The following is a 115343-nucleotide window of genomic DNA, read 5'->3' on the forward strand; positions in this document are numbered from 1 at the left end:
TCCATGATCCAGCCCTTGCGCCGCCGGGCCTCCTCGCGGAGCCGCGTGATGCGGGGAGCCGTCTCCGTCAGTGGGCCGGAGGCGAGGATCTCGTCCGGGGTGCCCAGATAGGCGCCCCAGTAGATGTCGATGTCCTCGCCGGTGCCGGCGTACCGCTGGAACGTCTGATGGGCGTCCAGCATGACGACCACGTCGTCGACCCCCGCCGGGAAACCCTCGGCGAGCCGGCGGCCCGTGGTGATCTGCACGGGGCGCGCCACCCGGTTCAGGCCCGTGCGGTGGCGGGCGACCAGGGACGAGACGCTGCTGATGCCTGGCACGACGTCGTGTTCGAACGACACGGCACCCCGCTCCAGGACCTCCTCGAGGACGCCCAGAGTGCTGTCGTACAGCGACGGGTCGCCCCAGACGAGGAACGCCCCGCTCTCGTCCTCGTCCAGTTCCTCCGCGATCAGCCGCTCGTAGATCCCGGCGCGGGCGCTGCGCCAGTCCCCGACGGCGGGGGAGTAGCCCGCACCCCCCGCGGCCCGGTCGCGCTCCGGGTCGCGCGCCTCCACCGTCCGGTACGAGCCGGCCGGCAGGTGCGCGGCCAGGATGTCCCGGCGCAGTCGCACGAGATCCGCCTTCACCTCGCCCTTGTCCAGGATGAAGAACACGTCCGTGCTCCGCAGCGCCTTGACCGCCTGCAGGGTCAGTTGGTCGGGATCGCCCGCACCGATGCCGATGACATGAATCTTTCGCACGCCCCGAGTCTGCCGCACGACCCGGCCGACGCGGTCACCGCACCCGCTCCGGGAGCGGCCCGGTCCGGCCTGATCCGGGAGAAACGGTTCAGGCGTCGCCCCCACGCAACCGGGGCGCCCACACCACCGCGTCCACGGCCGCCCGGTCCCGCTCCACGACGTCCGCCAACTCACGCGCCCAGCCGCCGAGTTCGGCCAGCGCCAGGCCGTAGGGACGCGCGACCCCGGACTCCGCGCTCCACTCCTCGACCGCGCCGGCACCCCGCCGCAGCAGCCGCGCGCCGCCCGTCACGTTCCCCCGGGCCGCGTGCGTGAGCCCCACCGCGAGCTGGGCGAGACCGCGCCACAGCCCCCGCTCCTCGTCCGGACCCGACTTCCAGGCGTCCTCGAAGACCTCGTGCGCGTGGAACGGCTTCCCCGCCGCCAGCAGCGCCTGCGCCTCGGTCACCGTGTCCTCGGGGGCGCGCACCACCCCTTCGGGCTGCCGCTCGACCCCGTCCGTCCCGTACGGCAGGGGCCGCCCGAGCCCGTCCCGGGGCCGCGCGTTGCGCGCCCGCCCCTCCGTGTCCCGGTCCCGCCCGTCGTCAGAAGTGCTGCTCATGCACCGATTGTCCCCCCTGCCACGCCGTCTACGGAGCAGCCCCCGGTGTGCGGTAAGGTCTTGTCCGCGCGATCACGCGGTTCACCGCGACGAGGCGCATCGGGACGTGGCGCAGCTTGGTAGCGCACTTGACTGGGGGTCAAGGGGTCGCAGGTTCAAATCCTGTCGTCCCGACAGGGTTCATCAGCGGGTCCGCCGGAGACGGCGGGCCCGCTGATCGCTTTTGTGCGGCACGTGACGGCGGTTGTTCAACTGTCCGCCATCGCCCGGCTGTGGCGGGTGAGGAGCGTACGGGCTGCCGACCGGTTCCGCCCGGTCGCTTCCCCTCCCGTCACGTCCCGTCCTACGGAGTGTCCATGACTGCGGCAGAACGACAGAACCCCCTGCAAAGACGCTCGCTGCTGCGGGCCGCGGCCGCCCTGCCGGTGGCCGGCGCGGCGGTCGCCGCCTTCGAGGCGCCGGCGCAGGCCGCCTCCTCCGCCGCGGCCGACCGCGGCCGGTTCGACCCGCGGAGCCCGCGCTTCGTGCTGGCCGTCCTCCCCGACACCCAGTACCTCTTCGACGCGGACAGCACCGACCCCGCCCCCCTGCGGGAAGCCTTCCGGCATCTGGTCGCCGAGCGGGGCGAGGCGAACATCGCCTTCATGACGCACCTCGGTGACGTCACCGAGCACGGCACCGAGGACGAGATCGAACGCGCCGCGGACACCTTCCGCACCCTGCACGGCAAGCTGCCCTACAGCGTCCTGGCGGGCAACCACGACATCAGCTCCGGGGACGACCAGCGGGGCGACTCCGCGTACCTCGCCGCCTTCGGGCCCGCCCGCTACAAGTCCATGCCGACCTACCGCGGCGCCTCGCCCGACGGCTACAACACGTACCACGTGCTCACCGCCGCGGACCGCTCGTGGCTGGTCCTCGCCCTCGACTGGCGGATCTCGGACAAGGGGGTGCGGTGGGCGCAGGGCGTCCTCGACGCACACCCCACCCTGCCCGCCGTCCTCACCACGCACGACATCGCCTGGGCGGACGACGACGGCAAGGCGCAGTTGTCGGACAACGGCAAGCGTCTGTGGGAGAACCTCATCCGCGGCAACGACCAGATCTTCCTCGCGCTGGGCGGCCACTACTGGCCGCCGGGCCGCACGGTCCTGCGCAACGACGCCGACAACGATGTCCACGTCCACATCACCAACTACCAGGACCGCTACTACGGCGGCGCCGGCATGATCCGTACGTACGGCTTCGACCTGGCGCGCGGGGTCATCGACGTCGAGACCTTCTCGCCGTGGCTCCTCGCCAGGGACCCCGGGAAGCGGTCGCCGCTGGAGGCCGAGACCATCGAACTGACCGGCGACGCCGACCGGTTCAGCCTGGACATCGACTTCGACGAGCGCTTCGCGGGCTTCGCGCCCGTCGTGCCCCCGAAGCCCCGTCCCGCGTCCGCGGTGATGCCGCGCGGCACGGTCGCGTACTGGCGCTTCGACGCCTCCGGGACCTCCGCGGGCGGGACCGCGGGCAAGCCCGTCGCGAACGGGGCCGTGGTGCGCGACCTCACCGGCAACGGCAACGACCTGGCCGTGAGCCGGCTCGCCGCGAGCGGCCCCGACGCCCTCACCTGGTCGGCGGACCACCACCCCGGCCAGCCCGCGCACGCCAGTCTCCGCTTCGACGGCGGCAAGAGCCCGGACCGCGGCGCGATCCTGGCGACGTCCGCCGGGGCGGCGCTGAACAAGGAGAAGTTCCTCCGCGGCTACACCATCGAGACCTTCATCCGGCTGCCCGAGCCCTTCGAGGGCGACCACGCCTGGATGGGCATCCTCAGCTGGGAGGGCCGCAACGGGGACGCGGGCAAGACCACGGGCTGGTCCCCGCTGGAACCCACCTGCAGCCTCAACCTCTCGCCCGAGCGGTTCCTCCAGTTCGTGGTCTACCCGCAGCGCCAGGACGCCGACCCCACGTCATGGAGCCACGCGGTACCGGTGGGCCGCTGGATGCACATCGCCCTCGTCAACGACGGGCGCCGCACGGTGATGTACGTGGACGGCTCGAAGATCGCCCGCAATCCGTCGCAGCCGTCCACCGGCATCGCCACCCTCGGCAAGCCGTTCGTGCTCGGTGCCACACAGTTCGACGAACGGTTCGGGCAGGGCTTCTACGGCTGGATGGGCGACACCCGCATCGTGAACCGGGCGCTGTCCGTACGGGAGTTCCTGGCGCCCTTCGAGTAGGGCACAGGAGCGCGACGGGAGCGGGGCCTTCGCGGGCGGACACCTGTGAAGGCCCGCCGGCCCCTGTGGAGGTTCTGGATGTGCGCCGAGTGACGGGTCGGTCGCGGTGTGGTGGTCGAAACGGCTTTGTCTGCGTTGGGCACGACGAAGGTCACATTTACATATCGGACACTTCGCACATCAATCTTCACGTGAGGCACACATGTTGGCTAGGTTGACGGGCAGGCCGTACGACTCCCTCCGGTGAACCCCGCCGGGTCGCGCGGCCTCCGCCGAATCCGGCAGGCCCGTACGGCAGCCGGAGCCGGAGGTCCTGTCGACTTCTCGGGTGAGACGGCCCAACCGCCCAGCGGGCAACGGCCGCTGGGCACGCCTTCCGACGACCGTCCGCCCGGACCCGACAGCCGACCCGGCAGGCGGTGCACGGAAGGAGTCGTCTCCCATCGCGCCGGAACGAACGCCGCGCCCCGGAGGCACCAGCCTCCCCGGCGGTATGTCCCGCTCCGCCCTCGTGAAGGCGGCCCCCACCTCCGTGGACCAGTTCTCCCGGAACGGCACCTCCACCCCCGCCTCCCCGAGGGGGGACGAGCCGAGCCGTGAGGAGGTCCAGCGGCGGATCACCGACCTCTACGACCGGGTCGAGAGCGCCACCGGGAACTTCAACGTGACCCGGGCGATGTCCGCGGTGACCCGGGACACGGCCAGGCCGGCGTCCGGGGAGAGGCGGACGTCCGGAGACAGGCCGAGGTCCGGAAGCAGGCCGGCGCCCGGCGACAGGACCGGACGCGGCGGGTCCACCACGGCATCCGCCCCGCTCCCGGACGTCGCGAAGCAGTGGTTCGACGTGGGCCGCGCGCAGTTGGGTCCCGTCTTCCCGGCGGTGCTGCCGCCCGACCGGATGCCGGACCGCGGCACGGCCGGGTCCCGGCCCGCCGAGTCCGGCGGACGCCCGGGCGGCCGTGCCCTGGAGGCGCCGGACAAGCCCGTCCTGGAACTGACCGCCGGCCCGGCCGCCGGAGGTTCCGCCGGGCCCGTCGCGGAGCTGACCGCGGGCCCCGCCGGGTCGACCGCGGGATCCGTCGCCGCGCTGCCGGCCGTACCGGCGCAGCGCGGGGCGTCCGGCAGGGCCCGGCCCGGTCCGGCCGCCGAGCCGTCACAGGCGTCGTTGCGGACGTCCAAGCAGCGCAACCAGCGGAAGCTGGGCCGGGCCCGGGAGCTCCTGGCCGACCACGTCGCCCGGCGCGGCGCACCCGTCGCGGCGATCGCGCCCCCGCCGGCCGAGACCGCCTGGCGCCCCTCCGCGGAGCCGGTTCATCCCCTGACCGGGACGGACTCCTGGCAGCAGCCGTCCATCGGCGCGGGCCCCGACCTGTACGCGCCCAGTACTCCGTACACCGGGACGGACCTGCGCCCGGGCACCGACCTGCGCGTGGGCACGGACATGTACGCCGCCACGGGGACGTACCCCGGTACGGACCTGTACGCCGGTACGGGCACCTACTCCGGTCTCCCCGACCCGCTCGCCGTCACCCCGGACTTGCTCGCCGTCACCCCGAACCCCGGCGGCGGCATGTACCCCGGCACCGACCAGTACACCGGCACAGGTCTCTACATCGACGCGGGCACGCCCATCGCCGCGGGAGTCGCCGCCGACATGCAGGCTGCTGCGCTCTCCGGTCCGGTGGTGACCACTCCGCTGGTGACCACTCCGATGCAGACCCACCCCGTGGTGACCGCCTCCGGGTACGGTGACCCCGGTTACGGCGGAAAGGGCGCCAGGGCCGCCGAGTTCGCCCGCGGACAGCTCGGCAAGCCGTGCGTCTGGGGTGCGATGGGGCCGGGCTCGTACGACTGCTCCAGTCTCACCCAGGCCGCCTGGAAGGCCGCCGGCGTCGTCCTCCCGCGGTCCGTCCAGGACCAGGCGACCGCGGGCACGATGGTTCCCGTCTCCGACATCCGTCTCGGTGACCTGGTCCTCTTCGACGGGCCCGTCGGACACGTCGGCATCTACACCGGCAACGGCATGATGGTCCACGCGCCGAGCCCGGGGGCGGCCATCCGCGAGGAGTCGATCCACTGGGCCGGGGAGTCGGCGATCCACAGCGTGGTACGACCCGCCTGACCCGGCGTCATGAGACGGCAGCGGCGGCCGGGGCGGGACCGGCCCCGCCGCCGGCCGCGGCTCAGCCGAAGCCCACGTAGTCCTGCAGTGCCCGCGCGCGGGACGGGTGACGCAGCTTGGACATGGTCTTGGACTCGATCTGGCGGATGCGCTCGCGAGTGACCCCGTAGACCTGCCCGATCTCCTCCAGGGTCTTGGCCTGGCCGTCCAGCAGCCCGTACCGCAGGGTGATGATGCCTGCCTCGCGCGGAGTCATGTGGGAGAGCACGGTCTGGATGGCGTCCTTGAGGAGACGGAACGTCACCGCGTCGAAGGGGGTGACGCTTTCGCTGTCCTCGATCACGTCACCCAGTTCGGTGCTGCCTTCCTCACCCAGAGGCATGTGCAGTGAGACGGGTTCCTTGATGTATCCGTCGAGTTCCACGATCTTCGCGACCGGGAGATCCAATTGTTCCGCGAGCTGTTCCATGGTGGGTTCGACTCCCAGTTCCTGGAACAATTCGCGGCGCAGCCTGGCCACTTTGTTGATCGCTTCCACCGCGTGGACCGGAATGCGGATGGTACGGCTCTGATCGGCCAGGGCACGGGAAATCGCCTGCCTGATCCACCAGGTCGCATAGGTCGAGAACTTGAATCCTTTGACGTAGTCGAACTTCTCGACGGCGCGGATCAGCCCGGTGTTGCCCTCCTGGACCAGGTCCAGGAACGTGAGCCCGCGCCGCGTGTAGCGCTTGGCTATGGACACGACCAGACGCAGGTTCGCCTCGGTGAGATGGGACTTCGCCCGGTCGCCGTCCTCGGCGAGCGCCGCCAGCTCCCGCCGGAACAGCGGGTCCAGGCCGGGTTCCTCCGCCAGCCGCCACCGGGCGAACAGGCCGGCCTCGATCCGTCTGGCGAGGTCCACTTCCTGCTCGGCGGTGAGGAGGCGGACCCGGCTGATCACCTTCAGATAGTCCCGTACCTGATCGATCGTGGCGCCGTCGGAGGTGAGTACGGGTTCCGGGCCGTCGGACTCGTCGTCCGGAGGCGGCGGAAGTGTCCGCCGGTCCTGTGGATCTGTCTCCATCGCACTCAGCATCTCTTCCCGCGCCTCGGTCCCCGCGCACACTCGGGCAATGTCGACCAGGACCACCGGGCCCCAGGAAAACGTCGATTCTCGTCATTCCTCTTTCTGTAACGTCCCATAAAGGTACACCCGCCCGGGCGAAGGACGGCGGGCCCGGATTCTCGAAAGATTCAGGTGCTGCGCGGCATGTTCCGGGACGTTCCGAGGTGAAAAGCCTGACCGGACGTCTTCGCCGGACGCGGACGTCCGTCCGGCCGCGCCCGCGAGCACCGCGGTCCCGTAACGCCGTTACTGCTGTCACTGCTGTGCCGTTCGCCGAGACATCCGGGCGGATCGCACGTACTACTGGACGGTCACCGTCACCAGCCCGCAGGAGGAGAGCGGCATCTCGGGGCGGGTGGCGGCGACCTTCGGCCCGGCCGGCCCGGTGACTCGGATCCGGTGGCCGCGCAGGGCCCTCCTGTTCGCAACTATCGAAAGAGAAAGCGCTGTCATGCGCCTCGACAACCGCTGGAGGCCGCCCCATCCTTCAACCAGGTTGGCATGAGCGTGACAGGAGACTTCATGATCAAGCGCAGATCGGTGCTGGCGGCGGCGGGCGGCACGCTGCTGGGCAGTGCGCTCGCCACGGGCACGGCGCGGGCCGACGCGACCGTCGCGGTCGATCCCGGTACCACCTACGGACGCTGGGAGGGCTGGGGCACCTCTCTCGCCTGGTGGGCCAACGTGTTCGGCGCGCGTGACGACTTCGCCGACCTCTTCTTCACCACCAGGTCCGTGGCGTACGGCGGTCGGATCCTGCCGGGCCTCGGCATGAACATCGCCCGCTACAACCTCGGCGCGTGCAGCCCCAACAGCGTGGGGGGCCAGAGCATGGTCGCCTCGCCCAACATCCCGGCGTTCAAGCAGATCGAGGGCTACTGGCAGGACTGGAACAACGAGGACCCCACCTCTTCGACCTGGGACTGGACGGCCGACGCCAACCAGCGCGCCGCCCTGGTCAAGGCGGTCGGGCGCGGCGCCGTCACCGAGCTGTTCGCCAACTCGCCCATGTGGTGGATGTGCCTCAACCACAACCCGTCCGGCGCGTCCGGCGGCGGCAACAACCTCCAGTCCTGGAACCACCGCCAGCACGCCTCCCACCTGGCCGCCGTCGCCCTGTACGCGAAGAACAACTGGGGCGTGAACTTCGCGACCGTCGACCCGTTCAACGAGCCCTCGTCCAGCTGGTGGACCGCCACGGGCACACAGGAGGGCTGCCACATGGACGCCTCCGTCCAGGCGGCCGTCCTTCCCCATCTGCGCAGCGAGCTGGACAAGCGCGGTCTGTCCGGCATCCGGATCTCGGCGTCCGACGAGACGAGCTACGACCTGGCCCGTACGACCTGGAACTCCTTCGGGGCGTCCACCAGGGCGCTGATCAGCCAGGTCAACGTGCACGGCTACCAGGGCTCGGGCGGCCGCCGCGACCTCCTCCACGCCGATGTCGTCACGACGGCCGGCAAGAAGCTGTGGAACTCCGAGACAGGTGACAGCGACGGCACCGGGCTCACCCTGGCGAACAACCTGTGCACGGACTTCCGCTGGCTGCACCCGACCGCCTGGGTCTACTGGCAGGTGATGGACCCCTCCACCGGCTGGGCCATGATCGCGTACGACCAGAACACCCTGCAGCCGACCACCGTGCAGACCAAGTACTACGTGATGGCCCAGTTCAGCCGCCACATCCGGCCGGGCATGACCGTGCTCGGCACGGGAGCCGGATACGCCGTCGCGGCCCATGACGCGGCGCAGCGGCGCCTGGTCGTCGTGGCGGTCAACTCCGGCGCCGCGCAGACCCTCACCTTCGACCTCTCCCGCTTCGGCCAGGTCACCGGCGGCACCGGCGGACTCGTACGACGCTGGAGCACGCTGACCTCCGGCGGCGGGGACCTCTACACCGCCCGCTCGGACACCTACCTGAACGGCAAGAGCCTGAGCGTGCCGTTCGCCGCCGCCTCCGTGCAGACCTTCGAGATCGACGGGGTCGCCGTGTGAGCGCCGGCAGGCGATGACCAGGGCGGTGGTGCCGTCGCCCCGAGGGCGGGTGTCCCAGATCCGGGACACCCGCCTTCGCGTGTCCCGGTACGGATCGCCGGGAACTCCGTGCCGTCTCGCCGGGGCTCCGACCGTCAGCTGTCGCCGGTCAGCAGGCGTCTCGGGTTGGCTATGCGGAAGGCGTAGGCCGCGGCGCCGCCCAGGCCGTGGCCGGGGGTCCGCGGGGGTTCCGCGTAGGGGCGGTCCGAGCCCTGGACGAGCGCGGCGGTGCCCAGGACACGGACGACCGCCTCGACGCCGCGCGGACCGTACGATGAGGTCTCGACGAACACGTCCGGATCGACCTCCTTGCGGCCCTCCGCCCCGCCCCTCGCCGCGAAGCGTTCGCCGTGCAGCGGTGCGAGACCCGCCAGCAGCGCGAAGCACACCCGCAGCCGAGGATGGCGCGGCCTCCCGAACGCCCGGAACGCGAACCAGGCGGCGTGCATCTGCTGCACGTACGGCACCATCGCGGGCCACCAGCCGGGCCGCGGGGCCGCGTCGGCGGCGGGACCCGGGTGGACGAACAGGGGCAGGCCGCGTGCCTCCAGCAGGTCGAGCAACGGGGCGCACCGCCCGTAACCGACCGCGTCGGCCAGCGCGTCCGCCGGGAGCTGGAGCCCGGCGAAGCCGCGGTCCAGGTACCCGGCCGTCACCTCGGCGTCGATGTCGCGGACACAGGCGGCGGCCCAGGCGCCGAACGGCCGGGGCAGCGCCGCCGCGTCCTCGTGGTACGCGTCGAGCAGCGGGCGCGCCTCCCCGGACGGCAGCCACTCCACGCCGAGCGGGGAGGACAGCGAGACCAGTGCCCGGCCGAGGCCGTCGGCGACCGCCAGTTCGGCCCGCCGCGCCGGATCGTGATCGGCGCGGGAGACCTCGTAGGGCGGCTCACCCGCGGTGTGCAGGGTCCAGCCGTCGAGGAACGGCGGCTCGGCGCGCGCTCGCAGGGCCGCGACGAACGAGTCGGTCCACAGATGCTGGTGTACGTCGACGCTGGTCACGAAGCTCCTTCCGTCAGGGCGCGCAGCGCGCTTCGTACCTCGTCGGACCCCAGGACGTCCTCACTCACCCGGTCCACGTCCGCCCCGGAGGGACGGTCGTCGTCCAGGGGCGGGACGAGGGTGCGGACGGCCCGGTGCACGAGGGCCGGCCCGTGCCCGAGGGCGGCGGGCGCGGCCAGGTCGACGGCCTGCGCGGCGGCCACGGCCTCCACGGCGAGCAGCTGCCGCAGCCGGACGAGCATCGTCGACAGGCGCCGCGCCCCGAGCGCCGCGTTGGTCGAGTCGTCCTCGACCCCGGCCGCGCCGTGCCGGGGGTCGGTGCTCACCGGCGCCGACAGCAGGCGGATCTCGGCGACCAGCGCCTGCGCCGTCTTGGCCAGGGGCGCGAAGCCCGAACGCTCCGGGCCGTAGGGGGAGAGGTTGGCGGGCAGCCCGCTCAGCCGGGGGTCGAGCAGCCGCCGCATGCGTTCCGCGGAGAGGGCCGCGGTCTGCGTCAGCGCCAGCGCGAGGGTGTCGAGGGCCAGGGCGAGGGCGGGGGTGTGGAAGTTGCCGGAGGAGAGGATCTCACCGGCGATCTCATCCGTGTCTGTACCGGTGTCCGGATTCGGCGCCTGATACGGATCTGTGCCGGGCAGGACCACCGGGTTGTCGCCGCTGCCGTTGAGCTCGGGATACAGGGCCGCGCCGGCGAAGTCGAGCGCGGCGTGCAGCGCACCGTGCACCTGGGCCGCGCAGCGCAGACTGATCGGATCCTGGACGCGGCGCGCGTGCCGGGGGCCGGTGAGGTCGCCGCCGGCCAGGAGCGCGAGCAGTTCCGCCGCGGCCCGGGACTGCCCGGGTGCCGGACGCAGCCCCAGCACCCGGGCGTCCAGCGGGCCGGTGTTCGCGCGGAAGCCCTCGAAGGTGAGTGCCGTGACCGCCTGGGCCAGGGTGAGGACGGTGGCCGCCTCGTGCAGGACGAGGCCCCCGTGGCCGGCGGCCAGCGGACTGGCGCTGCACAGCACGTGCCCGTCCTTCGGGCCCAGCCCGGCGGGGGCCAGCCCGGCCCGCCGCAGGGCCTCCGCACCGTCGAGCACCTCGCCGGAGAGTTCGGCGCGGCCCTCGCCGATGACGACGAGGCCGACATGGGCCATCTGGTTGAGGTCCGAGGCGCCGATCGACCCCACCTCGGGAACCAGCGGATGGACGTGGCAGTTGAGCAGGTCGACCAGCAACGGCACGATTCCCGGGCTGATCCCGCTGCCGCCGCCCGCCAGACCGTTGACGCGGGCGGTCAGGGCGGCGCGTACGACGGGGACGGGCAGTGGGTCCCCGACCGCGTTGGCCCGGCCGCGTACCGTCCGCACACTGAACCGCGCGAGCTCCTCGCGCGGCAGCGCGTACGACGAGCGGCTGCCGAGCCCCGTCGTCAGTCCGTACGTCGGCACCTCGCGGTCCACCACGTCGTCCACGACCGCGCGCTCACGCGCCAGCCGGGGAAGCACCTCGTCCGCGAGGACGACCCGGGCCCCGTGCAGGGCGACGGCGGCCACGTCCCGGACGGTCAGCGTGCGTCCGTCGAGGATGATCGGTCCCGGGATCACCGGGGCCGGATCGGGGATCACTGGTTCGGGATCGGGGATCACTGGTTCGGGATCGGCGGGGTAGGGGGCCGTCATGAGAACCGCAGTTTCTGCCCGAGTCCGCGCTCCCCGGCCTTCGCGAGCACGGCCGCGCCCAGGGCGATGTCGGACAGGGACAGGCCGCGGTGCCAGAAGAGAACCGTCTCGTCGTCCCGTTCACGGCCGGGCTTGTCACCGACGACGATCTCGCACAGTTCCGCGTGCAGGGTCGACTCGCTGAGCCGGCCCGACTCGACGTGCGCGCGCAGCGACCCGAAGGGCCCGGACCGGCACTGGCCCCAGTCGTCGACGACGATCTTGTCCATGATGTCGGTGAGATCGATCTCCACCGCGCTCATCGTTCCGTACGGGACGACGAGGGCGCCGGGCGCGATCCACTCGGTCCTCAGCAGGGGCTCGGGCCGTGCCAGGCGGGACGCCTCCACGACGATGTCCGCGCCCTCGACGCACGACCTCCAGTCGTCGGTGACGACCACCGGCTTGCCGAGATCGCGCCGCAGCCGCTCCGCGAACGCCTCGCGGCTCTCCGGGCGGCGCGAGTGGACGCGGATCTCGTCCAGGTCGAAGATCCGGTCGAGCAGGCGGACGTTCCAGTACGAGGTGGCGCGGGCGCCGATGTGACCGAGGACCCTGGAATCGGGCCGGGCCAGGTGCCGGGCCCCCAGCGCGGTGAGCGCGCCCGTGCGCATCTCGGTGATCGCGGTCGCGTCCAGCACGGCCAGTGGCATGCCCGTACGCGGGTCGAAGAGGTTCAGCAGGGCCATCTCGGAGGGCAGACCCGATTTGTAATTGTCGACGTAGTCGCCCACGATCTTGACTCCGGCCATGCCCAGCGGGGCCACATAGCCGCGCAGGACATTGAAGTGGCCGTTGAAGGCGGGGTCGGGTGTGAGATGCACCCGTGGTTCGATGACCGTCTCGCCGCGACCCTGGGCGAGCAGTCCCTGTTCGACGGCGTCGAGCACCTCGGTGTCGGACAGTTCCAGCTGTTCGATGTCCGAACCGTTCAGGAACGTGAACAGAACAGGGTCAAGAGCGGTCATAACGGGCGTCCTCTCACTTTCTTCGGACGAACGTAACGCCCCGTTTACAAAAGGGGATTGACTGTAATTCAGTCACGAACAACTCTGCATGACGATATGCAGTCGGGTAAGGGGCAGCTTTGATCAGATTTGACGCGGTGAGCAAAAACTATCCCAACGGCACGACAGCGGTGGACGGACTGTCCCTGGAGCTGGCCGAGGGCGGCCTCACGGTCCTGGTCGGTCCCTCCGGCTGCGGCAAGACGACGACCCTGCGCATGGTCAACCGCATGGTGGAGCCGTCGGCCGGCACGGTCAGCCTGCGCGGCCAGGACATACGGGAGGTGGCCGCCCCCGAGCTGCGCAGGGGGATCGGCTATGTGATCCAGCACGCCGGGCTCTTCCCGCACCGGACCGTCCTCGACAACGTGGCGACCGTGCCGCTGCTGCTCGGCTGGGGCAAGAAGAAGGCCCGGTCGCGGGCGGCCGAGCTGCTGGAGCTGGTGGGGCTGCCGGCCACGATGGCCAAGCGCTACCCGTACCAGCTCTCCGGCGGGCAGCAGCAGCGTGTCGGGGTGGCCAGGGCGCTGGGCGCGGATCCGCCCGTGCTGCTCATGGACGAGCCGTTCAGCGCGGTCGACCCCATCGTGCGGGGGGAACTGCAGGCGGAGTTCCTCCGACTGCAGAAAGAGCTGCACAAGACGATCGTGTTCGTCACCCATGACATCGACGAGGCGATCAAGCTCGGCGACCACATCGCGGTGTTCCGGACCGGGGGGAAGCTCGCGCAGTTCGACACGCCGGAGCGGTTGCTCGCGCATCCGGCCGACGACTTCGTGGCCGATTTCGTCGGGCAGGACCGGGGCATCCGCCGGCTCTCCTTCGTCCAGGCGTCGGGGCTGCCGCTGCGGGAGGGGCCGGTGCTGCCGGTGACCGCTTCCGTGGCAGCCGCTCGGGGGCTCGACGAGCCCTGGGTGCTCGCCGTCGACGCCGCGCGGCGGCCGCTCGGCTGGGCCGCCGTCGCCGGTCTCCCGGCCGCCGGCACGCTGGCGGACGCGGAGCTCGCTCCGCTCGGCCACACGTTCAGCCTGGTCGGCGACTCGGCCCGGGCCGCCCTCGACGCGGCCCTCCTGTCCCCCTCCCGCCTCGCGGTGGGCGTGGACGCGGAGGGCAGGGTCGCGGGGGTCGCGGACGCGTACGAGCTGTCGGCGGCGATGGGCGGGGCCTCGACGGTCACCGACGCGACCGCCGGTACCCCGAAGACGACGGCCGCACCGCCCGAGGCTCCGACGACCGCAGGCCCCTCGACCGAGGCTCCGACGACCGGCAGCGCGACGGCCGGGGCCCCCGCGGTCGCCGGCCCGACGGCCGGGTCTCGGGCGCCCGCCGACGGGACGGCCGGGGCTCCGGCGACCGGCAGCGCGACGGCCGGGGCCCCCGCGGTCGCCGGCCCGACGGCCGGGGCTCCGGCGCCCGCCGACCGGACAGCCGGGTCTCCGGCGCCCGCCGACGGGACGACCGAGGCTGCGGTCACTGCCGACGGGACGGCCGAGGCGGGCGTCCTGTCCGGCGGGGCGGCAGCAGCCGAGACGCCTGTGGCGACGGCCGGGGCACCCGGAGGAGGGGTAGGCGCTACGGCGCCTGCGGCGGCCGAGGTACCAGAGGCGGGCATACCCACCGAGGCGCCCACCAAGGGCGGGCTTGCCAAGACACCAGAGAAAGCCGGGCCGCCCGACAGGGCGGAAGCCGCGCCGTCGGGCGAGTCGGCCGACGCGGCCGGGACGCCCGGCGCGGGAGAGGGGCCGGGCACGGACGAGTCGCCCGAGGCGGCCGGCGCGGCCGGAACAGACGGGGCTCGTCCCGGCGGTGGTGCGCACGGGGGCGGCGGCTCCGAATCCGGGCAGGGCGGCAGCCAGGCCGGTAGCGGGAGCGCCGGTACCGGGAACGCCGGAGGCGCAGGCGTGGGTGGTGGGGAGCGATGAGGGACGGGGAGCCGCTCATACGGTGGGTGTGGATCGGGGACCATCTCGGTGAGCTGGCCCACTACACCGGAGTCCATCTGCGCCTTGGCCTCCTGCCGGTGCTGTTCGGACTGATCATCTCCGTGCCGCTGGGGATGCTCTGCCACCGCTGGCGGTGGGTCTACCCGCCGACCCTGACCGTGGCCAACGTCCTGTACTCCATCCCGTCGCTGGCCCTGTTCATGATCTTCGTCCGCTACACGGGGCTCACCGAACGCACGGTCATGATCCCGCTCACCCTCTACACGCTGTCGGTGCTCATACCGAACGTCGTGGACGGACTCGCCTCGGTCCCCGACCCGGTCCGGCAGGCGGCCACCGCGATGGGATTCAGTACCGTCCGCCGGGTCGTCCAGGTCGAACTGCCGATCGCCGTGCCCGTCGTCGTCGCCGGTGTCCGCGTCGCCGCCGTCTCCTCCATCAGCCTCGTCGCGGTGGGACAGCTGATCGGACAGGGCGGCCTCGGCTACTACATCACCCGGGGTCTCCAGCTCGACTTCCCGACCCCGATCATCACCGCGACCGTACTGATCATGCTGCTGGCCCTCGTCACCGACGCGCTGCTCGTCCTGGCGCAACGGCTGCTCACACCCTGGGCACGCGGCAAGGGGGCGAAGGCGTGAACGATCTCCTGAACCAGATCGAGCTCGTCGGTGACTGGCTGACGTCGTCCCAGCAGTGGCGCGGCGACGACGGCATCCCGCACCGGCTCGCGGAGCACCTCACCTACAGCGGACTGTCCCTGCTCTTCGCGACACTGATCGGCCTGGCGCTCGGACTGCTGGTCGGGCACACCGGCCGCGGCGCGTTCGCCGTCGCCAGCGTCGCGAACCTCGCACGGGCGATCCCCACCTTCGGCCTGGTCGTCCTCGTCGTGACCCTCGCCGGACTCAGTACCACCCCCGTCCTGGTCGCCCTGGTGGCGCTGGCGGTCCCGCCGATCCTCATCAACACCTTCGAAGGGGTCCGCGGTGTCGACCCCGACGCGCGGGATGCCGCGAAGGGGATGGGCATGACCGGCTGGGAGGTCCTGCTGAAGGTCGAGGTGCCGATGGCACTGCCGTTGATCCTGCTGGGCCTGCGCGTCGCCGCGATCCAGGTGGTGGCCACGGCCACCGTCGCCGCGTACCCCGGTCTCGGCGGCCTGGGCCGCTTCATCGTCGACGGGCTCTCGCGCAACGACTACGAACTGGTCATCGGCGGCTCCGCCGTCGTCGTGGCGCTGGCGCTCGTCGTCCAGGCCGTCTTCACCGCGCTGCGGCGCGCCGTCGTCTCGCCGGGGCTGCGGCCCGCGGCGACCAAGTCCTGAGCCGTACCCGAGACCCGAGCCGTACCCGAGACCCGAGCCGTACCCGAGACCTGAGCAGTACCCGAGACCTGAGCAGTACCTGAGAAAGGGAACATCCATGAAAGCCACATACCGTGCCGCCGCCCTCGGCCTCGTCGCCGCGCTCTCCCTGACCGTGTCGGCCTGCGGAGGCAGCGACGACGGCGACGACAATCCGCTGACAGGCAGCAGCGGCGACAGCGGGGGCGGCAAGTCCATCGTCGTCGGCTCGGCCAACTTCCCGGAGAACCAGCTGCTCGCCGAGATCTACGCCCAGGCCCTGGAGGACAAGGGCCTGAAGGTGACCCGCAAGTTCGACATCGGGGCCCGCGAGGTCTACTACGACCAGGTCGTCAAGGGAGGCATCGGCGTCTTCCCCGAGTACAACGGCGCGCTGCTGTCCGTGGCGGTCGACAAGAAGAGCACCGCCACCAGCACGGAGCAGATCAACGCCGAGCTGAAGGCGAAGCTCCCGAAGTCGGTGGAGATACTCGACTCCGCGGCGGCCGAGGACAAGGACTCGGTCACGGTCACCGCCGAGACCGCCGAGAAGTACAAGCTCAAGACCCTGGCCGACCTGAAGCCGGTCGCGAAGGACCTGACCATCGGCGCCGGCTCGGAGTTCAAGACCCGTACCCAGGGCGGCGTCGGCCTCAAGAGCGTCTACGGCGTGGAGTTCGGCAAGTTCCAGCCCCTGGACGCCGGCGCCCAGAGCACCCTGGTGAAGCTGCTCAAGGACGACAAGGTCCAGGCGGCCAACCTCTACACGACCGACCCCGCCATCGTCGAGGACAAGCTGGTGGTCCTGGAGGACCCGAAGAACCTCTTCTCCTCCCAGAACATCACGCCCCTCGTCTACAAGTCCGCGGTGAACGACAAGGCCAGGTCGGCGCTGAACGCCATCTCGGCCAAGCTCACCACCGAGGACCTGCTGGAGATGATGAAGAAGATCAGCAACGACAAGGAGGACTCCTCCGACGTCGCGAAGGAGTGGCTGTCGGCGGCCGGCCTCGCGAGCTGACCGACACGGCTGTCCGGGACGGGACACCCGGACCGGACGTGACAGGGGCGGACGTGGCAGGGGCGGACGGTTCCGTACGACTGTCTGGAGGGCCGGAGTGAGCGACACGGAGGGAGCCGGCGGCGCCGCCGCGCCGGACGGGACCCAAGGGACCCGCGAGGCGCATGGGACCGCCGCGCCACACGGGACCCAGGGGCCCGCCGCTCCCACCCTGCTGCACCAGCTCTTCGAAGGGCGCCGGCTGACGCCCACCCAGCGCCGTATCGCGCACTGTCTGGTCCGGCGGGCGCCGGCCGCGCCGTTCCTGTCGAGCGTGGAGCTGGCGGAACTGGCGGGGGTCAGCCAGCCGTCGGTGACCCGGTTCGCGGTCGCCCTCGGCTTCGACGGATATCCGGCGCTGCGCAGACACCTGCGCGACGTCGTGCCCACCGGACCGCCGGGGCCGGCCGCGGACACGCGGCCGGCCAACCCCTACCAGCAGGCCGTACGGGCGGAGATCGACAACCTGCTCCAGCTGGCGTCCCTGCTCGCCGACCCGGGGCCGGTGGAGGACGCGGGCCGGCTGCTGGCCGCCTCCCGCCCGCTGCCGGTCCTCGGGCTGCGCGCCTCGGCCGCCCAGGCGCGCGGCTTCGCCTACTTCGCCGCGAAGGTGCACCCCGACGTACGCCTGCTCGACGAGGGCGGCTCGCTGCTCACCGACCGGATCGACGCGGCCCGCCGCGCGGGAGCGAGCGCACTCCTGTGCTTCGCGCTGCCGCGTCACCCGGCCGAGCTCCTGGCCGCGCTCGCCCACGCCAGGGACGCCGGGCTGACCGTGGTCACGATCGCCGACGGTACGTTCGCCCCGGTGGCCGACCACAGCGACGTGCTGCTCCCGGCCGCCGTGGGCACCGGCCTGGTCTTCGACACGGTCGGCGCGCCGATGCTCCTGGGACAGGTCCTCCTGGAGGCGATGTGCGACGGCATGCCCGACGCCCAGGCCCGCTTGGAGGAGTTCGACGCGCGGGCCGCGGCGCGTGGCCTCTTCGTCGAGTGACCGGTCCCGATGCCCGGTCCCGATCCCGGCCCCGGTCGCGGCGGCCTCCTGCGGTCCGGGTGCGGTAAGGTTCACCTGCGTGTTCACGCCGTCCACCACGGCGGGACGCATCGGGACGTGGCGCAGCTTGGTAGCGCACTTGACTGGGGGTCAAGGGGTCGCAGGTTCAAATCCTGTCGTCCCGACGATGTGAAGGGTCTTCGCAGGCGAGAGCCTGCGGGGGCCCTTTTCGCATGCGCCGCGCCCCCGGCCGCTTCGGGTGTTCGTCATCAACGTCCGGTATCTCGTCGGTGGTTCGAGGATTCGGTGCCGCAATCTAGGCCCGCGCCGGAAGCCCGTCAACACCTTTGCCGGACCGGATCGCGGACCCGGGTCGCGGGCCCGTCCCGCGCTTCGTCGCTCTCCGGCCGGCCGCAACCGACCGCGTTCGGCACGTTACTCAAACGTGACGTCCTCCTCCTGTCGGACCTCTTGACCGGCATGAATTGTTAGCGCTCACAATGACCTCCGCAATCACCTGCCGACGCTCAGGCGCGGCACAGGAGACTTTCGGTACACGACCGCCAGGGGAGGTGCGGCCATGGCACAATCCCAGCTGCGGCCGCCCACCATGGCCGATGTCGCGCGACTGGCGGGCGTGTCCCACCAGACGGTCTCCCGTGTGCTGGGGGAGCACCCCAACGTGCGCGACGAGACCCGGGCCAGGGTGCTGCACGCGATCGAGGAGATGGGCTACCGCCGCAACTCCTCGGCGCGGGCCCTGGTCACCCGGCGCACCCGGACCCTGGGTGTGGTCGCCTCGGACACCACCCTCTACGGTCCGGCCAGCACCCTCTTCGCACTGGAGGAGGCGGCACGCGCCGAGGGCTACCTCGTCTCCACCGTCAGTCTGCGCAGGCTGACGGTGGAGAAGCTGTCCGAGGCGCTGGACCACCTCGGCGAGGGCGGGGTGGAGGGGGTCGTCGCCATCGCTCCGCAGCGGTCGGCGGTCGAGGCTCTCGCCGAACTGCGCCACCCGTTCCCGGTGGTGACCGTGGGCAGCGGGCCCGGCGTGGGGATCCCCAGCGTCAACGTGGATCAGCACCTGGGCGCACGGCTGGCCACCGGTCATCTGCTGGCCGCAGGTCACCGCACGGTCTGGCACCTCGCCGGACCCGAGGACTGGCAGGAGGCCGCCGACCGGGCCGCGGGCTGGCGGGCCACCCTCGAAGGGGCGGGTGTGGAGGCGCCGTTGCTCCTGCGCGGCGACTGGAGTCCGCTGTCGGGCTACCGGGCGGGCCAGGAACTGGCCGGCTGGGTGGGCCGGGGACTGACCGCGGTCTTCGTCGCCAACGACCAGATGGCGCTGGGGGTGTTGCGGGCCCTGCGGGAGGCGGGCGTGCGAACTCCCCAGGACGTCGCGGTGGCCGGCTTCGACGACATCCCGGAGTCGGAGTTCTTCGCCCCTCCGCTCACCACCGTCCGGCAGGACTTCGCGGAGGTCGGCAAGCGCAGTATCGCCCTGCTCCTCGACCTGATCGAGGGCAGGGAGCCGTCCGGGGCCCTCCGTATCGCCATCGAGCCCCAACTCGTCGTCCGTGCCAGCACGTTCCCGTACACGTCCGACCAGGGCGCCCCGCCCACCTGACACGACATCCGACAGCCGTTTCCCACACGCCCCCTTTTGACCGGCATTTCGAACAATGATCGACAGGCTGGACATGTCGGGGCGTGTCCGACGAGCACCAAGCGCGTACCAGCAGGCCCCTCCGGGCCCGCTCTTCAAAGGAGAAGAACATGCTCAACAGAAGGAACTTCCTCACCGCGGCGGTCGGCGTGGCGGCCGCGGGCGGCCTGGCGGCCTGTGCCAAGGAGGACGACAGCTCCTCCGGCTCCTCCGACTCCGGCAACGGCGGCGGTGGCAAGAAGATCACTCTGGGCTTCGCGCAGGTCGGTTCGGAGAGCGGCTGGCGCACCGCCAACACCAAGTCGGTCAAGGAAGCGGCCAAGGACGCCGGTTACACCCTCAAGTTCTCCGACGCGCAGCAGAAGCAGGAGAACCAGATCTCGGCGATCCGCAGCTACATCGCGCAGAAGGTGAACGTCATCGCCTTCTCGCCGGTGGTCGTCACGGGCTGGGACGCGGTGCTCAAGGAGGCCAAGAAGGCCAAGATCCCGGTCATCCTCACCGACCGCTCCATCGAGACCTCCGACGACTCCCTGTACGTCTCCTTCATCGGCTCCGACTTCATCGACGAGGGCCGCCGCGCGGGCAAGATGCTGGAGACGGTTCTCCAGAAGGCCGGCCACAAGGGCCCCGTGAAGATCGCCCAGCTGGAGGGCACCACCGGTGCCGCCCCGGCGCTCGAACGCGCCAAGGGCTTCAAAGAGATCATGGACGCCGACCACAAGGACGACTGGAAGATCGTCGCCAGCCAGACCGGTGACTTCACCCGCGCCGGCGGCAAGCAGGTCATGGCGGCCTTCCTGCAGTCCAGCCCGGACATCAACGTGCTCTACGCGCACAACGACGACATGGCCCTCGGCGCCATCCAGTCCATCGAGGCGGCCGGCAAGAAGCCCGGCAAGGACATCCTGATCATCTCGGTCGACGGTGTGAAGGACGGCTTCGTCGCGATGTCCGAGGGCAAGATCAACGGCATCGTGGAGTGCAACCCGCTCCTCGGCCCCCAGCTGATGGAACTCGTGAAGAAGGTCAACGACGGCGAGACGGTCGAGCGCCGTATCAAGACCAAGGAGGGCGACTTCCTCCAGGAGCAGGCCAAGGACGCGCTCCCGACCCGCAAGTACTGACGTACGCGACCGACCGCACCCACCGCCAGGGAGCCTCCGTCCGGCCGAACGCGAACGCACCTCGGCCCAGGGGGCTCCCTGCGGGCCTGACGACCATCCGGGCCAGAACGAAAATCCATGAGGAGCGCTGCCATGGCAGAGCCGCTGCCCGTCCTGGAGATGACGGGCATAGTCAAAGAGTTTCCGGGGGTACGGGCTCTGTCGGGTGTCGACTTCCGGCTCTTCCCCGGCGAGATCCACGCCCTGCTCGGCGAGAACGGCGCCGGCAAGTCCACCCTGATCAAGGTGCTGACCGGGGTGTACTCCCTGGACGGCGGCACCATCACCCTGAACGGCACGTCCGTACGGTTCCACAGCCCGTCGCAGGCCCAGCAGGCCGGCATCAGCACGGTCTACCAGGAGGTCAACCTCTGCCCCAACCTGTCGGTGGCGGAGAACATCTTCATCGGCCGCGAACCCACCCGCTTCGGCCGCATCCAGTGGAAACGGCTGCGCCGCGAGGCCGCCGAACTCGTCGACCGGCTCGGCCTCGACATCGACGTCACCGCGCCGCTGTCCTCGTACCCGCTGGCCGTGCAGCAACTGGTCGCGATCGTACGGTCGGTGGGGACCGGGGACAGCGACGGCCCGGAGTCGGGCACCAGGGTGCTGATCCTCGACGAGCCGACGTCCAGCCTCGACCGCGACGAGGTCCTCGAACTCTTCGCCCTGATGCGGCGGTTGAAGGGCGAGGGGGTGGCGATCCTGTTCGTCTCGCACTTCCTCGACCAGATCTACGAGGTCTGCGACCGGATGACCGTCCTGCGCAACGGCGCCCTCGTCGGTGAGCACATGGTCCGCGACCTCGACCAGGTCGGCCTCGTCCAACTGATGATCGGCAAGGCCCTGGACCAGCTGGAGGAGCTGCACGACCACCAACTCCACGCCGGCGTGGGGGAGTCACTGCTCACGGCGGACGGTGTCGGCCGGGTCGGCGGCATCGCCCCCTTCGACCTGGAGATCAAGAAGGGCGAGGTCGTCGGACTCGCCGGACTGCTCGGCTCCGGCCGCACCGAACTGGCCCGGCTGCTCTTCGGCGCCGACCAGCCGGACAGCGGCAGGGTGACCATCGCCGGCAAGCAGGTCCCGATGAGCGCCCCGAACGACGCGATCGCCGCCGGCGTCGCCTTCTGCTCGGAGAACCGCAAGACCGAAGGACTCGTACCGGACCTGACCGTGCGGGAGAACATCATCCTGGCGCTGCAGGCCGCGCGCGGCTGGACCCGGCCCATCCCGGTCGCCCAGCGCGACGAACTCGTCGCCCAGTACATCAAGACCCTGGACATCCGGCCGGCCGACCCCGAGGCGCGGGTCGGCCGGCTCAGCGGCGGGAACCAGCAGAAGGTCCTGCTCGCCCGCTGGTTGATCACCCGGCCGAAACTGCTGATCCTGGACGAGCCGACGCGCGGCATCGACATCGGCGCCAAGGCCGAGATCCAGAAACTGGTGGTCGCGCTCTCCGAGGAGGGCATGGCCGTGCTGTACATCGCGGCCGAACTGGAGGAGATCCTGCGGCTGAGCCACACCATCGGCGTGCTGCGGGACCGCAGGCTCGTGGCCAGGCTGGCCAACGGGCCCGAGATGACCCCCACCCGCATCCTGGAGACCATCGCGAGCGGAGAGCACCAGTGACCACCACTCCCCGATGGCGAGCGCTGACACACCATCATCTGTTCTGGCCGGTCGCCGTGCTGGTCCTGCTGCTGCTCGTCAACGTCCCTTTCACGCCCGACTTCTTCTCGGTCAACATGACGGACGGCCACCTCTACGGGAGCCTCGTCTCGATCGTGCTGTTCGGCTCCCCCCTCATCCTGGTCGCCGTCGGCATGACCCTCGTCATCGCCACCGGCGGCATCGACCTGTCCGTCGGCGCCGTCGTCGCGATCACCGGGGCGCTGGCCTGTTCGTACCTCAGTGACCAGGCCGACCAGGCCGCCGTCTCCGGGGTGCTCCTCGCGATGGGGCTCGGCCTGCTGGCCGCGGTCGTCTGTGGCCTCTGGAACGGCTTCCTGGTCGCCCGGATGGGCATCCAGCCGATCATCGCCACCCTGATCATCATGGTCGCGGGCCGCGGAGTCGCCCAGCTGATCACCGACGGGCAGATCATCACCGTCAACAGCGAGCCGTACAAACTGATCGGCGGCGGCTACTGGCTGACGCTGCCCTTCTCCATCTTCGTGGTGGCCGTCGTGGTCGCCGTCACCGTGGCCCTGACCCGCCGCACGGCGCTGGGCCTGCTCGTCGAGTCGGTCGGCGGCAACGCCGAGGCCAGCCGCCTGGTCGGCATCCGCTCCCGGCGCATCAAGATCATGGTGTACGTGTTCTGCGCGCTGTGCGCGGGCATCGCGGGCCTGATGATCAGTTCCAACACCTCGGCGGCGGACGGCAACAACGCGGGCCTGTGGATCGAACTCGACGCGATCCTCGCCGTGGTCATCGGCGGTACGTCGCTGCTCGGCGGCCGGTTCTCCATCGGCGGCACGGTCGTCGGCGCCCTCGTCATCCAGACCCTCACCACCACGATCTACACCATCGGCGTGCCCACCCAGACCAACCTGGTCTTCAAGGCCGCCGTCGTCATCATCGTCTGCCTGATGCAGTCCCCGAAGTTCCGCGCCAAGGTGTTCGGCGGGCGTCTCGGCGGCAGGCGGGGTGCCCACCAGGCCGCGGCTCCGGCGGACACCGCCGCGCAGCCCGAGGCCGTACGCAAGATGGAGGTGTCGTGATGACCACGACCACCCGCAGGCCCGCGGAGCCGGAGACCCGGACACCGGGCAGGGCCGCGCGCGTCCTCGGTGACCGCCGGCTGCCCGTCCTCGTGACGGCCGGGCTCTTCCTCGTGATGTACGCGATCGGCCTGAGCCGGTACCAGAACTTCGGGTTCGCCGAGACACAGGTGTTCCTGAACCTGTTCATCGACAACAGCTACCTGCTGGTCGCCGCGGTGGGTGCCACCTTCGTCATCCTCTCCGGCGGCATCGACCTCTCGGTCGGCTCCGTCATCGGCTTCACGACCATGTTCACCGCGTGGCTGGTGGAGCGGCAGGGGCTGCCCCTCGTGGTCGTCATCCCGATGGCGCTCGCGGTGGGGGCCCTCGGCGGCTTCCTGATGGGGTACGTGATCCAGAACTTCGAGATCCAGCCGTTCATCGTGACGCTCGCCGGGCTGTTCCTCTTCCGTGGTCTGTGCCTCGTCATCAGCAAGGAGTCGATCTCCATCGGGGACTCCTCCGTGAGCAGCATGGCCCAGGCCCAGGTGTCCCTGGGAGGGGCGTTCCTGTCCATCGGCGCCATCGTGGCGCTGGTGGTGCTGGCGGCGGCGTTCTACGTCCTGCACTACACGCGCTTCGGACGGCGGGTGTACGCCATCGGGGGCAACGAGCAGTCGGCGCTGCTGATGGGGCTGCCGCAGGGCGGTACGAAGATCGCCGTCTACACGATGAGCGGCTTCTGCTCGGCGCTGGCAGGGCTGTTGTTCACCCTCTACATCCAGTCCGGCGACCCGTTGCACGCGACCGGCCTGGAGCTGGACGCGATCGCGGCGGTCGTCATCGGCGGCACGCTGCTGACGGGCGGGTCCGGGTATGTGGTGGGCACGCTGTTCGGCGTCCTGGTGCTCGGCCTGATCAAGAGCCTGATCCAGTTCGAGGGCACGCTCAGTTCGTGGTGGACGAAGATCGCGACGGGTGTGCTGCTGTGCGCGTTCATCCTGATCCAGCGCACGATGACGGCCCGCCGGAGCACTTGACGGGGTTTCCGCCCCGGGCCCCGCATATCCAGGGACCCGGGGCGGTGACATGTCCGAAGCGTTGACGTGTACAGGCTGGGTGCCTATCTTCTGGTCGGAGACACGTACGTCGTCCGAAATTTCGAACGACATGGCGTCCGCCAGAAGGGGAACCCGCCGTGTTCCGTACCCGCCACCTGCTGACCCTCCTCGCAGCCCTGCTCGCCACCCTCGCCACCACGCCCGCGCAGCCGGCCGCCGCCGCCCCCGCCTCGCCCGCCGTCACCTACACCAACCCGGTCGCCCAGCAGCGCGCCGACCCGCACATCCACAAGCACACCGACGGCTACTACTACTTCACCGCCACCGTGCCCGCGTACGACCGGATCGTGATGCGCCGGGCCACCACCCTCCAGGGGCTGGCCACGGCCGCCGAGACCACCATCTGGACCAAGCACGCCAGCGGTGAGATGGGCGCCCACATCTGGGCGCCGGAGATCCACCACATCGGCGGCAAGTGGTACGTCTACTTCGCCGCCGGCGCCTCGAACGACATCTGGAAGATCCGGCCGTACGTCCTGGAGACCAGCGCCGCCAACCCGCTGACCGGCACCTGGACCGAGAAGGGCCGCATCGCCCTCCCGCTGGACACCTTCTCGCTCGACGCGACCACCTTCACCGTCGGCGGCACCCGCTACCTCAGCTGGGCCCAGAACGATCCGGCGGTCGGCGACGGCACCAACATCTACCTGGCCAGGATGTCCAACCCCTGGACCCTCAGCGGCAGTCCGGTCATGATCTCCCGGCCCACCCACGCCTGGGAGAAGATCGGCCACACCGTCAACGAGGGCCCGGCGGTCATCCAGCGCGGCGGCAAGATCTTCATGACCTTCTCGGCCAGCGCCACCGACAGCAACTACTGCCTCGGGCTGCTGACCGCCACCGCCTCCGCCGACCTGATGAACCCGGCCTCCTGGGCCAAGACCCCCACCCCGGTCTTCACCAGCAACACCGCGACCGGCCAGTACGGCCCGGGACACAACACCTTCACCACGTCCGAGGACGGGAAGTCCGACATCCTCGTCTACCACGACCGCAACTACAGGGACATCAGCGGCGACCCGCTCAACGACCCCAACCGCCGCACCCGTTACCAGAAGCTGTACTGGAACGCCGACGGCACACCCAACTTCGGCATCCCGGTGGCCGACGGTGTCACCCCGGTCCGCTTCTCCTCGTACAACTTCCCCGACCGGTACATCCGGCACTGGGAGTACCGGGCGAAGATCGAGCCGAACGTCACCAACCTCGCCGACTCGCAGTTCCGGGTCGTGACCGGCCTCGCCGGCACCGGGACCGTCTCCCTCGAATCGGCGAACTTCCCCGGCCATTACCTCCGGCACCGCAGCAACGGCGAGGTCTGGGTGGACAGGAGCGACGGGAGCGCCGCCTTCAGGGGCGACGCCAGCTTCTACCGCCGGGCCGGTCTGGCCGACGCGTCAGCGGGTGTCTCCTTCGAGGCGTACACCGTCGCGGGCAGCTACCTCCGGCACTACGACTACCTGCTCGTCACGCAGCCGGCCGACACGACGACGGCGAGGGCGGACGCGACGTTCTACGCCGAGTAGCCGGCGGCCCGTGACGACGCTCAGCGCGTTGGCGGCGACCACCGCGCCGACGGCGGCCCACTCCAGCGGCCCCAGGTGCTGGCCGAGGACCACCCAGCCGACCAGGCCGGCCAGCACCGGGTTGACGCTCATGAGGAGGCCGAAGGCCGGGGCGGGTACGCGGCGCAGGGTGAACATGTCCGCGAGGTAGGGCACCGCGGAGGCCAGCACGCCGGCCGTGACGGCGTACGCCAGAGCCGTGGGGGTGGGCGGGTTCCGGAGCGCCAGGACGACGCCGGCCGGCAGGAACAGCAGGGCGGAGACGGCCGCCGCGGCCGCGGAGCCCTGCGCGCCGGGGACGCGGCGGCCCACGGTGCGGTTGAGCAGGATGTACGAGGCCCAGCAGGCCGCGGCGAGCAGGCCGAGACCCATGCCGAGATAGTCCGCCGACGGCTGCGGACGCATCAGCGTGACGACACCCGCCGCGGCGACCAGCGCGCAGCAGGCGTCGACCCGGCGGCGCGCGGCCGAGAGCGCGATGGCGAGCGGGCCGAGGAACTCCAGGGTCACCGCGAGGCCGAGCCCGATACGGTCGATGGCGGTGTAGAGGGACAGGTTCATCGTCGCGAACACCAGGGCCAGCAGCAGGACCGGCCGCCACTGGTGCCCGGTGAACGAGCGCGGCCGGGGTCTCGCGACCGCGAGCAGGACGAGCGCGGCCACGTACTGGCGTACCGCGACGACCCCGAGGGGACCGAGGACGGGGAAGGCCAGCGAACCGATCGCGGCGCCCGTCTGGTTGGACAGGGCGCTGCCGGCCAGGACCAGCAGACCGGCCGGCCGGTGGCCGTCGGGACCGGGCGCCGCGGGAGTGGGCCGCGCGGACGCCGTCGTGGGTGCGGGGACTGCGTGCATGCTCCGATGCTGGGCCGGACGGACCCATGCGCAAAATGCATCACCCGCGTCATCTATACGCTTGAGTCATGGATGTGGAGCTGCGGCAGTTGCGCTGTCTCGTCGCGATCGTCGACGAGGGCGGTTTCACCGACGCGGCGATCGCCCTCGGTGTCTCCCAGGCCGCGGTGTCGCGCACCCTGGCCTCACTCGAACGCGCCCTCGGGGTACGGCTGTTGCGGCGCACCTCCCGCGAGGTGACCCCGACGGCGACCGGCCGGCGGGTGGTCGCGCACGCCCGGCGGGTGCTCGGTGAGGTGGAGGGCCTGGTCCGGGAGGCCGCCTCCGGGCAGGCGTCCCTGCGGATCGGGTACGCCTGGTCGGCGCTCGGCCGCCACACGCTGGCCTTCCAGCGCGGCTGGGCCGCGGCGCACCCCGGGACGGAACTGGAACTCGTGCGAGCCAACTCCGCCACGGCCGGGCTCGCCGAAGGAAGGTGCGAACTGGGCGTGGTCCGGCGGGCGTTGGACGAGCGGCGCTTCGACTCGGCCATCGTCGGCCTGGAACGGCGGCTGTGTGCCCTGGCCGCCGACGATCCGCTGGCCGGGCGGCGTTCCGTCCGGCTCGGGGACCTCGCCGGACGCACCCTGCTCGTCGACCGGCGGACGGGGACCACCACGACGGAGCTGTGGCCCGTCGACGCACGGCCGGCCACCCGCGAGACGCACGATGTCGACGACTGGCTGACCGCGATCTCCACCGGACGCTGTGTCGGGATGACGGCCGAGTCGACCGCGCACCAGTATCCGCGGCCGGGGGTGGTGTACCGGCCGGTGCGGGACGCCGAGCCGATCGCCGTGCGGCTCGCGTGGTGGCGGGATGATCCGCATCCCGCCGCGGCGGCGGTGATCGAGCTGCTCTCGGGGCTCTACCGGCAGGGGTGAGCCCCCGCCCCTCACACCCCTCGCGCCAGCGGGATGCGCAGGGTGAACGTCGTCGCCCCCGGCTCGCTGTCCACCGTGATCGTGCCGCCGTGGGCCCGCACCAGCGAGCGGGCGACCGCCAGGCCGAGGCCGCTGCCGCCGCGGTCCCGGCTGCGGGCCTTGTCGACGCGGAAGAAGCGGTCGAAGACGCGGTCCTGGTCGGCGGCCGGGATACCCGGGCCGCAGTCGGTGACCCGGACGACCGCCGCGCCGGACGCGACCGACACCGCCACGGAGACCTCGGTGCCCGCGGGGGTGTGCACGGCGGCGTTGGTGAGGAGGTTGTCGAGGACCTGCCGGATGCGCAGGGCGTCGAGCCGCAGCCGCACCGGGCCGGTGCCCGCCGTCACGGACAGCGGATGGTCCGCGTGGGTGGCCCGGAACGCGTCCGCCGCCTGTCGCACCAGCTCCGCCAGGTCAGCGTCCTCGAGCCGCAGCGGTGTCTCCACCTCGGCGGCGTCCAGGCGGGCGAGCAGCAGCAGGTCGTCGAGCAGCACCCCCATCCGGGCGGCCTCGGCACGCAGCCGCGCCAGGTGCTTCTCCCGCTCCCCGGGCTCGTTGGCCGCCGCGTACTGGAAGAGGTCCGCGTAGCCGCGTACCGACATCAGGGGCGTACGCAGCTCGTGCGAGGCGTCCGCGACGAAGCGGCGCAGCCGCTGCTCGGCCTCCGTGCGGACGGCCAGCGAGTCGTCGATGTGCTCCAGCATGGTGTTGAACGCGACGCGCAGCTCCTCGACCTCCGGGCCGCCGTTCCCCCGGTCGGCGCGCACCGGCAGCCGGGCCGAGTCGGTGAAGTCGTGCGAGGTGATGCCGCGGGCCGTGTGCGCCATGTCGTTGAGCGGCCGCAGACCCCGCCGCAGCACCGCGCGCCCGGACACCACGAGCGCGAGCACCCCCAGGGCGATGGCGAAGACCTGGACGGTGACCAGCCGGTCCGTGGTCTCCTCGATCTCCTTCAGCGGGGCCGCGGTGACCAGGACCACTCCCGGCCCGATCTCGCAGGCCCGCAACCGGTACGCGCCCTCGTCCTGGATACGGGTCGTGTGGTAGACCTCCTTCGCCCCGTCCCGGGCCAGCGCCTCGGCGACCGCGGCGAGCTGGACGGTGTCCTTGGGCACGTCACTGGGGCGGCGCAGGACGGCGGAGTCGTCCGTGACGTCGTACACGGCGGTGTACCAGCCGTAGTACGGCCGGCGTTCCACCGTGCCGTGCGCCCGGGCGTCCTTGGACTGGGTGACCTGGACCAGCTTCATCTGGTTGTTGAGCTGACGCTCCAGATAACTCCGCATGTGTGCCGTCAGACCCGTGCTGACCACGGTGAAGACGATCAGCGCGAGCACCCCCATGCCCAGCGCGAGCCGGGTGCCGAGACGGAGCCTGCGGTACGCGGCACGGAGGCGGGCGGTCACCCGGCGACCTGCCGCACCACGTACCCGACGCCCCGCACGGTGTGGATGAGCTGCGGCCCGTCCCGTCCCGTGCCGTCGCCGCCGTTGTCGCCGTCTGCGTCCCCGTCCCTGTCTCCCTCACCGTCGCCGTCGAGTTTGCGGCGCAGCCGGCTGATGACCAGCTCCACCACGTTCGAGCGGCCGCCGAAGCCGTACTCCCACACATGGTCGAGGATCTGCGCCTTGGTCAGCACGGTCGGCGACTTGCGCATCAGATAGCGCAGCACCTCGTACTCGGTCGGCGTGAGCGTCAGCAGGCGCTCACCGCGGCGCACCTCGCGGGTGTCCTCGTCCATCGTCAGGTCCGCGACCGCGAGGACGGACCGCTGGAAGCCGGGTCCCGCGCTGCGGCGCAGCACGGTCCGCAGCCGGGCCATCAGCTCCTCCACCGCGAACGGCTTGACGAGGTAGTCGTCGCCGCCCCGGGTGAGCCCCGCGACCCGGTCCGCCACCCCGTCCCGCGCGGTCAGGAACACGACCGGCACCATCGTCCCGGACAGCCGCAGCCGGTCGAGCACGGCGAAGCCGTCGAGCCCCGGCAGCATCAGGTCGAGCACCACGATGTCCGGACGGAACTCGGCGGCCCGCCGCAGCGCCTCCTCGCCGGAGTGCGCGGTGACCGCCTCCCAGCCCTCGTAGCGGGCGACCGTCGCGACCAGGTCGGCGATGGGCGGATCGTCGTCCACGACGAGAAGTCGTACTTTTTCCACGTGCCCATAGTGCTTCACGTGGCCTTCCGCGCCATAGCCGCGGGCATGCCGAGGCCGGATCGATAGACACTTGAAAGTTCAGCGACAGGAAAACGACAGGGTTCGCCAGGCAGGCTCGGAGTCCCAGGACCCGAACCGAGGATCCGAGGACCCCCACGGGGATCCGAGGACCCGATCAAGGAGTTGCCGTCCGTGACGACTGTCCAGACGACCGTTCCCCCGCCGACCGCGGCGGTGCGTCCCAAGGTGGTGGCCCGCACCGGCCTCTACGGCCTGCTGGCCCTGAACGCGGTCGTGGTGACCGTGTTCTTCGTCCAGGCCGGGTTCGCCTCGAACACCCTCATCGTGCTGGGCAGACTCGCCGGGCTGTACGGCGCGCTGCTGATGGCCTTCCAGCTGCTGCTGGTCGCCCGGCTGCCGTGGTTCGACCGCCGTATCGGCATGGACCGGCTGACCTCCTGGCACCGCTGGGTCGGCTTCGGACTGCTGTTCACCCTGCTCGGACATGCCGTGTTCATCACCTTCGGCTACGCCCAGTCGTCCTCGATGGACCCGGTGAACCAGCTCGTGGACCTCGGTGAGACCGTCGAGGGCGTCTTCCGCGCGATCGTCGCGCTGGGCCTGATCCTCGTCGTCGGCGGCGTCTCGGCCCGCTTCGCCCGCCGCAGGCTGGCGTACGAGACCTGGCACTTCATCCACCTGTACACCTACGTCGCGGTGGTGCTGGCGTTCACGCACCAGGTCGCGGCCGGTACGACGTTCACCTCGTCGACCGCGGCCACGACGTACTGGTACGTGCTGTGGGGCGTGGCGCTCGGCGCGGTGCTCGTGGGCCGGCTGGTCCTCCCGCTGTGGCGCAACACGCGGCACCGGCTGCGGGTCTCCGCAGTCGTCCCCGAGTCCGACGACGTCGTCTCCGTCTACATCACGGGACGCGACCTGGACCGGCTGCCGGCCCGCGCCGGCCAGTTCTTCCTGTGGCGGTTCCTCACCAGGGACCGGTGGTGGCAGGCCAACCCGTTCTCGCTGTCGGCAGCGCCGGACGGCCGGACGCTGCGGCTCACCGCCAAGGCGGCCGGTGACGGGACCGCGGCCCTGCGGCACCTGAAGGTGGGCACGCGGGTCTTCGCCGAGGGACCCTACGGCGCCTTCACCGCGATGCACCGCACCCGGCCCGAGGCCGTACTCATCGCCGGCGGTGTCGGCGTCACCCCGATCCGCGCCCTGCTGGAGGAACTGCACGGGCACGCGGTGGTCGTCTACCGGGTGGGCGCCGAGCGGGACGCGGTCCTCTACGAGGAGCTGCGGGAGCTCGCCCACGCCAAGGGCGCCGCACTGCACCTGGTGTCCGGGCCGGTCAGCCCCGACAAGCTGGCACCGGCGGAGCTGGTGCGGCTCGTGCCGGACATCGGGGACCGTGACGTGTTCCTGTGCGGGCCGCCTCCGATGATGAACGCGGTGCTGGGCAGCCTGCGCGAACTCGGCGTGCCCAAACGGCAGATCCATTTCGAGCGCTTCAGCCTGGCGGGATGAGGAAGACATCGTGAAGCGAGCAATACCTGTCCTGGTCCTGAGCGTCGCGGGCCTGATCCCGGTGTGGCGCTACGCCCCCTCGGACGGCTCGACGACGACCACCGAAGCCGCGTCGCCCGCCTCGACACCCTCCGCGTCCGCCCCGGGCGGCTCGTCCCAGGTGGTCAGGGGCACGACCGTGGAGACCGAGAAGGGCCCCGTGCAGGTGGAGGTCACCTTCGACGGCGACGAGATCACCGCCGTGAAGCTGCTGCGGCAGCCGGACCATCCGCAGACCGAGGCCGCCGTGCCGCAGCTCGTCGCGGAGACGCTGGAGGCACAGAGCGCCGACGTCGACACGGTGTCCGGCGCGACCATCACCAGCGACGGCTACCGGAAGTCGCTGCAGGCCGCCATCGACGCGGCGGCCGAGTCCGCGTCGGCGGCCCCGCCGTCGTCCTCGGCCGCACCGTCCGCGTCCGCCGCCGCCTCCCAGGTCGTCGCCGGGTCCGCGGTCGACACCGAGAAGGGGACCGTGCAGGTCGAGGTGACCTTCGAGGGCGGCACGATCGCTTCGGTACGCATGCTGCGGCAGCCGGACCATCCGCAGACCGAGGCCGCCGTGCCGCAGCTCGTCGCGGAGACGCTGGAGGCACAGAGCGCGGACATCGACACGGTGTCCGGCGCGACGATCACCAGCGAGGGGTACGTCGAGTCGCTGCAGGCCGCGATCGACGCGAAGGGATGACGGCGATGGCCAGGACCGAGACCTTCGCGGCCCCGGCCGCCGTGACCGGCCCGGTGCACCGGGTCGAGCACATCATGGGGCTGCCCATCTCCCTGCGGATCGAGGACGCCGCTCCGGGGCGGGACGCCGTCGCGGCCGCGGACCGGGCGTTCGCGTGGCTGCGGGAGGCCGACGCGCGGTTCAGCCCCTTCCTGCCGGACAGCGAGGTGTCCCGGCTCGACCGGGGCGAGCAGGCGGCCGGCGGACCGAGCGCGGACCTGGCCGAGATCCTCGACCTGTGCGAGCGGTACCGGGTGGAGAGCGGGGGCGCGTTCCAGGTGCGGCTGCCGGGCCGCGGGCTCGACCCCTGCGCGGTGGTCAAGGGCTGGGCGGTCCAGCGTGCCGCCGAGCTGCTGCGGGCGGGCGGTGTGACGACGTTCTGCCTCAACGCGGGCGGGGACGTCGTCACGGCGGGCCGCCCCTGGCGGGTCGGGGTACGGCATCCGGAGCGGGACGACCGGGTGTGCGTGGTCGTCGAGGTCGCCGACGGGGCGGTTGCCACGTCGGGGCGGTACGAGCGGGGGGACCACATCTTCGACGGGCGCACGGGGCGGGCGGCGACCGGGTTGCTGAGCCTCACCGTGGTGGCCTCCTCGCTGACGGAGGCGGACGCGGTGGCGACCGCGGCGTTCGCGATGGGAGGCGAGGGGGTCGCGTGGGCGGCGGCGCGGGCGGGGTGCGAGGTGTTCGCGGTCGATGCCGGGCGGGGGGTGTGGCGTAGCCACGGGTTCCCCGTGGCCGCCGACTGACGACCGACGGCGCCAGCCGTCGCCGTAGCCGGCGGCTGTCGGACGTTGGCTGCGGGTGCGCTGTGGCTGGCTGGTCGCGCCGTTCCCCGCGCCCCTGGGTTGGTGGGGGTGCGGTCGGACGTTGGGTGCGGGTGTGTCGTGGTTGGGCGCGCGGTTCCTCGCGCCCCTGACGGGCTCGCCCGGTCCGTGCCCCGTCAGGGGCGCGGGGAACTGCGCGATCAGCCCCCACCGGCCCGCTGTGAACGAACGAACCCCCGGCGGCGGCAAACGCGAACCAGCATGTCGGACAAAATTGTTGACAATTTTGTTCGGCTAGATTTAGGTTCGACAGGCACTCACTCAGGGGGGCACACGTGCCGAAGGAAGCCCGTCCGAGCACCGGAGAGCAGGCCAGACAGCACGCGCTCGCGCAGCTCAGGCAGGCCATCCTGCAAGGCGACATGGCCCCGGCCCAACGGCTGGTGGAGAACGAGCTCGCCGAGCAGTTCGGTGTGACGCGGGCCAGCGTCCGGGCGGCTCTGATCGAGCTGGAGTCGGAAGGACTGGTCGAACGGATCCGCAACCGCGGCTCGCGGGTCCGCGTGGTGAGCGTGGAGGAAGCGGTCGCCATCACCGAGTGCCGCATGGTCCTCGAAGGACTGTGCGCGGGCAAGGCGGCCGTCGAGGCCAGTGACGAGCAGCTGGACCGGCTGGTCGCCCTGGGCGAGGCGATGTCCAAGGCCGTCGCCGACGGCGAGCCGGTGACCTACTCCGACCTCAACCACGAACTGCACGCCCACATCAGGCAGTTCTCCGGCCAACAGGTGGCCGTGGGACTCCTGGAACGGCTCAACGCGCAGCTGGTGCGCCACCGTTTCCAGCTCGCGCTGCGGCCGGGGCGGCCCCAGAAGTCCCTGAGCGAGCACCTGGCCATGATCGACGCGATCAGGGCCAGGGACCCGCGGGCGGCCGAGGAGGCCGTCCGCTCCCACCTCGCGGGTGTGATCGACGCTCTGCGCGCATGACGTCGTACGAGTGACGCGTCGGGCGCAGGACGCCGCGGGGCGGGTCGACCGGCCTGTCCAGCAAGGAGATCGCAGGAATGACGCACGGCAACGCGCCCAACCCCCCACGGTCGACGCTCGTCGTCACCGCCCACGCCGGGGACTTCGTGTGGCGGGCGGGCGGCGCCATCGCCCTCGCCGCCGCCCGCGGCGAGAAGGTCACCGTCGCCTGCCTGACCTACGGCGAGCGCGGCGAGTCCGCGAAGGCGTGGCGGGAGGGCAGAACGCTCGGGGAGATCAAGGCCATGCGCCGCGGCGAGGCCGAGGCGGCCGCCGCCGCCCTCGGTGCCGAGGTCGTCTTCTTCGACGCGGGCGACTACCCCCTCACCGTCACCCCCGGGCTGACCGACCGACTGGTGGGCGTCTACCGCGAGGTCCAGCCGGACGTCGTGCTCACCCACCCGCTGGAGGACCCCTACAACGGCGACCACCCCGCGGCCGCGCGGCTGGCCCTCGACGCCCGTGTCCTCGCGCAGGCCATCGGCTACCCGGCCGACGGCGAGGTCATCGGCGCTCCTCCGGTGTTCTTCTTCGAGCCGCACCAGCCCGAGATGTGCGGATTCACGCCACAGGTCCTCCTCGACATCTCCGAGGTGTGGGAGACCAAACGCCGGGCGATGGAGTGCCTCGCCGCCCAGCGGCACCTGTGGGACTACTACACGGACCTCGCCGTCCGCCGCGGAGTCCAGCTCAAGCGCAACGCCGGACCCAACCTGGGGCTGGCCCACAAGACCATGGCCGAGGCGTACATGCGGCCCTACCCGCAGGTGACGGGGGAGCTGGTATGAGCAACGTGATCGTCACCGACCCGCCGAAGGCTGCGGCGAAGGACGTCGAGGCGCTGGCCGCCTACGGAGTCGCCACCGTGCACGAGGCGATGGGCCGCACCGGCCTGCTCGGCACCCGTCTGCGCCCGATCCAGCAGGACACCCGGGTCGCGGGCACCGCGGTCACGGTGCTCTCCTGGCCCGGCGACAACCTCATGATCCACGCGGCCGTCGAGCAGTGCGGCGAGGGCGACATCCTGGTCGTCACGACCACCTCGCCCTCCACCGACGGCATGTTCGGCGAACTGTTCGCCACCGCGCTGCAGCGGCGTGGCGTGCGCGGCCTCGTCATCGACGCGGGCATCCGGGACACCGCCGAGCTGCGCCGGATGGGCTTCCCCGCCTGGTCCCGGGCGGTCAGCCCGCAGGGCACGGTCAAGGCGACCGGCGGCTCCGCCAACGTACCGGTGGTCGTCGGCGGCCAGGTGATCCGGCCCGGCGACGTGATCCTCGCCGACGACGACGGCGTGGTGTGCGTGCCCCGCGAGCGCGCCCGGCGGACGGCCGAAGCCTCCGAGGCCCGCGAGGCGAAGGAGGCCGGGGCCCGCGCCGCCTTCCAGGAGGGCCAGCTCGGCCTCGACCGCTACGGCCTGCGCGAGACCCTCGCCCGCCTGGGGGTCTCCTACCAGTCGTACGACGCGTACGAGCGCGAGCGGGACGGAGCCGGCTCGTGACCGGCGCGGGGGAGGCCCCCACCGAAGAGGTGCGCTGCATGCTCATGCGCGGCGGCACCTCCAAGGGCGCCTACTTCCTCGCCGGGGACCTGCCCGCCGAACCGGCCGCGCGCGACGCCCTGTTGCTGCGGATCATGGGCAGCCCCGACCCGCGCCAGATCGACGGCCTGGGCGGCGCGCACCCCCTGACCAGCAAGGTGGCGGTGGTCTCCGCCTCCGCCGGTCCCGAGACGGACGTCGACTACCTGTTTCTCCAAGTCGGCGTCGACACGGCCCAGGTGACTGACCGTCAGAACTGCGGGAACCTCCTCGCGGGCGTCGGCCCGTTCGCCGTCGAGCGCGGTCTCGTCGTCCCGGACGGCGACCGTACCTCCGTACGGATCCGGATGCTCAACACCGGTGACCTCGCCGTCGCGGACTTCCCCACTCCGGGCGGGCGGGTCGACTACCGCGGCTCCGCCGAGATCTCCGGGGTCCCGGGGTCCGCCGCGCCGGTGGTCGTCGAGTTCCCGCCGGGGGCCGGCCCCCTGCTGCCCACCGGCCGGTCCCGTGACCTCGTCGCCGGCACGCCGGTGACCTGCGTGGACAACGGGATGCCGACGGTGCTCGTCGCCGCGTCCTCGCTCGGCGTCACCGGCTACGAGGAGCCCGCGGCCCTGGAGGAGGACCAGGAACTCGCCGAGCGGCTCCGGGCGATCCGGCTCGAAGCCGGGAAGCTGATGGGGCTCGGCGACGTGGAGAACGCCACCGTGCCCAAACTCAGCCTGCTCGCCCCGCCGTCGGACGGCGGCGCGGTCATGACGCGCACCTTCATCCCGGTGCGCTGCCACACCGCGATCGGCGTCCTGGGCGCTGCGAGCGTCGCCGCCGGACTGCGGGTCGCGGGCGGCGTGGGCGAGGGCGTGGCCCGGCTGCCGGACCACGGGGACCGGCTGCGCATCGAGCACCCCACCGGCTTCCTCGACATCGAGACGGCCCTCGCGTACGACGTGCCGGACGCCGCGGCACCTGCCCCGGCGGACGTTCCCGGGGCCGCCCTCCCCGTGGCCCGCCGTACCGCCGTCGTCCGTACCGCCCGCAAGATCTTCGACGGCACGGTCTTCCCCCGGCCCGCCGCCGCACCCCACTCCTGAGGAGGCCCCATGGCCCCGCCGCTCGGCGACATCGCCCACCTCGGGCACGTCGAACTGCTCACCCCCGACCTGGACGCCAGCGTCCGCTTCTGCACCGACTACCTCGGTCTCACCGAGAACGGCCGTTCGGCGGACTCCGTGTATCTGCGGACCTGGGACGACTACGAGCACCACAGTCTGGTCCTGACCGCGCACGAGACGTCGGGCGTCCGCCGCACCGCCCTGCGCGCGTCCAGCGAGGAGGCGCTGCACCGGCGGGTGAAGGAGGTCGAGAGCGCCGGGCGGCCCGGCCGCTGGACCGAGGACGAGCCGGGCATCGGCCCGCTGTACGTCACCACCGACCCCGACGGACACGAGGTCGCCCTCTACTGGGAGAGCGAGTGGTACCGGGCGCCGGACGGGCTGCGCCCCGGCCTGAAGAACCAGCCGCAGGCCAAACCCGGGCACGGGGTGGGCGTACGCCGGCTGGACCACGTCAACTACCTCGCCGCGGACGTCGCGTCGAACGCCGGCTTCGTCCACGAGGTGCTCGGTGCCCGCCCGACCGAGCAGATCCAGCTCGACGACGGCCGGATCGCCGCGCAGTGGCTGACCTTCAGCAGCAAGTCGTACGACGTCGTCCACACCGAGGACTGGACCGGTTCGCAGGGGCGCCTGCACCACATCGCGTTCGCCACGGACACCCGTGAGGACATCCTCCGCGCCGCCGACCTGGCCCTGGACACCGGTGTGTTCATCGAGACCGGTCCGCACAAGCACGCCATCCAGCAGACGTTCTTCCTGTACGTCTACGAGCCCGGCGGCAACCGGATCGAGCTGTGCAACCCGCTCACCCGGCTGGTGCTGGCCCCCGACTGGCGGCTGGTCACCTGGACCGAGGACGAGCGCAGGAAGGGCCAGGCGTGGGGCCTGAAGACCATCGACTCCTTCCACACCCACGGCACCCCACCGGTTCCTGTGCGTGCTGACTAAATGTTGACAATCCTCGGGCGCCCGCCGGGCGGGCCCTTGGGACCGCCCCACCACGACGGCCTGTGCGGCCGCTGCTCTACGGGAGCGACAGGGACCCGTCGCGCTGCGGCGGGATCGCCACGCCGTTCTGCTGGAGGGCGACGGTGCGTGCCGGGGAGGGGATGCGGATGCCCTCGACGCGGTACCGCTTGTGCAGCCGCTTGATGAACTCGTGCTTGATCCGGTACTGGTCGCTGAACTCGCCCACGCCCAGGATCACGGTGAAACCGATCCGCGAGTCCCCGAACGTGTGGAAGCGGATGGCGGGTTCGTGCTCGGGCATCGCGCCCTCGATCTCCGTCATGACCTCGGTCACGACCTCGGAGGTGACACGCTCCACGTGCTCCAGGTCGCTGTCGTAGGCGACACCGACCTGCACCATGAGGGTCATCTCCTGTTCCGGACGACTGTAGTTGGTCATGTTGGTGCTGGAGAGCTGCGCGTTCGGGATGATGACGAGGTTGTTGGAGAGGTTGCGCACCACGGTGTTGCGCCAGTTGATGTCGACGACGTACCCCTCCTCCCCGCTGGTGAGGCGGATGTAGTCGCCGGGCTGGATCGTCTTCGAGGCGAGGATGTGGATGCCCGCGAAGAGGTTGGCGAGGGTGTCCTGCAGGGCCAGCGCGACCGCGAGACCGCCGACGCCGAGGGCGGTGAGCAGCGGGGCTATCGAGATCCCGAGGGTCTGCAGGACGACCAGGCAGCCGATGGCCAGGACGACGACCCGGGTGATGTTGACGAAGATCGACGCCGATCCGGCGACCCCGGAACGGGACTGGGTGACGGCCCGCACCAGCCCGGCCAGCACACGCGCGACGGTGATGGTGGCGGCGAGCATGATCAGGACCGTCAGGATCTGGTTGACGGTGTGGTTGACCTTGCCGGTCAGCGGCAGCGCCGCCGCCGCGGCGGCCGCCCCGCCCGTGATCGCCGCGACCGGCACCAGCGCGCGCAGCGCGTCGACGAGGACGTCGTCGCCGCTCCACCGGGTACGGGTCGCGTGCCGGCCCAGCCAGCGCAGGAGAAGACGGAGCAGGACGGTCGCCACGAGCCCGGCGATCAGCCAGACACCCGCCACGACCCAGTCGTGCACGGTGAGGTCCCGGTTCACCGGCTGCCTCCCGTCGGACCGAGAAGAGGGCCTGAGCCCGGTATGTGATGTGTCGTCACCTTGTAGCCGCCTGCGGGTAGATTCCGGGATGTGCGTCCCCGTCGGCCAGGGCGAGACGAGTCGTCGACCGGCGGGACTGGCTCATCTTGCTACATGGGCGCGGGTGCTTCGCCGTGCGGCCGCTCCGGTCAGGCCACATCACACCGGCACCGCCGCCGACCCGCTGCCTCCTGTGGCCTGTTGTCGTCCGGTACCACCTGCGCGAGAGCCGAGCCCGCCTCGCCGTCCGTCCCGGCGGGCCGTCGGTGAGGTCCTTTCGGACGGTACGCCAAGTCGGCCTGAAACGGCCGGAATGCGCCCTGTCGTTCCGCCCGGGCAGGTGGGTCAGATCACTTTCAGCCGCACCAGCGCACCCAGCGTCAGCGCGCCCGGCAGCAGGGGCAGCCACACCGTGATGATGCGGTAGGCGAGCACCACGGCCGTCGCCACCGCCGCCGGACCACCCGCCGCCACCAGGGCCACGATCAGTGCCGCCTCCACCGAACCGATCCCGCCCGGCGTCGGCACCAGAGCGACGGCGACCGTGGCCGCGAGATAGGCGACCGCCATGTGCAGCGGGGGAACCGGGAGCCCCAGTGCCTGGCCCACCGCGGCCAGCCCGGCCGCCTGGCAGACGGGGAACGAGAACGAGCCACCCCACAGCGCCAGCGCGCGAGCCGGCCGCGTGTGCACCGAGCGCGCCTCGCCCAGCGCGGTCCGCAGGAAGCCGGACACGACGGTACGCACCCGCCGGACGAACAACAGTGCCGTCACCGCGACGCACACCACCGCACCGGCCGCGAGCAGCAGCGGCCCCACCGCGCCGTCCGGCACGAGCGCGCCGAACCGCACCGCGTCGGGGAAGGCGACCAGCAGGGCCAGCAGCAGTCCGACCCGCGCGACGGACTCCGCCAGCAGGTAGAGCGCGAGCGCGGAGGACGAGCGGGCCGGCGGAACCCCGCACACCGTCATGAAGCGCAGATTGACGGCACTCGCGCCCAGTCCCGTCGGCAGCAGATGGTTGGCCGCCCCCGCCGCGAACTGCGTCGCCAGCAGCCGCCGCCTCGGCAGCCGCTGGACGAGGGCCCCCTGCCGGGTCACGGCGGCCGCCACCCAGGTCAGACAGGTCGCGGCGGCCGCGGCCAGCAGCCAGGGCCACTTCGCCGAGGTGAGATGGCCGAAGCCCGCCACGAGCACCGACCGGTGCCGCACCGCGACCACGGCCACGAGGGCGAGCGGGAGCAGACAGAGGATCTGCCGGACCGGAAGACGTCCGGACAGGCGTCCGGGGAGGTTCTGGGGGAGCGGTTCGACCGTCACATCGCGAGAGGTTTTCCACGCCGTACCAACGGGGGGTTGCGGACACGGGGACGGTGGCTGACACGCTGCGCACGGCATCGGGTCGCCCGCCGGGACGGGCCTCGGTCCGGTGAGTGTCATCGGTGTTCCCCCGGTCCCGGGCCTCCGGCGGTTGACCTAAAGGAAGCTTGAGGTCCTACGGTCGGTCCCATGAGTATGGAGACGACAGCCTGGACGCAGATGTACAGCGTCATGAACGCCCAGCAGGAACGCCGGCCCTTCGCCCGCGCGACCCTCCGCCGTATCGCCGCCTTCGCGCGCCCGCACCGGCGCCGTATCGCACAGTTCGTGGTGCTCAGCGTGGCCACGGCGCTGCTCGCCGTGGCCACGCCGGTCCTCGCCGGACGGGTGGTGGACGCGATCGTGGCCGGCGGTGACGAGAGCACGGTCGTCCGGCTGGCCCTCCTCATCGCGGCGATCGCGCTCGCCGAGGCGGCGCTCGGCCTGGTCGGCCGCTGGTTCTCCGCGACACTCGGCGAGGGACTCATCCTCGACCTGCGGACAGCCGTGTTCGACCATGTGCAGCGCATGCCGGTCGCGTTCTTCACACGCACTCGTACGGGAGCCCTCGTCAGCCGTCTCAACAACGACGTGATCGGCGCCCAGCGAGCCTTCAGCAACACCCTGTCAGGGGTGGTCGGCAACCTGGTGACCCTGCTGCTCACGCTCGCCGTGATGCTCACCCTGTCCTGGCAGATCACCCTGCTCGCGCTCGTCCTGCTGCCGGTCTTCGTGGTGCCCGCCCGCCGGGTGGGCAGGCGGATGGCGCGACTCCAGCGCGAGGCCGCCGACCTGAACGCCGCGATGGGCACGCGCATGACCGAGCGCTTCTCCGCGCCCGGCGCCACCCTGGTCAAACTCTTCGGCAGGCCCGGCGACGAATCGGCCGAGTTCGCCGAACGGGCGCGCCGCGTACGGGACATCGGGGTGCGCACCGCGATGGCGCAGACCGCGTTCATCACGGCCCTCACCCTCGTCTCGGCCCTCGCGCTCGCGCTGGTCTACGGCCTCGGCGGCTGGTACGCCCTGCGCGGCAGCCTGGAGCCGGGCGCCATCGTCTCGCTCGCCCTGCTGCTGACCCGGCTGTACGCGCCGCTCACCTCCCTGGCCGGCGCCCGCGTCGAGGTCATGAGCGCCCTGGTCAGCTTCGAGCGGGTCTTCGAGGTGCTCGACCTGAAGCCGCTCATCGAGGAGAGGCCGGACGCCCGCACGGTGCCCGACGGCCCGGTCTCCGTCGAGTTCACCGATGTCCGCTTCGCCTACCCGTCCGCCGACAAGGTCTCCCTCGCCTCCCTGGAGGAGGTGGCCGCACTCGACACCCGGGCCGGCACCGAGGTCCTGCACGGCATCTCCTTCCGCGCCGAACCCGGGCAGACCGTCGCCCTGGTCGGCTCGTCCGGCGCCGGCAAGTCCACCGTCGCCGCACTGCTGCCCCGGCTGTACGACACCGACGAGGGCTCGGTGCGCATCGGCGGCGTCGACGTCCGCGACCTGAGCGCCGCCTCGATGCGGGCCACCCTCGGCATGGTCACGCAGGACGGCCACCTCTTCCACGAGTCCGTCCGCGCCAACCTGCTGCTCGCCCGGCCGGACGCCGACGAGGACGACCTGTGGGACGTGCTGCGCCGGGCCCGCCTCGAAGACCTGGTGCGCTCCCTGCCCGACGGACTGGACACGGTGGTCGGCGAACGCGGCTACCGGCTCTCCGGCGGCGAACGCCAGCGCATGACCATCGCCCGCCTCCTCCTCGCCCGTCAGCGCGTCGTCGTCCTCGACGAGGCCACCGCCCACCTGGACAACACCTCGGAGGCCGCCGTCCAGGCGGCACTCGCCGAAGCCCTCGAAGGGCGGACCGCGGTCGTCATCGCCCACCGGCTGTCGACGGTACGGGCCGCCGACCTCATCCTCGTCGTCGAGGCGGGCCGCATCGTCGAACGCGGCACGCACGACGAACTCCTGGCGGCGCGGGGCCGGTACGCGGAGCTGTACCGCACGCAGTTCGGCGGCCCGGCGACCGCCGGAGGGAACGGCACGGGCCCGGCCGACGGGAACCCGCCCGGCTCGACGGCGATCCCCGTGGGTGACGAGGCGGTGGCGTAGCGGATTCCCGCGCACGGGAGGCCCGTCATCGCTCGTGGGCGCTCACGACGGAGTCCCGCCACCGCGCTTTCGTGTTCATCCAACACCTACTTGAGGCCAAAATTGACGCCTCGGCCGGACCCGTCGGCGGCGCACCGGACGCCGCCGACGGGGGCCCGGTGGTCACGTCGGGCCAGGACACAGGGCCTTCACCGATCCCGGACCGGTTCACCGGTCGCACCGCACGTGTCTTTCGCCAACTCACCCTCATGTCTCAAAGGTTGACCGCATTTTGCACACATCCCCTCTACATACTGTTCCCGATGGTCTAGATTGACCGTGCTTCAGCTCAGCTGTTCGGACACACGACGACAAATCATGATCAATGGGTCTGACCTTCCGACGGCTTCCGCGCAGTTCGTCAGCGCGGTGCGCCATGCGAGCGCGTCGTCACTGAACGTGCTCATCACGTAACACCGAGTAAGACGCGGAAGCGCGGAGCAGGCCGCAGATCATGCGCGGGAGGCGGGGGCCTCCCGAGGGGACGGAACAGCGCGGCGCGGGGGGCGGGGCCTCCCGGGGGGAGGGACGGGGCGGGAGGCGGGGGCCTCCCGGGGGGAGGGGCGGTGTCAGGCGAACACGTCGAACCACTGGCGACCTGGGGGGTTCTGTGCAGCGGGGGGATCTAGTCAGCCCGTTTCCGGCGGCGCGCGAGCGTCTGACGACGGACGGGACGATCGACCGGTCCGCGATCGACTGGGAGCAGCGGTACCGCCGTACCGTCATCACGAGCGATACGGTGACCACCGCCGTCGTGGTGGCGGCGATCGGCAACTTCTTCGGCGCCAGGGACGCGGCCAACTGGCACGAGAAATGGGTGATCCTCGCCTTCGGCACCGAACTGCTGGTGCTGGGAGCGCTCGCCGTGAGCCGGTCGTGGGCTCCGGCCGTGCTCGGCCAGGGCGCCGAGGAATTCCGCCGGCTCGGCCGCTCGCTGTTCACGGCGGCCGTCGTCCTGGCGCTCGGAGGCATCGCCCTCACCTCGCGCAACATCAAACTCTGGATCTTCGTCGCGATCCCGGCGATCGCGCTCGTCACCATGACCGCGCGGTACCTGTTGCGCCTGCGGCTGCACAGACGGCGGAAGGAAGGCCGGTGCCTGAGACCGGTGCTCGCCGCCGGAAGCCCGGACACCGTGCGCGACCTGATCGCCCGGGCCCGTAAGTTCCCGCACCTCGGCTGGCGCGTGGACGGGGTCTGCACGACGGACGGCCTCGGCCCCGACGGTGACCAGCTCGACGGGGTGCCGGTCGTCGGCCGGCTGTCGGACGTCGCCAACCACGTCCGCCGCGACGGCTACCGGGTCGTCGCGGTCACCCCGGACCCGCACTGGTCGCCGGACAAGCTGCAGCGGCTGGCCTGGAACCTCGAAGGCAGCGACGCCGAGATGGTCGTGGCCCCCGTGCTGATGGAAGTGGCCGGCCCGCGACTGCACGTCGACGCGGTGCTCGGGATACCGCTGCTGCGGGTCAGCATGCCGACCTTCACCGGAGGCCGCCGGGCGATCAAGGGAGTCGTCGACCGCACGGGCGCGGCGCTCCTGCTGATGCTGCTGGCGCCGCTGATGGTGCTCGTCGGGCTGCTCGTGCTGGTGGACAGCCGGGGCGGAGTGTTCTACCGCCAGCGCCGGGTCGGCAAGGACGGCCGCGAGTTCACCATCTACAAGTTCCGCACCATGGTCGTCGGGGCCGACCGGGCGCGGGCCGCCCTCGCCGACCGCAACGAAGGCGCCGGGCTGCTGTTCAAGCTCCGCCAGGACCCGCGGGTGACCCGGGTGGGAGCGGTGCTGCGCCGGTACTCCGTCGACGAACTGCCGCAGCTCTTCAACGTACTCACCGGATCGATGTCGCTGGTCGGACCGCGCCCTCCGCTGCCGGAGGAGTCCGCCGCCTACGGCCCGGACATCCGGCGGCGGCTGCTGGTCAAGCCCGGCCTCACCGGTCTGTGGCAGATCAGCGGACGCAGCGACCTGCCGTGGGAGGAGGCGGTCCGCCTCGACCTGCGGTACGTGGAGGACTGGTCGCTCGCCCTGGACACGGTGATCTTGTGGAAGACGCTACGCGCGGTGATACACGGACAGGGGGCCTACTGATGCGCGGGGTCCCACGGCGCGACCGGCCGGACGACGCACGGACCGCAGGCCGCCAGGGTCTGCCCGGGGGGAGGGACGGGTCATGAGAGTCAGCGTGTTCGGGCTCGGCTACGTGGGCTGTGTGTCGGCCGCGTGCCTGGCCAGCATGGGCCACGAGGTCATCGGGGTGGACGTGAACCAGGTCAAGGTCGACCTGGTCAACGACGGCAGGGCCCCGGTGGTGGAGGAACGTATCGGCGAGCTCATCGCCGACGCCGTACGCACCGGAGCGCTGCGGGCCACCGACGACGTCCGCGAGGCGGTCATGGACAGCGACGTGTCGCTGGTCTGCGTGGGCACGCCGTCGGAACCCAACGGCAGCCTGTGCACCACCTATCTGGAGCGCGTCACCGAGCAGATCGGCGCCGCGCTGGCCGAGCGGGGCGGACGGCACACCGTCGTGTTCCGCTCCACCATGCTCCCGGGCACCTGCCTGAACCTGCTGGTGCCGATCCTGGAGAAGTACGTCGGCGGCACCGCCGGAGTGGACGTCGGGGTGGCGGTCAACCCGGAGTTCCTTCGCGAGGGCACGAGCGTGCGGGACTTCTTCGACCCGCCCAAGACCGTCATCGGCGAACTCGACCCGGCGAGCGGCGACGCGGTGGCGGCGCTGTACGACGGCCTGCCCGGCGAGGTGTTCCGGGTGCCGGTCCCCACCGCCGAGGCGATCAAGTACGCGGACAACGCCTTCCACGGCCTCAAGATCGGCTTCGCGAACGAGCTGGGCGCGGTGTGCCAGGCACTCGGCGTGGACTCGCACCAGGTGATCGACGTGTTCCTGGCCGACCGCAAACTGAACATCAGCCCCGCCTACCTGCGGCCCGGCTTCGCCTTCGGCGGCTCCTGCCTGCCCAAGGACCTGCGCAGCCTGGTCCACGCGGCGCAGCGGGCCGACGTCTCGGTGCCCATCCTCTCCCACGTGCTGCCCTCCAACGCCGCCCATCTGGAACGCGCGGTGGAGCTGGTCGAACGCACCGGCAAGCGCCGGGCGGGCCTGTTCGGGCTGTCCTTCAAACCCGGCACCGACGACCTCCGCGAGAGCCCGCTCGTCGAACTGGCGGAGCGGCTCTTCGGCAAGGGGTACGACCTGAAGATCTACGACGCCAACGTGAGCCTCTCCCGGCTGCTCGGCGCGAACCGCGAGTACATCGAGAACCGGCTGCCGCACCTCGCGCACCTGCTCGCGGACTCCGTCGACGAGGTACTCGAACACGCCGAGGTGTGCCTGGTCGGGACCCGGGACCCGGCCGTCCTGTCGGCGCTGCCCCACGGCGACGACGGGTCGGTGCTCATCGACCTCATCCACCTTCCCGACGCCGACACGCGCCGAACCGAACCGGGGTACATGGGCCTTGCTTGGTGACAGATCGTTCAGTGACACGGCCGGCGGCGACCCGTCCGGCGACACGGGCCACCCGGGCGGGACCGGCGGCGACCGGCCGGGCCGGCGCGCGCTGATCCTGGTGGAGAACCTGTCGGTGCCGTTCGACCGGCGGGTGTGGCAGGAGTGCACGACGCTGCGCGACGCGGGCTGGGAGGTGCACGTCATCTGCCCCCGCGGGACCAAGCGGGACACGGAGCCGGAGGCGGAGATCGACGGGGTGCGGATCCACCGCTACCCGCTGCGCGCCGCCACCGGAGGACCGGCCGGCTATCTGCGGGAGTACGGATCGGCGCTGTGGCACACCGCCCGGCTGGCCCGCAGGGTCGGTCCGGTCGACGTGGTGCACGCCTGCAACCCGCCCGACCTGCTGTTCCTGCCGGCCCTGTGGCTGAAGCGGCGCGGCGCCCGGTTCGTCTTCGACCAGCACGACCTGGTGCCCGAGCTGTACCTCTCCCGGTTCGACCGCGGCGAGGACCTGCTCTACCGCGCCGTGTGCGCACTGGAACGGCGGACCTACCGGGCCGCGGACGTCGTGCTCGCCACGAACGAGAGCTACCGCGACGTCGCGGTGCGCCGTGGCGGCCGACGGCCGGAGGACGTCTTCGTCGTGCGCAGCGCACCGCAGACCGACCGGTTCCGACCGGTCCCGCCCGAACCGGAGCTGAAGCGCGGCAAGCCCCATCTGCTGTGCTACCTCGGCGTCATGGGCCCGCAGGACGGCGTCGACTACGCCTTGCGGGCCCTCGCGAAGCTCCGCGACGAACTCGGACGGACCGACTGGCACGCGGTGTTCGTCGGCTCCGGCGACGCCCACGACGCGATGGTGGAACTGTCCCGGGAGCTCGGGCTCTGCGACCAGGTGCAGTTCACCGGGCGCATCCCGGACGCCGACCTGGTGCGCCACCTGTCCACCGCGGACGTGTGCCTCTCACCCGACCCGCGCAACCCGCTCAACGACGTGTCGACCATGAACAAGGTCCTGGAGTACATGGCCATGGGCCGGCCGATCGTCTCGTTCGACCTCCGGGAGGCGCGGGTCTCCGCCGGTGACGCCGCCGTCTACGCGGCCGCCAACGACGAGTCCGCGTTCGCCAAGCTGATCGCGGTACTGCTGGACGATCCGCGGAAGCGGGCCGAGATGGGCCGGATCGGCCAGGAGCGGATCAGCGGGCGGCTGTCCTGGCGGCACTCGCAGGCGCACCTGCTCGCCGCCTACGCCGCCGCCTGCCGCGACCGGCCTCCGGTGTCCACGGCCGGCCCCCTGCGCACCGGGAAGAGGCCGCACCGTTGAGCGACGACACCATACGCCTGGCCACGGTCGGGCGGATCCTCCGCCGGCGCCGACGGCTCCTCGCCGTCCTCGCCCTGGTGGGCGCGCTCGTCGGCTACGGCACCTCGGTGCTGTTCCCGCCGCGCTACACGGCGTCGGCGTCGGTCCTGCTGCCGGGGCAGTGGGAGGAGCGCGAACTGCTGACCCAGGCGGAGATCGCGACCAGTTCCGTGGTGGTCGACCGGGTGGCCGCCACCCTGCGCTGGAACGGCGTCGGCGGCGGCGAACTGCGGGACCGGGTGAGCGCCGCGGCCGCCGACGGCAACATCATCAAGATCTCCGGCACCGCCGAGACCCCGGAGCGCGCACAGCAGCTCTCCGACCGGCTGGCCCAGCAGTTCGTCGCCTTCGCCGCGCGCATAGCGGGCGACAGCACCGACTCCGCGGCGGTCACGGGGCCCGAGGCGCTGCGGCAGCAGGTGGAGGAGACCAACCGACGCATCACCGACCTGGCCGAGGCGGCCGACCCGGGGCGGACCGTGGAGAGCGTGCAGGCCCGTACCGCGCTCGCGAATCTGCGTACCGCGCTGGAGGAGGCCATGCAGAAGCTGGACCAGGCCGACCCGGCGGCCGGCCAGGCCGGACTGGTCGTCATGGGGCCGGCGGCCCGGCCGACCGGCGAGGCGCCGCCGACGCGGACACAACTCGTCGTCGCCGGGGCACTGCTGTTCCCCCTGCTCACCGTCATCGGCCACCTCGCCGCCGCCCGGGTGAACCGCAGGCTGCGCACCGAACCGGAGATCGCCGCGGCGCTGGGCTCGGCCCTGCTGGGCACCGTCGACGTGCCCGAGGAAGAACTCGCGCACCGGCCGCAGGAGCAGGGCCGGCGCACCCGGATCCGCCGTCTCCTCGGCGTCGACACCCGGTGGGACGTACCGGAACCGCAGATGTCCGGCGACGAGGACGGCAGACGGATCCGCTACCGGCGGGTGTGCGCCCGTCTCCGGGACCGGCTCCCGGCCCCCCGGCGGCTGCTGGTCGTCGTACCCGACGGCGACGACACCGCCCGCCGGGCCGCCGGTCGGCTCGTCGCCGAGGCCGGGGGCAATCCGCTGCTGCGGGTGGTGGACGTCCCGGTGTCCCGGCCGATGGTGCCGGACCGCGACACGGAGACCGGTGCCGTCGTCGTGCTCAGCGCCGGCAACTGGACCGCGGCGGAGCTCGCCGGGATCGCCGAAGCCTGCGCGGACGGCGGACACGACCTCGTCGGCATCGTCGTCGCCGGCACGGTCCGGGCCCGCCCGGCGCGGCCCGGCGGCCGTCCGGCGGACGAGACCACCGCGGCGCTCGCGGCGCCCGGCCACACGACGGGAGGTGCGGGATGACGACCACGCCGGAGCCCTCGCCGGTCCCTCCGCTGCTGGACCTGCACGCACTGGTGGTCGCGGTGCGCAGGCGCCGCCGCCTCTGGAGCTCCATGGCACTGCTGGGGCTGCTGCTCGGCGCGGCCGTCGCGGTCCTGCTGCCGCCACCGCCGACCGCGGTGACGACAGTGCTCGTCGTGCATGAGGACGACCAGCCGAACGACACCGGAACGCTGATCCGCACCGACGTCGCGCTGCTGGGCACCACACGGATCGCCGCCGGCGCCCTGCGGTCCCTCGGCTCCTCCCAGAAGCCGGAGGACTTCATGCGGGACTACCGCGGCACCGGCCTGACCAACAACCTGCTGCAGATCGACGTGACGGGGGACAGCGACGCACAGGCGGTGGCCCGGGCCAAGGCGCTGGCCGACGCGTTCGTCGCGGACCACGTGCGGCGGATGACGGAAGCCGCCGAGGCCGAGGCAAAGGCACTGCTGCAGCAGCGTGACCGCATGCGGGACGAGCTCGACCAGGTCAACGAGGCGATCGGCGAGCGGGAGCCGGAGAGCGACCCGCAGGCGTCGGCGAGCATCGAGTCGCTCTTCGCCCGCCGGGCCCTGCTCAACTCGCGGATCGCCGACTTCGACCAGCGCGCCGCGGAGGCGCGCACCGGCACCCCCAAGCTCATCGCCGGCACACAGATCGTGGACGCCCCGCGCGCGGTGCGGCACTCCCTGCCCAGGGCCACCGTCACCGATGCCGCGATCGGGCTCGTCCTCGGGCTCGTCCTCGGGCTCGCGGTGGCCGCCGTCGGCACGGTGGTGGCCGACCGCCCCGTGCTGCGCCGGGAGATCGCGGCGAACCTGGGCGCCTCGGTGATCGCGGAACTGCGCCGCGTACGCCGCCGGCCGCCCTGGCTGTGGCAGCTCCGACGGACCCGGGCGGCACGCGAACGGCTCACCACGACCCTGGCCCGTACCGTACGAGGCTCCGCGGAACCGGTGTCGCTGCTGGAACTGGGCTGTGCGCGCAGCACGGGCCTGATCGCCCTGGACGTCGCCAGGGCACTCGCGGCGCAGGCCCCGGTGGTCGTCGTCGACGGCCTGCCGGGACGGGACCTCACCGACAGCGCACAGGAACCGGGAGGCCCGGCCGTGATCGGCGGCGAGCGGGCCGAGACCGTCCCGCACGGGACGCGCCGCCTCGGCGTCGGCTCGGTCGCGCCCGGCACGGCGTGGACCGACCTCCGCCACCTCGGCACCCGGACCGTGCTCGTCGTGCGGGCCGGGCACGGCAGCGCCGCCTGGCTGCACACCGTGGCCCGGCAGCTCGCGGACCAGCGCATCAGGGTGCTCGGCGTGGTGCTGATCGACCCCGATCCGCGCGACCGTACCGACGGCACGCTGTGGGACGGGCCGCACACCGCGCTGCGCGGCCAGGACGAGTGGCCGGCCCGGCAGAACGGCGGGGGCACCTCCCACACCGTTCAGGCAGTGGGCGAGAGCAGGCTGCGGACGGAGCGGCCGCCGGTGACGGCCGCACGGGTACCGGACAGCGACCAGGAGGCGCGGTAGAACATGTGTGGCATCGCAGGCACATACCGGTGGCCGGACGGGAAGGCCGTGACCGACCGGCTCACCGATGTCCTCGCCCACCGCGGTCCGGACGGGGCGGGCCGGTACAGCCACCCCACCGGTGACGGCGAGGTGCACCTCGGGCACCGCCGGCTGTCCATCATCGACCTGTCGGAGACCGGCGCCCAGCCGATGGTCTCCGGCGGCCTCGCCCTCACGTACAACGGCGAGCTGTACAACGCGCCCGAGCTGCGGGCCGAACTGGCGGCCGGCGGAGCGCGCTTCCGCGGCACCTCCGACACCGAGGTGCTCCTCGAAGCCTGGCGGCGCTGGGGCACGGACTGCCTGCCCCGGCTGCGCGGCATGTTCGCGTTCGCGGTCTTCGACGAGCGCACCGGTGACCTGGTGCTCGCCCGCGACCAGCTCGGCATCAAACCGCTGTTCCTGCTCCGGCGCGGCGACAGCCTGATGTTCGCCTCCGAACTCAAGGCGCTCGCCGCCGTGACCGGCGGCTCGCTGGAGGTGGACCGGGCGGCGCTGGTGGCCTCGCTCCTCTACTACTGGGTGCCGGACTCGCGCTGCGCGTTCCGCGAGGCGGAGAAGCTGCCGCCGGGGAGCTGGCTCAGATGCCGGCCCGACGGCAGCGTCGAGCGCGGCCGGTACTGGAACCTCCGGGACGTCGCCGCCGAGGGCCGCGAGCGCGCCCGGGCCGGCGAACAGCCGGACCTGGCCTCCGTCGTCGAGGAGTCGACCCGGCGGCACCTCCTGTCCGACGTCCCCGTGGCGGCCTTCCTCTCCGGCGGCCTCGACTCCAGCTGGCTGACCGCGCTGGCGGCCCGCCACCGGCCCGGGATCTCCGCCTACACGATCGGGTTCCGCGCCGAGGACGCGAAGTTCGAGGCGATGCCCGACGACCTGCGGTACGCCCGCCGGGTGGCCGAGCGGTTCGGCGTCGACCTGCACGAGATCGAGATCGCCCCGAACGTGCTCGACCTGCTGCCGGAGATGACGTACCACCTGGACGAGCCGATCGGCGACCCCGCAGCGATCAACACCTTCCTGATCTGCTCGGCCGCCCGGGAGGCCGGGGTCAAGGTGATGCTCTCCGGGATGGGCGCCGACGAGCTGTTCGCCGGCTACCGCAAGCACCTGGCCAACCTGCTCGCGCTGCGCTACCAGCGCGTCCCGCGGCCCCTGCGGCGCGGCCTGGCCGCGACGGTGGACCGGCTGCCGGTCGCCACGTCCCGCCGCGGCTACCGTTCGGTCCGCTTCGCCAAACGGTTCCTGTCCTTCGCCGACCTCCCGGAGGAGACCGCGTTCCGGCGCAGCTACACCATGTACGACCAGGACGAACTGCTCGCCCTCGTCGACCCGGACCTGGCCCCGGCGGTCGACGACGTGCTCACCGAGCACGCGGACGTCTACCAGGACAACGACCTCGACGACTTCGTCAACCGCATGTGCCTGGGCGACGCCCGGATGTTCCTGCCGGGCCTGAACCTCGCCTACACGGACCGGTCGAGCATGGCCGCGTCGACCGAGGTGCGGGTGCCGTACGTGGACGTCGACGTGGTCGAGGCGGCGTTCACCGTGCCCGGCGACCGCAAGATCGTCGGACGGCAGGGCAAGGCCGTCCTCAAGGAGGCGGCCACCTCGATCCTGCCCCGGGAGATCGCGTACCGGCCCAAGGGGCTGTTCAGCGCCCCGTTGCGGGCCTGGATGAGCCGGGACCTGGCACCGCTGATGCGCGAGGTGGTGCACGACGGCGTGCTCGTCGGCTCCGGGATCCTGCGCCGCGACGCGCTGGCGCGGATGGTCGCCGAGGACGCCGCCGGGCGCCGGGACTTCTCCAAACACCTGTGGCACGTGCTGACCCTCGAGTACTGGTACCGCGGCGCGACCGCCGGCTCCGGTCAGAGCCGAGCGGCCTGACGGACGGCTTCACGGACGGCTCGACGAACGGCTTCACGGACGGCTTCACGGACGGCTTGACGGCGTAGAGACAAGAGGACTTCGGGTGAAACAGGTAGTGCAGAACTACAAGAACGGCGAACTGGCGCTGCTCGACGTGCCGGTGCCGGGCTGCAAGCCGGGCGGTGTGCTGGTCCGCACCGCCTACTCGCTGATCTCCACCGGGACCGAGCTCATGAAGGTGTCCGAGGCCGGCATGTCGATGGTGGGCAAGGCCCGCTCCCGGCCGGACCAGGTGGCCAAGGTCATGCAGAGCGTGGCGACGAACGGGGTGCCCGCCACCTACCGCAAGGTGATGGGCAAGCTGGACTCCTACACGCCGCTCGGCTACTCGCTGTGCGGGGTGGTCGAACAGGTCGGCGCCGGCGTCGACGACGTGAAGGTCGGCGACCTGGTGGCCTGCGCGGGCAACGAGCACGCCCTGCACGCCGAACTGAACTGGGTGCCGAAGAACCTCTACGCCCCGGTGCCGGACGGTCTCGCACCACGGCACGCGGCCTTCGGAACCGTCGGGTCGATCGCGATGCAGGGCGTCCGCCAGGGCGAGCCGCACCTCGGCGAAGTGGCGCTGGTCATCGGCCTCGGGCTGATCGGACAGCTCGTGGTGCAGCTCCTCACCGCCTCGGGGGTCCGCGTCGTCGGGGCCGACCCCGACCCCGCGCGCTGCGAGCTGGCCGAGCGGCTCGGCGCCGCGGCCTGCGGCGATCCCGCGTCCGCGGCCGTGGAGGCCGCCGTCGCCGGACTCACCGACGGGCACGGCGTCGACCAGGTGTACCTGGCCGCCGGCGGCGGCAGCAACCAGCCCGTCGAACTGGCCGCCCGGCTCTGCCGGGACCGCGGCCGGGTCGTCGACATCGGCAAGTGCCGCCTGGACCTCCCCTGGAACGCGTACTACGAGAAGGAACTCGACGTCCGCTTCTCCCGCAGCTACGGTCCCGGGCGCTACGACCCGGAGTACGAGCTCGAGGGGCGGGACTACCCCATCGGCTACGTGCGCTGGACCGAGCGCCGCAACCTGGCGTGCTTCCTCGACCTCCTCGCCCGCGGCCGCGTCGACGTGGCGCCCCTGGTCTCCCACATCGCCGACTTCGACGACGCCGTCGAGACGTACCGGCGCCTCAAGGACGGCGAACTGAAGGCCGTGACCGTACTGTTCCGCTACCCCGGCCCCGCCGGACACCCGGCGGAAGCGGCGGCCCCCGAGGTGGCCGTGCCCGCGGTGCGCCGCGGCGGCCGGTCCGCACCGGCCGGGCCCGCCGCCACGCCGGTGCGGCTGGCGTTCGTCGGCGCGGGGAACTACGCGACCTCGATGCTGCTGCCGCACCTGGCACACCGCGACGGCGTCGAGCTGTCCACGGTCGTCACCACGACGGCGCTGTCCGCGGCCAACGCCAAACGCAAGTTCGGCTTCGCCGGGGCCACCACCGACCTCGACGCCGTGCTCGGCGACAAGGCCGTCGACGCGGTGTTCGTCGTCACCCGGCACAGCTCGCACGCCGAACTGACCCGCAAGGCACTCCTCGCCGGCAAGACGGTCTTCGTGGAGAAGCCCCTCGCGCTCACCGAGGACGAACTGGCGGGCTTGCTCGCGGCGGTGGAGGAGTCCGGCAACGACCGCGTACAGGTGGGCTTCAACCGCCGCTTCGCCCCCCTGCTCCAGGAGGCCAGGAAGCGGTTCGGCGCCCGGACCGGTCCGGCGAGCCTGCGCTACCTGGTCAACGCGGGCCGGCTGCAGCACGGCAGCTGGTACCTGCAACAGAGCACCGAGGGCTCGCGGTTCGCCGGCGAGGGCGGACACTTCATCGACACCGCGAGCTGGCTGCTCGACGCCGACCCGGTGTCGGTGTACGCCGTCGCCCCGTCCGGCAACGAGGACCTCCAGGTCGTCCTGCGCTACCCCGACGGGTCCACCGCCACCATCAGTTACGTCACCACCGGCGCACCCGGCTTCCCCAAGGAGACGCTGGACCTCGTCGCCGACGGCAAGGTGCTGCGGCTCGACGACTTCGTCCGCGCCTCGGTGTACGCGGACGGCCGCGGCGCCCCCAAGCGGTGGGTCAGTTCGCGGCTGCCCAGGGCCCGGGACAAGGGCCAGTCCGCCGAACTGGCCGCGTTCGTCAGGGCCGTGCGGACCGGCGGGCCGATGCCGGTGCCGCTGGAGTCGCTGGTCGCCACCACGGCGGCCACCCTCGCCGTGCGGACGGGCCTGGCCGACGGCGCCCCGGTGACCCTGGCGGGGCCGCGATGACCGTGCGCTCGGGAAGTCCGGGCTGGTACCTGCGGCGGCTCTCCCGGATGGGACCGCGGGAGGTCGGCGGCCGGGCGGTCGACACCCTGCGCAGGCGGCGGTGGCGGCGGTCGGCGCCGCCGGACTCCCCGGCCGTGACCGGTGCCCGCTTCACCGCGGTCCTGCCCGCCGGGGCGCTCGCCGCGGTGCCGCCGGACGCCGCCAAACGACTCGTCGCCACGGCGGACCGGCTGATGGACGGGCACGCCGAGTACTTCGGGGTGCCCCGCGACGACCTGACCGACCCGGACTGGTGGTACGACCCGAGGACCGGCCGCCGCGCCCCGGGGGGCTACGCCTTCGACGTGCCGTACCGGAACGAGGAGACGGCCGGGGACATCAAGCAGATCTGGGAGCCGTCCCGGCACCAGTACCTCACCGTGCTCGCCGCCGCCTACGCCCTCACCGGGAACGAGCGGTACGCCGAGCGGGTCGCCGCGCACCTGCGGTCGTGGTGGGCCGCCAACCCGCCGCTGCACGGCGTGCACTGGATCAGCGGCATCGAGCTGGGCATCCGGCTGCTGTCCTGGGTGTGGATCCGACGGCTGCTCGACGGCTGGCCGGGCGCGGCCGCTCTCTTCGACGCCAACCCGGTGGCGCTGCACCAGATCTGGCACCACCAGCGCTGGCTCGCCGCCTTCCCCAGCCGGGGGTCCTCGGCGAACAACCACGTCATCGCCGAGTCCGCCGGACAGTTCGCCGCGGCCTGCGCCTTCGACTGGTTCCCCTCCTCCGGGCGCTGGCGGGCCGACGCCCTGCGGTCCCTCGAACGGCACCTGCGCGGCAACACCTTCGCCTCCGGCCTCAACCGCGAACTCGCCACCGAGTACCACGGACTCGTCCTCGAACTCGGCCTCGCCGCGGTGGCCGAGGCGGACGCCGCCGGCGTGCCGGTCCCCGCGCCGCTCCGGCTGGTGCTGCTGCGGATGACCGACGCGCTCGCCGCCGTCGTGGACGACCGGTCACGGCCGCCGCGCCAGGGGGACGCGGACGACGGACACGGCCTGGTCGTGGACGGCACGGGCACCGACCGCTGGGCCTCGCTGCTGGCCACCGGGGACGCCGTGTTCGGCCGGCTCGCCTGGTGGCCGGCCGTGACCGGCACCGATGTCCGCACCCCCCTGCTGGCCGCGCTCGTCCGCCCGTACCCGAAGGACGGGACGGCACCGGACGTGAGCCGCCCGGCGCGGCGGCCGGCCCACTTCGCCGACGCGGGACTCACCATCCTGCGCGGTCCGGCCGGCATCTGGTGCCGCTGCGACGGCGGCCCGCACGGCTTCCTCTCCATCGCCGCGCACGCCCACGCCGACGCGCTGTCCGTGGAGGTCCGGCACGACGGGATCGACGTGCTCGCCGACCCCGGGACGTACTGCTACCACGGGCAGCCCGAGTGGCGGCGGTACTTCCGGTCGACCCTCGGACACAACACCCTGCAACTGGACGGCGGTGACCAGTCCGTCTCCGGCGGCCCCTTCCTGTGGACCCGGCACGCCCGCAGCCGCGTCCTGGCCGCGGACACCGGCGGCGCCCCCGACGGGGGGACGGCCCGCTGGTGCGCCGAACACGACGGCTACCAGGGCTCCGTGCACCGCCGCCGAGTGGAACTGACAGCCGAGACCCGCGAGTTGCGGGTGACCGACGAGGTGCGCGGCCCGCGCCGGGCCGCCCGCCTGGCGTTCCACCTCGGACCGGCGGTCACCGCGGACCTGACGGGGAACCGGGCCGTACTGACCTGGACGCGGGACGGCGAGGACCGCTCCGCGGTGCTCGACCTGCCGGAGCGGCTGAACTGGCGGGCGCACCGGGGGGAGAGCGACCCGCCGCTGGGCTGGTACTCCGCCGGCTTCGGCCGCAAGGAACCCGCCACCACGCTGGTCGGCACCGGCTTCACCGACAGCGCGCACGGGTTCACCACCGTACTCAGGTTCCGCGGCTAGCCAGGAGAGAGGAGAGGACGCGTGCGGATCACGTGGCGCAGGCGGGCGCTGCCGTTGGCGGCGCTGGCCCTGCTGGCGACCGGCTGTGTGAGCACGCCGGACGCCCCGGCGGAGCCGACCGCCGCGCCCTCCACGTCCGGGGCCCGCCCGGTGGCCGGGGTGTGCGCCAAGCCCGCGGCCGGGCCGGCGAAGGCACCGGCGGGCGCGGTGACGGTCGACCCCGCGGTGGTCGGTGACCTGGCCGCGAAGACCAAGGACAGCCCCCCGGGCACCACGTTCTGGCTCCGGCCGGGCAAGCACCGGCTCGAACCTGACCGTTACGCCCAGGTCGTCCCCAAGAAGGGGAACCGCTACCTCGGCGCGCCCGGCGCGGTGCTCGACGGCGGCAGGACCAACCAGTACGCGTTCGGCGGCGACGCCCGCGACGTCACCATCCGGCACCTGACCGTGCAGGGGTTCGTCGCGCCGCACGACGAGGGCGTGGTCAACCACGACTCGGCCGACGGGTGGGTGATCGAGCACGCGACGATCCAGCGCAACTCCGGCGCCGGGCTGATGGCGGGGGCCCGCCAGCAGGTCCGCGCCAGCTGCCTGCGCGGCAACGGCCAGTACGGCATGAACGCCTACAAGGGCACCGGGCGGATCACCGGCCTGGTCGTCGAGGGCAACGAGATCGTGGGCAACAACACCGGCGACTGGGAGCGGCGCCGGGAGGGCTGCGGCTGCACCGGAGGCGTCAAGTTCTGGGCCGTCGACGGCGCCGACGTGCGCGGCAACTGGGTGCACGACAACCGCGGAGCCGGGCTGTGGGCGGACACCAACAACAACGACTTCCGCATCGAGAACAACGTGATCGAGGCCAACGACGGTGCCGCGCTGATGTACGAGACCAGCTACAACGCGGTCATCCGGAAGAACACGATCCGGCGGAACAACTGGGTCGAGGGCCGCCGGTACGCCGAGCGCGGCGACAATTTCCCCTTCGCGACCGTCTACCTGTCCGAGTCCGGCGGCGAACCACGGGTCCGGGCCCGCACGGACAGGATCGAGATCCACCAGAACCTGCTGGAGAACAACTGGTCCGGAATCACCCTGTGGGAGAACGCCGACCGGTTCTGCAACAGCCCGGCCAACACCTCCTCCGGTGACTGCACCCTGCTGGCGCGGGACACGGACCGCTGCGTGCGGCCGGCGATCGCCCGCCCACCGCTCTACGACGACTGCCGGTGGAAGACCCAGCGGGTGGACATCCACGACAACCGCTTCGTGCTGGACAGGGCCGTCGTCAAGTGCACGGCGAAGTGCGACCGCATGGCGGTGCTGGCCAACTACGGCACCTACCCGGACTGGTCGCCGTACCAGGGCGAGCGGGTGGCCGAGGCGATCACCCACGACCAGCACAACCGCTGGCACGACAACGTCTACCTCGGGTCGTGGGCCTTCGTCGCCCACGACCCGAGCCGCGTCCTCGACTTCGCGCAGTGGCAGGGCGCCCCCTACCTGCAGGACGCGGACAGCACCCTCGACCCACGGGACGGTGGCTGAGATGGGCGGCCAGGACCCGCGGCGCGGCGGGCCGCCGGGCGCGACGGACACGGCGGGCACACCGCCCGCCGCCGAGACGGGCACCGCAGGCACCCCGAAGCTCGTCGGGGTCGTCTGGGGACTGCTGATCCTCAACACGCTCGGCTCCGCCGGCGCGAAGACCGTCGTCCCGCTGCCCCGCTCCCTCATCCAGCTGGTCACCATGGGCGCGCTGGTCGCCGCGTTCACCCTCGCGCTCGCGCTCAACCTCCGGCTGCGCCTCCGCCCCAGCGCCTTCCTGCTCCTGCTCACCCTGCTGCTGGTGCCGAGCCTCATCTCCAGCCTGCAACTGCAGTCCGGGTTCGGCGCGCTGTTCCGCTGCGCCAGGCTGGCGCTCTTCGTCAGCACGCTGTGGCTGCTCAGCCGCTGGTGGGACGGTGGCCCGACCTTCGTCCGGCACCACATCCGGATGTACTTCGCGGTGCTCGGGTCGGTCGCCGCCGGTGCGATGATCTCACCGGGCGCCGCCATGCCCGAGACCTACGGCGGACGCCTGGTCGGTGCGCTGTGGCCGCTCACACCGCCGCAGATCGGACAGTACGCCGCGGTGATCATCGGGCTCACCGCGCTGCTCGTCCTCGGCCGCCGGACCGACCGGACCAGTGCGGCGGTGATCATCGTGCCCTCGCTCGTCCTGCTCGCGCTCACCCACACCCGGACGGCCACGCTCGGCCTGCTGATCGGGCTGGCCCTGGCGATCGGCTCGCTCGTCCTGACCAGTGCCGCCGCCCGCCGGTTCTTCACCTGGGCGGTGCTGATCGCCGCGGTGGCCGCGGTGGGATTCGCCTCCGCGCTGCGCGCGTGGTTCCTGCGCGGACAGAGCCAGGAGAACCTGAGCAGCCTCACCGGCCGGGCCAAGGTCTGGGACGCCCTGCTGGCGGCGCCCCGGTCGACCGCGGAGCAGCTGTTCGGCGTGGGCCTGGGCGACAAGTCCTTCGGCGGCCTGCCGATCGACAACAGCTGGCTGGCCGTCTACCACGAGCAGGGCTGGACCGGCGTCACCCTGGTGGCGACGATCCTCGTCGTGCTGGGCGGCGTCGCGCTGCTGCGGCCCCCGTCCCTGGCGAGGGCCTGCGCGCTCTTCCTGATCAGCTACTGCGCGATCGCGTCGTACACCGAGGCCGGTCTCGGTGACGCCTCGCCGTACCTGCTGCACCTGGCCGTCGCCGCCTCGCTCCTGGCGGCACCCGCCACGGCCCCGCCCCTCCCACCACCCGCAGTTCCCCGACGACGCGTCCCGCGATGGGCCCAGGAACGGAGGTGACCTCACCCATGCACGTCCTCGTGGTGCACAACCGCTACTCCTCGGCGCAGCCGAGCGGGGAGAACAAGGTCGTCGACCAGGAGGTGGCGCTGCTGCGCGCGGCCGGCCACCGGGTCGAGTTGTTCGAACGGCGCAGCGACGACATCGCGGCCCGGTCCCTGCCGGGCAAGGCCGCGCTGCCGCTGCTCGTGCCGTGGAACCCGGCGGTCCGCTCGCAACTCGCGGACCGGCTGCGCACCGGGCGGCCGGACGTGGTGCACGTCCACAACGTCTTCCCGCTGCTGTCACCGGCGGTGCTGGCCGCCTGCGCCGACGCCGGGGTGCCCGCCGTCGCCACCCTGCACAACTACACACAGGTCTGCCCGCCCGGCACCCTGCAGCGGGACGGCCGGCCCTGCACCGAGTGTGTCGGCGGCACACCGCTGCCCGCCGTCCGGCACGGCTGCTACCGCGGCTCCCGGTCGGCGACGGTGCCGCTCGCGGTCAGCCTGCTCGTCAACCGGTGGCGGTGGTGGTCCGGTGTGGAGCGGTTCTTCTGCATCTCCGCGGCACAGCGCGACGTCCTGGTGGGGGCCGGTATGCCGGCCGGGCGGCTGGTGGTGAAGCACAACTTCGTACCCGAACCGGAGATCCGCCGACGGGACACCGGCGAGCACCTGCTCTTCCTCGGCCGGCTCGCGGAGGTGAAGGGCGTACGGCTGCTCATGGCCGCCTGGGACGAGATCGCGGCGGGCGGCGGGGTGGGCGTACCGCTCGTGATCGCCGGCACGGGACCGCTGGAGCGGGAGGTGACCGCCTGGGCGGCGGGCCGGGACGACGTGCGGTACGTCGGCCTGTACGACCAGGCGCAGTGCCGGCAGGCCCTCGCGCGGTCGGTCGCCGTGGTGGCTCCCTCGACCTGGCTCGAGGCGTTCGGTCTGGTCGTCGTGGAGGCGATGGCGGCAGGCGTCCCGGCCGTCGCCGCCGGTCACGGCGCCTTCACCGAACTCGTCGAGGACGGGGTGACCGGCCTGCTGCACCGGCCGGGGGAGTCCGCCTCGCTCGCGTCCTGCCTGCGCCGGATCACGGCCGGGACGGACCGCAACCGGGAGATGGGCCGGGCGGCCCGGCGCCGGTACGAACAGGGCTTCAGCCCGGCCGTCGGGCTGAGGCGTCTGGAGGAGGGGTACCGCACCGCGATCGCGGTGCGGTCCGGCGGCGGGGACGGCCCGCCACCGGCAGGGGACAAGAACGCCGGCTCGTGGCGGAGCACCCGCGCGAGCAGAAATGGGGGACATTGATGACACGATGCCGACTCTGCGGCTCGGCGGCGATGACCAGCGTCGTCGATCTCGGCGCGACCCCGCCGTGCGAGAGCTTCCTCGCCGCGGACCAACTGGACCGGCCGGAGCCCACGTACCCGCTGCACCTGCGGGTCTGCACCGACTGCTGGCTCGCGCAGATCCCTCCGTCGATCACCCCGGAGGAGACGTTCAGCGAGTACGCGTACTTCTCGTCCTTCTCGACCTCCTGGGTGGAGCACGCGCGCACGTTCGTCGACGACTCCGTGCGGCGGCTCGACCTCGGCCCCGACGCGTTCGTGGTCGAGGTCGCGAGCAACGACGGGTACCTGCTGAAGCACCTGGTGGACCGGGGGATCCGCTGTCTCGGCATCGAGCCGTCGGTGAACGTCGGTGCCGTGGCGCGGGAGGCGGGGGTGCCCACGCTCACCGAGTTCCTGTCCCCGGACACCGGCGCGGCGGTGCGCGCCGAGCACGGCCCCGCGGACCTGGTCGTCGCCAACAACGTGTACGCGCACATCCCCGACGTGGTCGGGTTCACCCAGGGGCTGCGCGCCCTGGTCGCCGACGACGGCTGGGTCTCCGTCGAGGTGCAGCACCTGCTGACCCTGATCGAGGAGAACCAGTACGACACGATCTACCACGAGCACTTCCAGTACTACACGGTCGCGTCCGCGATCCGGGCCCTCGCGAGCGGCGGACTCACGCTCGTGGACGTCGAACTGCTGCCCACCCACGGCGGCTCGATCCGGCTGTGGGCCCGGCCCGCCGAGGTGGCCGGCGAACCCTCCCGGCGAGTGGCCGACGTGCTGGACCGGGAGAAGGCCGCCGGACTGCAGGAACTGTCCGGCTACACCGAGTTCTCCGCCCGGGTGGCCAAGGTGCGCCGGGATCTCCTCACCTTCCTCATCGAGGCGGCCGAACGCGGCGAGACGGTCGTCGGCTACGGCGCCCCGGGCAAGGGCAACACCCTGCTCAACCACTGCGGGATCCGGCCCGACCTGCTTCCGTACACGGTCGACCGCAACCCCTACAAGCACGGCAGGTTCACCCCGGGCACCCGCATCCCCGTCCTGCCGCCCGAGCAGATCGCCACCGACCGGCCGGACTACGTGCTCGTCCTGCCCTGGAACCTGCGGGCCGAGCTGACCGAGCAGCTGTCCTTCGTGCACGACTGGGGCGGCCGGCTGGTCTTTCCCATCCCGGAACTCAGCATTGTCGAGGTCAAGGCATGAAGGTCGTACTGTTCTGCGGCGGTTACGGGCTGCGGATGCGCAGCGGAGCGTCCGACGACATACCCAAGCCGATGGCGATGGTCGGCCCGCGGCCGCTGATCTGGCACGTCATGCGCTACTACGCGCACTACGGGCACACGGAGTTCATCCTCTGCCTCGGCTACGGGGCCCACCACATCAAGGAGTTCTTCCTCAACTACGAGGAGACGACGTCCAACGACTTCGTGCTGCGCGACGGGCGCACCGAACTGCTGTCCACCGACATCGCCTCCTGGACGATCACGTTCGTGCAGACCGGCATCGAGTCACCGATCGGGGAGCGGCTGCGCCGGGTACGGCACCACCTGGACGGCGACGAGATGTTCCTCGCCAACTACGCCGACGTGCTCACCGACGCGCCGCTGCCGGAGATGATCGACCAGTTCGCCCGGCGCGACGCCGGCGCGTCGATGACGGTGGTGCCGCCACAGTCCTCGTTCCACTGCGTGGACCTGGGCGAGGACGGACTGGTCGGCGGCATCACCGCGGTGAGCGAACTGCCGCTGTGGGAGAACGGCGGCTACTTCGTCCTCCGCCAGGAGGTGTTCGACCACATCCCGGAGAACGGGGACCTGGTCGCCGACGGATGCGCCCAACTGGCCAAGCGCGGCCGGCTGGTGGCGTACCAGCACCGCGGCTTCTGGAAGCCGACCGACACCGTGAAGGAACGGGCCGCGCTCGACGACGCCTACGCCCGCGGTGAGCGCCCATGGGCCGTGTGGGAGCGGGACGACGTACGGGTGACCGGGAGCAGAGGCGGCGTCACGGCGGGTACCGCGTGATCCGGCTCGGGGCCGGGCGCCTGGACCGCGTCGTCGCGATGGGCGCGCACTGCGACGACATCGCCATCGGCGCCGGCGGCACCCTGCTGACGATGTGCCTCGCCCGGCCCGGCATCCGCGTCGACGCCCTCGTCCTCACCGGCGGCGGCAGCGAGCGGGAGCAGGAGGAGCGGGCCGCGCTCGCCGCCTTCTGCCCGGGCGCAGACCTGCGGCTGACCGTGCTCAAACTGGCGGACGGCCGGCTGCCCGCGCAGTGGGAGGAGGCCAAGACCGCGGTCGAGGAACTGCGGGCGGAGACCGAGCCGGACCTCGTCCTCGCCCCGCGGACCGAGGACGCGCACCAGGACCACCGCGGCCTGGCGAAGCTGGTGTCCACCGCGTTCCGCGACCACCTCGTGCTCGGCTACGAGATCGTCAAGTGGGACGGCGACCTCGGCCGGATGGCGGCGTACCAGCCGCTGGGTCCGGAGACCGCCGAACACAAGGTGCGGCTGCTGCAGGAGCACTACCCCTCGCAGCGGCACCGCCCCTGGTACGACCGGGAGGCGTTCCTCGGCCTCGCACGGATCCGCGGCATCGAATGCCACGCGCGCTACGCCGAGGCGTTCGCCGCCACCAAACTCACGCTCGACCTGGGCACTTCCGAACTGGGGGAATGAACTGTGCGCGTACTGCTGACCGGGCACCAGGGCTACCTGGGCACCGTGATGGCCCCGGTCCTCGCGGCCGCCGGGCACGAGGTCGTCGGTCTCGACGCCGGCCTGTTCGCCGACTGCGTCCTCGGCCCACCGCCCGCGGACCCGCCCGGCCACCGGGTGGACCTGCGCGACGTCACGGCCGAACACGTGGCGGGCGTGGACGCCGTGATCCACCTGGCCGCGCTGTCCAACGACCCGCTGGGATCACTGGCGCCGGAACTCACCTACGACATCAACCACCACGCGTCCGTACGGCTGGCCCGCCTCGCCCGCGAGGCCGGAGTGCGCCGCTTCCTGTACGCGTCCACCTGCTCGGTCTACGGCGCCGCGGGAGGCGGCGACCTGGTGGCCGAGGACGCCCCGCTGCGCCCGGTGACGCCGTACGCGGAGTCCAAGGTACGGGTGGAGGACGACCTGCACGCCCTCGCCGACGGCGACTTCAGCCCGGTGTACATGCGCAACGCCACCGCCTTCGGCCACTCGCCCCGGCTGCGCGCCGACATCGTGCTGAACAACCTGGTCGGCCACGCGCTGCTGTCGGGCGAGGTGCTCGTGCTCTCCGACGGCACCCCCTGGCGCCCGCTGGTGCACGCCGCCGACATCGCCCGGGCCTTCACGGCCGCGCTGGACGCACCCCGGAAAGCGGTGCACGACCGGGCGTTCAACATCGGCAGCGAGACCAACAACGTCACGGTCGCCGAGATCGCCGACCAGGTCGCCGAGGCGGTGTCCGGCGCGAAGGTGCGGATCACGGGGGAGACCGGCGCCGATCCGCGCTCCTACCGCGTGGACTTCTCCCGGTTCCGCGCCGCCGTCCCCGGCTTCGACTGCGAGTGGACCGTGAAGCGGGGCGCGCTCGAACTCGCCGACGCCTACCGCGAACACGGGCTGACCAAGGAGGACTTCGAGCGGCGCTTCACCCGCCTCGCCGTGCTGCGCGCGGCCACCGGGACCGGCGCCGTCGACGACACCCTGCGGTGGCGCCGGTGACCGCCGCCGACGAGCAGATGTACGCGTTGGTGGAGCGGCTCTACCCGCTGTGCCGGAGCATCACGGGCGACGGCGTGCGCGCCACCCTGGACATCGTGGGCGAGTACATTCCGCTGCGGGTGCACGAGGTGCCGACCGGGACGCAGGTGCTCGACTGGACGGTGCCGCAGGAGTGGAACATCCGGGACGCGTACGTCGCCGACCCGGCCGGCAACCGGGTCGTCGACTTCCGTGCGTCCAGCCTCCACGTGCTCGGCTACAGCCTGCCGGTGGCGGCGACCATGCCGCTGTCCGCACTGCGCCCGCACCTGCACACCCTGCCGGACCACCCGTCCTGGGTGCCGTACCGCACCAGCTACTACCAGCCGGACTGGGGGTTCTGCCTGGCCCAGGAGACCCTGGACGCGCTGCCGGACGGCGAGTACGAGGTACGCATCGACTCCACGCTCGCGGACGGCCACCTCACCTACGCCGAGCACGTGATCCCCGGACAGGTCCCCGACGAGGTGCTCGTCTCCTCCCACGTCTGCCACCCGTCGCTGGCCAACGACAACCTGGCCGGCATCGCGGTGGCGACGTTCCTGGCCCGCGCGCTGGCGGGGACGACGCCGTACTACACCTACCGGTTCCTCTTCGCGCCCGGCACCATCGGCGCGATCACCTGGCTCGCCCGCAACGCGGAGCGGATCGACCGGATCGGGCACGGGCTCGTGCTGGCCTGCGCCGGCGACACAGGCCACCTGACGTACAAGCGGAGCCGACGCGGTGACGCGGAGATCGACCGGGTGCTGCGGCATGTGCTGACCGCCTCCGAACGCCCGCACCACATCAAGGAGTTCACTCCGTACGGCTACGACGAGCGGCAGTTCTGCTCGCCCGGGTTCGATCTCGGCGTGGGCTCGCTCAGCCGGACCCCGTACGCCGGCTATCCCGAGTACCACACCTCGGCGGACGACCTGGACCTCGTCTCCCCGGAGGCGATGGCGGACACACTCGCCGTCTGCCGTGAGGCGTTCACCGTCCTGGACCGCAACCGGCGGTACACCAACCTCAGCCCCTACGGCGAACCACAGCTGGGACGGCGCGGACTGTACGACGCGCTCGGCGGGCGCAGCGACGCGAAGCAGGCCCAGCTGGCCATGCTCTGGGTGCTCAACCTCTCCGACGGCGAGCACGACCTGCTGGACGTCGCCGAGCGGTCCGGGCTGCCGTTCGACGCCGTCGCCGACGCGGCCGACGCCCTGCACGGCGCCGGGCTGCTCAAGGCGTGACGCCGGTGACCACCGGGAGGGAGAAGGCGACGGCCTCGGCCGCCAGGCGGGCCGTCGTCGGCCGGCTGTCCTGGGGACTGGCCGACCAGGCCGTCTCCAGCATGACCAACTTCGCGGTGGGCATCTACGTGGCCCGCTCGCTCGGGCTGGCCGCGTTCGGCGTGTTCAGCCTGGCCTGGCTGACCTACGGCGTGGTGCTCAACGTCGCCCGCGGACTGGCCACCGATCCGCTCGTGGTGCGCTTCAGCGGAGTGCCGGACGCCTCCTGGCGCACGGCCACGGCCCGGTCGGCGGGTGCCGCGCTCGGCGTCGGTACCGTCCTCGGCGCGGTGTGCCTGCTGGCCGGGCTCGGCCTCGGCGGCCGGGTGGGGCCCGCGTTCACCTGCCTCGGTCTCGTCCTGCCGGCGCTGCTGCTCCAGGACGCCTGGCGGTTCGCGTTCTTCGCCGCCGGCGCCGGACGGAAGGCGTTCCTCAACGACCTCCTGTGGGGCGTCGCGCTCGTCCCCGCCCTGGTGGTGGCGGCCCGCGTGGACACCGTGGCCGCCTTCGTCCTCGCCTGGGGCGCCGCCGCCGCGGTGGCCGCGGTGTACGGCTGCGTGCAGTCCGGCATCCGGCCCCGCACGACCCGGGCCCGCGGCTGGCTGCGCGAGCAGCGCGACCTCGGCCACCGGTACCTGGTCGAGAACGTCAGCCTCAGCGGCGCGAGCCAACTGCGGGCGTACGGACTCGGCGCCATCGCCGGCGTCGGCGCGGTCGGCGCCGTCCGGGGCGCGGAACTCCTGCTCGGTCCCTTCCTCGCCCTGCTCATGGGGCTTTCGCTGGTCACCGTCGCGGAGGCGGCCCGGGTGCTGCGCCGGGCCCCGCACCGGCTGGGCAGGTTCTGCCTCCTCCTCGGCGGCGGACAGGCCGTCGCCGCGCTGCTCTGGGGCGCGGCACTGCTGCTGGTCCCGGACCGGGCCGGCGAGTTCGTGCTCGGCGGCGTCTGGGACTCCGCCTCGGAGCTCATCGTGCCGGCCACGCTCGGTGTCGCGGGCGCCGGCCTCGGCAGCGGCGCGGCGGCCGGGCTGCGCGCCCTCGCCGCGGCCGGACGCAGCCTGCGCAGCCAGCTGTTCGCCTCCGCCTGCTACGTCGGCGGCGGGCTCGGCGGAGCCGCCCTGGGCGGCACGGTCGGCTCGGCCTGGGGCGTCGCCGCCGCGACCGTCTGCGGCTCCGCCGTGTGGTGGCTGCACCTGCGCTCCGCCCTCCGTGAGCGCCGTCAGAACCCCATCCCCGAAGTGAGGACCTCATGACCGCCCACCCCAGGCTGAGCATCGGCCTGCCCGTCCACAACGGCGAGGAGTACCTCGCCGAGTCGTTCGACGCCCTGCTCGGCCAGACCTATGAGGACTTCGAGCTGGTGGTCTCCGACAACGCCTCGACCGACGGGACCCAGGAGATCTGCCGCACGTACGCGGCGAAGGACGCGCGCATCCGGTACATCCGGCTGCCCCGGAACATCGGCGCCGCGCCGAACCACAACCACGTGTTCACCGAGTGCCGCGGCGAACTGTTCAAGTGGGCCTCGCACGACGACCTCTACGCCCGCGACCTGCTGCGGCGCTGCGTCGAGGCGCTGGACGAGCGGCCCGACGTGGTCCTCGCGCACAGCGGCCAGGCGGTCATCGACGGCGACGGCGAGGTGAAGGTCCCGTACGCGTACTCGCTCGCCACCGACTCGCCGCACGCACCCGAACGCTTCCGCAGCCTGCTGTTCGAGCCCGGCGGTGACGACTTCTACGGGGTGATGCGGGCCGACATGCTGCGCCGGGTCAAGCCGCACGACAGCTACCACCACGCGGACCGCACGTTCGTCGCCGAGATCACCCTGCACGGGCCCTTCCACCAGGTGCCGGAGCTGCTGTACTTCCGCCGCGACCACCCCACCCGCGCCGAGCGGGCGAACCCCTCCAAGCGTTCCCGGTGCGTCAACCTGGACCCGCGCCGGGCGGGCCCGCTGCACCCGACACCCCGGCTGCTCGCCGAGTACGTCTGGGGCTTCGTCTCGGCGGTCCGGCGGGCACCGCTGTCCCCGGCCGACCGGCGCGCCTGCTACCGCCACCTCGCCGCGTGGGCGACCAGCCGGGCCCGGCCGGGCGCCGGCGAGCGGGTCGAGGACCGCGCTCCGGTCGACCCGGCCCGGCTCACCGTCTCCGTCGACGCCCTCGTGGCCGGCCGGGAGGGGAGGCAGGCATGACGTCCGTGGACGGAACCCCGGTGCGCGTCGGGGTGTTCGGCCTGCTCGGCTCCGGCAACCTCGGCAACGACGGGTCGCTGGAGGCCGTGCTCGGATACCTCCGCGCCGATCACCCCCACGCGGCCGTGGACGCGCTGTGCGGCGGACCCGAGGTGGTCACGGCCCGCTACGGGATCCCCGCGACACGGCTGCACTGGTACCGGGGCGAGTACCGGACCGCGTCACGGGCGGGCGCGATCGCGGGAAAGGGTGTCGGCAAACTCGTCGACGCCTTCCGCACCGCCGCCTGGGTGCGCCGGCACGACGTGGTGATCGTGCCCGGCATGGGCGTCCTGGAGGCCACCCTGCCGCTGCGGCCGTGGGGCTTCCCGTACTCGCTGTTCCTGCTCTGCGCGAGCGGCCGGCTGTTCGGCACCCGGATCGCGCTGGTCGGCGTCGGCGCCGCCCCGATCAGGGACCGGGCGACCCGGGCCCTGGTGCGCCGGGCGGCGCGGCTGGCCGCCCACCGCTCGTACCGGGACGCCCTGTCCCGCGACGCGCTGAAGGCGATGGGCGTGGACACCACGCGCGACGAGGTCCACCCGGACCTGGCGTTCGCCCTGCCGGCACCGGACGCCCTGCCGACGCCACCGGTGTCCTCGGAGAGCGCCCCGGGTCCGCCGGGCCCGGTCTGCGTCGGGGTCATGGACTTCCACGGCGGCAACGACGACCGGGCCCGGGCCGAGGAGATCCACCGGCGCTACCTCGACGGGACGACCCGGTTCGTCCGGGCGCTGGCCGAGGACGGCAGACGGGTCCGGCTGCTCACCGGCGACGCCTGCGACGCGCCGGTGGCCGCCGCGATCCTCGACGCGGTCGACTCGCCGCTGGTCACCGCCGCCGAGGCGACCTCGCTCGCCGACCTGATGAGGGAGACGGCGGCCGCCGACACCGTGGTGGCGACCCGCTACCACAACCTGGTCTGCGCCTTGCGGACCGGCACACCGACACTCGCCCTCAGCTACGCGGCGAAGAGCGACACGCTCATGGCCCGGATGGGGCTCGACGCGTACTGCCACCCGGCCCGCGAGGCCGACGCCGACCGGCTGCTGTACCAGTTCCGGGAGCTGGAGAAGCGATCGGCGGAGGTACGGCGGACCCTCGCTGAGCGGAACGCGGCCGTCACCCGTCAACTCGACGACCAGTTCAGCAAGTTGACCGCGGCCCTGTTCCCGGCCACCGACCGGACCCACACCACCGCCGACACCCATGCCGAGACCCACGCCATACGGAAGGCACCATGAGAGCGACCGAAGTCCCGGAGATCGCCGGCGCGTACCTGTTCGAGCCGACGCCGTACGCCGACGAACGCGGCTTCTTCAGCCGCACCTTCGACGCCGACGTGGTCCGCTCGGTGGGCCTCGACCCGCACGCCTTCATCCAGGACAGCGTGTCCCGCTCGGCCCGGGGGGTGCTGCGCGGACTGCACCTGCGCTCCGGCGCCGGCGAGGCCAAGCTGGTGCGCTGCTCGTACGGGAAGATCTTCGACGTCGTCGTGGACCTGCGGCCGGACGCGCCGACGTACCGCACCGTGGCCACCTTCGAGCTGTCCGACGAGACGCAGACGACCCTCTACATCCCGGCGGGGTGCGCGCACGGCTTCCAGGCGCTGACCGACACCGCCGACACCTCCTACCGCATCGACCGCCCGCACGACCCGGCCGAGGACGTGACGATCGCCTTCGACGACCCGGAGCTCGCCGTCCCGTGGCCGCTGCCGGTCACCTCCATGTCCCGGCGGGACCGGGAGGCACCGGGCCTCGCCGTGGCCCTGAAGCAGCGGGAGGGCTGAGGCCGCCGTGGACAACGACGAGACCGCGGACGTGACGGAGTTCGCCCTGCCCCGGTCGCGGCAGGCCAACGAGCGGCTGCACGCCCTGATCCCCGGGGGCGCGCACACCTACGCCAAGGGCGACGACCAGTACCCCGAGGACCTGGCCCCGGTCATCAGCCACGGCCGCGGCGCCCATGTGTGGGACGTCGACGGCAACCGCTACATCGAGTACGGCTCGGGCCTGCGGTCGGTCAGTCTCGGCCACGCCCATCCGCGCGTCACCGAGGCGGTACGGCGCGAACTCGACCGCGGCAGCAACTTCGTCCGGCCCTCCGTCGTCGAGCTGGCGGCCGCGGAACGCTTCCTGGCCACCGTGCCGTCCGCCGAGATGGTGAAGTTCGCGAAGAACGGCTCCGACGCCACCACCGCCGCGGTACGCCTCGCCCGCGCGGCCACCGGACGCCCCCGGGTGGCCCTCTGCGTCGACCACCCGTTCTTCTCCACCGACGACTGGTTCATCGGCACCACACCGATGTCCGCCGGCATTCCGGCGGCGACCACCGGCCTCACCGTGACGTTCCCGTACGGGGACCTGGCCGCCACGGAGAAGCTGCTCGTCCGGTACCAGGACGAGGTCGCCTGCCTGATCCTCGAACCCGCCACCCACACCGAGCCGCCGCCCGGATACCTCGCGGGGCTGCGCGAGCTGGCCGACCGGCACGGCTGCGTCCTGGTCTTCGACGAGATGATCACCGGCCTGCGCTGGTCCGAGGCGGGTGCCCAGGGTTTGTACGGCGTCGTCCCCGACCTCTCCACCTTCGGCAAGGCGCTGGGCAACGGGTTCGCGGTCTCCGCGCTGGCCGGGCGCCGCGAGCTGATGGAACGGGGCGGGCTGCGGCACTCCGGCGACCGGGTGTTCCTGCTGTCCACCACGCACGGCGCGGAGACGCACTCCCTGGCGGCGGCGATGGCCGTGCAGGCCACCTACGTCGTAGAAGGCGTCACCGCGCGACTGCACGCCCTGGGGGAGCGGCTGGCCTCCGGTGTCCGCGACGCCGCGGCGAGCATGGGCGTCGGCGACCACGTCGTCGTCCGGGGCCGGGCCAGCAACCTGGTCTTCGCCACCCTCGACGAGAACGGGCAGCAGTCACAGCACTACCGCACCCTGTTCCTGCGCCGGCTCCTCGCGGGCGGGGTGCTCGCCCCGTCGTTCGTGGTGAGCGCCGCGCTCGACGACGCCGACATCGAGCACACCGTCGACGTGGTGGCCCAGGCGTGCGCGGTGTACCGGAAGGCACTGGACGCGGGCGACCCCACCCCGTGGCTGGGTGGCCGACCGGTGAAGCCGGTGTTCCGCCGCAGGACGTGACGTGGCGTGATGTGGCAGGACGTGACGTGACGTGGTGTCAGCGGCGCCTGCGCCGGCCGGCGATCTGGTCGGCGAACCGGTCGGCGACCCCGTCGACCAGCCGGGCTGCCGCCGGCACCACCGCCAGCGCGGTGCACCAGCCGCCGAGGACGTCCGTCGGGTAGTGCGCGCCCAGGGCGACCTGCGCCCAGCCCATGGCGGCGCCCGCGACCAGCGCCGCGCCGAGCACGAGCGACGTGCCGCCCGCCCCGCCGAGCCCGAGCAGGCCGGCCGCGACCAGCGCCACCACGAGGGCGAGCGCGGTGAGGAAAGCGGTGTGCCCGCTCGGGTAGGAGAGGTTGTCGGGGCCGTGGATGGTGCGTCCCACCAGGGACTTGAGCAGTGTGGCCACCACCACGGCGCTGCCGGTCCCGGTGACGACGAGCACCGCCGCGCGCGGACGCCGGAGCACGAGACAGCCCGTCACGGCGACCACGACCAGTACCGCGGCCCCGACGGGTTCCCCGAGGAAGTCGACGGCGAGCGCGACGCCCCGCCAGGGCGGCCGCACACTGTCGGCCGTCGGGTCCATGACCCACCACCGGTCCACCCGGCCGGGCTCGCTGTGACCGGCGTACAGCACCCCGAGCACGCCGACGGCGAACGCGGCGAGGACCGCGACCACCGCGAGCCACATACGCGACGACGGGGGCAGCACGGCGGGCGCCGGCCGGGACTCGGTCTCTGCTGCCACGCCTGTCACCCTAGCCAACCGCCGGCCGCGGCAAACGGCCGATGGCGTCGCGGGAGGCGGGCGGCCCGGGTCCGCTCGCCCCGCACACGACGGTGGGCCGCGACGTCAGCGGGCGGTCACGCGCGGGGTTTCGACCGTCGTCGTGACCCGGGTGACGGCGGGTCTCGGCGGCGTCGAACCGAACCCGAAGCGTACGGGCGGTTCCACGGGGGCCAGCATGCCCAGGTCGGTGCTCTCCAGGGCACCCGACACCGTACGGATCGGCAGCAGGTCCTGGGCGCCGTACCACTCCCGGCGGCCCCCACCGGCGCTGCCGCGGGTCCGTACGCCCGACAGCAGCAGGCGGGCGAGCGGGTCGGTCACCGTGCTCCACGCGGGACGGCGGGCGAGCGCGCCGGGAACGGCTCGCAGGACGAGGCCGAGAAGCTGTCGCCGACCGGTGGTGAAACACAGGTCGAGCGGTCCCGCGGTGACGGTCCACGTGGTGCCCGTGACGCTCACGCCGACCGGGACGACCCGCACCGCGTCGAAGGTGTAGGTGTCGCTGATGAAGTCCGCCACCTCCCGCGCGGGGGCCAGCAGCAGTCTCTCCCCGTCGGCCCGCTCCAGCATGACGTCGCTGAACGCTCCGAACGGTGAGCGCTGCCAGTGCCCGAGCACGAGGCGTGTGCCCGAGGAGGTGCCCATGCCCGCGATCCATCCGTCGAAGCACAGCCGCCGACGCCGCGCGGTCACCCCGGACGTCCGGTTCACCCGCCGGTCGCCGCCCGAGGACGACGGTGACGAAGGTTTCCCGCCGTCCATGCCTGACTCCTTCCGATACCCGATGATGGCCGTCTTCTCCGGAGCATCGACGGTCACGTCGCCGACGGCCACTCGGCGCCGGATGACCGGACCTGCGCGGGGTTGTACTCTCCGAAGGAAGCCCTTGACCCGCAGAAGCAGGCAGGGAGCCGTCCTTCAGGAGTCCACCATGCTGCGCACCATGTTCAAGTCCAAGATCCACCGTGCCACGGTGACCCAGGCCGACCTGCACTACGTCGGGTCCGTGACCATCGACGCCGATCTCCTCGACGCCGCCGACCTGCTGCCCGGCGAGCTGGTCCACATCGTCGACATCTCGAACGGCGCCCGTCTGGAGACGTACGTCATCGAGGGGGAGCGCGGGTCCGGGGTCGTCGGCATCAACGGTGCGGCGGCCCACCTCGTGCACCCCGGGGATCTCGTGATCATCATCAGTTACGCCCAGGTCTCCGACGCCGAGGCCCGTACGCTGCGGCCGCGGGTCGTGCACGTGGGCGGCGACAACCGGATCGTGGCGCTCGGCGCGGATCCGTCCGAGCCGGTGCCGGGGTCGGACCAGGAGCGCAGCCCGCGGTCCGTGCCGGCCTGAGCCTGCGGTACCGCGCCCGCCCCGAAGGGGCCAGCTGGACCCCGTTCGTCCCGCCAGGGAGTGAGTGGAGGCGACGGGTCCGGGTAGGCGGGGGAGGAGTCCAGAGTCGATGATCCCTATGGCTGGAGGACAAGATGACGCATCCGTTCCCCGACCCTGCGCGACCGGACCCCACGCCCGGACCGGGACCTGACCGCCCGCAGCCGTTCCCGGACCCGGTTCCGGCACCGGATCCGACGCCCGGTCCGTCCCCGAACCCGGTACCGCAGCCGCCCCCGCGGCCGGCCCCGGGTCCGGACCCGACCCCGTCCCCGGAACCCCAGCCGAACCCCCTCGGCTGAGGCGCCACAAGGCGGCGGCGGGCCGGCGCGGACACTGTCCGCCCCGCCCGCCGCCGTTCTCAGGGGCGCGGGGACCGCGTACTCAGTCCTCGCGAACCCGCAGACCGCGACGAGACCTCAGCCGAGAGTTCAGCCGAGACCTCAGCCGGAGACCTCGGACCGGTCCCCGCCCCACAGCGTGTGGAACGAACCCTCCCGGTCGGTCCGCCGGTACGTGTGCGCCCCGAAGAAGTCCCGCTGCCCCTGCGTGAGCGCCGCGGGCAACCGCTCCGCGCGCAACGCGTCGTAGTACGCGAGCGCCGCCGCGAACCCGGGCGTGGGCACCCCCTGCTGCACGGCGGAGACGAGCACCGCCCGCCAGTCGTCCTGCGCCGCCGCGATCTCCTGCGCGAACGTGTCGTCGGAGAGCAGGCTCGGCAGGTCCGCGCGCGCGTCGTACGCGGCCCGGATCCGGTCGAGGAACGCCGCCCGGATGATGCAGCCCCCGCGCCAGATCGAGGCGACCGCGCCCAGGTCGATGTTCCAGTCGTACTCGGCACTGCCGGCCGCGACCTCGTGGAAGCCCTGCGTGTACGACACGATCTTCGACGCGTACAGCGCCTGCTCCACCTGGTCGGCGAAGGCCGCCGCCTCGGACTCGCTCAGCCTGCTCGCCGTCGGTCCGGCGAGCCCGCGGGACGCCTCCCGCAGCGCACTGTGGCCCGACAGCGACCGGGCGAAGACCGCCTCGGCGATGCCCGACACCGGTACGCCCAGGTCCAGCGCGATCTGCACGGTCCAGCGGCCCGTGCCCTTCTGCTCGGCCTGGTCCTGGACCACGTCCACGAACGGCTTGCCCGTCGCCTCGTCCACGTGCGACAGGACCTCGGCGGTGATCTCGATCAGGTACGAGTCGAGCCGCCCGGTGTTCCACGTACGGAAGATGTCGGCGATCTGCGCGGGGGAGTAGCCGGCCACGTCCCGCAGCAACTGGTACGCCTCGCCGATCAGCTGCATGTCGGCGTACTCGATGCCGTTGTGCACCATCTTCACGAAGTGCCCGGCGCCGTCGGGGCCCACGTGCGTGACACACGGCGCGCCGTCCTCGGCCTTCGCGGAGATCTTCTCCAGCATCGGGCCGAGCGACTCGAAGGACTCGGCGGGCCCGCCCGGCATGATGCTCGGGCCGTTCAGCGCACCCTCCTCGCCGCCGGAGATGCCCGCGCCGACGAAGTGGATGCCCTGCTCGCGCAGCTCGCGCTCCCGGCGCCGGGTGTCCGCGAAGTGCGCGTTGCCCCCGTCGATGATCATGTCGCCGGGCTCGAGGAGAGGTGCGAACTCCTGGATCACCGCGTCGGTCGGCTCACCGGCCTTCACCATGATCACCAGGCGGCGGGGCCGCTCCAGCGCGGCCACGAACTCCTTGGCCGTCTCCGTCGCGATGAAGTCGCCCTCGTTGCCGAACTCCTCCACCAACGCGTGCGTACGCGCCGCCGTCCGGTTGTGCAGAGCGACGGCGTATCCGTTCCGCGCGAAGTTACGGGCGAGATTGCGCCCCATCACCGCGAGTCCCGTGACGCCGATCTGCGCTGAGTTGCTCATACGGTTTGGCTCCTAAGATCCTGAATCGGTGGTGCCGGTCCTGCTCGCCAGTATTGCCCGCCTGACCATCCTGACTTGCCGGTTCTCCGACCGCACATCCTGCCTTGCCGCTGGTGTGTACGCAGGAGAAGCGCCCCTGCCTCAGCTCTCTCGTGAACTTCGCCCTCACACCTGCCACCGGCATACACGTCAATCCGGGCGAACGAAGGTGTATTCCTGGTCACTTGGCGGGATAGGGCGGCCGATTGCCCTCTTGTCATGGCCTGTTAGCAGCGTTTACTTTTGCCGCTCCTGACGCTTGTCGAGGGGGCACCTTCATGGCCGTACGCGGCCGGCACCGCCGGTATCAGCCGAACAGGATCAACCGAGCGTCACTCACCGTCACGGTAGGCGGTGCGGGCATGGCGATTCCGCTCATCGGCACCGGCGTCGCGAACGCGGCCGATGTCGACACCTGGAACAAGGTGGCCGCCTGCGAGTCCACCAACAACTGGAGCATCAACACCGGCAACGGCTACTACGGCGGGCTCCAGTTCAGCCAGTCCACCTGGGAGGCGTACGGCGGCAGGGCCTACGCGGCGCGCGCCGACCTCGCCACCAAGGACCAGCAGATCGCCGTCGCCGAGAAGGTGCTCAAGGGCCAGGGTCCGGGCGCCTGGCCCGTCTGCTCGCAGCGGGCGGGGCTCACCCGCGGTGGCGACAGCCCTGATATCGACCCCTCTGGCGGCAGGCCGTCGGGCACCCCGACGCGGACCGCCGAGCGCAAGGTCGACGTACAGCCGCAGACCACGCCCCAGTCCCGGGCCGGCACCGCCGAGATGTACACGGTGGTCCGCGGCGACACGCTCTCCGGCATCGCCGGCACCCGTGAGGTGCCGGGCGGCTGGCGGCAGTTGTACGACAGCAACCGCAGGACCGTCGGCTCCGACCCCGACCTGATCGTCCCCGGGCAGCGGCTGAGCCTGCGCACGAAGGACACGCCGGGCAGGAGCGGCACCTCCACGTCCTCGCCCGGCAAGGCGGTGAAGAAGGAGAGGACGGAGAAGACCGAGAAGAAGGAGACCGCCGCGGCGAAGCCGCAGAAGAAGGCGCGGTCGGTCACGCACAGCCTGACCGCCCCGGTGAGCGCCGGCACGGGCACGCCGTACCACGCCACGGGCTCCTCCTGGTCGAAGGGCTACCACACGGGCGTCGACTTCCCGGTGCCGACCGGAACGTCCGTCAAGTCGGTCGGGGCGGGCAGCGTGGTGACCGCGGGCTGGGGCGGCTCCTTCGGCTACCAGGTGGTGATCCGGCACGGCGACGGCCGCTACACCCAGTACGCCCATCTGTCCGCGATCTCCGTGCGGGCCGGGCAGAGCGTGACAGGCGGCCAGCGCATCGGCCGTGCGGGCTCCACGGGCAACAGTTCGGGCCCGCATCTGCACTTCGAGGTGCGGACGGGGCCCGGTTTCGGCAGCGACGTCGATCCGCTCGCCTATCTGCGCGCGGGCGGCGTCAGGATCTGACGCGACACGGCCTCCGCACACGTGGGGCGGGACGCTCGGCACACGTGAGGCGGCGTCCTGCCTCAGGTCCGTCAGGGCCTGAGGCAGGACCGTCAGGACTTGACGCAGGACCGCATCACCAGCGGGGCGGGCCACAGGGGCAGGCACGGCATGCCGTGGTAGGCACCTTCGGGCCGCGGCGCCTCGCCCGGTCCGTCCGGCGCGTCGGACGGCGGGGGCCCGTTGGACCCGGGCGGCGACACCCGGGCCTGCTCCCGCCCGAGGGCGAGCGTCCCGGCCGTCCCCGTGAACGTTTCTTCCCGTACGCCGGCTGCCGTGAGCGCCTTCTCGCGCACCGTTGGGGCGACCCGCCGGTTCCCGGACACGGCCTGCCCGGGAAGCACCGCGGTCCTCTCGAAGGAGACCGGTGCGGCTCCCGCGGACGCGGCCACGGCCGTGTCCGCGGTCACCTCCGGGGCCGCGGACACGGCTGTCGCGTCCGTCGTCGCCGGGACGGGCCGCGTGTGCTCCGGCCCGCCGAGCCGCTCCGTGGTGAGCAGGATCAGACCGCCCGCCGCGACGACTCCGCAGCCCAGGGCGAGCATCGTGCCCGTCACGCCGTAGCGGAACGTCTCGCCGAACATCGTGAGGCCCACCGCGGCGGCCACGATCGGGTTCACCACGGTCAGCGTGGCCAGCGGGGCCGCGAGACCGGCCCCCCGGTAGGACGCCTGCGACAGCAGCATTCCCGCGGTCGCCAGGACGCCGATCACGGCGAGGCTCGGCAGGTCGGCGACGGTGACGCCACCCGTCCAGTCCACCGCGACGGTCTTCGTGAACACCGAGGACATACCGAAGGCGACACCCGCCGCGACGGCCAGCAGCACGCTGCGCACGGCCGGGTGCCGGTGCGCCGCGCGGGCCGCCGTCATCAGCGCCACCACCGCGCCGCCGGTGACCAGGCCCACCACGAGACGCTGGGTGTCGCTCAGGGACTGCGAGTCGGCCGTGCCGACCAGGGCCAGTAGTCCGGCCAGGCCGATCGTCGCCATGATCGCGCCCCGCCAGGCGGTCGCGCCGGCCCGGCGGCGGACGAAGACCGCCGCCATGGGCAGGGCGAACACGATGGTCAGCGCGCCCAGCGGCTGGACCAGGCTCAGCGGCCCGTAGGCCAGTGCCACCACGTGCAGCAGTCCGCCGAGGGCGTTGAGTCCCACCGCGACCCACCAGGCGGTCTGGCGCATGGGAGCGTACGTGTGGTCAGGCGTGTTCGCCGCGACGCGCTCCTGCACGATCGCCCCGCCCGCATAGGCGACGGCGGAGACGAGAGAGAGCACCACAGACAGCACGAGTGCGCTCATGTGTCGCTCCTCTGCGTGTGTCGGACGGGCTCCGTCGGGCGGGGCGTCCGGTGCGGCGAACTGTCGGCTTCCATGATGAATACGATCCCTCGCGAAAGGTCCCGTGTCGTCGTACCTGAGCAGTCATTGGGTCCTACTGCCGATGGAGTACGTCTTGGGCCGAGTCCTCCCCAGGTCGGGTGACACGAAGTACAACCCGACCGGTGGCGCCCTTATGCCCCCTTGGTGTACTTGGTCTTCGTGAATCCCGACCCGGACCTCAGGCGGCTCGCCGCGCTCGAAGGTTTCTTCACCCTGCGGACAGGAAGGCCGCCCCTGCCGACGCTCGCGGAGGTCTACGCGGAGGTCTGCGCGGAACGGAGCGTGCCCGACGAGCGCGATCCGCTGACATTCCGTATCCGTAAGGTCGTGCGGTCCCTGAACGCGCCGGAGGTCCGGATCGGCGTCTCGGTGGCGCAGCAGGGGCTCGCCGCCCGGCTGTGGTCGGTGGCCCTCGGCGCGGCCGTGCTGTACGGGCAGGTGCCGGACCTCGACCCCCGTCTGCTGCGCTGGGACGCCGACGGCAGCGCCCCCGACGACCTGTGGCTGTCCGGGGTGCGCGCACTGCCCGGCGACGCGGCGACGATCCGGCGCCTGGTGCACCACGGCCACCTGCGGCCCCTCGCGGCGGCGCTGCGGGCCCGGCACCCGGTGGCCGAGGGACTGCTGTGGGGCAACGCGGCCTCCGCGCTCGCGGGCGCCGCACGACAGCTGGGCCGCTGGGCCGCCGCACACCACCGCGCGGACCTCGCCGACCGTGCCCGCGCGCTCGCCGCCGAACTCCTCGACCACCCCGACCTGCGGAACACCGGCACCCTGGACGGAACGGACTTCCGCCGGCGCAGTTGTTGTCTCTTTTACCGGGTACCCGGTGGCGGAGTCTGCGGTGACTGCTGCTTCACACGGGCACCGTGGTCTTCCCCAACCGCCACATCTGGGTGACCATGAGGAAAGCAATGACTGAGACAGGGGGGTTCCGGGTGCGAGTGGGACTGCTGACCCGCGAGTATCCGCCGGACGTGTACGGCGGCGCGGGGGTCCATGTCGAGTTCCTCGCCCGCGAGCTGAGGCCCCTCACCGACCTCGACGTGCACTGCTGGGGCGAGGGCGCCGCCGGCGGGGTCCTCCGGCACCGGCCCTGGCCCGTGCTCGACGGCGCCAACGACGCCCTGCGCACCTTCTCCGTCGACCTCTCCATGGCCGCCGCCCTGGAAGGCCGCGAACTGGTCCACTCGCACACCTGGTACGCCAACCTGGCGGGCCACTTCGCGAAGCTGATGCACGGCATCCCGCACGTCATGACCGCGCACTCCCTCGAACCCCTGCGCCCCTGGAAGGCCGAGCAGCTGGGTGGCGGTTACGCCCTCTCCAGCTGGGCCGAGCGCACCGCGATCGAGGCCGCCGACGGGGTGATCGCCGTCTCCGGAGCCATGCGCGAGGACATCCTCGGCTGCTATCCGTCCCTGGACCCGGCAAGGGTGCACATCGTGCACAACGGCATCGACACCAGCCTCTACCGGCCCGACCACGGCACGGACGTCCTGGAGCGGCTCGGCCTCGACACCTCCCGGCCGTACGTGCTGTTCGTGGGCCGCATCACCCGCCAGAAGGGTGTGCCCCATCTGCTGCGCGCGGTGCGCGACATCGATCCGGCCGCACAGGTCGTGCTCTGCGCGGGCGCGCCGGACACCCCCGAGATCGACCAGGAGTTCCGTGTCCTCTTCGAGGAACTGAGCCGGGTCCGCGAGGGCGTGCACTGGATCCCGCAGATGCTGCCCCGCCCGGACGTGATCCAGCTCCTCACCCATGCGGCCGTGTTCGTCTGCCCCTCGGTCTACGAGCCCCTCGGCATCGTCAACCTGGAGGCGATGGCCTGCGGCACCCCGGTGGTCGCCTCCCGGGTCGGCGGCATCCCCGAGGTCGTTGAGGACGGCGAAACCGGGGTACTGGTCACCGTGGACGAGGACTTCGAGACGGGACTCGCGCAGGCGCTGGACTCGGTCCTCGGGGATGCCGGGGCCGCCCGGCGGATGGGCGAGGCCGGACGGCAGCGCGCGGTGGGGGAGTTCGGCTGGGACGCCGTCGCCCGTCGTACGGTCCGGCTCTACGAGGAAATCCTCAAACAGGCGTAGTCCGGCCTGCTCGCGGGCAGGACCGGATCAATGAGGGTTAGGGGAGCGGCCATGCGTCGTGGTGGGCCTTCGGTGCTGGGGATCGTGCTGGCGGGCGGAGAGGGCAAACGCCTGATGCCGCTCACCACGGACCGCGCCAAACCAGCGGTCACGTTCGGCGGCACCTACCGCCTTGTCGATTTCGTGCTGTCCAACCTCGTCAACGCCGACATCCTGCGCATCTGCGTCCTGACGCAGTACAAGTCGCACTCGCTCGACCGGCACGTCACCACGACCTGGCGGATGTCCAGCCTGCTCGGCAACTACGTGACGCCCGTCCCGGCCCAGCAGCGGCTCGGCCCGCGCTGGTACCTGGGCAGCGCGGACGCGATCCTGCAGTCCCTGAACCTCGTGTACGACGAGCAGCCCGAGTACGTGGCGGTGTTCGGCGCCGACCACGTGTACCGCATGGACCCGCGTCAGATGCTCGCCCAGCACATCGACAGCGGTGCGGGCGTGACCGTGGCCGGCATCCGCGTCCCGCGGGCGGAGTCGTCGTCCTTCGGCGTGATCACCCCCGGCACCGACGGGCAGACGGTGGAGCGGTTCCTGGAGAAGCCCGCGGACCCGCCCGGACTGCATGACGACCCCGAGTGCGTCTTCGCCTCGATGGGCAACTACATCTTCACCACCAAGGCCCTGATAGAGGCGCTGCAGCGGGACGCCGAGGACGCGAACTCGGTGCACGACATGGGCGGCTCGATCCTCCCGCAGCTCACCGAGCGCGGCGAGGCGGGCCTCTACGACTTCAGCGACAACCACGTGCCCGGCGAGACCACGCGTGACCAGGGCTACTGGCGTGACGTGGGTACCCTCGACGCGTACTACGACGCCCACATGGACCTGATCGCCGAGCGGCCCGCCTTCAACCTCTTCAACCGCAGTTGGCCCATCTACACCACCTCGGGCCAGCACTCGCCCGCCCGGTTCAACGCGGGCGGCATGGCGAGCGAGTCGATCATCAGCGCGGGCTGCCTGATCCGGGGCCAGGTCACGCGCTCGGTCCTCTCCCCGGGCGTCGTCGTCGACCCGGGAGCCGTCGTCCAGGGTTCGGTCCTGCACGACAACGTGCACATCGGCCGGGGCGCGGTCGTGCGCGGCGCGATCCTCGACAAGAACGTGCAGGTGCCCCCGGGCGCGACCATCGGGGTCAATCCGGACCGGGACCGGGAGCTCTACACGGTCTCCGAGGCCGGCGTGATCGCCCTCGGGAAGGGCCAGCAGGTGCCCTGACGCCACACGAGTCCCGCTTCCTTCGCCGGGAGCGGGACTTAATCCGTTGTTTACTGTGTGTAGCGTGATCGTACTTGACCGTAATCGTCCGACCGGGATTGACTGCTGGCTCACCCGTCGTCGACGCGAGAGCCGATCCGTTGTCCACAGACTCTGACCTTCTCGCACCACTCGACCTGGCGTTCTGGAACATCGAGTCCCCCGAACACCCCATGCACCTCGCGGCGCTCGGGGTCTTCGAGGCCACCTCGCCCGCCGCGGCCCGGCACGCGGCCGGCCTGCTCGCGGCCCGCGCGGCAGGCGTCCCCGGACTGCGCATGCGGATCCGGGACATCTGGCAGCCGCTCCGCCTCCGGCAGACGTCCCCCTTCGACCTGCACGGGCCCCTGGCCTTCGGCGGCGCCGCCCGCGAGGCCGCACCCGACTTCGAGCCGCTCGACCACGTCCGCCTGCACGCCCCCGCCGCGGACTTCCACGCCGTCGCCGGCGCGATCATGCAGCGCCCCCTGGACCGCGACCGGCCCCCGTGGGAAGCCCACGTCGTACCCGGCGAGGCGGGAACCTCCTTCGCCGTGCTCTTCAAGTTCCACCACGCCCTCGCCGACGGACTGCGGGCCCTGACGCTCGCGGCGGCCGTCCTCGACCCCATGGACATGCCGGCCCCCCGCCCGCGCCCCGCGGAGCCCGCACGGGGCTTCCTCCCCGACGTACGGAAGGTCCCGGGACTGGTCCGCGACGCGCTCTCCGACGTCGGGCAGGCCCTCGACATCGGCGCCTCCGTCGCCCGCGCCACCTGGGGCGCACGGTCCACCGCCGCGCTGGTCTCGCAGCCCACCGGCACCCGCCGTGTGGCGGGGGCGGCCGTGGAACTCGACGAGATCCACCGGATCCGCAAGAGCGTGGGCGGCACCGTCAACGACGTCCTCATCGCCGTCGTCGCGGGCGCCCTGCGGCGCTGGCTGGACGAGCGCGGCGACGGCAGCGAGGGGGTGTCGCCGCGGGCCCTGATCCCCGTCTCGCGGCGGCGCCCGCGCACCGCGCACCCGCAGGGCAACCGGCTCTCCGGCTACCTGATGAACCTGCCCGTCGACGACCCCGACCCGCTCGCCCGGCTCGCCGCCGTGCGCACGGCCATGGACCGCAACAAGGACGCCGGCCCCACTCGGGGCGCGGGCGCCGTCGCCCTGCTCGCCGACCACGTCCCGGCGCTCGGCCACCGGCTCACCATGCCCGTCGTCGGTCAGGCGGCCAGGCTGCTCTTCGACCTCCTGGTCACCAGCGTGCCGCTGCCCAGCCTCGGCATGACCCTCGGCGGCTGCCCGCTGACCGAGGTGTACCCGCTCGCCCCGCTGGCCCGCGGCCAGGCCCTCGCGGTCGCGGTGTCGACCTTCCGCGGACGCGTCCACTACGGACTCGTCGCCGACGCGGAAGCCGTCCCCGACCTCGGCCTGCTGGCCGAGTCGCTGACCGCGGAGGTGGCGGAACTCACGGTCGCCTGCGTGTCCTGACCCGCTGCTCGCGGGCCCGTGGACCACCTTCCGCGGGCCTCCGGACGACCGGTGATCATCGCGGGTTTGGTGCCTTTGCCCCGCGCTCCGTAAAATTCCGCCTTCGGAAGCGAGCGCGGTTCGAGCGCCGCGCACAGACCCGAGGAACGGCAACGGCGATGACGGTGACACAGGACAGCCAGGCGGCCCCCGCCGTGGACACGGCACAGGCCCCGGAAGGCTCGTACGGTCCCGGTGCCGACCACGGTCCCGGTGCCGACCACGGTCCGGGTGCCGGCCACGGTCCGGGTGCCGGCCACGGCACCGATGCGGACCACGGTTCCGATGTCGACCACGGACCCGGTATCGATCCGGAGCGGCTGGCCGTCTGTCTCGCCGTGCTCGACGAGCTGGAGAAGATCGACGTCGACCACCCCGACGCGATCGCCGTGCGCCGCGCCACCGCGGGCATCTACCGCTCGGTCAAGCAGCGCCGCCGCCAGGAGCGCAGGGCCGCGAAGACCGCCCACGACAAGGCGGTCACCGAGGCCACGGCCACCGGCTCCGCCCAGCGCATCGACGACGAGACCGAGGGCGTCCTGCCGTCGTCCGTGACCGAGGCCGGCGCCATCGCGGGCATACTCGAACGCCCGCGCTCCTGCTACACCTGCAAGACCCGGTACGTCGAGGTCGACTTCTTCTACCACCAGCTCTGCCAGAAGTGCGCCGCCGAGAACCGCGCCCGCCGCGACGCCCGTACCGACCTCACCGGCAAGCGCGCGCTGCTCACCGGCGGCCGCGCCAAGATCGGCATGTACATCGCGCTCAGGCTGCTGCGGGACGGCGCGCACACCACGATCACCACGCGCTTCCCGAACGACGCCATCCGCCGATTCAAGGCCATGCCCGACAGCGACGAGTGGATCGGCCGGCTGAAGATCGTCGGCCTCGACCTGCGCGACCCCGCCCAGGTGGTCGCCCTCGCCGACTCGGTCGCCGCCGCGGGACCGCTCGACATCCTGATCAACAACGCCGCCCAGACCGTACGCCGCTCGCCGGGCGCCTACAGCGAACTGCTCGCCGCCGAGTCGGGCCCGCTGCCCGCCGGGGAACTGCCGCCCGCCGAGGTCATCGGCACGTTCGGCTCGGGGGCCGTGTCCGCGCTGCCGGTGGCCGGGGGCGGCGCGCTGACCGCGCAGGACGTCACCGACCTCGCGCTCGTCTCCGGCTCCGCCTCCCTGGAGCGGATCGCCGCCGGTACCGCGATCGACGCGGGCGGGCTCGTGCCCGACCTGCACGACACCAACAGCTGGATCCAGGCCGTCGAGGAGGTCACGCCGGTCGAGCTGCTCGAGGTGCAGCTGTGCAACTCCACCGCGCCGTTCATCCTCATCAGCCGGCTGCGGGCCGCCATGGCGGCCGCCGAGGCCGGACGCACGTACATCGTGAACGTGTCCGCCATGGAGGGGGTCTTCAACCGCGGGTACAAGGGTGCGGGGCATCCGCACACCAACATGGCCAAGGCCGCGCTCAACATGCTCACGCGCACCAGTGCGCAGGAGATGTTCGAGAAGGACGGCATCCTGATGACCGCCGTCGACACCGGGTGGATCACGGACGAGCGGCCCCACCCGGACAAGGTGCGGCTGGCCGACGCGGGGTTCCACGCGCCGCTCGATCTGATCGACGGGGCGGCCCGCGTGTACGACCCGATCGTGCGGGGGCAGCAGGGGGAGGACCTGTACGGGGTCTTCCTGAAGGACTACGCGCCCGGCAAGTGGTAGGTGCTTCGCGCTCCGCGGGGTGCGTGGGGTGCGCGGCGTGCGTGGGACGGGGCTTGTCGCTCGTGGTGAGGGTGCGGGTGGGTGGGGGCTTGTCGCGCCGTTCCCCGCGCCCCTAGGGGTGTCGGTCGACCGCGCCCAGGCGTGCGTGCCGTGACGACACCAGTTCCAGGACCGTGCGCCAGTCCTCCAGCACCCCGGCGTCCAGGCCCGCGGTCCGGGCGGACTCGTCGGCCTGGCGCAGCATCAGCACGTCGTCCACGACCGCCTCGTCCAGACCCGGCTCGTGCACCCGGCCCTCCCCGTGCAGGCGTACGAGGCAGGAGACCCGCTCGCCCAGCAGTGGCCCGACCGCACCGGCCGAGAGGTCGGCGTGGCCCGTGAGGGTGCCCGGTCGCAGCAACTGCCCGACGACGTGCACCAGGCCGGCCACCTGCAGCTCCTTGTCCGCGGGGCGGGCGCGGCGCAGCAGCGCGGCGGTCTGCAGCGCGTGATCGTGCAGATCGACCGGGGCACCGCCGAGGCAGGCCGTGCCACCGGCCCCTCGGCAGGCGTGCAGCAGATCCATCAGCTCTTCGACACTGCGCAGTTCCATGAGCCAGTCCTCCCTGCGGGCGAGAAAGGCCGTCGTCTCGCGCCAGCAGATCATGGCCAGATTTCTGCCGGGCCAACGGGAACTGAACTGCGCACCGTGGGCGTGGGGCCCGCCCCGCCCCGGCCCGCCCCGGCCCGCCCCGGCCCGCCCCGGCCCGCCCCGGCCCGGCTTGGCCGGGTGGCCTGGGTCGGGTTGGGTTTGGGCTCTGGGCGGGCGGACCCGGTTCAGTGGCCCCGGGCGATCCACTCCTGTAGGTGCGGGGCCTCCGCGCCCACCGTCGTCGAGTCGCCGTGGCCGGTGCGGACGACCGTCTCGGCGGGGAGGTCGAGCAGGCGGGTCCGGATGGACTCCACGATCGTCGGGAAGTGCGAGAACGACCGGCCCGTCGCGCCCGGCCCGCCCTGGAAGAGGGTGTCGCCGGTGAAGACGGTGCCCAGCTCCGGGGCGTACAGGCACACGGCCCCCGGCGCGTGGCCCGGCGTGTGCAGGACGGTGAGCCGCACGCCCGCCACCGTCAGCTGTTCGCCGTCGGACAACTGGCCGTCCGGGAGTCGGTCCGGGTGCGTCTGCTTCCAGAGCGGCAGGTCGTCCGGGTGGAGCAGGATCGGTGCGCCGGTGCGGGCCGCCAGCTCGGGGGCCGCGTCGATGTGGTCGTTGTGCGCGTGCGTGCAGATGATCGCGCGCAGGGTGCGGTCGCCGAGCGACTCGGTGATCGCGTCGGCGTCGTGTGCCGCGTCGATGACGACGGCCTCGGTGTCGTCGCCCACGATCCATACGTTGTTGTCGACGTCCCAGGTCCCGCCGTCCAGGCTGAACGTGCCGGAGGTGACCAGGTGCTCGATGCGGGCGGTCGTCACAGCTCCACCACCGATCGCAGGACGTCTCCCCCGTGCATGCGGTCGAACGCCTGCTCGATGTCGTCGAGCGTGATGGTCTCCGTCACGAACGCCTCCAGGTCCAGGCGGCCCTGCTGGTGCAGGTCGATCAGCATGGGGAAGTCCCGGGAGGGCAGACAGTCGCCGTACCAGGACGACTTCAGGCTGCCGCCGCGGCCGAAGACGTCCAGCAGGGGCAGTTCGAGCTTCATCTCCGGGGTGGGGACACCGACCAGGACCACCGTCCCCGCCAGGTCGCGGGCGTAGAACGCCTGCTTGTACGTCTCCGGGCGGCCGACCGCCTCGATGACGACGTCGGCCCCGAAGCCGCCGGTCAGCTCGCGGATCGCCTCGACGGGGTCCGTCTCCTTGGAGTTGACGGTGTGGGTGGCGCCCATCGTGCGGGCCTTGTCCAGCTTCCGGTCGTCGATGTCGACGGCGATGATCTTCGCGGCGCCGGCGAGGTTCGCGCCGGCGATCGCGGCGTCGCCCACGCCGCCGCAGCCGATGACGGCGACCGAGTCGCCGCGTCCTACGTTGCCGGTGTTGATGGCCGCTCCGATGCCGGCCATCACGCCGCAGCCGAGCAGGCCGGCTACCGCGGGGGACACGGACGGGTCGACCTTCGTGCACTGGCCGGCCGCTACCAGGGTCTTCTCCGCGAAGGCGCCGATGCCCAGGGCGGGGGAGAGCTCGGTGCCGTCCTCCAACGTCATCTTCTGCTTCGCGTTGTGCGTGTCGAAGCAGTACCAGGGGCGGCCGCGCAGACAGGCCCGGCACTGGCCGCAGACCGCACGCCAGTTGAGGATCACGAAGTCGCCGGGAGCGACGTCGGTGACGCCCTCGCCGACCGACTCGACGACACCGGCCGCCTCGTGGCCGAGCAGGAACGGGTAGTCGTCGCTGATGCCGCCCTGTTTGTAGTGCAGGTCCGTGTGGCAGACCCCGCACGCCTGCACCTTCACCACGGCCTCGCCCGGTCCCGGGTCAGGGACGAGGATCGTCCGGATCTGGACCGGCTCGTTCTTACCGGGGGCGATGACACCGCGTACCTTCTGGGCGGCCATGTCGGACTCCTTCGCCTGGACAGTGGGACGCTGATCATGGTGGCACAGGGCTGGACGGGTGGATCCCTGCCTGTGGACAACCGAGTGAAACTTGGTGGGGGAGCGGTTGTGCGGAGGTCGTGCGGAGGTCGTTCGGGGGCTCACGACTTCAGACCGTTACACCGTGTTTTCAGCCCCATCGAGCGGCGGGTCGCTCATCTGGTTACCCTGTACGGGACGGACAGCTCATTGGGTTCCACCCACACCCACGGTCCGTCCCGGGACATGCCAGTCACCACGGCCTGCTTCCAGGTGAGTTGACCGGCGCCACCGCGTCCGCAGTGCCTGTACCGATACCCGAGCGGGCGTCAGGCGGCCAACGGCAGAGTGGTCCTGCACGCCCCGAGGGTGACCCGACACATAAGGAGTGCGCGGTGACACCGGAGAAGACGAACCTCGTCGAGCAAGGTCCGAAGGAACGTACGGAGTTCGCAGACCGGGCGGAGAAGCTCGGCAGTCTCGATGTGTGGGCGAGGTCCGCCCCCATCCGCCTGGCGGGTTATGAGGACGACCTCGCCGAGCCGCACATTCTGCCCAGCGTGGACTGACCGTCGCCTGCCCCGGTCCGCCGTGGTCGCGTGGCGGTCGTGGGTGGGTCGGGGCCGTGCCGGTACGTCGAGCCCGTCGCCTTCCGGGTATACGGCCCCACGGACGGAAGAGTTCGGTCGATTGCAGGAGCCCTATGCGACGGGCTGCGACGTACCGGCACGGCCCGCTCCCGTCGTATCCGCGCAGTCGGCCCGTCGTGTCGACGCCGGCGGCCCGGGTGCGGGGGCTTGCCGCGGTGGGGTGGGTTCTGTCAGCGTGCCAGACTCGTGTGCATGCTGATCAGAGAAGCCGTCGTCGACGACTGGCCGCGGATCTGGCCTTTCTGGCACCTCATCGTCGCCGCCGGGGAGACCTACGCCTGGGACCCGGACACCTCCGAGGACGATGCCCGCGCTCTGTGGATGGCGCCCGGCAAGCGGGTGTTCGTCGCCGAGGACGCCTCAGGTGCCGTCGTCGGCTCCGCCTACGTCACCCCCAATTACGGCGGGCCCGCGGCCGACGTGGCCAACGCCGGGTTCATGGTCGACCCGGACCACGCCGGAAAGGGCATCGGCCGTGCCCTGGCCGAGCACGTCCTGCGGACGGCCGAGGCCGACGGGTACCGGGCCATGGTCTTCAACGCCGTCGTGGAGACCAACCCGGCCGTGAAGCTGTGGACGTCCCTGGGCTTCAGCATCCTGGGCACGATCCCCGACGCCTTCGCCCACCCGACTCATGGCAGAGTCGGCCTGCACGTCATGCATCGCTCCCTCTGACCCCCGCGTTCACGCGAGCTACAGACCCTCCTGGGCCGAGCCCAGCGGAGCCGTCCGTCCCCAGGGGCGCAGTTCCTCCAGCTGTTCCGCCAGTTGCAGCAGCACCGTCTCGGAACCGGGTCGCCCCACCAGTTGGACGGCGCCCGGTACTCCCGAAGGGAGCATCCCGAACGGTACCGATATCGCGGGCCACCCCGTCAGGTTCCACGGCGGTGTCAGCGGCGAGTAGGCGGTGTTCACCAGGACGTTCCGCAGCCACCCCCGCTTGTGCCACTCCGCGGCCGCGGGTCCCCGCCGTGCCAGCGTGGGAGTGAGCAGCACGTCGTGCTCGTCGAAGAAGGGCGTGAGCAGTTCCCGTAGCTGTTGCCGCCGCACACCGGTCCGTACCGAGTCCACGAAATGGCGCCCCACGCGCGCGTGCACCCGGGTCCGGCGCGCGAGCCGCCGCGGATCGAGCTCCTCCGCGTCCACCGAGGTCCCCGCCGTCCAGTGCGCCAGCGAGGTCGTGCCGAGCCACACCGGGTAGGGCGGGTCCGCACGCCGGACCCGGTGCCCCGCTCCGGCGAGCACCCCGGCCGCCTCACGCGCCGCGTCCGCGTAGGGGCGGGCGACGGTGACCCCCGCCAGCGGGCTGCGTACGGAGACGGCGACCGAGAGGGCGGCGGGGCTCTGCGCGCGTACGACGTCCGTGGCGGCCAGCACCGAGAACATCAGCCGGGCGTCCTCGGCCGTCGTCGCGAGCGGTCCGTTCTCGGACATGCCGAACCAGTCGCCGTGGCCGATGCCCGCCGGGATCGTGCCGTGGCCGGGCTTCAGGCCGATCAGTCCGCAGTTGGCGGCCGGGATCCGCAGCGAGCCCATGCCGTCGTTGCCGAGGGCCAGGGGCACCATGCCGGCGGCGACCGCGGCCGCGCTGCCGCCCGAGGAGCCGCCCGCCGTGCGGGTGGTGTCCCACGGGTTGCGGGCCGTGCCGTGCACGCCTTCCGTGGTGCCGAAGACGCAGAGCTCGGGGACGTTCGTCAGGCCGACCACGACGGCACCCGCCGCACGCAGCCTGGCCACCGTGACGTGGTCCTCCTCCGCCGGGGTCTCCGGGCTCGCCGCGCTGCCGTTGCGGGTGGACTCGCCGCGTACGGCGAGGTTGTCCTTGACCGCGACCGGTACGCCCGCGAGCGGCAGGCCGGCCAGATCCGCCCTCGCGGCCACCTCGTCCGCCTCGGCCAGCGCCGCCGCCGTGCGCAGATGCCGGAACGCCCCCACGCGCACGTCGAGCAGCTCGATCCGCGCGAGGTGCTCGGCCACCACCTCGCGGGGCGTGACCCGCTTGTCGCGTACGGCGGCGGCGATCTCGGCGGCGGTCCGGCCGGCCCAGCTGGTCACGGCGACTCCTCAGGGGCGTGTTCTTCCTGGTGTTCGAGGAGGACTGTGCCCCGCTACGGGCCGTCCAGTCGAGCCGGACTTCTGCCGCCACGACCGTTCGGCTGTCCGATGAAGGGGCGACATCGCCCCGCCGAGCGGCTCGGCGCGGAGGGGTACGAGCCCCGCGCCGGCAGGCAGGCGTCAGGGCCGCGGCCAACCACCCGTCTTTCATGGAGATGCGCCGCGGCCAACCGCCCGTCTGTGAGGGTGATGCGCCGCGGGCAACCGCCCGTTTTTCAGGGGCGCGGGGAACTGCGCGACCAGCCACGACGCACCCGCAGACGAGCGGACACGCTCACCCGATAACCCCGCAGGGACCGATACTCTCCCGCTCGATCAGCCCCGGCACCGGCACCCCCACCGCCCGCGCGGCCCCCCCGTCCAGCAGCGCCGTCAACTCCTTCGCCGCGGTCCGCCCGAACCCCACCGTGTCCCGGGACAACGCCGACAGCCACGGCTTGACCATCCGGCACAGCGCCGAGTCCTCCCAGGCGACGACGGACACGTCACCCGGCACCGAGAACCCCAGCTCCGTCGCCGCGGCCACCCCGGCGACGGCCATCACGTCGTTGTCGTAGACGAGTGCCGTCGGGGGCGAACCACCCTCCAGGACACGGCGCGTGACGGCCGCCCCCTCCGCGTCGGAGTAGTCCGTGGTCACCGAGCGCACCTCGGCGAGCCCCCGCCGGTCGGCCTCGGCGCGCAGCGTACGGATCCGCCGCTCGGTGTGCGCGAGCCCGGGCAGCCCCGCGATGTGCACGATCCGGCGGTGCCCCAGCTCGTGCAGCCGTCCCACGACGGACGCCATGGCGCCCGCGTCGTCCGCCCAGACCGTGGACAGCCCCGGGTGCCGGGCGTCCGGCGCGCCGCCGATGACCACCGCGGGCAGCCCCAGTTCGTCCAGCAGGTCCGGACGGGCGTCGTCGGTCCGGGGGTCGACGACCAGCACCCCGTCCACGCGGTGCTCCGCCCACCAGCGCCGGTACACCGCGCACTCGTCGTCGACGTCCTCGACCACCTGGAAGAGCAGCCCGAGGTGCCGTTCCGCCAGGACCTCCTGGATGCCCGAGATGAGCTGGAGGAAGAACGAGTCGACCCCGAGGGTGTCCGCGGGCCTGGCCACGACGAGCCCGACCGTCGCCGTGCCCTCGCCGGACAGCTGGCGCGCGGCCGTGCTGGGCCGCCAGCCCAGCTGCTCGGCGACCCGGCGCACCCGGTCGCGGGTGATCTCGGAGACCCCGGGCCGGTCGTTGAGGGCGAACGAGACCGCGCTCTCGGAGACCCCGGCGCGCTGCGCGATGTCCTTCATCGTCGGCCGGCGCGCCGGAGACCGCTTGGCTGGCAACCTGCTCCCCCATCTCACCGAAGCCTGCATGGCCCGCATGAAGACCTGCGTGTCGGCCGCTCATTGTGGACGGCACTAAAGCGCTTGAGTCAGGTCACTCTAAAGCGCATTAGTGATCTGTTGCAAGAGGGCGTTGTGTTGCCTTCTGACCTGCGAATATGTGCAGCTAATGAATTTAGCGAGGCGGAATCCATTGACTTCCCCGCCGGGAAGGATGCAAGGTCTGCCCGTCACCCCCTGACCCACACCGTCGCAAAGGAGCCCGGTCACCGTGCGCATGCCTCGCAGAGCACTCGCCGCCGCTGTCGTCGCCCTGGTCCTGCCGCTCAGCGCCTGCGGCTCCGGGGGTGACGACAGCGGTTCCACGGACGCCTCCGGCAAGGTCGAGGGCGACATCACCTTCCAGACCTGGAACCTGAGGGCCAACTTCAAGCCGTACTTCGAGGGCCTGGTCGCCGACTTCGAGAAGAAGTACCCGGGCACGAACGTGAAGTGGGTCGACCAGCCCGCCGAGGGCTACGCCGACAAGATCAGCGCGGACGCGGCCGGCGGCACCCTGCCCGACGTCGTGAACGTCTCGCCGGACCTCGTCGCCCCGCTCGCCAAGGCGGGCCTCGCGCTGGACCTCGACAAGGCCGCCGGGCAGTACAAGAAGGAGTACCTGCCGGATGCGTGGGCCAGCCACGAGATACCGGGCATGGAGGGGACGTACGCCTTCCCCTGGTACCTGAACACCGGGCCGCTCTTCTACAACAAGTCGCTGTTCGCGGAGGCGGGCCTGGACGCCTCGAAGCCCCCGAAGACGTACGACGAACTCTTCGACAGCGCGCTCGAACTGGCGGACAAGAGCGACGGCAAGGTCGCGACCCTGGCGAACGTGCCCACCATCGAGGACTTCGGCCGCTACGGCGTCCAACTCATGAACAAGGAGGGCACGGGCTTCGCCTTCAACGACGCCAAGGGCGTGGAACTCCTCAGTAAGTACAAGGAGTTGTTCGACGCCAAGGCTCTCGACCCGCAGGCGCTGACCGCGACCCCCGAGTCGTCCGGCAAGAAGTTCCTCACCGGCGCCGTCGCCATGAACCCGGGCAGCGCCCTGGACCTCGGCAACTTCAAGAAGCAGGCGCCGAACCTCTACAAGAACATCGGCATCACCGACCAGATCACCAGCACCGGCAAGGTCAACATGTACGTCATGGGTGTCATGGTCAACGCGAAGACCAAGCAGACGCCCGCCGCGGTCGCCTTCGCGCACTTCGTGACCGACGCGCAGAACCAGATGTCGTTCGCCAAGAAGGTCGCGATCTTCCCGAGCACCGCCGGTTCGCTGGACGACCCGTACTTCACCGAGGAGGACGGCACGGACGAGACCCGGGTCCGTGTCGCCGCCGCCAAGTCCCTGAAGAACGCCGCCAACTACACGCCCGTGCTGTTCAGCGAGCAGATGAAGACCGAGCTGCGCAACTCCGTCGCGAAGGCGCTGCAGGGCAAGATGAGCCCCGAGGAAGCGCTCGACAACGCTGTCAAGGCGTGTGACCGCCTGCTCCAGCAGCAGGGCTGACCGACATGGCGAGTTCTTCCAGCACCGCGTCCGCCGACCGGATCCCCGCGGGCCGTGCCTCGGCGGGGACCGGTTCCTCCGGGTCGGGTCCCGCCGGGAGCCGGTCCGGGGGGACCGCCCGGGTGCGGCGTCAACTGCCGAGCAGCCCCTGGCTGTTCGCCGCTCCCGGTCTGCTGGTCGTGGGCGTCTTCATCCTCTACCCGTTCGTGTCGACGCTGGTCAACGCCTTCACGGACCGCCGGACCCTGATGCCCGGTGAGTTCGTGGGCCTGGCCAACTTCCGGGAGCTGCTGCACGACGAGATGTTCTGGATCGGCCTGCGCAACAGCACGCTGTACGTCGTCGGGGTGGTCCCCGCGCTCGTCCTGCTGCCCCTGCTGCTCGCCCTCCTGGTCCAGAGGAACATCCCCGGCATCGCCTTCTTCCGGTCGGCCTTCTACACCCCGGTCGTCGCCTCCATCGTCGTGGTGGGCCTCATCTGGGTGTGGCTGCTCGACGAACGCGGCCTGGTCAACTCGCTGCTGGAGGCGGTCGGTGTCGGCAGGATCGGGTTCCTGAGCGACCAGTGGCTCCTCCTGCTGAGCGCCATGACCGTCACGGTCTGGAAGGGCCTCGGCTACTACATGATCATCTATCTGGCCGCTCTCGCCAACGTGCCGCGCGAGCTGCACGAGGCCGCCGCCGTGGACGGCGCGGGCGCGGTCCGCCGCTTCCTCACCGTCACCGTGCCCGCCGTCCGCTCCACGATGGTGCTGGTCGGCGCGCTCTCCTCGGTCGCCGCGTTCAAGGTGTTCTCCGAGGTGTACCTGATGGCGGGCCCGGACGGCGGCCCCGCCGGCGAGGACACCACTCTCGTGATGCTCGTCCAGCGCACCGGCACCGGCCTCACCGGCCGCGTCGGCTACGCGTCCGCCATCTCCGTCGTCGTCTTCGTCGTCACCGTCGCGCTGATGCTGCTCGTGCTGCGTGCCGACCGGAAGGAGGACGCGTGAGCGTCGCCGAGAAGACCCCCGGGGCGCCGGCTGCCGTGGACGCGCCCCGCCGTCGTCGCCGGCGCGTCACCGACGAGCACGGCAAGCGCGTCCGGGTGTGGGAACTCGCCCTGCGTTACCTGCTGTTGCTGGCCGTCCTGGCGCTGACCGTCGGGCCGTTCCTGTGGCAGCTCTCCACCTCGCTGAAGGGTCCCACCGAGGACATCTTCAGCTCGCCGCCGAAGTTCCTGCCCGGCGATCCGACCCTGCACAACTACGAGCGGGTCGCCGACACCATCCCCGTCTGGGACTACGCCCTCAACTCGCTGAAGGTCGCCACCGCCAACGTCGTGACGAACTGCGTCGGCGCGGCGCTCGCGGGTTACGCGCTGGCCCGGCTGCGGTACCGGGGCCGCAGGGTGGCCACGCTCGTGTTCATCCTCGCGATGCTGGTGCCCGTGGAGGGCATCATCATCGCCCAGTTCACGACCATGCGTGAGCTGGGCCTGAACAACACCCTCATCGGGGTCGTCCTGCCCGGCTGCATCGGCGCGATGAACGTGCTGCTGATGCGCAACGCCTTCCTCAACCTCCCGTACGAGATCGAGGAGGCGGCCTTCGTCGACGGCGCGAACACCTGGCAGCGGTTTTTGCGGATCGCGCTGCCCTCGGTGAAGGGGACGCTCGCCGTGGTCGCGATCTTCGCCTTCATGGGCGCCTGGGACGACTTCCTGTGGCCGCTCATCGTGCTCAGCGACCCGGACAAGTTCACCCTGACCATCGGCCTCAACTACCTCCACGGCACCTTCGCCAACGACGAACGGCTGGTGGCCGCGGGCACGATCATCGCGGTGGCGCCGCTGATCGCCCTCTTCGCCTGTCTTCAGCGGTACTTCTTCCGTGGTGTCGGAGAGGGAGCGGTGAAGGGGTGAGGCGCGCGGCCTCGGGCCGCTCACCTCGTCGACCACCTGCGGCCCCCACCGGTCGTCGGGTGCGGGCCGGTGAGGGCTGGTCGCGCAGTTCCGCGCGCCCCCATGGGGCGACGGCCGGTCTGCACACTCCCACGTACGCACCACAGAAACAGGACCCCGGATGTCTTCTGCCGTGCGCTTCGGCGTCAACTACACCCCGAGCGAAGGGTGGTTCCATCACTGGCTCGACTTCGATCTCGACTCCGTGCGCGCCGACCTCGACTCGATAGCCGCACTCGGTCTGGACCACATACGGGTCTTCCCGATCTGGCCCTACTTCCAGCCGAACCGCTCGCTGATCCGCCCGCGTGCCGTGGAGCAGCTCGTCGCCCTCGCCGACGCCGCCGCCGAGCGGGGTATGGACGTCAACGTGGACGGCCTGCAGGGGCACTTGTCGAGCTTCGACTTCCTGCCCGCGTGGACGCAGACCTGGCACCGGCGGAACCTCTTCACCGATCCGCAGGTCGTGGAAGGGCAGGCCGAGTACCTGCGGACCCTCGCCGCCGCCCTCGCCGACCGGCCCAACTTCATCGGCATGACCGTGGGCAACGAGATCAACCAGTTCTCGGCGGGCCCCCATCCGGACCCCGACCGGACGCCGCCGGACCTGATCGACGCCTGGCTGGAGCGGATGCTCACGGCGTGCGAGAAGGGCGCCCCGGGCAAGCTGCACCTGCACGCGGAGTACGACGCGGCCTGGTACCAGGACGACATGCCGTTCACCCAGGCCCAGGCCGCCCGGCGCGGCGCCGTCACCGCCGTGCACTCCTGGGTCTTCAACGGCACGGCCCAGCGGCACGGACGTACCGGCGTCGCGACCGAGCACCACGCCGCCTACCTGATCGAGCTGAGCAAGGCGTGGGCCGACGACCCGACCCGCCCGGTATGGCTCCAGGAGGTCGGCGCCCCCGCGCCGCTCGTCCCCGCCGAGCACGCCGCCGCCTTCACCGAGGCCACCGTCACGAACGCCCTGGACTGCCCGGACCTCTGGGGCATCACCTGGTGGTGCTCGCACGACGTGTCCCGCGACCTCGCCGACTTCCCCGAACTCGAGTACGGGCTCGGGCTGCTGACCACCACGCGCCGGCCCAAGGACAGCGCGCGTGCCCTGGCCCGCCTCGCCCGTTCGGCCCGCGAGCGGACGTACCCACCGAAGGCCCGTACGACGGCGCTCGTCGTGCCGGACGACCCCGCGCGGCGCTCGGTCTGCGCGCCCGGCGGCCCCGTGTTCGAGGCGTTCTTCCGGCTCACCGCCGACGGCGCCCGCCCGACCACCGTCCTCGCGTCCCGCGCGAACGACGCGGAGCACCTCTCCGCACGAGGCATCACCGAAGTCGTCACTCCCGACCAGGTTCCGTAACCCCACCGAGAACTCCCGCACGGAGGCACGTGCTCGTGAACCCCACCAGACGCACCGTCCTGCTCGTCGCCGGCACCGGGGCGGCCGCCGCCCTGCTCCCGTCCCCGCCCGCCACCGCCGGGGCGGCAGCCCCCGAGGCCGCCCCGGCGCTCCAGCCGTACGCCTCCTACTGGTACCCGGACTCGGTCCCCTCGGGTGCGCCGGGCGCCGGCATCACCTGGCGCAGCCTGAAGGCGTGGAGCGCCGCCGACGACACCGACCTGGCCTTCAACGCGGCGTCCGTGCCGCTCGCCGAGCGGTTCACCCCGACACCGGTGAACACGACGGCCCGCGCTGGCCAGGCCCGTGTCCAGTCGCTGGTCTCCTTCGGCCCCACCGCGGGCAACCCCTCGCAGGGGTCCGGCACCGCCGACCACTACGCGCTCACGCACTGGTCGTACGTCGACGAACTGGTCTTCTGGGGCGGATCCTCCGGCGAGGGTCTGATCCTCGCGCCGAACGCGCCGATCGTGGACGCCGCCCACCGGCACGGCGTACCCGTCCTCGGCAACGTCTTCCTGCCGCCCGCCGCGTTCGGCGGACAACTGCAGTGGACGCGTGACCTCGTGCAGAAGGACGCGGCCGGGCACCACCCGCTGGCCGCGCAGCTCGTCGCGGTCGCCGAGGCGTACGGCTTCGACGGCTGGTTCGTCAACGCCGAGACCGGCGGCGGGAACGCCGCCCTCGCCACCGACATGCTGGGCTTTCTCACCGAGCTCAAGGCGCTCAGCAGGGCCAAGGGGCTGCGGGTCACCTGGTACGACTCCATGACCGTCAACGGCTCGGTGAGCTGGCAGGGCGCGCTGAACAACCAGAACCGGGTGTTCTTCCAGGCCGCCGACTCGATGTTCGTCGACTTCCGCTGGTCGGCGAGCAGCCTCGCCTCCTCCGGCACGACCGCCCAGCAGCTAGGCCGCAGCCGCTACGAGCTGTGGGCCGGCGTCGACGTGGAGGCGGCCGGCTGGAACCGCTCCGTGAACTGGGACGCCATGGTGCCCGGCGGTTCGGCGCACGTCGTCTCGGTCGGCTTCTACCGGCCCGAGTGGACCCGCAACCACCTGCCCGCCACCCGCACCCCCGGCGAGTTCCACGCCGCCGACGACCGGTTCTGGAGCGGCCGGTCCCTCGATCCGGCCCGCCCCGACACCACCGACACCTGGCGGGCGCCCGCCGTCTTCGTCGCCGACCGCTCGACGGTCACCGCACTGCCGTTCGCGACCACGTTCAACACCGGACACGGACTGCGCTGGTACGAGGACGGCCGGGTCACGTCGACGGCCCCGTGGAACCACCTCGGCCTCCAGGACCGGCTGCCGTCCCGGCGGTGGGTCGTCCGCACGACGGGGCAGCGCCCGGCCGTCACCTTCGACTTCGCCGACGCGTGGCGCGGTGGCAGCAGCGTCCTGGTCGACGGCACCCTGACCGCGCCGGCCACCCTGGACGTCTACGCGACCCGGCTGCCGATCGGCCCGGACACGGTCGTCGAACTGACCCACCGGACGGACGCGGGGGACGTGACCGTCGAACTGGCCGTCGCCACCGCCGAGCCCCCGGGCCCGGGACAGCCGTACGCGTACACGTACCTCCCGGTCACCGCCGGCAGCGACTGGGGGACCTCGACCGTACGGCTGACCGGTCTGCCCGCGGGCGGCACGGTGCACGCCCTCGGTGTCCGGCTGACCGGCACCGGCGCGGTGAAGTGGCGGCTCGGCGCACTCGCCGTACGCGACGAGGCCGCCCGGGCCCCGGGCACCCCCGTGGACGCACGCATCACCGACTCCTCGGGAGGCGACCTGCGCCTCGCCTGGCGCGCCGGTCCCGGCGGTGACGTACGCCAGTACACGCTGCACCGGGTTCTGCCCGACGGCACCCGGCGTTTCCTCGGAGGAACCGCGCAGCGAGCCTTCTTCGTTGGAGGATCGACACCAGAAGGAGGCGAGCAGGCGGCGCGGTTCGAACTGCGGGCCGTTGGGGAGCTTTACACCGCGTCGGCCCCCGCGACCCTCACCCACACCTGGTGACCGCCGACCACCGGTGACCACCGGTACAGAGCGACAACCCGCACAACGGAGTTACGGAGCACCCCATGCATGACGACCGCGGCCTGGTCGAAGCCCGCCTCAAGCGCGTGCTCGACGAGCGCATACGACCCGCCGTGTACCCCGAGTCCCTGCCGCTGGAAGTGGCGGTGTGGAACGCGCCCGGCGAGCCGGTGCCCGTCGAGGAAGGGCTGGCGGCCACGCCCTCTCCGGTGGCGGTCGGTGACAGGTGGGGTGCTCCCTGGGGCACCAGCTGGTTCCGCGTCACCGGAACCGTGCCCGAGAAGTGGGCGGGAAGGACCGTCGAGGCGATCCTCGACCTCGGCTTCGACGAGAACATGCCCGGCTTCCAGTGCGAGGGCCTCGTCTACCGGCCCGACGGGACCCCCGTGAAGGGCCTCAACCCGCGCAACCAGTGGGTGCGGATCGGCGCGCCCGTCACGGGCGGCGAGGAGGTGTGCCTGCACATCGAGGCCGCCTCCAACCCCGTCATCCTCGACTACCACCCCTTCCTGCCCACGCAACTGGGCGACAAGGAGACGGCGGGCAGCGAACCGCAGTACAAGCTGGAGCGGATGGACCTCGCGGTCCTCGACGAGAACGTGTGGCAGCTCGTCATCGACCTGGAGGTGCTCGGCGAGCTGATGGCCGAGCTGCCGGTCGAGTCCGCGCGCCGCTGGGACATCCTGCGCGCGGTGGAGAAGGCCCTGGACGCCGTCGACCTCCAGGACGTGGGCGCCACGGCCGCCGCTGCCCGCTCCCATCTGGAAGCGGTCCTGGCGGCCCCCGCCGTGCCCTCCGCCCACCGCGTCAGCGCCGTCGGCCACGCGCACATCGACTCGGCGTGGCTGTGGCCGCTGCGCGAGACCGTCCGCAAGGTCGCGAGGACCACGTCCAACATGACCGCCCTCCTGGAGGACGAGCCGGACTTCGTCTTCGCCATGTCACAGGCCCAGCAGTGGGCCTGGGTGAAGGAGCACCGGCCCGAGGTGTGGGCCAGGGTGAAGAAGGCCGTCGCCGACGGGCGGTTCGTGCCCGCGGGCGGCATGTGGGTCGAGTCGGACACCAACATGCCCGGCTCGGAGGCGATGGCCCGGCAGTTCGTGCACGGCAAGCGGTTCTTCATCGACGAGTTCGGGGTCGACAACGACGAGGCGTGGCTGCCCGACACCTTCGGCTTCGCCGCCGGACTGCCGCAGATCATCAAGGCGGCCGGCTCCAAGTGGCTGCTCACGCAGAAGATCTCGTGGTCGCAGACCAACAAGTTCCCGCACCACACCTTCCAGTGGGAGGGCATCGACGGCACGCGGATCTTCACGCACTTCCCGCCCGTGGACACGTACAACTGCTCGATGAAGGGCAGCGAGATCGCCCACGCGGCGAACAACTTCAAGGACAAGGGCGTCGCCCGGCACTCCCTCGCGCCGACCGGCTGGGGCGACGGGGGCGGCGGCACGACCCGTGAGATGGTCGCCAAGGCGGCCCGCCTCCGCGACCTCGAAGGCTCCGCGACCGTGGTCTGGGAGACCCCGGAGCAGTTCTTCGAGAAGGCGGAGGCCGAATACCCGAACGCGCCGGTGTGGGTCGGCGAGCTGTACCTGGAGCTGCACCGGGCCACCCTCACCAGCCAGGCCAGGACCAAGCAGGGCAACCGCCGCAGCGAGCACCTGCTGCGCGAGGCCGAACTGTGGGCGGCCACCGCGGCCGTCCGGGCCGGGTTCGCCTACCCGCACGCGGCACTGGACCGGCTCTGGAAGACGGTCCTGCTGCACCAGTTCCACGACATCCTGCCCGGCTCGTCCATCGCCTGGGTGCACCGCGAGGCCCGCAGGACGTACGACGCGGTGGCCGAGGAGCTGACCGGCATCATCGACTCGGCGCAGCGTGCGCTGGCGGGTGAGGGCACGACCGCTCTGGCCTTCAACTCCGCGCCGCACACCCGCGACGGGGTGCCGGCGGGCGGAGCGAGGACCCCCGCCGTCGGCGGCGAGTGCACGCTGGTGCCCCGCACGGACGGCGGCTTCGTGCTCGACAACGGCTGCCTGCGCATCGAGATCGACGCCCGCGGGCTCGTGGTCTCCGCGTTCGACCTCGCCGCGGACCGCGAGACCCTGGCGCCCGGCACGGCCGCCAACCTGCTCCAGATCCACCCCGACTTCCCGAACATGTGGGACGCCTGGGACGTCGACGAGTTCTACCGGAACACGGTCACCGACCTGGTCGACGCCGACGAGGTCGTCCCCGGTGAGGACGGCGTCTCGGTCCGGATCGTACGGAGCTTCGGCGCGTCGAGGGTCACGCAGGTGCTGTCGCTCGCGCCGGGGGAGTGGCGGCTCGACATCGACACGGAGGTCGACTGGCACGAGACGGAGAAGTTCCTGAAGATGGCCTTCCCGCTCGACGTGCACGCCGAGCGGTACGCGTCCGAGACGCAGTTCGGGCACTTCTTCCGGCCGACGCACACCAACACGTCGTGGGAGGCGGCCAAGTTCGAGGCGTGCAACCACCGGTTCGTCCACCTGGAGGAGCCCGGCTGGGGCGTCGCGGTCGTCAACGACTCGACGTACGGCCACGACGTGACGCGTACGGTCCGCGACGACGGCGGCACGACCACCACGGTCCGGGTCTCCCTGCTGCGCGCCCCGCGCTTCCCGGACCCGGAGACCGACCAGGGCGTCCACCGCTTCCGGCACGCACTGGTGCCGGGCGCCGCGATCGGTGACGCGGTGCGCGAGGGCTGGCGGATCAACCTGCCCGGGCGGAAGGTCGTCGGCGGGGTGTCGGAGGTCGCGCCCCTGGTCACCGTCGCGCAGGACGCCGTGGTGGTCACCGCGGTGAAGCTCGCCGACGACGACAGCGGAGACGTGGTCGTCCGCTTCCACGAGTCACGCGGCGGGCGCAGCCGGGCCACGCTCACGGCCGGTTTCGACCTCGGCTCCGTCACGGTGACGGACCTCCTGGAACGCCCGCTGGCCGACGCCGCCACCCCGGAGCGGGACGGCAACCGCCTCACCCTGCAACTCCGCCCGTTCGAACTGGTGACACTGCGCCTGAAGCGCGCCTGAGGTCGTTTGCAGGCCACGGGCACGCTGTGGTGGCTCGCGCAGTTCCCCGCGCCCCTCAAGGGGCGCGGGGAACTGCGCGCCCGGCTCTGGCAGACCGCCTTCTCGTCCCTGATCGAAAGGCACCTCCGTGTCCTCATCCACCGCCCTCCGCGTCACCGCGGTCGACACCTACGACATCCGGTTTCCCACCTCGCGTGAGCTGGACGGGTCCGACGCCATGAATCCGGATCCCGACTACTCGGCCGCGTACGTCGTCCTGCGCACCGACGACGACACCGGCGGCGGCCTGGAGGGGCACGGGTTCACCTTCACCATCGGGCGGGGCAACGAGGTCCAGGTCGCCGCGGTCGAGGCGCTGCGCCCGCACATCGTCGGGCGGCCGGTCGAGGAGCTGTGCGCGGACCCCGGCTCACTGGCCCGCGACCTGACCGGCGACAGCCAACTGCGGTGGCTCGGGCCCGAGAAGGGCGTGATGCACATGGCGATCGGCGCCGTCGTCAACGCCGTGTGGGACCTCGCGGCGAAGTCCGCGGGCAAACCGCTGTGGCGGCTGCTCGCCGACGCCACCCCCGAATGGCTCGTCTCCCAGGTGGACTTCCGGTACATCGCGGACGTCCTCACCCCCGAGGACGCGCTGCGGCTCCTGCGCCGGGGCCGGGAGGGGGCGGCGGAGCGGACCGCGCTGCTGGAGGAGCGCGGCTTCCCCGGCTACACCACCTCGCCCGGCTGGCTCGGCTACTCCGACGAGAAGCTCACCCGGCTGGCCCGGCAGGCCGTCGCCGACGGCTTCACCCAGATCAAGCTGAAGGTCGGCGCGGACCTCGCCGACGACGTACGGCGCTGCCGGGTGGCCCGGGCCGCCGTCGGCCCCGACATCCGTATCGCCGTCGACGCCAACCAGCGGTGGAACGTCGACGAGGCCATCGAGTGGACCCGGGCGCTCGCCGGGTTCGACCCGTACTGGATCGAGGAGCCCACCAGCCCCGACGACATCCTCGGCCATGCCGCCGTCCGCCGGGCCGTCGCGCCGGTCAAGGTCGCCACCGGCGAACACGTGCAGAACCGGATCGTCTTCAAGCAGCTGCTCCAGTCGGGCGCCATCGACGTCCTGCAGATCGACGCGGCCCGGGTCGGCGGCGTCAACGAGAACCTCGCGATCATGCTCCTCGCCGCCGCGTTCGGTGTCCCCGTCTGCCCGCACGCGGGAGGCGTCGGCCTGTGCGAACTCGTCCAGCACCTCTCCATGTTCGACTACGTGGCGCTGTCCGGCACCACCGAGAACCGGGTGATCGAGTACGTGGACCATCTGCACGACCACTTCCTCGACCCCGTGGTGATCAGAGAGGGTCGCTACATGGCACCCACCGCACCGGGCTTCTCGGCGACGATGCGGCCCGAGTCCGTCGCGGAGTTCACCTTCCCCGACGGCACGTTCTGGGCCGCCGACCTCGACCGGCAGCAGCGGAAAGAGCAGAAGGAGCAGGCGGCATGAGTGACTTCGAGGGCCTCAGGGCGCTGGTGACCGGTGGCGCCTCCGGCATCGGTCGGGCCACCGCGGAACTCCTCGCCGCCCGCGGCGCCCGGGTGGCCGTCCTCGACCTGGACCCCGCCGACCTGCCCGCACCCCTGCTCGGACATCGGGCGGACGTCACCGACGACGCCTCCGTACGCCGGGGCGTCGCCGCCGCGGTCGCCGGCCTCGGCGGTCTCGACGTGCTCGTCAACAACGCGGGCATCGGCGCCCGGGGCACCGTCGAGGACAACGACGACGAGACCTGGCACCGCGTCCTGGACGTCAACGTCGTCGGGATGGTCCGGGTGGCCCGCGCGGCCCTGCCGCAGCTGCGGAGGTCGTCACAGGCGTCGATCGTCAACACCTGCTCCGTCGCGGCCACGGCGGGTCTCCCGCAGCGCGCCCTGTACTCCGCCTCCAAGGGCGCCGTCCTCTCCCTGACCCTCGCCATGGCCGCCGACCACGTCCGCGAGGGCATCCGCGTCAACTGTGTGAACCCCGGCACGGTCGACACCCCCTGGGTCGGCCGGCTCCTGGACGCCGCGGCCGATCCGACCGCCGAGCGGGCCGCCCTGGAGGCCCGCCAGCCCACCGGCCGCCTGGTCCGCGCGGACGAGGTCGCCGCCGCCATCGCCTACCTGGCGAGTCCGCTGTCGGGCGGGACCACCGGCACGTCCCTCGCGGTCGACGGCGGGATGCAGGGACTGCGGCTGCCTCCGGCGGGCCGGTGACCGGCATGCGTACGCGCACCCTCGGCCGCAGCTCCGTCCCGGTCACCGCGCTGGCCCTCGGTACCGCCCCCCTCGGCAACCTCTACACCGAGGTCCCGGAGGAGCAGGCCCACGAGAGCGTGAACGCCGCCTGGGACGCGGGCATCCGCTACTTCGACACGGCGCCCCACTACGGCATCGGTCTCGGCGAACGACGCCTGGGCGCGGCCCTGCGCGGGCGCCCCCGGTCGGCGTACACCGTCTCCACCAAGGTCGGCAGGCGCCTGGAACCCGGCGACGAGGACGGCGACGACCTCGCCGACGGTTTCGCGGTGCCCGCCACGCACCGCCGCGTGTGGGACTTCAGCGCCGACGGGGTACGCCGGACCCTCGACGCCTCTCTGGAGCGGCTCGGCCTCGACCGGGTGGACGTCGTCTACCTCCACGACCCGGACGACCACGCGGAAGAGGCGTTCCGCGAGGGATATCCGGCGCTGGAGAAGCTGCGCGCGGAAGGTGTGGTGGGCGCCATCGGCGCGGGTATGAACCAGGCCGGGATGCTCACCCGTTTCGTACGCGACACGGACGTCGACGTGGTGCTCTGCGCTGGCCGGTACACGCTCCTCGACCAGCGGGCCCTCACCGGCCTGCTGCCGGCCGCGCGGGAGCGGGGCGTGTCCGTCGTCGTCGGCGGTGCCTTCAACTCGGGTCTGCTGGCCGACCCGAAGCCGGGCGCGACGTACGACTACGCGGCGGCACCGCCCGAGTTGCTGGACCGGGCGCTGGCGCTGAAGGCGGTGGCCGACCGGCACGGCACCACGGTGCGCGCCGCCGCCCTGGCCTTCTGCGCCGCTCACCCGGCGGTCGTCTCCGTCCTGGTCGGCGCCCGCTCGCCGCACGAGGTGCGGGACTGCGCCGCACAGTTCACCGCCCCCGTACCGGCGGGTCTCTGGCAGGAACTGCGCGACGAGGGCCTGCTGACCGCCGCGGCCCCGGTGCCGACCGCGGAGCCGTCCGAAGGGCCGTCATGAGGGTCGCCCTGCACACCAAGGTCCGCGCCGACCGCGTCGACGCGTACGAGGCCGCCCACCGGGAGGTCCCCGCGGCACTCACGGACGCGATCCGCGCCGCAGGCGCCACCTCCTGGACGATCTGGCGCAGCGGCCCCGACCTCTTCCACCTCCTGGAGTGCGAGGACTACGCGGCCGGGGGTTCGCAGGCGGGGCTGCCGGTCGTCTGGGAACTGCCGTGACGGTACACACGGGCACCGTCGACGCCCACCACCACGTCTGGGACCTGTCCGTACGGGACCAGGACTGGATCTCGGGCCCCGAACTGGCGCCCCTGCGGCGGAACTTCACCATCGAGGACCTGGCGCCGCAGGCGCGCGCCGCCGGGGTCACCCGGACCGTCCTCGTACAGACCGTCACGGTCGCGGAGGAGACGCCGGAGTTTTTGACACTCGCGGAGGAGAGCGACCTGATCGGCGGGGTCGTGGGCTGGACGGACCTCACCCGCCCCGATGTGGCGGACGAGCTGGCCCGCCTGTGCGAGCTGCCGGGGGGCCGGTACCTGAAGGGCATCCGGCACCAGGTCCAGGGCGAACCCGACCCCGCATGGCTGTCGCGCCCGGACGTCCGCCGGGGACTCGGCGCGGTGGCGGCGGCCGGGCTGGTGTACGACCTGCTGGTACGTCCCCACCAGCTTCCGGCCTGTGTCCGGGCGGCCGCCGCCCTGCCCGGTCTCACCTTCGTCCTCGACCACCTGGGGAAACCGCCCATCGCCTCGGGGCAGTTGGAGCCGTGGGCCTCCGACGTCAGGGCGCTGGCCGCCCTGCCGAACACGGCGTGCAAACTGTCGGGGATGGTGACGGAGACGGACCTGAGGCAGCGGCGGTCGGCGCAGGAGAGGCGGCGGGAGATGCTGCCCTACGCGGACACCGTGCTGGACGCCTTCGGTCCCGGCCGCCTCATGTTCGGCTCCGACTGGCCGGTGTGCACGCTGGCGACGACGTACGGCGGGGTCTCGCTCATGGCCGACGCTCTCGTGCCGCACCTGAGCGGCGACGAACGCGCCCAGGTCTTCGAGGGCACGGCCGAGCGCGTCTACCGCCTCTGAGCCGCCGCGTCCAGCCGCGTCGGCGGGAAGTACTCCCGCACATACGTCCGTTCCCAGCACGCGCCCGTCCGGCGCAGCTCCCGCCAGGTGGTGTACCGGTACCGGTAGAGACGGGCCCGGACGTAGCGGGGCGGGGCGTCCCGGGGGAACGGGCAGTGGCGCAGCAGGCGCAGGGTGTCGCGGTCGTTCTCCAGCAGCCGTTCCACGAACCCGCCGAACCACGGCTGGGCGTAGGCGGGGGAGAGGGCGGCGAACCACATCATCCAGTCGAGCCGCAGATGGTAGGGCGCGAACTGGCGCGGCCAGCGCCGGGGATCGCCCGGCTTGCCCCTGAATTCGTACTCCAGCCACCCGGTGTCCTCGCGGGGGACCGGGTCGGCCGTGCCCTCGACCACCACCTCGAACCGGGTGCGGCTGACGCTCCCGAACGCCCCGTAGGTGTTCACCAGGTGCAGCGGGTCGAAAGAGCGGTTCATGGACTGGTGGCGGGAGATCATGTTGCGGACCGGGCCGTGGCTGAGGAGGACGAGCAGCGCGGCGACCGCCAGGACCACCGTCTCGTACCAGAGCGGGGTGCCGGCCACGTCAGGAGCCCCGCCGGGGAGCCGCAGGGCCGGCACGGCGAGCACGATCGTGATCCAGTTCAGCCACGAGAAGTTCCCGGACAGCACCAGCCACACCTGGGTGACGATCATCAGGGCGGCGGCCGCCGAGGCGACCGGCTGGGGGGCGAACAGCAGGACCGGCACCACGAGCTGGGTGACATGGTTGGCGGCCGCCTCCACCCGGTGGAGCGGCTTCGGGAGACGGTGGAAGAACCAGCTCAGCGGGCCCGGCATCGGCTGGGTCTCGTGGTGGAAGTCGAGGCAGGTCAGCCGGCGCCAGCAGGCGTCACCGCGCATCTTGATCAGACCGGCCCCGAACTCCACCCGGAACAGGACCCAGCGCAGCGCGAAGAGCACCACGACGGGCGGGGCGATCTCGTCGTTGCCCAGGAACACCGCGAGGAAGCCGGTCTCCAGGAGCAGGGACTCCCAGCCGAAGCCGTACCAGGTCTGCCCGACGTTCACGATCGACAGGTACAGCACCCAGGGGACGAGCCACAGCAGCATGCCGCCCCACAGCGGCAGCAGGTTGTCCACGCCCGCGGCGAGGGCCGCCGACACCGCGCAGCCGGTCCAGGCCCAGGCCGCGAAGAAGCGGTCGGAGCAGTGGAGGTGGAACACACTCGGTGCCCGCCGGAACGGCACCCGGGCCACGAACCGCGACACCGGCAGCATGCCGCGCTCGCCGATCAGCGCACGGAACTGGAGCGCCGCCCCCAGGAACGCGACGAGGTAGACCACGGCCAGCGCCCGCTGGAAGACCAGTCGGCCGGTCCAGTACTCGGAGGCGGTGAACCACTCCACGCCGAGCGCTCCCTTCCCGATCCCGACAACAGCGACCATAGGGCCGCGACCGGCCGGGCGGCGCGTGCTCCGCCGTACGAGTCGAGGATTCGGTCGAACCCTGACAAAGTGGGCTCATGGCTGATCGGGGTGCGAGCGCCCTGTCACTCCCGGACGACTGGCCCGCCCACCCGGATCCGATCCTGGCGCTCAACCGTATGGGCAGCTTCGACTGGGACCTGGACAACGGCGTCATGCGGATGGACGCCCTGGGGCACGAGATCTTCGACATGCGTCCCGAGGAGTACGCGGGGCGCCCCGAGAACCTGGCCCCGCGGGTGCCCCCGGACGAGGCCCACCGCCTGGACGTGCACGTCTCCCAGTCCCTCAAGGACGGCAGCGAGAACTACGGGGCGTACTTCCGCATCCGCCGCCGGGACGGCACCCTGCGCTGGACCCACACCCAGGGCTACATCCAGCGCGACGAGACGGGCCGGCCGCGCCGCATCATCGGCATCGTCCGCGACGCCACCCCGGAACTGAGCGAGGCCCAGGAGCGCCGCGAACAGGCCGCCCTGGACGACGAGGCCCGCCGCCGGCAGACGAACGTCGTCCAGATCACCACGGCGGCCCTCGCCCACGCCCGTACCGTCCAGGACGTCATCGACGTCCTGCAGAACAACCGGGGCGTCGCCCACCTGGGCGCGGCCAGCCTGGTCATGGGCCTGGTCGAGGCCGGCCGTATCCGCCTGGTCGCCGAGGGCCCCGCGGGCAGCTTCGTGCCCGGCACCCTGGTCACCCGCATCGACGAGCAGTACCCGATGAGCGACGTCGTGCGCACCCTGAGCCCTCGCTTCATCGAGTCCCCGGAGGAGTTCGCCGACTCCTATCCGCTGCTGTGGCCGCACCTCACCGGACTCGACATCACCTCGGCGGCCTATCTGCCGCTCGTCGCGCAGGGCAGGCCGGTCGGGGCCATGGGCCTGCTCTACGACGACCGGCGCGGCTTCTCGGCGCAGGACCGCAACGTCCTCGTCGCCCTCGGCAGCGGCATCGCGCAGAGCCTGCAGCGCGCCATGTTCTACGAGCAGGAGAAGGACCTCGCCCAGGGCCTCCAGCAGGCCATGCTGCCGCGCTCGATCCCGAGCCTCCCGGGCGCCGACGTCGCCGTGCGCTACCGCTCGGGGTCCCTCGGCCGGGAGATCGGCGGCGACTGGTACGACGTGATCCCGCTGCCCGGCGGCCGCGTCGGCGCCGTCATCGGCGACGTCCAGGGACACGACACGCACGCGGCCGCCGTCATGGGCCAGCTGCGCATCGTCCTGCGCGCCTACGCGGCCGAGGGCCACACCCCGGCGACCGTCATGGCCCGCGCCTCCGTCTTCCTGCACGAACTCGACACCGAACGCTTCGCCACCTGCCTGTACGCCGAGGCGGACCTGTCCACCGGAGTGGTCCAGGTCGTCCGGGCCGGCCACATCGATCCGCTGGTCCGCGACACGGACGGCGGCTGCCGCAGGCTCCCCGTCGAAGGGGGCCTGCCGCTCGGCCTGTCCGCCCTGTTCGGATGCCTCGAGTACCCGGTCGACACCTTCGAGCTCCACCCCGGCCAGATGCTGCTCCTGTGCACCGACGGTCTGGTCGAGCAGCCGGGCATCGACCTCGACGACGGCATGCGGACCCTGCGCGCGCTCATCGCCGCGGGACCGGACGACGTCCGCGACCTCGCCGACCGGCTCATCGACGTCGCGGAGGAACGCGCCGGCGAGGACGACGTGGCACTGCTCCTGCTGCGGCGCCTCGCCGTGGCGGCGCCGCGCTCCGGGGGACGGCTCCAGCAGCACGTCGGGCCCGGCGACCCGGAGGCGCTCACCGAGGCCCGGCACATGATCCGCACCGCCGTACGGGCCTGGGGCGCCCGCGAGCGGGCCGACGAGATCGAGCTGGCCGCCGACGAACTGATCACCAACGCCCTGATGCACACGGAGGGCGCCGCCGTCGTCACCCTGCGGGCCCTCACCGGTCCGGTCCGCCGGATCCGTGCCGAGGTCGAGGACGCGTCCAGTGCCCTGCCGCGCCGCCGGGAGGCGGGCGAGTCCGGTGTCTCCGGGAGGGGGCTCCTCCTGGTGGACCGCCTCGCGGACGTGTGGGGTGTGGAGGCCCGGGGCGGCGGCAAGTGCGTCTGGTGCGAGTTCCTGGTGCCGGACCGCGAATGAGGGGACGGGGGCGCACGGCTCCGCGCGCGCCCCGCGGGACGCCGGTGGCACCCTGGACCCATGCCGGAACTGCCCGAGGTCGAAGCGCTGAAGGACTTCCTGTCCGGGGAACTGGTGGGTCACCAGATCACCCGCGTGCTCCCCGTCGCGATCAGCGTGCTGAAGACGTACGACCCGCCGCTCACCGCCCTGGAGAGCCGCGAGGTCACGGCCGTGCGCCGGCACGGCAAGTTCCTCGACCTGCGGACGGCCGGCGGGCCGCACCTCGTCACGCATCTGGCCCGGGCCGGCTGGCTGCACTGGAAGGACCGGCTGCCCGACGGGCCGCCCCGACCGGGCAGGGGTCCGCTGGCGATGCGTGTCGCGCTGGAGACCGGCGCGGGCTTCGACCTCACCGAGGCCGGCACCCAGAAGCGGCTGGCGGTGTACGTCGTGCGGGACCCGGGGGAGGTCCCCGGCGTGGCCCGCCTCGGCCCGGACCCGCTGGCCGACGACTTCGACGAGGCCCGCTTCGCCGGACTCCTGGAGGGCGAGCGCAGACAGCTGAAGGGCGCCCTGCGCGACCAGAGCCTGATCGCGGGGGTGGGGAACGCCTACAGCGACGAGATCCTGCACGCCGCGAAGATGTCGCCGTTCAAGCTGGCCTCCGCCCTGACCCCGCAGGAGACCCAGCGGCTGTACGAGGCCCTGCGCACCACCCTCACCGAGGCCGTCGAGCGCTCCCGTGGCGTGGCCGCGGGCCGGCTGAAGGCCGAGAAGAAGAGCGGCCTGCGCGTCCACGGGCGTACCGGCGAGCCCTGTCCGGTCTGCGGTGACACCGTCCGGGAGGTGTCCTTCAGCGACTCGTCGCTCCAGTACTGCCCGACCTGTCAGACCGGCGGCAAGCCCCTCGCGGACCGCAGGACGTCCAAGTTCCTGAAGTAGTCCGCGGCGGACCGGGGCACCCCGCGGCGGGGCAGGACCTCAGGGGGTCTTGAGCACCACGAGCCGTTTGCCGTCCGCCGTGCGCACCTCGTACCGGACGATGTCGGCGGGGTGCATCGCGGCCGCGCCCTGCATGGCGGCGTCGTCCGGGGGCGGCGCGGCCTTTCCGGGGACGGTCCAGCTCAGGACGACCTGTTCCGAGCCGTCGTGGCCGATGGCGACGAGTTCGCAGGACTGGTCGGCGGAGGCGTGCTTGACCTTGACGTCCACCTCGCTGCCCCAGGCCCGGTCGAGGGTGGTGACCTCGGCCCACACCCCGGTTCCCGGGTCGGTCGCGGCGAGTGTCCGGCCGGCCGAGCCCTCGTCCCCGGCGATGACCGCGATCGCGGGCCCGCCGACGGCGAGGGCCACGGCGGCGGCGACCGCGAACAGCCAGCGCCTGCGCCCGCTCCTGCGCGCCTGGACGACGTCGTCCAGGAGCCGGTCCAGCAGGCCCGGCCCGGCCTGGGTCATGGGGTTCACCGTGCGCGGCGTCGCCTGGGCGTAGGCCCGCAACGTCCGTGTGGTGGCGGACAGTTCATGTATCTGAACCGCACACTGGGGACACTCCATGAGGTGGTCCTCGAAGCGGAATGCATCCGCCTCGTCCAGCACGCCTAGCGCGTATGCGCCGACGTCGCGGTGGCGTTCCAGCGACCTCATACCAAATCCTCGTGCCGTGCCGATGGGGGGTGTGTGCGGGGAGTAGCTACTTGCCCACCGGTACGCAGGGGACCGCTGAATCACTCAAGTCCCGGCCGGAATGGAACCAGGAGATTCGGAGCGGCCGGGCCCGCGGATTGGTCGAGGTTCGAAAAAACTGGTCAGGGGAGCCGGCCGGAGGGCGCCGTCACGGACAGGTCACGGGAAGGGGCGGCGAAATTCAGAAAAGATGAATCGCCAGGTGTCCCAGCGGCAGCCCCAGTTGCCAGGCCGGTGTCCAGACCTTCGGTCCGTCGTCCTCTCCGACGACGGGACCGCCGCCCGGTACCGCGTCCAGGTCCGGTGCGAGCAGCTCGGTCTCCTCCAGCCAGCGCCAGGCCGCCGTCGCCAGGTCCAGGTCCGGCGCCGGACCGCCCGTTTCGGCGGCCTCGGCCGCGAGCCCCGCGATCCGCTCGCGCACCCAGTCCTGCCACGGCTGGTCGTACGCCGTCAGCGACAGCCACGTCTCCAGCTGGGTCACCACCCGGATGCCGGACAGCTCGCCGCTCGTGTCCGAGAGGAAGATGGTGAGTGCCAGGGCGTCACGCCCGGCGCGGAACTCGAAGGACGTGGGCGGCATCAGGTCGCCGGTCCGCAGCAGTTCGTCGGCGATGTACTCGGCGTACAACCACGCCATGGGGACGGTCAGTTCACCGCCGCCGGTGCCGTCCGTGCTCTCTTGACCTCTGTGCAGCATCCCTTCCTGCCTCCTCCGGTGCGTGCGCGTCGCCCGAACCCGGGTCCCGTTCGGGAACACGGATGAGGACAGCTGATTGCTCAACCATGATCCTCAGCAAGGCGCTTTACGGAGGCTTGACCCGGCCTTCGGTTTCACCGCAGGTCGGCCGCGTATCCCGGAAGAACCCGGCGCAGGGCGCGCAGCGCGTAGTACGCGCGAGATTTCACCGTACCGGGCGGAATACCCAGGGCCGCGGCGGCCTCCGCCACACTCGCCCCCCGAAAATACACCTGCACCAGGACTTCACGATGCTCGGGAGTGAGTGTCTTCACAGCCTCCCGCACATCGAGGGTCGCCACGGAGCGTTCCGCGTGATCGGCGGCGACCCGCGCGCTCTCCAGCACGGCGTCCCCGACCTCGGCGGGCCGCGCCTGCCGGGCCCGTCGGGCGTCTATCGCCAGCCGGCGTCCCACGGTCAGCAGCCAGGGCCGTACGGAGTCGAAGTCGTCGGCCCGCAGAGCCTCGGGATGCTGCCAGGCGCGTACGAACGTCTCCTGCACCAGATCCTCGGCGCGCTGGCGGTCCCCGTCGGAGAGCCTCAGCAACAGGGCGAAGAGCGGTGCTCCGTGCTCCCGCTGCAATTCGGCCAGCTCGTGCTCGGCGGTCGTCCTGCTGGTCATGGTGATGGCGGCCGTCATGGCCGTATGCCAGCGCAGGGCGTCCCGCCGGGACAGGGGCACGACACGGCTCGTCGGCAGACGGTCGAACCCGTCGACGAACGGTACGACGAACGGTCAACCGGGACGGGCGGCTCCGCCTCCGCATGCCCCGGCCCGGCCCGGGTGACCGGATCGCCACTCCCGCGGCCGGGCTACGGGACCACCGTCACCGGCCAGCGGCCCGCCTTCACCAGACGGATGGCGACGGAACCGACGATCCGGTGTCCCGCCTGCTCCGACGCGCCCACCACGACGGCGTCCGCCTTGAGCTGGTCGGCCGCCGAGACGAGCCCGTTGTACGGGTCGCCGCGGAAGGTGTGGAACTCCCAGCGCACATCGAATATGCCCTTGACCTGCTCGGCCCCCGCCTGGATCTCCCGGACCAGTTCCTCGGCGATCTGGTCGGTCGTCTCCGCGACCGGCACCCCGAGCGCGGCACCCGCCGCCATCACCGGCTGCACGTACACCAGGGTCAGCAGCGCCCGCTGCCGCCTGGCCAGGCCCGCGGCGTAGGAGGCGGCCCGCAGCGACGACTCGGAGCCGTCCACGCCGACCATGATGACCTTGGGCCCGTCGGTGCCCCGTTCGAACTGGTGGGAGTGCTGTTCCGTCACGGCCCGAGGCTATCGGAACCGGCGGCCGGTCCGTCCGTCCGGGACCCGCCTCCCCGCACAGCACCGCCGGACCGCCCGCGGATGCTCTCAACGGGTGCTTTCGTACCTCCGCACCGGTGGCACCGTGCTGTGGTGCGCCACAGTCGGGCGACTGATCACTCATGAACAAGGACCAGCTCCTCTCGCGTCGCCGGGCGTTGTCCGCCGGTGCCGCCGTCCTGGCAGCGGCGGGTGCGGCCGGCGCGGTACAGCTGCTCACCGGCGACCAGGGCCCCCCGGCCGGGTCCTCCGCCGCGCCCGCGCCCGCCGCCGGGGCCCGGGCGCACAGGACCGCCGGGAAGCCCTCCGCCTACCGTCTGCAGCCCATCGCCGGATACGGACCGGCCCGCGGCACACCGGCGCGCACCCTCGTACGGCACGAGCCGTTCCTGCGGATGTCGGGACGCGGCCGCAGCATGGTGCTGACCTTCGACGACGGGCCCGACCCCCGCTACACCCCGGACATCCTGCGGGTCCTGGAGACCCACGACGTGCGCGCCATGTTCTTCGTGTGCGGCGAGATGGCCGCCGACAACAAGGACATGCTGCGCCGGATGTCGGACGAGGGGCACGTCGTCGGCAACCACACCTGGTCCCACCCGCTCCTGACCCGGCTGAGCAGGTCCGCGATCCGCTCCCAGATGGAACGCACCAGCGAGGTCATCGACGAGGCGTACGGCGAGCGGCCCGGCTGGTTCCGCGCCCCGTACGGGGCCTGGAACCGGGCCACCTTCCAGATCGGGGCCGAACTCGGCATGGAGCCGCTCGCCTGGACCGTCGACACCCTCGACTGGACGGAGCCGGGCGCCCGCACCATCGAGCGCCGGGTCGTCAGAGGCGCCGCCCCCGGGGTCGTGGTCCTCGCGCACGACGCGGGCGGCGACCGCTCGCAGAGTGTGAAGGCGCTGCGCGACTACCTGCCGCGGCTGCTGGACTCGGGCTACCACATCACCGTGCCCCGGCGGCAGCTCGGCTAGACCGGCCGTCACCCTCCCGTCGTCCGCCCGGCCGGGGCACCCCCGGCCGGGACGACGCTCAGCGGACCTCGACCATGCGGGCGAACGCGACGACGTTCCCGTCGTAGCCGTCCTGCTCCGAGAAACCGCCGCCGCAGGTGATGACCCGCAGCTCGGGATGCCCGGTGTTCCCGTAGACGCGGTCACCGGGGAAGTTGTTCTTCTCGAACACCTCGATGCCGTACACCTCGAACACGGCCGTCTTCCCGTCCCGGCGCCGGACCTCCACGCGGTTCCCCTTCTCCAGGGCCCCGAGGCCGTAGAACACGGCGGGCCCCTGCCGGTTGTCGACGTGCCCCACGACGACGGCCGTGCCCTTCTCGCCGGGCGACACCGCGCCGGAGAACCAGCCCGCGAGGTTCGCGTCCTCGGGCGGCGGCGCGTCCACCCAGCCCTCCATGTCGAGGCCCACCGGCACGGCGGGGGCGTCGACCTGGATCGCCGGGATCCTGATGCGGTCCACCACGGAGAACGACAGGGGGGCGGGGGTGCCCCGCCGGGACCCGTCCGGGAAGGCGCTGTCCGCGGCGGCGGCCGTCGCGGGCTGCGGTGGCCCCACGTCGAACTCTCCCGAGCCGTTGCGAATGAGAGCGAGGCCGGTCAGCAGGACAAGCGCTATGACACCCCAGGGAGCGCGCTTCCTGGGGCGCTCCTCCTCTTCGGCCAGCTCGGACACGGACATTCGCAAACCCCTCTCGACGCGGCCGTCGCCCCGTCCGTCGCGCATACGAGAACGCTAAGCGCAGCCTGCGCGCGGGGCGACGGGAGAAGGGCGAACGGGTGGCGGGCAGGGCCGGTCGTGCGCCATCCGAGTCTGCACCGTGAGGAAATTTCTGACAGTCCGTGACCTGCGGCAATATCCGATTGTGTTCCTTTCCGTCGGCGTGTCCTCTCACCAGGACGGACCATTCCCGACATGCGGCCCTGTGCACGGCAACTGAGTGTCTGTCTGGGAGGCGTCTCTCGCCGATCGACCCGGGGACGTTCCCCGGGGCGCCTTCCGCGGAGGATCACATGCGTAGCACTCGTGCCCTGGCGGTCTCTGCGACAGCGGTCGCCGCCCTCGGGCTCCTCGCCCCCCAGGCCGCGGCCTGGGACACGTCGAGCAACATCGTCGCCATGCCCGGCGCCATCGCCAGGGGCGGCCAGCTGACCGTCACCGTCGACGGATGCCCGAACGGCGGCTGGATGTCGTCGCGCGCCTTCCCGAAGGCCCGTCTGTCACCGATCAGGAACCACAGCGAGACGTCGAAGGGGACCACGACCGTCAACAGCTCGGCCGCTCCGGGCGCGTACGACATCACGGTCCACTGCCATGGCAAGCCCGCACTCACGAAGTCCGCCGCCTTCACCGTCATCGGCGGTGTGCGCGGTGGTCTCGGCGGCAGCAGTTCCAGTGGCGCCACACCGACCGACATGGCGATCGGCGGCACCCTCGTCGGGCTCGCGCTCGTCGGTG

92 protein-coding genes, 2 tRNA genes and 3 pseudogenes (2 of these 97 only partly in view) are annotated in these 115343 nt (G+C 72.1%); 71 read left to right on the top strand and 26 right to left on the bottom strand.

Annotated features, from left to right (window positions below; genetic code table 11):
* Both cobF and ACFYXC_RS07225 read right to left on the bottom strand, forming a co-directional pair.
* Nucleotides 1-743 carry the 5' portion of a precorrin-6A synthase (deacetylating) gene (gene cobF, locus ACFYXC_RS07220; RefSeq protein ID WP_389547914.1) on the bottom strand. 55 nt of this gene lie to the left of the window's left edge, so the window shows 743 of its 798 coding nt (coding positions 1-743); it begins with the start codon at nucleotides 741-743; its stop codon lies beyond the left edge, outside the window.
* Nucleotides 744-831: 88 nt separating this feature from the next.
* Nucleotides 832-1344: a DUF309 domain-containing protein gene (locus ACFYXC_RS07225; protein ID WP_389547917.1), complete on the bottom strand. Its 513-nt coding sequence runs from the start codon at nucleotides 1342-1344 to the stop codon at nucleotides 832-834.
* A gap of 100 nt (nucleotides 1345-1444) precedes the next feature.
* Here ACFYXC_RS07225 and ACFYXC_RS07230 point away from each other — a divergent pair.
* From ACFYXC_RS07230 to ACFYXC_RS07240, 3 genes are all read left to right on the top strand, one after another.
* Nucleotides 1445-1518 (top strand) — tRNA-Pro (locus tag ACFYXC_RS07230).
* Between the two features lie 182 nt (nucleotides 1519-1700).
* A complete protein-coding gene (locus ACFYXC_RS07235; RefSeq protein WP_389547919.1) occupies nucleotides 1701-3575 on the top strand; it encodes a LamG-like jellyroll fold domain-containing protein in 1875 nt (624 codons plus the stop codon).
* 493 nt (nucleotides 3576-4068) lie between these two features.
* Nucleotides 4069-5697: an NlpC/P60 family protein gene (locus tag ACFYXC_RS07240; RefSeq protein ID WP_389547922.1), complete on the top strand. Its 1629-nt coding sequence runs from the start codon at nucleotides 4069-4071 to the stop codon at nucleotides 5695-5697.
* A gap of 61 nt (nucleotides 5698-5758) precedes the next feature.
* Here the strand turns inward: ACFYXC_RS07240 and ACFYXC_RS07245 are convergent.
* A pseudogene (locus ACFYXC_RS07245) lies at nucleotides 5759-6796 on the bottom strand (RNA polymerase sigma factor); the annotation flags it as partial.
* 531 nt (nucleotides 6797-7327) lie between these two features.
* Here ACFYXC_RS07245 and ACFYXC_RS07250 point away from each other — a divergent pair.
* The gene (locus tag ACFYXC_RS07250) at nucleotides 7328-8800 is read left to right on the top strand and encodes a beta-1,6-galactanase (RefSeq protein ID WP_389547925.1); all 1473 of its coding nucleotides are present in this window, start codon (nucleotides 7328-7330) and stop codon (nucleotides 8798-8800) included.
* Nucleotides 8801-8934: 134 nt separating this feature from the next.
* Here the strand turns inward: ACFYXC_RS07250 and ACFYXC_RS07255 are convergent, their stop codons facing one another.
* Genes ACFYXC_RS07255 through ACFYXC_RS07265 form a run of 3 tightly spaced genes read right to left on the bottom strand, consistent with a single transcriptional unit; the run spans nucleotide 8935 to nucleotide 12505 of the window.
* Complete coding sequence (locus ACFYXC_RS07255) at nucleotides 8935-9840, bottom strand: amidohydrolase family protein (protein WP_389547928.1); 906 nt, start codon at nucleotides 9838-9840, stop codon at nucleotides 8935-8937.
* Nucleotides 9837-11498: an aromatic amino acid lyase gene (locus ACFYXC_RS07260; protein ID WP_389547931.1), complete on the bottom strand. Its 1662-nt coding sequence runs from the start codon at nucleotides 11496-11498 to the stop codon at nucleotides 9837-9839. Before ACFYXC_RS07260 ends, ACFYXC_RS07255 begins: the two co-directional genes overlap by 4 nt.
* The gene (locus ACFYXC_RS07265; RefSeq protein ID WP_388905251.1) at nucleotides 11495-12505 is read right to left on the bottom strand and encodes an ornithine cyclodeaminase family protein; all 1011 of its coding nucleotides are present in this window, start codon (nucleotides 12503-12505) and stop codon (nucleotides 11495-11497) included. The genes ACFYXC_RS07260 and ACFYXC_RS07265 overlap by 4 nt, the downstream gene beginning before the upstream one ends.
* 119 nt (nucleotides 12506-12624) lie before the next feature.
* Between ACFYXC_RS07265 and ACFYXC_RS07270 the strand changes: the two are divergent.
* The 12 genes and pseudogenes from ACFYXC_RS07270 to ACFYXC_RS07325 form a co-directional block, all read left to right on the top strand.
* A pseudogene (locus ACFYXC_RS07270) lies at nucleotides 12625-13770 on the top strand (ABC transporter ATP-binding protein); the annotation flags it as partial.
* Nucleotides 13771-14462: 692 nt separating this feature from the next.
* Nucleotides 14463-15128, top strand: a complete 666-nt coding sequence (locus ACFYXC_RS07275; RefSeq protein ID WP_388905253.1) for an ABC transporter permease — start codon at nucleotides 14463-14465, stop codon at nucleotides 15126-15128.
* Nucleotides 15125-15814, top strand: coding sequence for an ABC transporter permease (locus ACFYXC_RS07280; RefSeq protein WP_388905254.1), 690 nt, complete (start codon nucleotides 15125-15127; stop codon nucleotides 15812-15814). Before ACFYXC_RS07275 ends, ACFYXC_RS07280 begins: the two co-directional genes overlap by 4 nt.
* A 97-nt stretch (nucleotides 15815-15911) precedes the next feature.
* Nucleotides 15912-16853: an ABC transporter substrate-binding protein gene (locus ACFYXC_RS07285; protein WP_389547936.1), complete on the top strand. Its 942-nt coding sequence runs from the start codon at nucleotides 15912-15914 to the stop codon at nucleotides 16851-16853.
* A 97-nt stretch (nucleotides 16854-16950) separates the two neighbouring features.
* Nucleotides 16951-17889, top strand: coding sequence for a MurR/RpiR family transcriptional regulator (locus ACFYXC_RS07290; protein WP_389547939.1), 939 nt, complete (start codon nucleotides 16951-16953; stop codon nucleotides 17887-17889).
* 111 nt (nucleotides 17890-18000) lie between these two features.
* Nucleotides 18001-18074 (top strand) — tRNA-Pro (locus tag ACFYXC_RS07295).
* A 395-nt stretch (nucleotides 18075-18469) separates the two neighbouring features.
* Nucleotides 18470-19516, top strand: a complete 1047-nt coding sequence (locus tag ACFYXC_RS07300; protein WP_389547941.1) for a LacI family DNA-binding transcriptional regulator — start codon at nucleotides 18470-18472, stop codon at nucleotides 19514-19516.
* A 149-nt stretch (nucleotides 19517-19665) separates the two neighbouring features.
* Nucleotides 19666-20682: an ABC transporter substrate-binding protein gene (locus ACFYXC_RS07305; protein ID WP_389547944.1), complete on the top strand. Its 1017-nt coding sequence runs from the start codon at nucleotides 19666-19668 to the stop codon at nucleotides 20680-20682.
* A gap of 132 nt (nucleotides 20683-20814) precedes the next feature.
* Nucleotides 20815-22353, top strand: a complete 1539-nt coding sequence (locus tag ACFYXC_RS07310; protein ID WP_389547947.1) for a sugar ABC transporter ATP-binding protein — start codon at nucleotides 20815-20817, stop codon at nucleotides 22351-22353.
* A complete protein-coding gene (locus ACFYXC_RS07315) occupies nucleotides 22350-23447 on the top strand; it encodes an ABC transporter permease (RefSeq protein ID WP_388905263.1) in 1098 nt (365 codons plus the stop codon). Before ACFYXC_RS07310 ends, ACFYXC_RS07315 begins: the two co-directional genes overlap by 4 nt.
* Nucleotides 23447-24469 carry a galactofuranose ABC transporter, permease protein YjfF gene (gene yjfF, locus ACFYXC_RS07320; RefSeq protein ID WP_389547951.1) on the top strand — a complete coding sequence of 341 codons (1023 nt, stop codon included), beginning with the start codon at nucleotides 23447-23449 and terminating at the stop codon, nucleotides 24467-24469. Before ACFYXC_RS07315 ends, yjfF begins: the two co-directional genes overlap by 1 nt.
* A 179-nt stretch (nucleotides 24470-24648) precedes the next feature.
* Nucleotides 24649-26076: a family 43 glycosylhydrolase gene (locus tag ACFYXC_RS07325; RefSeq protein ID WP_389548423.1), complete on the top strand. Its 1428-nt coding sequence runs from the start codon at nucleotides 24649-24651 to the stop codon at nucleotides 26074-26076.
* A 3-nt stretch (nucleotides 26077-26079) separates the two neighbouring features.
* Here ACFYXC_RS07325 and ACFYXC_RS07330 read toward each other — a convergent pair.
* Nucleotides 26080-26970: pseudogene (locus ACFYXC_RS07330) on the bottom strand (DMT family transporter); the annotation flags it as partial.
* Nucleotides 26971-27038: 68 nt separating this feature from the next.
* Between ACFYXC_RS07330 and ACFYXC_RS07335 the strand changes: the two are divergent.
* Nucleotides 27039-27893 (top strand): LysR family transcriptional regulator, encoded by an 855-nt coding sequence (locus ACFYXC_RS07335; protein ID WP_388905267.1) that lies wholly within the window; start codon nucleotides 27039-27041, stop codon nucleotides 27891-27893.
* Nucleotides 27894-27904: 11 nt separating this feature from the next.
* On the opposite strand, the gene ACFYXC_RS07340 is transcribed toward ACFYXC_RS07335, so the two are convergent.
* Both ACFYXC_RS07340 and ACFYXC_RS07345 read right to left on the bottom strand, forming a co-directional pair.
* The gene (locus tag ACFYXC_RS07340) at nucleotides 27905-29341 is read right to left on the bottom strand and encodes a sensor histidine kinase (protein WP_389547954.1); all 1437 of its coding nucleotides are present in this window, start codon (nucleotides 29339-29341) and stop codon (nucleotides 27905-27907) included.
* Entirely contained in the window at nucleotides 29338-30090 is a 753-nt protein-coding gene (locus ACFYXC_RS07345) for a response regulator transcription factor (RefSeq protein WP_389547957.1), read from the bottom strand. Before ACFYXC_RS07345 ends, ACFYXC_RS07340 begins: the two co-directional genes overlap by 4 nt.
* A 192-nt stretch (nucleotides 30091-30282) precedes the next feature.
* Between ACFYXC_RS07345 and ACFYXC_RS07350 the strand changes: the two genes are divergently transcribed.
* The 8 genes from ACFYXC_RS07350 (at nucleotide 30283) to ACFYXC_RS07385 (ending at nucleotide 37787) form a co-directional block, all read left to right on the top strand.
* Nucleotides 30283-31623 (top strand): ferric reductase-like transmembrane domain-containing protein, encoded by a 1341-nt coding sequence (locus tag ACFYXC_RS07350; RefSeq protein ID WP_389547961.1) that lies wholly within the window; start codon nucleotides 30283-30285, stop codon nucleotides 31621-31623.
* A 10-nt stretch (nucleotides 31624-31633) separates the two neighbouring features.
* On the top strand, nucleotides 31634-32350 hold the full coding sequence (locus ACFYXC_RS07355) for an FMN-binding protein (RefSeq protein ID WP_389547964.1): 717 nt from the start codon (nucleotides 31634-31636) through the stop codon (nucleotides 32348-32350).
* 53 nt (nucleotides 32351-32403) lie between these two features.
* Nucleotides 32404-33138, top strand: coding sequence for an FAD:protein FMN transferase (locus tag ACFYXC_RS07360; RefSeq protein ID WP_389548426.1), 735 nt, complete (start codon nucleotides 32404-32406; stop codon nucleotides 33136-33138).
* Between the two features lie 353 nt (nucleotides 33139-33491).
* Nucleotides 33492-34142: a GntR family transcriptional regulator gene (locus ACFYXC_RS07365; protein ID WP_389547967.1), complete on the top strand. Its 651-nt coding sequence runs from the start codon at nucleotides 33492-33494 to the stop codon at nucleotides 34140-34142.
* A gap of 77 nt (nucleotides 34143-34219) precedes the next feature.
* Nucleotides 34220-34969, top strand: coding sequence for a PIG-L deacetylase family protein (locus ACFYXC_RS07370; RefSeq protein WP_389547970.1), 750 nt, complete (start codon nucleotides 34220-34222; stop codon nucleotides 34967-34969).
* The gene (locus ACFYXC_RS07375; RefSeq protein ID WP_389547972.1) at nucleotides 34966-35682 is read left to right on the top strand and encodes a 4-carboxy-4-hydroxy-2-oxoadipate aldolase/oxaloacetate decarboxylase; all 717 of its coding nucleotides are present in this window, start codon (nucleotides 34966-34968) and stop codon (nucleotides 35680-35682) included. The genes ACFYXC_RS07370 and ACFYXC_RS07375 overlap by 4 nt, the downstream gene beginning before the upstream one ends.
* 38 nt (nucleotides 35683-35720) lie before the next feature.
* Nucleotides 35721-36815: a 4-oxalomesaconate tautomerase gene (locus ACFYXC_RS07380; RefSeq protein ID WP_389548429.1), complete on the top strand. Its 1095-nt coding sequence runs from the start codon at nucleotides 35721-35723 to the stop codon at nucleotides 36813-36815.
* Nucleotides 36816-36824: 9 nt separating this feature from the next.
* Entirely contained in the window at nucleotides 36825-37787 is a 963-nt protein-coding gene (locus ACFYXC_RS07385; RefSeq protein WP_389547975.1) for a catechol 2,3-dioxygenase, read from the top strand.
* 76 nt (nucleotides 37788-37863) lie between these two features.
* Here the strand turns inward: ACFYXC_RS07385 and ACFYXC_RS07390 are convergent, their stop codons facing one another.
* Both ACFYXC_RS07390 and ACFYXC_RS07395 read right to left on the bottom strand, forming a co-directional pair.
* Nucleotides 37864-38937 (bottom strand): mechanosensitive ion channel family protein, encoded by a 1074-nt coding sequence (locus ACFYXC_RS07390; protein ID WP_389547977.1) that lies wholly within the window; start codon nucleotides 38935-38937, stop codon nucleotides 37864-37866.
* 384 nt (nucleotides 38938-39321) lie between these two features.
* On the bottom strand, nucleotides 39322-40296 hold the full coding sequence (locus ACFYXC_RS07395; RefSeq protein WP_389547980.1) for a YbhN family protein: 975 nt from the start codon (nucleotides 40294-40296) through the stop codon (nucleotides 39322-39324).
* A 195-nt stretch (nucleotides 40297-40491) separates the two neighbouring features.
* Here ACFYXC_RS07395 and ACFYXC_RS07400 point away from each other — a divergent pair, with 195 nt between their 5' ends.
* The 22 genes from ACFYXC_RS07400 (at nucleotide 40492) to ACFYXC_RS07505 (ending at nucleotide 70950) form a co-directional block, all read left to right on the top strand.
* Nucleotides 40492-42435 carry an ABC transporter ATP-binding protein gene (locus ACFYXC_RS07400; RefSeq protein ID WP_389548433.1) on the top strand — a complete coding sequence of 648 codons (1944 nt, stop codon included), beginning with the start codon at nucleotides 40492-40494 and terminating at the stop codon, nucleotides 42433-42435.
* Nucleotides 42436-43084: 649 nt separating this feature from the next.
* Nucleotides 43085-44566: a sugar transferase gene (locus ACFYXC_RS07405; protein ID WP_389547983.1), complete on the top strand. Its 1482-nt coding sequence runs from the start codon at nucleotides 43085-43087 to the stop codon at nucleotides 44564-44566.
* An 82-nt stretch (nucleotides 44567-44648) separates the two neighbouring features.
* The gene (locus tag ACFYXC_RS07410; protein WP_389547986.1) at nucleotides 44649-45968 is read left to right on the top strand and encodes a nucleotide sugar dehydrogenase; all 1320 of its coding nucleotides are present in this window, start codon (nucleotides 44649-44651) and stop codon (nucleotides 45966-45968) included.
* Nucleotides 45958-47280, top strand: coding sequence for a glycosyltransferase family 4 protein (locus ACFYXC_RS07415; protein ID WP_389547989.1), 1323 nt, complete (start codon nucleotides 45958-45960; stop codon nucleotides 47278-47280). The genes ACFYXC_RS07410 and ACFYXC_RS07415 overlap by 11 nt, the downstream gene beginning before the upstream one ends.
* The gene (locus ACFYXC_RS07420) at nucleotides 47277-48644 is read left to right on the top strand and encodes a Wzz/FepE/Etk N-terminal domain-containing protein (protein WP_389547993.1); all 1368 of its coding nucleotides are present in this window, start codon (nucleotides 47277-47279) and stop codon (nucleotides 48642-48644) included. The genes ACFYXC_RS07415 and ACFYXC_RS07420 overlap by 4 nt, the downstream gene beginning before the upstream one ends.
* Nucleotides 48641-50197: a Wzz/FepE/Etk N-terminal domain-containing protein gene (locus ACFYXC_RS07425; RefSeq protein ID WP_389547995.1), complete on the top strand. Its 1557-nt coding sequence runs from the start codon at nucleotides 48641-48643 to the stop codon at nucleotides 50195-50197. The genes ACFYXC_RS07420 and ACFYXC_RS07425 overlap by 4 nt, the downstream gene beginning before the upstream one ends.
* 3 nt (nucleotides 50198-50200) lie before the next feature.
* Nucleotides 50201-52129, top strand: a complete 1929-nt coding sequence (gene asnB, locus ACFYXC_RS07430; protein ID WP_389547998.1) for an asparagine synthase (glutamine-hydrolyzing) — start codon at nucleotides 50201-50203, stop codon at nucleotides 52127-52129.
* Between the two features lie 85 nt (nucleotides 52130-52214).
* Entirely contained in the window at nucleotides 52215-54416 is a 2202-nt protein-coding gene (locus ACFYXC_RS07435) for a bi-domain-containing oxidoreductase (protein WP_389548001.1), read from the top strand.
* Entirely contained in the window at nucleotides 54413-56392 is a 1980-nt protein-coding gene (locus tag ACFYXC_RS07440) for an alginate lyase family protein (RefSeq protein ID WP_389548004.1), read from the top strand. The genes ACFYXC_RS07435 and ACFYXC_RS07440 overlap by 4 nt, the downstream gene beginning before the upstream one ends.
* 21 nt (nucleotides 56393-56413) lie before the next feature.
* On the top strand, nucleotides 56414-57937 hold the full coding sequence (locus ACFYXC_RS07445) for a right-handed parallel beta-helix repeat-containing protein (protein ID WP_389548007.1): 1524 nt from the start codon (nucleotides 56414-56416) through the stop codon (nucleotides 57935-57937).
* 1 nt (nucleotide 57938) lies between these two features.
* Nucleotides 57939-59240, top strand: a complete 1302-nt coding sequence (locus ACFYXC_RS07450) for an O-antigen ligase domain-containing protein (protein ID WP_389548436.1) — start codon at nucleotides 57939-57941, stop codon at nucleotides 59238-59240.
* A gap of 8 nt (nucleotides 59241-59248) precedes the next feature.
* Nucleotides 59249-60520, top strand: coding sequence for a glycosyltransferase (locus ACFYXC_RS07455; protein WP_389548438.1), 1272 nt, complete (start codon nucleotides 59249-59251; stop codon nucleotides 60518-60520).
* Nucleotides 60520-61755, top strand: a complete 1236-nt coding sequence (locus ACFYXC_RS07460) for a methyltransferase domain-containing protein (RefSeq protein WP_389548011.1) — start codon at nucleotides 60520-60522, stop codon at nucleotides 61753-61755. The genes ACFYXC_RS07455 and ACFYXC_RS07460 overlap by 1 nt, the downstream gene beginning before the upstream one ends.
* Nucleotides 61752-62576: a glucose-1-phosphate cytidylyltransferase gene (locus ACFYXC_RS07465; RefSeq protein ID WP_389548013.1), complete on the top strand. Its 825-nt coding sequence runs from the start codon at nucleotides 61752-61754 to the stop codon at nucleotides 62574-62576. Before ACFYXC_RS07460 ends, ACFYXC_RS07465 begins: the two co-directional genes overlap by 4 nt.
* Entirely contained in the window at nucleotides 62573-63235 is a 663-nt protein-coding gene (locus tag ACFYXC_RS07470; RefSeq protein WP_388905297.1) for a PIG-L deacetylase family protein, read from the top strand. Before ACFYXC_RS07465 ends, ACFYXC_RS07470 begins: the two co-directional genes overlap by 4 nt.
* 3 nt (nucleotides 63236-63238) lie before the next feature.
* On the top strand, nucleotides 63239-64264 hold the full coding sequence (locus tag ACFYXC_RS07475) for an NAD-dependent epimerase/dehydratase family protein (protein ID WP_389548016.1): 1026 nt from the start codon (nucleotides 63239-63241) through the stop codon (nucleotides 64262-64264).
* Nucleotides 64252-65535, top strand: a complete 1284-nt coding sequence (locus tag ACFYXC_RS07480; protein WP_389548019.1) for a DUF4910 domain-containing protein — start codon at nucleotides 64252-64254, stop codon at nucleotides 65533-65535. The genes ACFYXC_RS07475 and ACFYXC_RS07480 overlap by 13 nt, the downstream gene beginning before the upstream one ends.
* Complete coding sequence (locus ACFYXC_RS07485) at nucleotides 65532-66824, top strand: hypothetical protein (protein ID WP_389548022.1); 1293 nt, start codon at nucleotides 65532-65534, stop codon at nucleotides 66822-66824. The genes ACFYXC_RS07480 and ACFYXC_RS07485 overlap by 4 nt, the downstream gene beginning before the upstream one ends.
* Complete coding sequence (locus ACFYXC_RS07490; RefSeq protein ID WP_389548025.1) at nucleotides 66821-67768, top strand: glycosyltransferase family 2 protein; 948 nt, start codon at nucleotides 66821-66823, stop codon at nucleotides 67766-67768. The genes ACFYXC_RS07485 and ACFYXC_RS07490 overlap by 4 nt, the downstream gene beginning before the upstream one ends.
* A complete protein-coding gene (locus ACFYXC_RS07495; RefSeq protein WP_389548028.1) occupies nucleotides 67765-69051 on the top strand; it encodes a polysaccharide pyruvyl transferase family protein in 1287 nt (428 codons plus the stop codon). Before ACFYXC_RS07490 ends, ACFYXC_RS07495 begins: the two co-directional genes overlap by 4 nt.
* Complete coding sequence (rfbC, locus tag ACFYXC_RS07500) at nucleotides 69048-69599, top strand: dTDP-4-dehydrorhamnose 3,5-epimerase (RefSeq protein WP_388905307.1); 552 nt, start codon at nucleotides 69048-69050, stop codon at nucleotides 69597-69599. The genes ACFYXC_RS07495 and rfbC overlap by 4 nt, the downstream gene beginning before the upstream one ends.
* Nucleotides 69600-69606: 7 nt before the next feature.
* A complete protein-coding gene (locus tag ACFYXC_RS07505) occupies nucleotides 69607-70950 on the top strand; it encodes a glutamate-1-semialdehyde 2,1-aminomutase (protein WP_389548031.1) in 1344 nt (447 codons plus the stop codon).
* A 37-nt stretch (nucleotides 70951-70987) separates the two neighbouring features.
* Here ACFYXC_RS07505 and ACFYXC_RS07510 read toward each other — a convergent pair whose 3' ends face one another.
* Both ACFYXC_RS07510 and ACFYXC_RS07515 read right to left on the bottom strand, forming a co-directional pair.
* Nucleotides 70988-71626, bottom strand: coding sequence for a phosphatase PAP2 family protein (locus ACFYXC_RS07510; RefSeq protein ID WP_389548442.1), 639 nt, complete (start codon nucleotides 71624-71626; stop codon nucleotides 70988-70990).
* 162 nt (nucleotides 71627-71788) lie between these two features.
* Nucleotides 71789-72370 carry a hypothetical protein gene (locus tag ACFYXC_RS07515; RefSeq protein WP_389548445.1) on the bottom strand — a complete coding sequence of 194 codons (582 nt, stop codon included), beginning with the start codon at nucleotides 72368-72370 and terminating at the stop codon, nucleotides 71789-71791.
* A 286-nt stretch (nucleotides 72371-72656) separates the two neighbouring features.
* On the opposite strand from ACFYXC_RS07515, the gene panD reads away from it, so the two are divergent.
* On the top strand, nucleotides 72657-73076 hold the full coding sequence (gene panD / locus ACFYXC_RS07520) for an aspartate 1-decarboxylase (RefSeq protein WP_389548034.1): 420 nt from the start codon (nucleotides 72657-72659) through the stop codon (nucleotides 73074-73076).
* Between the two features lie 482 nt (nucleotides 73077-73558).
* Here the strand turns inward: panD and gndA are convergent, their stop codons facing one another.
* Complete coding sequence (gndA, locus tag ACFYXC_RS07525; RefSeq protein ID WP_388905313.1) at nucleotides 73559-74998, bottom strand: NADP-dependent phosphogluconate dehydrogenase; 1440 nt, start codon at nucleotides 74996-74998, stop codon at nucleotides 73559-73561.
* A gap of 317 nt (nucleotides 74999-75315) precedes the next feature.
* Between gndA and ACFYXC_RS07530 the strand changes: the two genes are divergently transcribed.
* Nucleotides 75316-76506 (top strand): transglycosylase family protein, encoded by a 1191-nt coding sequence (locus ACFYXC_RS07530; RefSeq protein WP_389548037.1) that lies wholly within the window; start codon nucleotides 75316-75318, stop codon nucleotides 76504-76506.
* Between the two features lie 92 nt (nucleotides 76507-76598).
* Here the strand turns inward: ACFYXC_RS07530 and ACFYXC_RS07535 are convergent, their stop codons facing one another.
* On the bottom strand, nucleotides 76599-77846 hold the full coding sequence (locus ACFYXC_RS07535) for a DMT family transporter (RefSeq protein WP_389548040.1): 1248 nt from the start codon (nucleotides 77844-77846) through the stop codon (nucleotides 76599-76601).
* A gap of 240 nt (nucleotides 77847-78086) precedes the next feature.
* Here ACFYXC_RS07535 and ACFYXC_RS07540 point away from each other — a divergent pair, with 240 nt between their 5' ends.
* The 5 genes from ACFYXC_RS07540 (at nucleotide 78087) to ACFYXC_RS07560 (ending at nucleotide 84560) form a co-directional block, all read left to right on the top strand.
* Entirely contained in the window at nucleotides 78087-78827 is a 741-nt protein-coding gene (locus ACFYXC_RS07540; protein ID WP_389548043.1) for a (2Fe-2S)-binding protein, read from the top strand.
* Between the two features lie 38 nt (nucleotides 78828-78865).
* On the top strand, nucleotides 78866-80017 hold the full coding sequence (gene glgA / locus ACFYXC_RS07545; protein WP_388906381.1) for a glycogen synthase: 1152 nt from the start codon (nucleotides 78866-78868) through the stop codon (nucleotides 80015-80017).
* Nucleotides 80018-80068: 51 nt separating this feature from the next.
* Nucleotides 80069-81289, top strand: a complete 1221-nt coding sequence (gene glgC, locus ACFYXC_RS07550) for a glucose-1-phosphate adenylyltransferase (RefSeq protein WP_389548045.1) — start codon at nucleotides 80069-80071, stop codon at nucleotides 81287-81289.
* Nucleotides 81290-81429: 140 nt separating this feature from the next.
* Nucleotides 81430-82797, top strand: a complete 1368-nt coding sequence (locus ACFYXC_RS07555) for a wax ester/triacylglycerol synthase family O-acyltransferase (protein WP_389548048.1) — start codon at nucleotides 81430-81432, stop codon at nucleotides 82795-82797.
* Between the two features lie 158 nt (nucleotides 82798-82955).
* Nucleotides 82956-84560 (top strand): SDR family NAD(P)-dependent oxidoreductase, encoded by a 1605-nt coding sequence (locus ACFYXC_RS07560; protein WP_389548051.1) that lies wholly within the window; start codon nucleotides 82956-82958, stop codon nucleotides 84558-84560.
* A 112-nt stretch (nucleotides 84561-84672) separates the two neighbouring features.
* On the opposite strand, the gene ACFYXC_RS07565 is transcribed toward ACFYXC_RS07560, so the two are convergent.
* From ACFYXC_RS07565 to ACFYXC_RS07575, 3 genes are all read right to left on the bottom strand, one after another.
* A complete protein-coding gene (locus tag ACFYXC_RS07565) occupies nucleotides 84673-85152 on the bottom strand; it encodes a hypothetical protein (protein ID WP_389548447.1) in 480 nt (159 codons plus the stop codon).
* Between the two features lie 224 nt (nucleotides 85153-85376).
* Nucleotides 85377-86009 carry an MBL fold metallo-hydrolase gene (locus ACFYXC_RS07570; protein ID WP_389548054.1) on the bottom strand — a complete coding sequence of 211 codons (633 nt, stop codon included), beginning with the start codon at nucleotides 86007-86009 and terminating at the stop codon, nucleotides 85377-85379.
* Nucleotides 86006-87094, bottom strand: a complete 1089-nt coding sequence (locus tag ACFYXC_RS07575; protein WP_388905322.1) for an S-(hydroxymethyl)mycothiol dehydrogenase — start codon at nucleotides 87092-87094, stop codon at nucleotides 86006-86008. The genes ACFYXC_RS07570 and ACFYXC_RS07575 overlap by 4 nt, the downstream gene beginning before the upstream one ends.
* 413 nt (nucleotides 87095-87507) lie before the next feature.
* Between ACFYXC_RS07575 and ACFYXC_RS07580 the strand changes: the two genes are divergently transcribed.
* Both ACFYXC_RS07580 and ACFYXC_RS07585 read left to right on the top strand, forming a co-directional pair.
* On the top strand, nucleotides 87508-87681 hold the full coding sequence (locus ACFYXC_RS07580; protein WP_388905324.1) for a hypothetical protein: 174 nt from the start codon (nucleotides 87508-87510) through the stop codon (nucleotides 87679-87681).
* A gap of 273 nt (nucleotides 87682-87954) precedes the next feature.
* Nucleotides 87955-88437, top strand: coding sequence for a GNAT family N-acetyltransferase (locus ACFYXC_RS07585; RefSeq protein ID WP_389548059.1), 483 nt, complete (start codon nucleotides 87955-87957; stop codon nucleotides 88435-88437).
* A gap of 18 nt (nucleotides 88438-88455) precedes the next feature.
* Here ACFYXC_RS07585 and ACFYXC_RS07590 read toward each other — a convergent pair whose 3' ends face one another.
* Together ACFYXC_RS07590 and ACFYXC_RS07595 are read right to left on the bottom strand one after the other, a co-directional pair.
* Nucleotides 88456-89817 carry an amidase gene (locus ACFYXC_RS07590; RefSeq protein ID WP_389548062.1) on the bottom strand — a complete coding sequence of 454 codons (1362 nt, stop codon included), beginning with the start codon at nucleotides 89815-89817 and terminating at the stop codon, nucleotides 88456-88458.
* Nucleotides 89818-90151: 334 nt separating this feature from the next.
* Complete coding sequence (locus ACFYXC_RS07595) at nucleotides 90152-91201, bottom strand: LacI family DNA-binding transcriptional regulator (protein WP_389548065.1); 1050 nt, start codon at nucleotides 91199-91201, stop codon at nucleotides 90152-90154.
* Between the two features lie 277 nt (nucleotides 91202-91478).
* Here ACFYXC_RS07595 and ACFYXC_RS07600 point away from each other — a divergent pair, with 277 nt between their 5' ends.
* The 11 genes from ACFYXC_RS07600 to ACFYXC_RS07650 all read left to right on the top strand — a co-directional run bounded on the left by ACFYXC_RS07600 (nucleotide 91479) and on the right by ACFYXC_RS07650 (nucleotide 105548).
* The gene (locus ACFYXC_RS07600; RefSeq protein ID WP_389548450.1) at nucleotides 91479-92762 is read left to right on the top strand and encodes an ABC transporter substrate-binding protein; all 1284 of its coding nucleotides are present in this window, start codon (nucleotides 91479-91481) and stop codon (nucleotides 92760-92762) included.
* A gap of 5 nt (nucleotides 92763-92767) precedes the next feature.
* Nucleotides 92768-93754, top strand: a complete 987-nt coding sequence (locus ACFYXC_RS07605; protein WP_388905329.1) for a carbohydrate ABC transporter permease — start codon at nucleotides 92768-92770, stop codon at nucleotides 93752-93754.
* Nucleotides 93751-94665, top strand: a complete 915-nt coding sequence (locus ACFYXC_RS07610) for a carbohydrate ABC transporter permease (protein ID WP_388905330.1) — start codon at nucleotides 93751-93753, stop codon at nucleotides 94663-94665. The genes ACFYXC_RS07605 and ACFYXC_RS07610 overlap by 4 nt, the downstream gene beginning before the upstream one ends.
* Before the next feature lie 160 nt (nucleotides 94666-94825).
* Nucleotides 94826-96064 carry a glycosyl hydrolase gene (locus ACFYXC_RS07615; RefSeq protein ID WP_389548069.1) on the top strand — a complete coding sequence of 413 codons (1239 nt, stop codon included), beginning with the start codon at nucleotides 94826-94828 and terminating at the stop codon, nucleotides 96062-96064.
* Nucleotides 96065-96099: 35 nt separating this feature from the next.
* On the top strand, nucleotides 96100-98124 hold the full coding sequence (locus tag ACFYXC_RS07620) for an endo-beta-N-acetylglucosaminidase (protein ID WP_389548072.1): 2025 nt from the start codon (nucleotides 96100-96102) through the stop codon (nucleotides 98122-98124).
* Between the two features lie 65 nt (nucleotides 98125-98189).
* The gene (locus ACFYXC_RS07625) at nucleotides 98190-101207 is read left to right on the top strand and encodes an alpha-mannosidase (protein ID WP_389548074.1); all 3018 of its coding nucleotides are present in this window, start codon (nucleotides 98190-98192) and stop codon (nucleotides 101205-101207) included.
* A 127-nt stretch (nucleotides 101208-101334) separates the two neighbouring features.
* Nucleotides 101335-102699 carry an L-fuconate dehydratase gene (locus tag ACFYXC_RS07630; protein ID WP_389548077.1) on the top strand — a complete coding sequence of 455 codons (1365 nt, stop codon included), beginning with the start codon at nucleotides 101335-101337 and terminating at the stop codon, nucleotides 102697-102699.
* A complete protein-coding gene (locus tag ACFYXC_RS07635) occupies nucleotides 102696-103451 on the top strand; it encodes an SDR family NAD(P)-dependent oxidoreductase (protein ID WP_389548080.1) in 756 nt (251 codons plus the stop codon). The genes ACFYXC_RS07630 and ACFYXC_RS07635 overlap by 4 nt, the downstream gene beginning before the upstream one ends.
* Before the next feature lie 5 nt (nucleotides 103452-103456).
* A complete protein-coding gene (locus ACFYXC_RS07640; protein WP_389548083.1) occupies nucleotides 103457-104461 on the top strand; it encodes an aldo/keto reductase in 1005 nt (334 codons plus the stop codon).
* A complete protein-coding gene (locus ACFYXC_RS07645; protein ID WP_389548085.1) occupies nucleotides 104458-104682 on the top strand; it encodes an L-rhamnose mutarotase in 225 nt (74 codons plus the stop codon). Before ACFYXC_RS07640 ends, ACFYXC_RS07645 begins: the two co-directional genes overlap by 4 nt.
* Nucleotides 104679-105548, top strand: a complete 870-nt coding sequence (locus tag ACFYXC_RS07650) for an amidohydrolase family protein (protein ID WP_389548088.1) — start codon at nucleotides 104679-104681, stop codon at nucleotides 105546-105548. Before ACFYXC_RS07645 ends, ACFYXC_RS07650 begins: the two co-directional genes overlap by 4 nt.
* Here ACFYXC_RS07650 and ACFYXC_RS07655 read toward each other — a convergent pair.
* Nucleotides 105536-106957 carry a lipase maturation factor family protein gene (locus ACFYXC_RS07655; RefSeq protein WP_389548091.1) on the bottom strand — a complete coding sequence of 474 codons (1422 nt, stop codon included), beginning with the start codon at nucleotides 106955-106957 and terminating at the stop codon, nucleotides 105536-105538. The genes ACFYXC_RS07650 and ACFYXC_RS07655 overlap by 13 nt on opposite strands.
* 116 nt (nucleotides 106958-107073) lie before the next feature.
* Here ACFYXC_RS07655 and ACFYXC_RS07660 point away from each other — a divergent pair, with 116 nt between their 5' ends.
* Both ACFYXC_RS07660 and ACFYXC_RS07665 read left to right on the top strand, forming a co-directional pair.
* Nucleotides 107074-109152, top strand: coding sequence for a SpoIIE family protein phosphatase (locus tag ACFYXC_RS07660; RefSeq protein ID WP_389548093.1), 2079 nt, complete (start codon nucleotides 107074-107076; stop codon nucleotides 109150-109152).
* A 60-nt stretch (nucleotides 109153-109212) separates the two neighbouring features.
* The gene (locus ACFYXC_RS07665; protein ID WP_389548096.1) at nucleotides 109213-110076 is read left to right on the top strand and encodes an Fpg/Nei family DNA glycosylase; all 864 of its coding nucleotides are present in this window, start codon (nucleotides 109213-109215) and stop codon (nucleotides 110074-110076) included.
* Nucleotides 110077-110115: 39 nt separating this feature from the next.
* On the opposite strand, the gene ACFYXC_RS07670 is transcribed toward ACFYXC_RS07665, so the two are convergent.
* From ACFYXC_RS07670 to ACFYXC_RS07685, 4 genes are all read right to left on the bottom strand, one after another.
* Complete coding sequence (locus ACFYXC_RS07670) at nucleotides 110116-110778, bottom strand: anti-sigma factor family protein (RefSeq protein ID WP_389548098.1); 663 nt, start codon at nucleotides 110776-110778, stop codon at nucleotides 110116-110118.
* Between the two features lie 220 nt (nucleotides 110779-110998).
* A complete protein-coding gene (locus tag ACFYXC_RS07675) occupies nucleotides 110999-111514 on the bottom strand; it encodes a hypothetical protein (RefSeq protein ID WP_389548101.1) in 516 nt (171 codons plus the stop codon).
* A gap of 134 nt (nucleotides 111515-111648) precedes the next feature.
* Entirely contained in the window at nucleotides 111649-112194 is a 546-nt protein-coding gene (locus tag ACFYXC_RS07680) for a sigma-70 family RNA polymerase sigma factor (protein ID WP_307130016.1), read from the bottom strand.
* Nucleotides 112195-112367: 173 nt separating this feature from the next.
* A complete protein-coding gene (locus tag ACFYXC_RS07685) occupies nucleotides 112368-112829 on the bottom strand; it encodes a universal stress protein (protein WP_388905348.1) in 462 nt (153 codons plus the stop codon).
* 161 nt (nucleotides 112830-112990) lie between these two features.
* On the opposite strand from ACFYXC_RS07685, the gene ACFYXC_RS07690 reads away from it, so the two are divergent.
* Nucleotides 112991-113845: a polysaccharide deacetylase family protein gene (locus tag ACFYXC_RS07690; protein WP_389548105.1), complete on the top strand. Its 855-nt coding sequence runs from the start codon at nucleotides 112991-112993 to the stop codon at nucleotides 113843-113845.
* Between the two features lie 58 nt (nucleotides 113846-113903).
* Here the strand turns inward: ACFYXC_RS07690 and ACFYXC_RS07695 are convergent, their stop codons facing one another.
* Nucleotides 113904-114566: a class F sortase gene (locus tag ACFYXC_RS07695; protein ID WP_388905350.1), complete on the bottom strand. Its 663-nt coding sequence runs from the start codon at nucleotides 114564-114566 to the stop codon at nucleotides 113904-113906.
* Nucleotides 114567-114898: 332 nt separating this feature from the next.
* Between ACFYXC_RS07695 and ACFYXC_RS07700 the strand changes: the two genes are divergently transcribed.
* Nucleotides 114899-115343: the 5' portion of a hypothetical protein gene (locus tag ACFYXC_RS07700; RefSeq protein ID WP_389548108.1), read on the top strand. The gene runs 44 nt beyond the window's last position; the window shows 445 of its 489 coding nt (coding positions 1-445); its start codon is at nucleotides 114899-114901; its stop codon lies off the right edge, out of view.

This window comes from Streptomyces sp. NPDC002701, from assembly GCF_042889045.1.
In the GTDB taxonomy this organism is placed as follows: domain Bacteria; phylum Actinomycetota; class Actinomycetes; order Streptomycetales; family Streptomycetaceae; genus Streptomyces.

Excerpts from the sequence above, each read along its gene's own strand:
- ACFYXC_RS07310 (WP_389547947.1), top strand. The coding sequence starts at position 20,815 with ATGGCAGAGCCGCTGCCCGTCCTGGAGATGACGGGCATAGTCAAAGAG.
- ACFYXC_RS07285 (WP_389547936.1), top strand. The coding sequence starts at position 15,912 with ATGAAAGCCACATACCGTGCCGCCGCCCTCGGCCTCGTCGCCGCGCTC.
- ACFYXC_RS07455 (WP_389548438.1), top strand. The coding sequence starts at position 59,249 with ATGCACGTCCTCGTGGTGCACAACCGCTACTCCTCGGCGCAGCCGAGC.
- ACFYXC_RS07490 (WP_389548025.1), top strand. The coding sequence starts at position 66,821 with ATGACCGCCCACCCCAGGCTGAGCATCGGCCTGCCCGTCCACAACGGC.
- ACFYXC_RS07565 (WP_389548447.1), bottom strand. The coding sequence starts at position 85,152 with ATGGAACTGCGCAGTGTCGAAGAGCTGATGGATCTGCTGCACGCCTGC.
- ACFYXC_RS07625 (WP_389548074.1), top strand. The coding sequence starts at position 98,190 with ATGCATGACGACCGCGGCCTGGTCGAAGCCCGCCTCAAGCGCGTGCTC.
- ACFYXC_RS07450 (WP_389548436.1), top strand. The coding sequence starts at position 57,939 with ATGGGCGGCCAGGACCCGCGGCGCGGCGGGCCGCCGGGCGCGACGGAC.
- ACFYXC_RS07460 (WP_389548011.1), top strand. The coding sequence starts at position 60,520 with ATGACACGATGCCGACTCTGCGGCTCGGCGGCGATGACCAGCGTCGTC.
- ACFYXC_RS07240 (WP_389547922.1), top strand. The coding sequence starts at position 4,069 with ATGTCCCGCTCCGCCCTCGTGAAGGCGGCCCCCACCTCCGTGGACCAG.
- gndA (WP_388905313.1), bottom strand. The coding sequence starts at position 74,998 with ATGAGCAACTCAGCGCAGATCGGCGTCACGGGACTCGCGGTGATGGGG.
- ACFYXC_RS07385 (WP_389547975.1), top strand. The coding sequence starts at position 36,825 with ATGGCCCCGCCGCTCGGCGACATCGCCCACCTCGGGCACGTCGAACTG.
- ACFYXC_RS07635 (WP_389548080.1), top strand. The coding sequence starts at position 102,696 with ATGAGTGACTTCGAGGGCCTCAGGGCGCTGGTGACCGGTGGCGCCTCC.
- ACFYXC_RS07665 (WP_389548096.1), top strand. The coding sequence starts at position 109,213 with ATGCCGGAACTGCCCGAGGTCGAAGCGCTGAAGGACTTCCTGTCCGGG.
- ACFYXC_RS07370 (WP_389547970.1), top strand. The coding sequence starts at position 34,220 with ATGACGCACGGCAACGCGCCCAACCCCCCACGGTCGACGCTCGTCGTC.
- ACFYXC_RS07670 (WP_389548098.1), bottom strand. The coding sequence starts at position 110,778 with ATGAGGTCGCTGGAACGCCACCGCGACGTCGGCGCATACGCGCTAGGC.
- ACFYXC_RS07465 (WP_389548013.1), top strand. The coding sequence starts at position 61,752 with ATGAAGGTCGTACTGTTCTGCGGCGGTTACGGGCTGCGGATGCGCAGC.
- ACFYXC_RS07250 (WP_389547925.1), top strand. The coding sequence starts at position 7,328 with ATGATCAAGCGCAGATCGGTGCTGGCGGCGGCGGGCGGCACGCTGCTG.
- ACFYXC_RS07680 (WP_307130016.1), bottom strand. The coding sequence starts at position 112,194 with ATGACGGCCGCCATCACCATGACCAGCAGGACGACCGCCGAGCACGAG.
- ACFYXC_RS07585 (WP_389548059.1), top strand. The coding sequence starts at position 87,955 with ATGCTGATCAGAGAAGCCGTCGTCGACGACTGGCCGCGGATCTGGCCT.
- ACFYXC_RS07675 (WP_389548101.1), bottom strand. The coding sequence starts at position 111,514 with ATGCTGCACAGAGGTCAAGAGAGCACGGACGGCACCGGCGGCGGTGAA.
- rfbC (WP_388905307.1), top strand. The coding sequence starts at position 69,048 with ATGAGAGCGACCGAAGTCCCGGAGATCGCCGGCGCGTACCTGTTCGAG.
- ACFYXC_RS07235 (WP_389547919.1), top strand. The coding sequence starts at position 1,701 with ATGACTGCGGCAGAACGACAGAACCCCCTGCAAAGACGCTCGCTGCTG.
- ACFYXC_RS07560 (WP_389548051.1), top strand. The coding sequence starts at position 82,956 with ATGACGGTGACACAGGACAGCCAGGCGGCCCCCGCCGTGGACACGGCA.
- ACFYXC_RS07400 (WP_389548433.1), top strand. The coding sequence starts at position 40,492 with ATGGAGACGACAGCCTGGACGCAGATGTACAGCGTCATGAACGCCCAG.
- ACFYXC_RS07275 (WP_388905253.1), top strand. The coding sequence starts at position 14,463 with ATGAGGGACGGGGAGCCGCTCATACGGTGGGTGTGGATCGGGGACCAT.
- ACFYXC_RS07410 (WP_389547986.1), top strand. The coding sequence starts at position 44,649 with ATGAGAGTCAGCGTGTTCGGGCTCGGCTACGTGGGCTGTGTGTCGGCC.
- ACFYXC_RS07530 (WP_389548037.1), top strand. The coding sequence starts at position 75,316 with ATGGCCGTACGCGGCCGGCACCGCCGGTATCAGCCGAACAGGATCAAC.
- ACFYXC_RS07640 (WP_389548083.1), top strand. The coding sequence starts at position 103,457 with ATGCGTACGCGCACCCTCGGCCGCAGCTCCGTCCCGGTCACCGCGCTG.
- ACFYXC_RS07535 (WP_389548040.1), bottom strand. The coding sequence starts at position 77,846 with ATGAGCGCACTCGTGCTGTCTGTGGTGCTCTCTCTCGTCTCCGCCGTC.
- glgC (WP_389548045.1), top strand. The coding sequence starts at position 80,069 with ATGCGTCGTGGTGGGCCTTCGGTGCTGGGGATCGTGCTGGCGGGCGGA.
- ACFYXC_RS07575 (WP_388905322.1), bottom strand. The coding sequence starts at position 87,094 with ATGGCCGCCCAGAAGGTACGCGGTGTCATCGCCCCCGGTAAGAACGAG.
- ACFYXC_RS07300 (WP_389547941.1), top strand. The coding sequence starts at position 18,470 with ATGGCACAATCCCAGCTGCGGCCGCCCACCATGGCCGATGTCGCGCGA.
- ACFYXC_RS07605 (WP_388905329.1), top strand. The coding sequence starts at position 92,768 with ATGGCGAGTTCTTCCAGCACCGCGTCCGCCGACCGGATCCCCGCGGGC.
- ACFYXC_RS07515 (WP_389548445.1), bottom strand. The coding sequence starts at position 72,370 with ATGGGCACCTCCTCGGGCACACGCCTCGTGCTCGGGCACTGGCAGCGC.
- ACFYXC_RS07510 (WP_389548442.1), bottom strand. The coding sequence starts at position 71,626 with ATGTGGCTCGCGGTGGTCGCGGTCCTCGCCGCGTTCGCCGTCGGCGTG.
- ACFYXC_RS07645 (WP_389548085.1), top strand. The coding sequence starts at position 104,458 with ATGAGGGTCGCCCTGCACACCAAGGTCCGCGCCGACCGCGTCGACGCG.
- ACFYXC_RS07305 (WP_389547944.1), top strand. The coding sequence starts at position 19,666 with ATGCTCAACAGAAGGAACTTCCTCACCGCGGCGGTCGGCGTGGCGGCC.
- asnB (WP_389547998.1), top strand. The coding sequence starts at position 50,201 with ATGTGTGGCATCGCAGGCACATACCGGTGGCCGGACGGGAAGGCCGTG.
- ACFYXC_RS07495 (WP_389548028.1), top strand. The coding sequence starts at position 67,765 with ATGACGTCCGTGGACGGAACCCCGGTGCGCGTCGGGGTGTTCGGCCTG.
- ACFYXC_RS07265 (WP_388905251.1), bottom strand. The coding sequence starts at position 12,505 with ATGACCGCTCTTGACCCTGTTCTGTTCACGTTCCTGAACGGTTCGGAC.
- ACFYXC_RS07335 (WP_388905267.1), top strand. The coding sequence starts at position 27,039 with ATGGATGTGGAGCTGCGGCAGTTGCGCTGTCTCGTCGCGATCGTCGAC.
- ACFYXC_RS07615 (WP_389548069.1), top strand. The coding sequence starts at position 94,826 with ATGTCTTCTGCCGTGCGCTTCGGCGTCAACTACACCCCGAGCGAAGGG.
- ACFYXC_RS07600 (WP_389548450.1), top strand. The coding sequence starts at position 91,479 with ATGCCTCGCAGAGCACTCGCCGCCGCTGTCGTCGCCCTGGTCCTGCCG.
- ACFYXC_RS07380 (WP_389548429.1), top strand. The coding sequence starts at position 35,721 with ATGCTCATGCGCGGCGGCACCTCCAAGGGCGCCTACTTCCTCGCCGGG.
- yjfF (WP_389547951.1), top strand. The coding sequence starts at position 23,447 with ATGACCACGACCACCCGCAGGCCCGCGGAGCCGGAGACCCGGACACCG.
- ACFYXC_RS07425 (WP_389547995.1), top strand. The coding sequence starts at position 48,641 with ATGACGACCACGCCGGAGCCCTCGCCGGTCCCTCCGCTGCTGGACCTG.
- ACFYXC_RS07260 (WP_389547931.1), bottom strand. The coding sequence starts at position 11,498 with ATGACGGCCCCCTACCCCGCCGATCCCGAACCAGTGATCCCCGATCCC.
- ACFYXC_RS07660 (WP_389548093.1), top strand. The coding sequence starts at position 107,074 with ATGGCTGATCGGGGTGCGAGCGCCCTGTCACTCCCGGACGACTGGCCC.
- ACFYXC_RS07375 (WP_389547972.1), top strand. The coding sequence starts at position 34,966 with ATGAGCAACGTGATCGTCACCGACCCGCCGAAGGCTGCGGCGAAGGAC.
- panD (WP_389548034.1), top strand. The coding sequence starts at position 72,657 with ATGCTGCGCACCATGTTCAAGTCCAAGATCCACCGTGCCACGGTGACC.
- ACFYXC_RS07440 (WP_389548004.1), top strand. The coding sequence starts at position 54,413 with ATGACCGTGCGCTCGGGAAGTCCGGGCTGGTACCTGCGGCGGCTCTCC.
- ACFYXC_RS07225 (WP_389547917.1), bottom strand. The coding sequence starts at position 1,344 with ATGAGCAGCACTTCTGACGACGGGCGGGACCGGGACACGGAGGGGCGG.
- ACFYXC_RS07695 (WP_388905350.1), bottom strand. The coding sequence starts at position 114,566 with ATGTCCGTGTCCGAGCTGGCCGAAGAGGAGGAGCGCCCCAGGAAGCGC.
- ACFYXC_RS07690 (WP_389548105.1), top strand. The coding sequence starts at position 112,991 with ATGAACAAGGACCAGCTCCTCTCGCGTCGCCGGGCGTTGTCCGCCGGT.